Origin of the sequence: Rhizobium sp. BT-226 (assembly GCF_025847085.2) — a bacterium.
Lineage (GTDB): Bacteria > Pseudomonadota > Alphaproteobacteria > Rhizobiales > Rhizobiaceae > Rhizobium > Rhizobium sophorae.
In genome coordinates this window covers 1283363-1396993 of record NZ_JAOYTI010000001.1, presented here as the reverse complement: position 1 = coordinate 1396993, position 113631 = coordinate 1283363, and the positions used below count along the sequence as shown (strand labels likewise).

The following is a 113631-nucleotide window of genomic DNA, read 5'->3' as shown; positions in this document are numbered from 1 at the left end:
GACGAAGAAGATGATGCTCTTCGGATTGAGGGCGGTGACGACATAGGCGTGGAGGAAGATCTTGAGCGACTTCTCCTCCGGCAGGTTGTCGTTGTCGGCAACCGGTTCGCCGATGATGGGAGCCCGCCAGAGCTTGATTCCCAGCCAGATCAGGTAGGCGCCGCCGATCCACTTCAAGACGGTGAAGAGGGTCGCGGAAGCCGCCAGGACGGCGCCGAGACCGAAGAGAGAAGCCGTCATCGCCGTGAAGTCACCAAGGGCCACGCCGCCCACCGTCGCGAACGCCGTCCTGCGCCCATGACCGAGCGCATAGGAAACGACGAGCAGTATCGTCGGCCCCGGTATGGCCAGCATGATGGCGGATGCGGCCGCAAAAGCGAGCCAAGCTTCAAGTGACATGGTGTCTCCTCCTATTCCTCAGGAACAAGCAAAGACACCATATTAACCATCCGTCAATCACGCTTCTTTGTATTTCTGGCCTATATTGTCCATGACTTCGGCAAACCATGCCGTCGAAAGGTCAAAAGCCTTGCCGCCCTTGATGCGCGGGAATTCTATAGTGCGCAATTTACCGTTCTGGCCTTCATCATGGCCGGTGACGCCGGAGACCTTATTGAGCGCGCTTTCGACGGCGAGATCGACCATGCTCTGGATCAGCCTGAGATCGTCGCCGTTGGCCGGCGCCGAGCGGGCGAAATAGCCTGATTTCTGCACCAGGGAACGCTCGGCGCCGAGCAGATTGGCGAACTGCTTCTGGAACCAGGCGCCGACATTGATCGTGTCGATCTTCACATGGCCGAAAGCATCGCGCTTGACGGTCTCGCCGGCGGCTTCGCGCTCGGCGACGATGGCATCGAGGCAGGCGCCTTCCGAGACGAAGACCGTGGCGTGGCCGTTGCGGTCCATGCTTTCCTTCAGGCGGGCTGCCTCGGCGTCGAGGTCGAAGGCCATCTCAGGCAGGTAGACGGCGTCGATACTCTTCAGGTGCGCGTCCATCATCAGGCCGTCGACATACTGGTTGCGGCTGGTGCGCTGCAGATAGGCGCGGGCGGTGGCGGCCGTCAGCCAGCCGCAATGGCGGCCCATGACTTCATGGATGACGAGGGTGCGGGGGGCGGCCGTCTGCTCGTTGCCGACATTGTCGAAGAAATGCGCGCCGACTTCGGCGGCCGTCCAGGCGCCGAGCGACTGGCGGATCGGCACGACGTCATTGTCGACAGTCTTCGGCAGGCCGACGACGGTGAGATCGTAGCCGTTGGCGGCAAGGTAGGCGGCAAGGTCGGCGGCCGTGGTATTGGTGTCGTCGCCGCCGATCGTGTGGAGAATGGTGATGCCGTCATTGGCAAGGCGTTCGGCGGCGACCCGCAGCGGGTTCTCGCCTTCCTTGACCAGGCCGCGCTTGACGCAGTCGGCGGCATTGGTGAGCTTGACGCGGCTGTTGCCGATCGGCGAGCCACCGTAACGGTGCAGCAGCGGCGCCTTTTCGCGCATCGCGCGGGTGATCTCGATGCTGTCGCCGAGGAGCACACCCTGGTAGCCCGACTTATAGGCGACGATTTCGAGCTCGGGCGCGACGTCGCTATAGCGTTCGATGAGGCCGCCGACGGCGGACGAAAGACAGGGCGCCAGGCCTCCGGCGGTCAGCATTGCGACTTTCTGTTTGGCCATGATCCCTCCTACGGTGTTTCGGTGCGGCAGCGTTAGCTAGCGCATGGATGCGGCAGGGAAAGGGCCCTGTAAAGTAAAGAATTTACGAAAAATGCGCGTTTCTGCCGTGTTGGACCGCAAAGGCGACCCGAAGTGCTGATATAATCGTTTCAACCCGGGTCTGCTTGTCGGGAACTGCCGTGGAAATTTCCGCAGCGCGCACCAGAATCCATTGCCCGAGCAATGCCGGTGACCGCCGGCCATGTGCTCACGCGAGATGAAAGCGGGTGTGATGAATCGTTTGCTGCGGTGCGACAATTACCAAATCGTGAAAACTGTGTTCGGCTCTACGACGAATAGTCGCCTTGCAAACGCTGCGATTCTTTGGTCAAGCTGTTTCTCTATAAGTTGACACGTGTGAGATTTTCGATGTCCTTCTGGGAAAAACTGTTGAATGCCATTGGCAATACCGCAGGCAATGCGCTGTCTGCGGTGGTCGAGGCTATCCGGACGGTTTTTGAAGGCGATCCCGAGACCCGGCGTAAGGTGGCTTTCTCGGTCGCGATCATCGCGCTGTCGGCCAAGATGGCCAAGGCCGATGGCATCGTCAGCGAGAAGGAGGTCCAAGCCTTCCGCGAAATCTTCGAATTCCCTGAGGATCAGGCCAAGAATGTCGCCAGGCTTTACAACCTCGCGCGGCAGGACGTCGCCGGCTACGAAGCCTATGCCGAACGGCTCTCCACGCTCTGCGTTACCTGTGCGGCCAATTGCCCGGTGCTGGAAGACGTGCTCGACGGGCTCTTCCACATCGCCAAGGCCGACGGGCTGATCCACGAGAAGGAACTGAATTTCCTGGGCCATATCGGCGAGATCTTCCAGATGAGCGAGACCCGCTTCGAGCAGATCGCCGCCCGCCATGTCTCGTCCGGCGGCGATCCCTACAAGGTGCTCGGCGTCTCGCCTTCGGATGATTTCCCGACCATCCGCCGCCGCTACCACGGCCTCGTCAGCGAACATCATCCCGACCGGCTGATCTCGCGCGGCGTGCCGAAGGAATTCCATGTGATCGCCAATGAGCGCATGGCGGCGCTGAACGCGGCCTACGAGGCGATCGAGAAGGAACGCCGCGCCGCATGACCTCTTTCGAGGCCGACTGCAGAAGCGCCCGTGTGCAGCCTTCGCCGAACCATGGCGAGCGGGCGGACGGGCGCCGTCCCGACATGATCCTGCTGCACTATACCGGCATGCCGACGGCAGATGGCGCGCTCGACTGGCTCTGTCGCGCCGAGAGCCAGGTTTCCAGCCATTATTTCGTGCATGAGAATGGCGAGGTCGTGCAACTCGTGCCGGAAATGCGGCGTGCCTGGCATGCGGGAAAAAGCAGCTGGCACGGCGAGACCGATATCAATTCGCTGTCGATCGGCATCGAGATCGCCAATGCCGGCCATCCCGGCGGGCTTCCTGATTATCCGAAAGAGCAGATCGCCGCGGTGATCGAATTGTGTCGCGACTGTGTCAAACGTTGGTCGATCACGCCGGAACGGGTGCTTGGGCATTCCGATGTTGCCCCGATCCGCAAGGTCGATCCGGGCGAGAAATTCCCCTGGGCCGCGCTCCACCAAGCAGGCATCGGGCACTGGGTCGAGCCGGCAACGATCACCGGCGGGCGCTTCTTCCAGCGCGGCGATACCGGCCAACCTGTGGAAGCGCTGCAGTCGATGCTGTCGCTTTATGGTTACGCCACTGAAATCACAGGCGAATTCTCGGAAAAAACGGCGGGCGACGTCGAAGCTTTCCAGCGCCATTTTCGGCCCGAACGGATAGATGGCATCGCCGATTTCTCGACGATCGACACGTTGCACCGGCTGCTGTCGGCTTTGCCGCGTTATTCCTGATTCCTCGGCAATTACTGAAACGCCGAATTTCGCACTGCAGCGCGAAATTCGGCCTGCCACATCATTTCCCTATTATCTCCTCATTGCGATGGTCTAAGAACGTCGCCAAGCGGGGCTCGGGGTTGTTTTCGAGTTAAACCACGGGCGTTATGTGAAACGATAAGAATTACCGAGAATCCTGATCTATCCTTGATCTGGTATTCATTATGACAGCGAGGCGCGCGGTCCGGTAATGCTTTGGGTCGGAGTGTTCAAGACTACATGAGAAAACTGATTGTTGTTGCTGCAACATGCGTTGGCATGGTGCTGGCCGGAAATAGCTTTGCCTTTGCGAATGATTGGGGTGTGCGAGCTGATGTGCCGGTGAAGAAAGTCGAGCGTCCTGCGAAGAAGACAGAGCGTCCGTTGAAGAAAGCGGAGCGTGCGGTCAAGCCGGCTAAGCGTCCGCTCAAGACGGCGGAACGCCCGCTGAAGACAGTCGAGCGCCAGAGCGGTTATCCCGTCGCCAATGCTTCCGGCAATTCCTATTCCGCACTGATCAGCAAATATGCGAGCCAATATGATGTACCGGTTGCGCTTGCGACCGCGGTCATCCGCATCGAAAGCAATTTCAATCCGAATGCACGCGGCAGCCACGGTGAAATCGGCCTGATGCAAATAAAGCCTGCAACCGCCCGCATGATGGGCTATTCCGGCAGCGCCAAGGGCCTGTTCGATCCGGAAACCAACATCAAGTACGGCATGAAATATCTGGCCGCCGCCCATGATCTCGGTGGTGGCGAGACCTGCAACACCATCCTCAAATACAATGCCGGTCATGGCGCCAAGCGCATGAACCCGGTGTCCAAGTCCTATTGCGGCAAGGTTCTGGCAATGCTCTGAGCCTGAAGCGCTTATCCCTGACAAGAGCTGGATGATTCAAGATGATTGCCATGGTATCGCTGGAATTTAGCGAGGTGGGATATGGCAGTCGATTTCAGGTTCATCATCATCGGACGCGGCATGATGGGTGCAGCCGCCGCACGGCATCTCTCCTCGATGGCCGACGGCATCGCGCTGATCGGCCCGCGCGAGCCGGAAGAGCGCAAGGCCCATCACGACGTCTTCGCCAGCCACTACGACGAAGCGCGCATCACCCGCACCTTCGATGGCAGTCTTGGCTGGGGGACCTTCGCCGCTCGCGCGCTCGACCGCTATCGCGAGATCGAGGCAAAGAGCGGCATCTCCTTCTATTCGGAGGTCGGCTGCCTCTTTGCCGGTCCTGAGAAGGACGAGCAGGACTATATCGAAAGGGCGCTGACCGTCAGCCGGACCCTCGGCAGCGATATCGAGACCATCGCACCGTCGGAACTCGGCGGACGCTTTCCCTATGTTCACGTCGATCCTGATTTCACAGGATATTTCGAACGCACGCGCGCCGGCTACATAAACCCGCGGGCGCTGGTGCGGGCGCAGGCCAAGCTTGCCGAACAGGGCGGCGTCTCGCTGGTCGAGGCGACCGCGACATCGGTGCGCGATGCGGGCTCCCATGTCGAGGTGATGGCTGGCGACAAAATCTACAGTGCCGAGCGCGTGCTGGTCGCCGCCGGCGGTTTCAGTAATTTCCATGCCCTGCTGCCGCGTCCCGTCGATATCAGGGTCATGGCGCGCACGGTCGCCTTCTATGAGATCGGCGAACGCGAGATGGCGATCTTCGGCGATATGCCGTCGACGATCGTGCTCGGTGACCGGGAAGAGGATCACATCTATATCCTGCCGCCGGTGCGTTATCCCGACGGCAAGACCTATCTGAAACTCGGTGGCGACACCGAGGCGCTTTCCTTCGGCAGGCTTGAGGATGCCGGGGCGTGGTTCCGTTCCGACGGCAATGCTGCCGAGCGCGATCATCTCTCGCGCGTCGCCCTGCAGCTGATGCCGGGGCTTGCCGGCTGCCCGGTCACCTCGGCGCCCTGCGTGGCGAATTTCACGCCGACCGGTTATCCCTATGCCGGATTTACGCAGTCGCCGCGCATCGCGGTGCTGACCGGCGGCAATTTCGTCGCAGCCAAATCCTCAGACGAACTCGGCCGCTTAGGGGCCGTGCTTCTGGCGGAAGGACGGCTCGGTGATCAGGATTTCGGCCGTGAACTGACACCCGTTTTCGCTTGAGAGGACACTATGGCAGTCGATTTCAAATATATCGTCGTCGGCCGCGGGCTGATGGGGGCAGCGGCGGCGCGGCATCTGGCGCGCCAAGCGGACGGTGTCGCGGTGATCGGTCCGGACGAGCCTGATGACCGCAAGGCGCATCAGGGCGTCTTCGCCAGCCATTATGACGAGGGGCGCATCACTCGCACCATCGATCCCGACCGCAATTGGGCACTGCTCGCCAACCGCTCGATCGACCGCTATGGCGAGATCGCCCGCGACAGCGGCATCGATTTCTATCGCGAGGTCGGCTGCGTCGTCGTCGCGCCGACCGGGGGCGATTATCTCGAGAGAACCCGAGAGGCCGCCGTTTCGCTCGGCGTCGAGACCAGCCTGCTCGACGAGCAGGGGCTGAAAGCCGCCTTTCCCTTCTTCGCCTTTCCCAATGGGGGCGCGGGCGTCTTCGAGGCGAGGGGGGCCGGCCACATCAGTCCGCGCAAGCTTGTGAAAGCCCAATCGCTGCTGGCGGAAAAGGCAGGCGCCACAGTCATCCGCGATCATGTCGTCTCGATCCGCAGCGAAGGTGGATCGGCCGTCGTCGAGACGGCCGGTGGCCTGACCCATCGTGCTGAAAAGGTGCTGCTGGCAGCAGGCGGATTTTCCATTGCGAAGAATCTGTTGCCACAGCCCGTTGCCATGACGGTTTATGCCCGGACCGTGACGCTTTTCGAGGTAAGCGAGGCCGACGCGGCGCGGCTGGCCGCGATGCCGTCGCTCATTCTCCGGGCACCCGGCATCGATATCTATCTGCTACCGCCGATCCGGTATCCCGACGGCAAATTCTACCTGAAGATCGGCGGCGATCCTGACGATCTGGCGCTCAGCGACGACACGGAAATGCGCGCCTGGTTCAAGACCGAGGGGCGCGATACGGTGCGCGCGCATCTCAAACGCATCGTTGAAGGTCTTGTGCCCAATATGGTGCCGCTTTCGATTTCGACGGCCGCCTGCGTCGTGTCGCATACGGAAAGCGGCTATCCGATGATCGGCTATAGCTCATCGCCCGAGATCGCGGTGCTGACGGGCTGCGCCGGGACGTCGGCCAAGAGCTCGGACGAAATCGGTCGGCTTGGGGCCGAGCTGCTTTTGTCGGGCGGAATCAGCGAACAGGGCTACTCGACGGATTTCACACCGCAATTCCGCTAGAGCATTTCCGTTTTTCTCCGAATCACGGAGGTGCTCCCTGTGTTTGTTCTTGCGCAATTCCGGACACAAAACCGCTGCGCAGCTTTGCTGGAATTACTCTGAGCGATATCATTTATTTCGATAGCAATTGCGATCTCTCTCGTTTATGGGAGCCCTGCCAGTTGGCTGGGCAGCCGCGCTTTACCAATGCCGAAAGGCGGTAGGGTGAGGAAAGTCCGGGCTCCACGGAAACACGGTGCCGGATAACGTCCGGCGAGGGCGACCTCAGGGAAAGTGCCACAGAAAGCAAACCGCCTGTCATGACAGGTAAGGGTGAAAGGGTGGGGTAAGAGCCCACCGCATCTCCGGCAACGGAAATGGCACGGTAAACCCCACCGGGAGCAAGACCGAATAGGGATGACGCGGTAGGCCGAAAGGCCTTCCGGCTGGTTTCCAGGCCAGTCATCCGGGTGGGTTGCGTGAGGCAGCGTGCGAACGCTGTCCCAGAGGAATGGCTGCCACGTTCCGGTTCACGCCGGAGCCATACAGAACCCGGCTTACAGGCCAACTGGCGATTATCATCTTGACGACGCGGCAGCCGGATTTTCAGCGTAAGTCGCTGAAACAGGCTGTTTTCAAGCAGATGTTTATGCATCCACCGGATGGATTTTTCATGCAGGGATACCAATGCGTGTCATTCGTAAAATGACGACGCTAACCCTTTGTTAAACTTAACGGCTTATAAATTTTTGATCATGCGTCCGTTGCAAGATGGGCGTATCCCATTGACGCCCATATGGTCCCATGCTATCCCAAATGCGCACTGCACCAGGGCAATCACCTGCCCATTCATCGCAAAGCAAAGGCGTCTTCCTCTCCGGAAGCGTCGGAGGGGTTTTCGCTCATCCGGCTTGCGAAGCTGTGCCTGATATAGGGAGTTTCGGGCGTGTTTTTGTCGTCCGGATCCCTGCGGGAACGGATGTTTCGTGTCATGAGCCGCTTCCTTTCGAACGCGACCAACAGGATCGACGCCAAGGGCAGGGTTTCCGTGCCTTCGGCTTTCCGTTCCGTGCTGGCGCAGCGCAACGTCCAGGAGCTCTATTGCTTCCAGGACTTTGTGTTTCCGGCGATCAGCATCGGCGGTCCGGATCTTCTCGAAAGATTCGAACGGCAGATTGCTGCGGAGGATCCGTTTTCGCCGGATGCGAACGAGATGTCGCTTCTCATTCATGGAGGCGGGGTCTTCATGAAGCTCGACGCCGAGGGGCGGCTGATGGTCACGGATTTCATTCGCGGCTTTACCGGCATCTCGGACGAAGTGACCTTCGTCGGTCGGGCGGATCATTTTCAGCTCTGGCAGCCGCAGGCTTTTGTGGCCGCACAGGCGCAGGCACGAGGGGAGCGCAAGCTGGCGGGCAAGCGTTCCTGAAAGAACGAGGGAACGGAATGGTGGCGAATCCTGGCGGAGGTTCAACTGATGCCGGTGGCGGACCGGTTCGTCACATTCCTGTTCTTCTCGACGAAGTCCTTGCGGCATTGGCGCCCGCGCCCGGCAAACTCATTCTCGACGGTACATTCGGTGCGGGCGGTTACAGCGCAGCCATCCTGGCGGCAGGCGCCGAGGTGATCGCGCTCGACCGCGACCCCACGGCGATTGCGGCTGGTCAAGCAATGGTCGCCGCCCACGGCGGTCGTCTCAAGCTCGTTCACTCGCAATTCTCGCATCTCGCCGATCATGCGCCGCAGGGCGGGCTCGATGGTGTCGTGCTCGATATCGGCGTCTCCTCCATGCAGATCGATGAGGCCGAGCGCGGCTTCTCCTTCCAGAAGAGCGGGCCGCTCGACATGCGCATGTCGGCCGAAGGCGTTTCGGCCGCCGATGTCGTCAATCGCGCCAAGGTCGCCGATCTCATCCGCATCTTCCATTTTCTCGGCGAAGAAAGCCAGGCGCCGCGCATCGCCCATGCGATCGAGAAGCGCCGCGCCGAAAAGCCATTTGAAACGACACGCGATCTCGCCGGTCTTATCGAGCTCGTCACGCCGCGCAAGATGAAGGACAAGATCCATCCGGCAACGCGGGTCTTCCAGGCCTTGCGCATCTTCGTCAACGACGAGCTCGGTGAACTGGCGCAGGCGCTGTTTGCGGCGGAAACGGCGCTGAAGCCCGGCGGTCGGCTTGTCGTAGTCACCTTTCATTCGCTCGAAGACCGCATCGTCAAGAAATTCTTCTCCGACCGCGCCGGCAAGGCGTCGGGTTCGCGGCATCTGCCGATCGCGCATGAGCGGGCGGCAACCTTTGCGGCGATCGGCAAGCCGATGGTTTCGGCAAGCGAGGCGGAGGCGGAGATCAATCCGCGCGCCCGCTCCGCCAAGCTGCGCGCTGGTCTGAGGACGGACGCCGCCGCCGAAGCAGCGGATATGTCGCTCTTCGGGTTTCCCAATCTTGCCAATCTCGGAAAGCTTGGAGGTTGATATGCTGAAAACGTTCGATCTCGTGCTCATCGGCGTCATGACGGCCACCGCCGCCGTGACCTACACGATCAAGCACCGCGCCGAATTGAAGCTCGAGGAAGTTCGCCGCCTCGAGGCTGAGATCAAGCTCGAGAAGGACACGATCGACCTTCTTAAGGCTGACTGGGCGCTGCAATCGCAGCCGAACCGGCTGGAGCGGCTGGTCAAGGCCTATAATGAAGAATTGAAGCTGCAGCCGACGGAATCGACGGCGCTCGTGCATGCCAAGGAATTGCCGATGCTGAAATCCGAGGTTCCCGTGCCGGACGTGACGGAGGCCAAGGTCAGCGCGAAGAGCGCGACCGTGGCCAGCGCCAAAGGCGCGACCGAGGCCAGTGCGAAGAGCGCGACCGTTGCCAACGCCAAGGGCGCGCAGGCCACCGCCAAGGTGCAGCCCATCCCGATGCCTGCGCCACGTGGTGAGGCAGAAGACGCAGACCAGATTGAAACCGGCTCGGTGGAGGAATAATGTCGTTTCTTTCCCGCATCATGGTTTTGAAGAGCCAGGCGCATTTCTCCGCCGGCGTCTATAACCGGTTCGGCGGTCCTTCCCCCGCCGGCCTGGCGATCGAGGGGTCGCGCAAGAAGAAATCAGGGCAGGCAAAAAGCCGCGTCGGCCTGCTGATCCTTGGCTTCATGGGTGTCTACGCCGTCATCGGCGGCCGTCTCGTCGAATATGCGATGAAGGATCAGGAGGTCGTCTCCAGCATCCTGCCGCCCGACCGGCTGATGGCCTCCCGCCCCGACATTCTAGACCGTAACGGCGAGGTGCTGGCGACCGACATCCGCACCGTCTCGCTGTTTGCCGAGCCGAACAAGATCGTCGATGCCGACGAGGCGGTCGAGAAGCTTGCAACGGTGCTGCCCGAGCTCGACGTCAGGGACACTTATAAGAAGCTCTCGGTCAAAACCTCGCATTTCGCCTGGCTGCGCCGGCAACTGACGCCGAAGCAGCAGAGCCAGATCCTGGCGCTCGGCATTCCCGGCATCGGCTTCCGGCCGGAGAAGCGCCGCTTCTATCCGGGCGGGGCGACCGCCGCGCATATCCTCGGTTACGTCAACATCGACAACCGCGGTGTCGCCGGCATGGAGAAATTTATCGACGACCAGGGGCTTGCCGATCTCGCCTCCGTCGGCATGACCAGCGACCAGCCGCTCGAGCCGGTGCGCCTTTCGATCGACCTGCGCGTGCAGAACATCGTTCGGGACGCGGTCGTCAACGCCGTCAACAACTTCCAGGCCAAGGGCGCCGGTGCCGCGGTCATTGACGTGCATACGGGAGAAGTGCTGGCGATGGCATCGGCGCCTGATTTCGATCCGAACGATCCGCAGGAAGGCGCCAAGGAGGGTTGGCTCAACCGGATGACCAACGGCACCTTCGAAATGGGCTCGACCTTCAAGACCTTTTCGCTTGCCATGGCGCTCGATAGCGGCAAGGTGAAGATGACCGACAGTTTCGATGCCAGCAAATCGATCTATATCGGCGGCTTCACCATCCACGATTTTCACGGGCAGCGCCGCTGGCTGACCGTTCCCGAGATTTTTCAGTATTCTTCGAATATCGGTACGGCGCGTGTCATCGACATCGTCGGCATCGATTCGCAGAAGGACTATCTGACCAAGCTCGGCCTGTTGACGAAGATGCAGACCGAGCTTCCGGAAGTGAAGATGCCGAGCCAGCCGCGCGTCTGGAAGAAGATCAATTCGATCACGATTTCCTTCGGCCACGGTGTTTCGACGACGGCGCTGCAGACGGGCGTGGCGGCGGCCGCCCTCGTCAATGGCGGCAAGCTGATCGAGCCGACATTCCTGCCGCGCACGCGCGAACAGGCCGATCAGATCGCCAAGCAGGTCCTCAAGAAGTCGACCAGCGACGAGGTCCGCTATCTCCTTGACTTCAACGGGTACAAGGGTTCCGGACGCGTGGCCCGCGTACCGGGCTTCGGCGTCGGCAGCAAGACCGGTACGGCCGACAAGGTGGTGAACGGTCGGTATTCCTCGACGCTGAATTTCAATTCCTTCATTGCCGCCTTCCCGATCGACAATCCCCGATATGCGGTAATCACCTTCTGCGACGAGCCGAAGACCGGCGAAAAGCAATATGGCGGAACGCTCTCCGCCGGTACGGCCGGCCCGATCGCCCGTGATATCATCAGGCGCGCGGCTCCCATTCTCGGCATCGAGCCGAAATTCGGGGAGGCCGGATCGGCCTTGCTGGTGTCTTATTGAGTGTGAATGAATATCGACGCCGATTCGCGAGGGGTGAACCGGCTTCAAGAGAGAAAAGTGCATTCGATGAAATTGCGAGACTTGGCCGGAGATCAGTTTCCGGAACTTGAAGCACAGCTCGAAGGCCCGGCAGGCCTGCTCGATATTTCAGGCCTGTCTTCGGATAGCCGCAAGGTGGCGCCGGGCAATGTCTTCGTCGCGGTCGCCGGCACCAAGGCGGACGGCGCAGGCTTCATCGCGGATGCCGCCGGCCGCGGCGCTGCCGTCGCGATTGCCTCCCAAGCCGTCGATGCTTCGATCCCCGTGCTTGCGGTCAAGGAGCCGCGCCGTTTCCTTTCCATCGCCGCCGCGCGTTTCCACGGCAGGCAGCCCGACACTATGGTCGCCGTCACCGGCACGGCCGGCAAAACCTCCGTGGCTTCTTTCACCCGGCAGATATGGGCGTATGCGGGCCACGTGGCCGCAATGATCGGCACGACGGGCGTCGTCTCGCCGACGCGCAACGAATATGGCTCGCTGACGACGCCCGATCCGGTGTCTCTGCACCAACTGCTGGCGGAACTCGCCGGAGAAGGCGTGACGCATGCCGCGATGGAAGCCTCCAGCCACGGTCTCGACCAGTTCCGGCTCGACGGTGTTAGACTTGCCGCCGCCGCCTTCACCAATCTCGGCCGAGACCACATGGATTATCATCCGACCGTCGAGGCCTACATGGCCGCCAAGATGCGGCTTTTCGATACGCTGTTGCCGAAGGGCTCGCCGGCGGTGATCTTCGCCGACGATCCGTGGTCGGCGCAGGCGACCAAGGCCGCGACCGATGCCGGTCACGATGTTCGTACCGTCGGGCGAAAGGGCGATTACCTTACGCTGAAGCGAGTCGAGCACTTCCGCCACAAGCAGATGGCCGAGATCCACATCGGCGGCGAGATCTTCGAGGTGGACATTCCGTTGGCCGGCGATTTTCAGGTGGCCAACGCGCTGGTCGCCGCAGGGCTTGCCATGTCGACCGGCGTTGAGGCGAAGGTTGCAATGGCCGCGCTCGAGAAGCTCGTCGGCGCGTCCGGCCGTCTCGAACTCGTCGGCCATACGAAAGACGGCGCGCTCGCCTATGTCGACTACGCCCACAAGCCGGATGCGCTGGAAAACGTGCTGGGCTCGGTCAGACCTTTCACCACCGGCCGCGTCATCGTCGTTTTCGGCTGCGGCGGCGACCGTGACCGCGGCAAACGGCCGATCATGGGCGAAATCGCCTGCCGTCTTGCCGACGTCGTTATCGTCACCGACGATAATCCGCGTTCTGAGGAACCGGCCTCGATCCGGGCGGAGATCATGGCGGCGGCAAGCTGCGCCGCGGAAATCGCCGATCGCGCCATGGCGATCCGCGAGGCGGTCGGCATGCTGAGATCCGGCGATACGCTGATCGTCGCCGGCAAGGGGCATGAGGAAGGGCAGACGGTCGGCGGCGTCACCCTGCCGTTCTCCGATCATGCGGAGGTGCGCAAGGCCTTGGAGGAGTTGAAATCTTGAGCTGGCTCTGGACGACGGAAGACATGATCGCAGCGATGGCAGGGCGCCCTTTCGGCACGCTGCCCGAAGGTATCACCGGCATTTCCATCGACAGCCGCTCGATTACTCCAGGCCAAGCCTTCTTCGCGATCAAGGGCGACCGCGTCGACGGTCACGACTACGCCTCGATGGCGATGGCGAACGGCGCTTCCCTTCTCGTTGTCAGCGAGGCGAGGCTTCCCGCCATGGGCCGCCTGACGGTGCCGATGATCGTTGTGGAAGACGTGCTCGCGGCACTTGGCCGGCTCGGCCTTGCCTCGCGCGAGCGTTCGCGGGCCCGAATCATCGCGGTGACGGGATCGGTCGGCAAGACGACTACCAAGGAAATGCTGCGGCATGTGCTGTCGCCCTCCGGCAAGGTGCACGCCTCCGTCGCCTCCTTCAACAATCATTGGGGCGTGCCGCTGACGCTGGCGCGCATGCCTGAGGATACGGATTACGGCGTCTTCGAAGTCGGGATGAACCACCCCGGCGAGATCCGGCCGCTGGTGGCGATGATCCGTCCCGATGTCGCCGTCATCACGACGATCGCGCCGGCGCATCTCGGCAATTTCAAGAACATCAAGGAAATTGCCGCCGCCAAGGCCGAGATCTTCGAGGGGCTCGAACCCGGCGGGCATGTCGTGCTCAACCGCGACAATGACCAGTTCAATTTCCTCGACCGCACGGCGCAGTCGCTCGGCATCGAGCATATCCACTCTTTCGGACAGCATGCCAAGGCCGAATTCCGGCTCGCAGAATTCAACGGCTCCGACGAGAATTCGACGCTGTGGCTGACGATCGACGGCGAGACGCTGGAGGTCGCGCTCGGCGCGCCTGGCCGCCATATCGCCGAGAATGCGCTCGCAGCGCTCGGCGTCGTCAGGATCGTCGACGCCGATATGCAGAAGGCGATCGAAGCGCTCGCGACGCTGAGGCCGGAAAAGGGTAGGGGCAAGCGCCACCGGCTTGTCATCGGCGGCGGCAGCTTCACGCTGATCGACGAGAGCTACAATGCCAATCCGGCTTCGATGCGCGCGGCGATCGCGCTGCTGGCAGCCTCCGAGCCGACCGGCCGCGGACGCCGTATCGCCGTGCTCGGCGACATGCTGGAAATGGGCGAGTATGCGCAAAAGGTCCATACCGACCTTGCCGTGCCGCTGCTTGCTGCCGGCATCGAGCATGTGTGGCTCGCAGGAGCCGAGATGGCTGCGCTCAAGGAATCGTTGCCGGAAAGCGTCCATGTCGAATATCGCGAGAACACGGACGAATTGACGGATTATGTATTGAACTCGGTCGCGCCGGGCGACGTGTTGATGGTGAAATCGTCTCTGGGCATCGCTTTCGGCAAGATCGTCGCCGCGCTCCTTGACAAGTTCCCGCCATTTGCCGACACGCAACGCGAATTTTGATCGGGTAAACAAGGGGCCCTGAATGCTGATCTGGCTTGTCGAACTGTCGGAATATTTCAAATTTCTGAACCTGTTCAGATATATTACCTTCCGCACGGGGGCCGCCCTCTTCACCTCAGCGCTGATCGTCTTCCTGTTCGGGCCGACGATCATCAATTCGCTGCGCATCCGGCAGGGCAAGGGCCAGCCGATCCGCGCCGACGGGCCGCAGACGCATTTCAAAAAGGCCGGCACGCCGACCATGGGCGGGCTGATGATCCTGGCCGGCATCGTCGGCGCGTCGCTGCTCTGGGCCGATCTTTCCAACGTCTATGTGGTCGCCACGCTGCTGGTGACGCTGGGCTTCGGCGCGATCGGCTTCTACGACGATTATCTCAAGGTCACGAAGCAGAGCCACATGGGCTTTTCCGGCAAGGCGCGTCTCGGTATCGAATTCGTCATCGCCGGCATCGCCGTCTATTTCATGATGCGCACCGCCCTTGCTTCGGGGATTGCCGGCTCGACCTTCGGCTCCTCGATCGCCTTTCCCTTCTTCAAAGACTTCATGATCAATATCGGCATCATGTTCGTCGTCTTCGGCGGCTTCGTGATCGTCGGCGCCGGCAATGCCGTCAACCTGACCGACGGTCTCGACGGGCTTGCCATCGTGCCTGTGATGATCGCCGCCGCCTCCTTCGGGGTCATCGCCTATCTCGCCGGCAACGTGGTGTTTGCGAATTACCTGCAGATCAATTTCGTGCCCGGCACCGGCGAACTCGCCGTCGTGCTTGGCGCCGTCATCGGCGCCGGTCTCGGCTTTCTCTGGTTCAACGCGCCGCCGGCCGCCATCTTCATGGGCGACACGGGGTCGCTGGCACTCGGCGGCACGATCGGGACCGTCGCCGTCGCCACCAAGCACGAGATCGTCATGGCAATCATCGGCGGCCTCTTCGTCATCGAGACGCTGTCGGTCATCATCCAGGTCGGTTTCTTCAAGATGACCGGCCGGCGTGTCTTCCTGATGGCGCCGATCCATCACCACTTCGAGAAGAAGGGCTGGACCGAGAGCCAGGTGGTGATCCGCTTCTGGATCGTCGCCGTCGGCCTTGCGATGCTCGGCCTTTCGACGCTGAAGCTCCGGTGAGGCAGCGATGATCCCGGTCACGACGCTCAAGGACAGGAAGGTCGCGCTCTTCGGGCTCGGCGGCTCCGGCTTTGCCACCGCCCGGGCGCTGATATCAGGCGGTGCCGAGGTGACCGCCTGGGACGACAATCCCGACAGTGTCGCCAAGGCCGTTGCCGAAGGCATCACGACGGAAGACCTGCACAACATCGACTGGAGCCAGCAGGCGCTGTTCGTGCTGTCGCCCGGCGTGCCGCTCACCCATCCGAAGCCGCACTGGACCGTCGATCTGGCGCGGGCGGCCGGCGTCGATATCGTCGGCGATGTCGAACTCTTCGTGCGCGAGCGCCGCGCCCATGCGCCGGATTGCCCTTTCATCGCCATAACCGGCACCAACGGCAAGTCGACCACGACGGCGCTGATCGCCCATATCCTGAAATCCGCCGGCTACGACACGCAGCTCGGCGGCAATATCGGCACGGCGGTGCTGACGCTCGATCCGCCGAAGGCCGAGCGTTATTACGTCGTCGAATGCTCCTCCTACCAGATCGATCTGGCGCCGACGCTGGACCCGTCTGCGGGCATTCTGCTCAACCTGACGCCGGATCATCTCGACCGTCACGGCACCATGCAGCATTATGCCGATATCAAGGAAAGGCTGGTCGCCGGCAGCGATGTTGCGATCGTCGGTGTCGACGACAGCCATTCAGCGCTGATTGTCGACCGTGTCGAGCGGGCGGGCGTCAAGGTGGTCCGTATCTCGCGCCGCAACGTGCTGGCCGACGGCATCTATGCCGAGGGCACCAAACTCATCCAGGCCGCCGGCGGCGCCATGCTGCCCTTCGCCGATCTCGACGGCATCCAGACGCTGCGCGGCAGCCATAATGCGCAGAACGCCGCTGCAGCCGTCGCCGCCTGCCTCGCCGTCGGGATTTCCGCCGACGACATCCGCGCCGGCCTTGCTTCCTTCCCTGGCCTCAAGCACCGCATGCAGCCGGTCGGCAGACGCGGCCGCGTCGTCTTCGTCAACGATTCCAAGGCGACCAACGCCGATGCGGCGGCGCCGGCCCTTTCGAGCTATGATCGCATCTACTGGATCGCCGGCGGCCTGCCGAAGGCCGGCGGCATTACGACGCTCGCGCCCTATTTCCCGCGCATCGCCAAGGCCTATCTGATCGGCGAGGCGGCGGCGGAGTTCGCGGCGACACTCGGCGAGGCCGTACCTTACGAAATCTCGGGCACGCTGGAGCGGGCGGTCGCGCATGCGGCAGCGGATGCGGAGCGCGACGAGGCCGCTGCTTCTACGGTGATGTTATCCCCGGCTTGCGCAAGCTTCGACCAGTATAAGAACTTCGAAGTCAGGGGCGAAGCCTTCGTCGGCCACGTGGCGGCGCTTGACGGGATTACGATGCTGATCGGTCCGGCAACAGGAGAGAAATGACATGGTAAGCCGCGCGGAACGTGGGCCTCTGGCCGATTGGTTCTGGACCATCGACCGCTTCTTCCTGGCGATGTTCATCTTCCTGATGGGCATTGGCTTCATGCTGTCGTTTGCGGCATCTCCCGCGGTTGCCGAGCGCATCGGGCTCGAACCTTTCCACTTCGTCAAGCGCCAGGCGGCCTTCATGATCCCCTCGATCGCCGTGATGCTCGGGCTTTCTTTCCTGACGCCGCGCCAGGTGCGGCGAACCGCAATCCTGATCCTGATCATCTCGCTCGCCATGATGGTGCTGGTGCTGTTCGTCGGGCAGGAGGTCAAGGGCGGCAGGCGCTGGATCTGGATCGCCGGCCTTTCCATTCAGCCGTCGGAATTCATGAAGCCCGCCTTCGTCGTGGTCTGCGCCTGGCTGTTTGCCGAACATGCGCGCCAGCCGGAGATCCCCGGCAATCTCTTTGCCATCATCCTGTTCGGCATCGTCGCGGCCCTTCTTATCGCGCAGCCGGACCTTGGCCAGACCATTCTGACGACCGCTGTCTGGGGCGGGATGTTCTTCATGGCCGGCATGCCGTGGATCTGGATCGTGCTGCTCGGTATCGGCGGCGCCGGCGGCCTGCTCAGCGCCTATTACGTCTTTCCGCACGTCGCCGGCCGCATAGACAAGTTCATGACCGGCGAGGGTGATACGTTCCAGATCGACACCGCGCGCGAGGCGATCATCCGCGGCAGCTGGTTCGGTCAGGGACCGGGCGAGGGCATCGTCAAGCGCATCATCCCGGATGCGCATACCGACTTCATCTTCTCGGTCGCGGCCGAGGAATTCGGCATCGTCTTCTGCATGGCGCTCGTCGCACTGTTTACCGTGCTGGTGCTGCGCGGCCTCTCGCACGCCTATCGCGAGCGCAACGACTTCAACCGATTCGCCGTCGCCGGCCTGGTGCTGCAGATGGGCATCCAGTCGATCATCAATATCGGCGTCAATCTCGAACTGCTGCCGGCAAAGGGCATGACTCTGCCGCTGATTTCCTATGGCGGCTCGTCTATGGTGGCGATCTGCGTCACCGCCGGCTTCATTCTGGCGCTGACGCGCCATCGACCGGAAAAACGCGCGCAGGACCGGAGCCTCTTCCGCGTCCCGCACGGCATGCCGGCGGAGTAGAAGACCATGAGTAAAGGCATCGTGCTGCTTGCCGCCGGGGGAACCGGCGGCCATGTGTTCCCGGCGGAGGCGCTGGCCTTCAAGCTGAAGGAGCGCGGCTATTCGGTGCATCTCGTCACGGACAGCCGGGCGGAGCGTTATGCCGGCAAGTTCCCGGCCGAGGAGATCCATGTCGTGCCGTCGGCGACGATCGGCTCGAAGAACCCGGTTGCGGTCGCCCGCTCGTTATGGACGCTCTGGAGCGGTATGCGGGCGGCAAAAAAGCTGATTCAGCGACTGCAGCCGGTCATCGTCGTCGGCTTCGGCGGTTATCCCACCGTGCCGCCGCTGCTTGCTGCCACCCGGCTCGGCGTGGCCACGATGATCCACGAGCAGAATGCAGTGATGGGGCGCGCCAACAAGGCCTTGGCAACTCGCGTGCAGGCCATCGCCGGCGGTTTCCTGCCGGAGGGAGGCGCTGCCTTTCCAGACAAGACGGTGACGACGGGCAATCCCGTCCGCCCGGCAATCATCGCCGCAGCCGAGGTGCCTTACACGCCGTCGCATGCGGGCGAGGCCTTCAACCTCGTCGTCTTCGGCGGTAGCCAGGGCGCGCAATATTTCTCCAAGGCGCTACCGACGGCGATCAGCCTGCTCGACGACGCGCTCCGCGTGCGCCTGCGCATCACCCAGCAGGTGCGTCCCGAGGACATGGAGATGGTCAGCGGCTGCGTCGCCAGGCTGGAGATGGGAGCCGATATCGCACCCTTCTTCACCGACATGGCCGAGAGGCTGGCAAGGGCGCATCTCGTCATCTGCCGTTCGGGTGCATCGACGGTTTCGGAAATCTCCGTCATCGGCCGGCCTGCCGTGCTCGTGCCTTACCCGCACGCTCTCGATCACGACCAGGCGGCGAATGCGGCGGCACTGGCTGCGACCGGCGGGGCGAAGGTGATCGCCCAGTCGGAGCTTTCGCCGGAGAAGATCGCGGCGATCCTGACGGCTGTGATGAACGATCCAGAAAAGCTTTCGCACATGGCAGCGGCGGCGAAACTCGCCGGGAAACCCGATGCGGCGAACTTGCTTGCCGACATGGTTGAGGCTATTGCCGCCGGACGGACAATTGCAGAATTCAAGAGGACACGCGCATGAAACTGCCGAAGGCGATCGGTCTCGTCCATTTCATCGGCATTGGCGGCATCGGCATGAGCGGCATTGCCGAGGTGCTGCACAATCTCGGCCACAAGGTGCAGGGATCGGACCAGGCCGACAGCGCCAATGTCCAGCGCCTGCGCGACAAGGGCATCGAGGTCTTCGTCGGCCACAGGGCGGAAAACCTGGGTGAGGCCGAAGTCGTCGTCGTCTCGACGGCAATCAAGAAGAGCAATCCGGAACTCATCGCCGCGCGCGAAAAGCTGCTGCCGGTGGTGCGCCGCGCCGAGATGCTCGCCGAGCTGATGCGCTTCCGCAATGCGATCGCCATCGGCGGCACGCATGGCAAGACGACGACCACCTCGTTGGTCGCCACGCTGCTCGAAGCTGGTGGGCTGGACCCGACCGTCATCAATGGTGGTATCATCAATGCCTACGGCACCAATGCCCGCATGGGCGAGGGTGAGTGGATGGTGGTGGAGGCCGACGAATCGGACGGCACCTTCCTGAAGCTTCCGGCCGATGTTGCCGTCATCACCAATATCGACCCGGAACATCTTGACCATTACGGCAATTTCGACGCCGTGCGTGCCGCCTTTCGGCAGTTCGTCGAGAACGTGCCGTTCTACGGCTTCGGCGTCATGTGTCTCGACCATCCCGAGGTGCAGTCGCTGGTCGGCCGCATCGAGGACCGCAAGATCATTACCTATGGCGAGAACCCGCAGGCCGACGTGCGCTTCAAGAATGTGCGCATCGACGGCACGCGCTCGATCTTCGACGTCGAAATCCGCCGCCGCCGCACCGGTCAGGTAATCGAGCTCAAGGGGCTGGTCATGCCGATGCCCGGCCGGCATAATATTTCCAACGCGACGGCGGCGATTGCCGTTGCCAACCGGCTCGGCATATCGAGCGCAGATATCGCCAAGGGGCTCGCCTCCTTCGGCGGCGTCAAGCGCCGCTTCACGCTGACCGGCGAGTGGAATGGCGTGCAGATCTTCGACGATTACGGCCATCACCCGGTCGAGATCAAGGCGGTGCTGCGCGCCGCCCGCGAATCCTGCAAGGGGCGTGTCATCGCGGTCCACCAGCCGCACCGCTATAGCCGTCTTGCGAGCCTGTTCGAGGAATTCGCCGCCTGCTTCAACGATGCCGACAGCATCTTCCTGGCACCGGTCTATGCGGCCGGCGAGGATCCGATCGAGGGTATCGATTCCGTGTCGCTGGTCTCGCGCATAAAATCCGGTGGCCATCGCGACGCCCGCTTTCTAACTTCGGCGGAGCTTCTGCCGCAGATGGTCGCGGAGGTTGCAAAGCCTGGCGATTTCGTGGTTCTGTTGGGGGCTGGAAGTATTACATCCTGGGCAGCGGCACTGCCCAAGCAACTGGAAGGCCTATCGGGAAAGTCCGTATGAAACAGGTGAATGGGGAAAAGCTTCTCGCGTCTCTCGGGGACGGTGTAAAGGATATCCGCGGTCGTATCACGCCGGATGCCCCCATGGACCGCGTCACTTGGTTCAGGGCTGGTGGCTTGGCCGAGCTGATGTTCCAGCCGCATGACGTCGACGATCTCATCGCCTTCCTGAAGATATTGCCGGAGGAGGTGCCGCTGACGGTGGTCGGCGTCGGCTCCAACATCCTGGTGCGCGACGGCGGCATTCCCGGCGTCGTGCTGCGCCTATCGGCCAAGGGATTCGGCTTCGTCGAGCTTGCCGGCGAAAACCGCATCCTGGCCGGCGCCATCTGCCCCGATAAACATGTGGCGGCGATGGCGATGGACAACGGCATCGGCGGCTTCCATTTCTTCTACGGGATTCCGGGCGGCATCGGTGGCGCGGCGCGCATGAATGCCGGGGCCAACGGCGTGGAGACGCGGGAGCGGCTGATCGAGGTCCATGCGGTCGACCGCAAGGGCGACAAGCATGTGCTTTCCAATGCCGAGATGGGCTATTCCTACCGGCATTCCATCGCATCGACAGATCTGATTTTCACCTCCGTGCTGTTCGAGGGCTATCCGGAAGAGCGCGCGCAGATCCGCGCCGAGATGGACGCCGTGCGCAACCATCGCGAGACTGTACAGCCAGTGCGCGAAAAGACCGGTGGCTCGACCTTCAAGAACCCGGCTGGTCATTCGGCCTGGAAACTGATTGACGAGGCAGGCTGCCGCGGTCTCGTCATCGGCGGAGCACAGATGTCGTCGCTGCACTGCAACTTCATGATCAACATGGGGCAGGCGACCGGTTACGATCTCGAATATCTCGGCGAACAGGTGCGTCGCGAGGTCTTCGAAAAAGACGGCATCAAGCTCGAATGGGAAATCAAACGCCTCGGCGTCTTCATGCCCGGCCGCGAAGTGCGTCCGTTCCACGGTGTGACGAGCGAATAACGGTTTACCTCACCGCAAGCTTCAGGCCTTCGCGCGGCGTGACGAGGGGCGACCAGCCGAGCACGCCGCGGGCATGAGATATATCGACCTGCAGGGAACCGCAAAGACGCTGGTAGACGGCGTCCTTTCCGGTGACTCTCGCCCCCATCTGCAACAGCGCGGGGGGGAAGGGGAGCAGCATCGGTTTGACACCCAGCCCTGCGGCAATCCCTTCAATAAGCCCGGGAGTCGAGAGATCTTCTCCATCGCCTGCGAGAAAGGTCTGGCTGGCAGCACCCGGATGCTTCATCCCGGCGATGATCAGGTCGACGAGATTTGGAAGCGCGACCAGTGTCCGGCGGTTCTTCAGCGAGGCGAAGGGGAGCGGTATCTTCTTCCGGACAAGTCCGACGAGCAGGGCGAAGTTGCCCCGCGCGCCGGGTCCATAGACGAGCGGCGGGCGAATGACGACGACTTCCATGCCTGTTCGGGCGGCGATTTCATGCAGCCCGATTTCAGTTTCCAGCTTCGAAATGCCATAGGGATCGATCGGCATTGGCGTATCGTCGTGCCGGAACGGCCGATCGTTCTCCTCACCGTTGACTTTGATGCTGCTGATGAAGACGAACCTTTTTACGCCCGCGCGAGTGGCCTGTTCGGCGAGGTTCAACGTGGCGGCGGTGTTGATCCGACGAAATGCCGCAAGCGGATCGGCTGCGCGGTCGTGCATGATGTGAACACGAGCGGCGAGATGGACGATGACATCAATGCCCTCGAGAACTGCCGCCCAATCGGTTTCGCTTGTTATCTCGATGGGAAAATGCCGCACAGATGTCGGGAAGCTGGCGGCTGCAGATCGCGTCGTCACCGCAAGCTCGCATATCCGCTCTCCATGAAGTCTTTCGACGAGAGGCCCACCGATAAAGCCGGCTGCGCCGGTAATGAGGCATCGCATGATCTGTTCCCGTTTTGCCGTGAGTGTTCCGGTTTACCGGAAGTGCTCACGGCATCAACTAAAAAGCCGCTTTGAATCTACGCATCGTGCTTTCCGAAAATCGATTCCGATTTTCGGCCGATGCGCTAGCCGTCGCGGCTTGTTGTTCATTTGCTGCTCGAGGCTCAGACTTCCTCGCGGCCCGACAGCCGACACAGCTCGGCGGAGAGACCGCAATATGGGGGCCCCGTCAGCAGCACAGCATCAGGCAAAATGGAGGTAGTCTGGAAATCACCGTCTACTTCCCAGCCCCTTCTTCAGTGAGCGGTATAGGCCCCGTCCACCAAATAGTGCACCCCAGTGATGAAACTGGCCTGCTCGGACAGGAGGAAACACACAAGAGTCGCGACCTCTTCCGGTTTTCCACGCCTGCCCATTGGTTGAAGCGATGCCATGCGTCGCGTACTCGCCACCTCAAGGTGCTCTGACAAGAGTGGTGTTTCGATCCAGCCGGGACCGACGGCATTTATGCGGATACCCAATCTCGCATACTCCATCGCAGCGACTTTCGTCAGTCCGACAACCCCGTGCTTGGCTGCGGTGTATGCCGCCGCGGTGGGTAATCCAACGGACCCGAGAGTGGAAGACATATTCACGATTGCGCCGCCGCCAAGCTTAAGCATCGCGCCAATTTCGGACTTCATGCAATAGAAAACGCTGTTCAGATTGACGTTCATCACCTCGTGCCAATTGTCGAGCGGATAGTCTGCGACCGCGGCGCGCACCCCATCAATTCCCGCATTATTGACCGCCAGATCCAAGCCGCCACATGTCTCGACGGTAAAATCGACAAGCCTCTGCACACTTCCACTGTCACTGACATCGACGACAAATTCACAGGCGCGGCCTCCCTCTGATCTGATTGCGGCGGCAATCGTGTGTGCTGCGTCAGCATTGATATCGGCGACAACAACCTCGGCACCCTCCTCAGCGAGTTGTCGGGAAACGGCGGCACCAATTCCGGAACCTGCGCCCGTTACGATCGCGATTTTTCCCTCCAGGCAAAGCTTCATCGTCTCTGTCCTTGTTGATATGCTAATATTCGATCGGCGCGAATATTGATGCAAGGGATTTCCCGGATAAATAGAAGCGCATGGTATTGCGCAGCTCCGGATGTTGCCAGTGTTGCGAACTCATCCTCCACAGCATTGAGTGTCTTTGTCAAAAGATGTCGCAATCTAATTTGGAATGAACGGGCCAATTTGGAATGAACGGGATTGACGGAATTACTTGGCAGGGGGAAATGGACAAACACCATATTACACGCCGGGGGCTGGTGCTGGGGAGCCTGGCTCTGATGCTTTCTGGATGTACTTCGGGCGATGGGCCGCCGCTGCGCTACCGGTTTGCGATGGATCCGGATTTCGATCCCCGCTATCGACGACAGGAGGTCGCTTATACGGGGAGTGAACCGCCCGGAACTATCGTCGTCGATACGGCGAGCCGCTACCTTTACTTCGTGGAGGCAGGCGGACTGGCGACTCGCTATGGCGTTGCCGTCGGAGAGGAAGGACTGAGTTTCAAGGGTGAGGCCACCATCGGCCATAAGGCAGAGTGGCCTTCGTGGAAGCCCACCAATGACATGATTCAGCGCAAACCCCGGCTGGCCCAATATGCCGACGGGATACCGGGAGGACCGCTCAACCCTCTCGGTGCAGCGGCCCTCTACCTCTACCAAGATGGACAAGATACCCTGTTCCGGTTGCACGGAACGAATGCCCCCTGGTCGATAGGCCGTGCAGTTTCGAATGGGTGTATTCGCTTGACGAACGCAAACATCGTCGACCTGTACTCTCGTACACGCGTAGGTACGCGCGTCATTGTCATCTGATGGTGTTTACCATTTAAAATCGCAGGGTTGGTCATAGCAATAGGTATCTGCTAATGTAGATTCGTTGCATGTTGCATCATATCTGCCCTATCCAGGGTGCTGATTGTCGCTAAACTTTAAGGTGTAGCCCTCAAAAAGCTATCCCATGATGAGGAGAGGACTTCATGATGAGCAGAATTCTAGTCGTGATCGTTGCAATGTTTGCGGTGGCCAATCTGAGTGCTTGCGGGTCGATTGGCAAAGGCAAGGGGAAGGCCCCACCGCCGGCAGAAGCAGTCTACAAGTAGCATATCGCGTTTGAAATTTAGGAAGGGTCACATAGACCCTTCCTCTTCTTACACCATAAACCGCCAGGCTTGCGCTCCTTCGCAACTCACAGCGCACGAGTGGCCTTTTATATGCTGACTTCGGGCTCCCATTCCTCAGGGCCTGCATATGGAGCTTAGTGATGGCGCTTGGAAGAGGCGGTGTGTCGCTAGTTATTACGTTGGCGGTCATGGCATCGTCATGCCAGACAGAAGACAAAAGGCCTCTACCGCATTATACGTCGAATGGCAGAGGCGTAGCTCCAACCAATGCGGCTGAAAACAAATCAAATCGGTATTTCATCGAATTCCGCTCACGCTATGCGCTGACCTACGGCCACACCTACGTCGTTTTTGGGCGGGCGGATAAGAACGGAAAGATGATCAATCCCGAAGTCGCCGGACTTGCGCCAGCTTCTGACAATGCCGCGCCCTATGTATTAGGCCATTTCATACCCGTTCCGGCCTCGACCGGAGCAACGGATGGTGACCTGGAAGAGCAGTACAGGTCGGCAAGCTGGCGTGTGATGCTGACTGATGATGAATATAGCGACACAGTTGCGTATATACGCAAACTGCAGGCAACCACTCATCTCTGGGAGGCAACGGTTTATAATTGCAACGCCTTTGTGGCGGATATCGCACGGCACATGGGTTATAAGGCGCCCGGCATTTGGCTAAGGCCGCAACAATTCATTGCAACCCTGCGGGAGATGAATACAGGTTGATGCGTGCGGGCATCCAAGACACGCGTTGGCGATCGCGGAAGGCCGATCATGGAAAGGTTCTGGTGACTTGATTTGAACTTATCAGCAGCCGTCGTCGGCGAGGTCGTCTGGGTTCTCGGAATTGTTGCATGGTGCATCATTCGATACCCATTTGAGCGCCGCGCAAAGCGAGTGCCGGTCGTCAGCAACCGCCGTACCGGTTCTGAGGCGGTCGGGCTTGCGGCAGCTCTCGCCGGACTTGCGATCGTGCCGGGATTCTACGTCGCGACCGGCATTCCCGAAGCCGCCGACTATACACCTCATTTGTGGGCCGTCGTGATCGGGGCAATACTGTTCTGTACCGCAATGTGGGTCTTTCGAAGAACCCACAAGCAATTAGGACGAAACTGGTCGATTACGCTGGAGATCCGTCAGCAGCACGAATTGATATGCGCTGGCCCATACTCTCTTGTCCGCCACCCCATGTACACGTCGTTCCTTCTGATGGGTCTTTCACAAGCGTTTTTGCTGTCGAACTGGGTGGCAGGCATGGCAGGCCTAATCGGCTTCACCGTTCTATTCTTCCTAAGGGTGGACAAGGAAGAACGTATGATGTTGGAAGTTTTCGGCCCGCAATACCACGCGTATATGGCGAAGACCAAGCGCATCATCCCTTATCTTTACTAGAGGTGGCAAGATGAGAGGCCGAACGATCAAGCTCTCGGCATCGCGACGACTTGTCGGAGATCTGATGAGATTCTCGATCGGGGTGCCACGTGTGACGGTCCAGCGGCAAATGAACCTTCGGCCTCTCCTCGATGCCAGAGACGGAACGGATGCCCGGCCGTCCTGGACGGTGCTTTTCTTGAAGGGATACGCCCTGCTCTCTCAAGAAATTCCCGAATTGCGGCGCGCTTATATCAAGTTTCCAAGGCCGCAGCTCTATGAATATCCGGCCAGTGTGGCCTCAATTGCCCATGAGCGCGAGCATGAGGGAGAGCGGGTCGTTCTGCTGAGCATCATCAAAGGTCCCGAGCAACGCTCCATTTCCCAGCTAGAAACGCTGATCCGCGCAGCGAGGTCACTTCCGGTTCTGGAGATCAAGGAGTTTCGGCGCTCTCTGAAGCTTGCTCGCGCACCTGCCCCTGTGAGGTGGCTGCTCATGTGGCTCGGGCTCAATATCGGGCGGAAGCGTGCGCGCTATTTCGGCACGTTCCAATTGTCTGTCTATTCAGGCCTGGGAGCGGAGTCCCTCAACCCGCTCACTCCACTGACCACACTTCTCAACTACGGTCCAATCGACGAGGACGGATCGGTTGCTGTCCGCATCCACTATGACCACAGGGTCATGGATGGAGCGAATGTCGCTCGGGCGTTAGAGCGGTTCGAAAGAATCTTGAACTGCGAGATCGCCGACGAAGTGAGAAACCTCGCCCAAAGCGGTATTCCTGCCATCATGTCGGCGGCAGGGACATCGAAATGACCCCGCACAGTGAGCCCCGTTTGGCTGTCGTCGTGGTCGGTGCTTCCCGTGGCATTGGACGAGCAATCGCAAAGGTTGCGGCACGTGAACGCAATGTCGTCGTACTCGTCGCGCGTTCGCCTGAGGGCCTCGCTGCGGCGGCGGTCGACGTACAGCAGGCCGGTGGTGAGGCGTTCACGTTCGAGCTGGATCTTCTCGCAGCCGATGCGTCAGCGCGTCTCGAGGCTTTTCTGACTGCCAACGATTTGGTTTGCGGCGTCCTGGTCAACAGTGCCGGGTATGGTCTGCGAGGCGCAGCAACGTTACTCCCCGTCAAAGATCAGATTGGGATCATCGATCTCAATATACGCGCCCTGACCGACATGACCCTTCGCTTCCTGCCTGGAATGCTGGCGCGCGGACGTGGCGGCGTGATCAATCTCGGCTCCATAGCAGGTCTCGTTCCCGGGCCGTACATGGCCTTGTATTACGCAAGCAAGGGTTTCGTGCACTCTTTTTCGGACGCGCTCCATCAGGAAGTGCGCCGCTTTGGCGTTACCGTGACATGTGTCGCGCCCGGACCGGTATCCACCGAATTCCTTGAAAAGGCGGGCGCGAATCGGGCGGCTCTCTTCAAGATATTGCCCAAGTTGGACGCTGAATATGTCGCTGAGCGGGCCTGGAGCGGTTTCAACTCCGGCCGTCGCCGCGTTGTCCCCGGCATTTCAGCCAAGTTGTTTACTCTTGTCGCCGAATTTTTGCCGACCGCGGCTATTCTCCCCCTGATCGGTCGCCTGCAGCGCAGGAGCAAAGATCCATGTCCTTGCGGTTCAGGGAAGAACCTCAAGGAATGTTGCGGTAGCCGCCCCTCTGCACGGAGCAAGCTGCAGAAATAGTGTCCGTCGACGAGGGTGAAGGCGACCTATTACTGCTGACAAACCCCCAGCCAAGGCCAGGGGTTTGTCAGCAGTCTGAAGCCGCGACAAGCATCGCGGCTTTTGCGTTTGTGTGGCCGGTGGCTCAGACTTCTTCGCGGCCCGATAGCAGGATGCAGATGAGCGATATCACTGCGGAGGCGGCGAGGTAGTAGCCGACATAGTCCAGGCTGTAGTGCGTGGCGAGCCAGGTGGCGATGTAAGGCGCCAGCGAAGCGCCGAAGATGCCGCCGAGGTTGAAGGTCATCGAGGCGCCGGTATAGCGCACCATAGTTGGGAAGGGGGCGGCGAGGGCCGCACCGATCGGACCATAGGTGAAGCCCATCAAGGCGAGGCCGATGATCGAGCACAGGTAGGCGCCGGTCAGGCCGCTCGTCAACAGCGTCGCGTAGAAGAAGCCGAAGATCGCAATGGCGATCGTCGTCAGCGTCAGGATGACGCGGCGCGAATAGATGTCGGAGAGCCAGCCGGAGAGCGGGATCGTCAGGCCGAAGAAGGCGACGCCGACGAGCTGGACGACCAGGAACTGCTCGCGGGAGTAACCGAGCCCACCCTTTTCCAGGGGTGTCGTACCCCAGGAGAGGGTGAAGACCGTCATCAGGTAGAACAGCACGAAGGTCGCAACGGCGATGAAGGTGCCGAGGATCAGGCTGCGCATATGGTTGCGGAAGACCACCTCGATCGGCACGGCGACGCGCTCGTGCTTTTCGACAGCTTTGCGGAATTCCGGCGTCTCGGCGATCTTCAAGCGGACATAGAGGCCGACGGCGACGAGGGCGAGGCTGGCGATGAAGGGAATGCGCCATCCGTAGTCGAGGAAATCCTCATTGCTCATCGTTTCCGCCAGGATGAGGAAGAAGCCGGAGGAGAGGATGAAGCCGATCGGAGCGCCGAGCTGTGGGAACATGGCATACCAGCTGCGCTTGCCGGGAGGAGCGTTTTCGGTGGCAAGCAGAACGGCGCCACCCCATTCGCCGCCGAGGCCGAGGCCCTGACCGAAGCGGCAAAGCGCCAGCAACAAGGGTGCTGCGATGCCGATCGCATCATAGCCCGGCAGCATGCCGATCAGGACGGTCGAAAGCCCCATCGTCATCAGCGCGGCGACGAGCGTCGCCTTGCGGCCGATGCGATCGCCGAAATGGCCGAAAACCACGGCGCCAATGGGGCGGGCGAAGAAGGCGATCGAGAAGGTGACGAGCGACTGCAGCGTTGCGGCGTTCGAATCGCTTGCCGGGAAGAAGAGATGCGGGAAGACGAGGACGGCTGCCGTCGCGTAGACGTAGAAGTCGAAGAATTCGATGGTGGTGCCGACGAGGCTGGCGATAAGGACGCGAGCCGGAGAATTGACTTGCGCGCTGTTCGAGGCAGGAGTCGGCGATGCGGAGATCGCGTCTGTCATTTTCATTCCAATCAATATTTTTATGAAGCGCCTTGGGAGGCTCGCGGGTCTTAACGCAATTTCAGATCCGAGAAAATGTCAAAACATGCAGTCGGTACAGGGGACGCGGCCCGCATGCGTTACCGGCCCGCATCCCCCGGTGTCATTTCAAATCCTTGGGTTTTCCTTCCTTGCGCGAGGCTTGCGACGGCGGCGCCCGGGTGCTTGACCGGAATCGAATTGTAACAGATTCATTGCTAACCCTCTGGTTGAGGGCAGAGGAGATATCCATGCAAAAGAGTCTTGTTGCCGAATTTCTCGGCACGTTCTGGCTGGTCTTCGGCGGATGCGGCAGTGCCGTGCTGGCCGCGGCCTATCCCGAGCTTGGAATAGGTTTTGTCGGCGTGGCCTTTGCGTTCGGTCTGACCGTGCTCACCATGGCTTATGCCGTGGGCGGCATTTCGGGCGGTCATTTCAATCCCGCGGTCTCGCTCGGCCTTACGGTTGCCGGACGGTTTCCGGCGGCGCGCCTCGTTCCCTATATCGTCACGCAGGTTGTCGGCGCCGTCGCCGCGGCGGCGCTGCTTTATCTCATCGCCAGCGGCAAGGCGGGTTTCGAACTCGGCGGCTTTGCCGCCAACGGATATGGCGATCATTCTCCGGGCGGTTATTCACTGCTTTCCGCGCTGCTGATCGAAGTGCTGCTCACCATGTTCTTCCTGATCATCATCTTGGGATCGACCAGCAGCCGGGTGCCTGCGGGCTTCGCGCCGCTTGCCATCGGCCTCGGGCTGACGCTGATCCATCTCGTTTCCATCCCCGTGACGAATACCTCGGTCAATCCGGCCCGTTCCACCGGCCAGGCGCTTTTCGTCGGCGGCTGGGCGCTGCAGCAGCTCTGGCTGTTCTGGATTGCGCCGCTCGCAGGTGGGGCGCTCGGTGGGCTCGTTTGGAAATTCCTCGACGACGCCGACTGACTGTAAGATACCGAGCTATCCCATTGAGCCCGCGCGGTTTTTTCGTGCGGGTTTTTCTGTTTTCGCGGATCGGCGGCATCTTCGATCTGGCAATCCCGAAGACGAGAGGGTTAAAAAATCAGGGGCGCGGCAATACGAAGTTAACGAAAGTAAACACTTCATTAACCATAATGATGCTCTAATGCACCCAGGTCGGACAAAGGCCTGAAACGGCGCAGACAGCTTCGCGCAAGCGTCGATTTCGAAAATGAAAGTTATTTTTGGGGGTGTTGATGAGTCGCAAGCATGTCGCTGTCCTGATGGGCGGATTTTCCTCGGAAAGGCCTGTCAGCCTTTCCTCGGGAAAGGCTTGCGCAGAAGCTCTCGAGGCAGAGGGCTTCGACGTGACGCGCATCGACGTGACGCGCGACGTTTCCGAGAAGCTTGCCGCGCTGAAGCCCGATGTCGTCTTCAATGCGCTTCACGGCCCGTTCGGCGAGGATGGCACCATTCAGGGCATCCTGGAATATCTCGAGATCCCCTATACGCATTCGGGCGTGCTTGCCTCGGCGCTTGCGATGGACAAGGATAAGGCGAAGCTCGTTGCCGCCGCTGCCGGTATTCCGGTCGCCGAATCGCAGGTGGTCAACCGTTTCGCCTTTCCCTCGACGCATCCGATGAAGCCGCCCTATGTGGTCAAGCCTGTCCGCGAGGGGTCGAGCTTCGGCGTCGTCATCGTCACGGAAGATCAGGCGCATCCGCCACAGATCGTCAGCTCGCCCGAGTGGCGTTACGGCGAGGAAGTGATCGTCGAGCGCTATATCTATGGTCGCGAACTCACCTGCGGCGTCATGGGTGAAACTCCGCTCGGCGTCACGGAAGTGGTGCCGCAGGGACACAATTTTTATGATTACGACTCCAAGTATGCGGCAGGCGGTTCAAAACACGTCATCCCCGCGAAAATTTCACCGAATATTTACCAAAAAATACAAACATTGTCCCTAAGGGCGCATCAGGCAATCGGTTGTCGCGGCGTCAGTCGGTCCGACTTTCGTTACGACGATCGTTTCTCCGAAGACGGCGAAATCATCTGGCTGGAGGTCAATACCCAGCCAGGTATGACTGCAACCTCGCTCGTGCCCGAAATGGCCGGTCATGCCGGCTATTCATTTGGTCAGTTTCTCCGGTGGATGGTGGAGGACGCGTCTTGTTTGCGTTGACGGTCAAGAGGATTGGGCGCCCCAGCCATCATGCCGTGCTTCCGATCATGGAAGCCGAAGAGCGGTTCGTGCTGCCGCGTCCGCTGCGCCGGATCACGCGCTTCCTGATCAGCCTCTGCGGCGGCCGCATCTATATTCCTGTTCATACGGGCACGGTCTCGGCGCTCGCTTTCTTGGGTGCGACGGGGCTTTACGGCATGTCGCTCGGCGGTCACACCGAAGCCGTCGCGCAGGCGACGACGACGGCCGCGGGTTTTGCGATCGAGGACGTGAATGTCTCCGGCAATGCGGAGACCTCCGAAATCGAGATCCTGCAGCTGATCGGCCTTGACGGCACGACCTCACTGGTCGCCCTCGACGTCGATGCCGCCCGCCGGAAGATCGCGCATCTTCCCTGGGTGGAAAATGTCGAAGTCCGAAAGATTTATCCGAAAACGATCGAGGTGAAGCTCAAGGAGCGCCAGGCCTATGCGATCTGGCAGCACGGGCAGGAGCTTTCCCTGATCGAGAAGAACGGCAGTGTTATTGCGCCGCTGCGCGACAACAAGTTTTCGGCGCTGCCGCTCGTCGTCGGCCGCGATGCCGAAACGGCGGCGGCTTCACTGGAGGACGCCTTCTCGAAGTGGCCCGACGTGAAGGCCCGCGTGAAGGCCTATGTCTGGATATCCGGTCGTCGCTGGGACCTGCATATGGATAACGGCGTCGTCGTCAAACTGCCGGAAGACGGTATCGACCAGGCACTGGCGACGCTTTCGAAGTTCGACAAGGAGCACCAGCTGCTGGAGCGAGATATTGCCGCAGTCGATCTCAGGCTGGCCGACAGAACCGCGATCCAGCTGACGCCGGAGGCGGCGATCCGCAGGCAGACGGCAGTGACGGAGCGTACGAAAGAATTGAAGAAGGCGGGGCAGAATATATGAGCTTGTTCGGTTCATCCCATTTCGGATTGCCGCGCCTGAAGCCGCTTTCGTCGAAGCGGTCGCATGTCGTTTCGGTGCTCGACATCGGCTCGACCAAGGTCGTCTGCATGATCGGCCGGTTGACGCCGCGCGAGGAAAGTCAGATCCTGCCGGGCCGCACACACAATATCGAGATCATCGGCATCGGCCACCAGCGTTCCCGTGGCATCAAGACCGGCGTTATCGCCGATCTCGACGCGCTGGAAGGCGTCATCCGTCTTGCCGTCGATGCGGCCGAGCGCATGGCGGGGCTGACCGTCGAGAGCCTGATCGTCAACCTGACGGCCGGCCGCCTCGGCAGCGACATCTACACAGCGACAATCGATCTTGGCGGCCAGGAAGTCGAGCTCAACGATCTGAAGAAGGTACTGTCGGCCGCCTGCCAGCAGTCGCTGCGCCAGGACCGTTCGGTGCTGCATTCGCTGGCGACCGGCTTCTCGCTCGACGGAGAGCGCGGCATCCGCGATCCGCTGGCGATGTATGGCGATGCGCTCGGCGTCGACATGCATGTCGTCACTGCGGAGCGCTCGGCACTGAAGAACCTCGAGCTTAGCGTCAATCGTGCGCATCTGTCGGTCGAGGGCATCGTTGCGACGCCCTATGCATCGGGCCTTGCTGCTCTCGTCGATGACGAGGTCGAGCTCGGCTGCGCGGCGATCGACATGGGCGGCGGCACGACGACGATCTCGGTCTTTGCCGAAGGCAAGCTCGTTCATACGGATGCCGTCGGCCTCGGCGGCCATCACGTCACCACCGACCTGGCGCGCGGCCTTTCGACCCGCATCGAGGATGCTGAGCGGCTGAAGGTCGTGCATGCGTCGGCCCTTTCGAATTCCTCCGACGAGCGCGAGTTGATCTCGATCCCGCCAATCGGCGAGGACGATCGCGACCAGCCGTCGCAAGTGCCGCGGGCGCTGGTTTCGCGCATCGTGTCGGCCCGAATCGAAGAGACGATGGAACTGATCCGCGACCGTATCCAGCGTTCGGGCTTCAGCCCGATCGTCGGCAAGCGCGTCGTGCTGACCGGCGGGGCGAGCCAGTTGACCGGCCTTGCCGACGTGGCGCGGCGCATCCTTGCCCGCAACGTCCGCATCGGCCGTCCGATGGGCGTCTCGGGGCTGCCGACGGCGGCCAAGGGCCCGGCCTTTTCGACGGCCGTCGGCCTGATGATTTATCCGCAGGTCGCGGACATGGAGACACATGCGTCACAGAGCGGTCTGCTCATGTCGCTTGGGGGAAATAACAGCCGCATTGCCCGGATGGGCCAGTGGCTGAAGGAAAGTTTCTGAAATTGAGTAATTGGCCGGCGTGGCGATGCGGCCAGAGAGAGAAGGAACAGGTACCATGACCATCAAGCTGCAAAAGCCTGACATCACAGAGCTGAAGCCGCGCATCACCGTGTTCGGCGTTGGCGGCGGCGGCGGCAATGCCGTCAACAACATGATCACCGCCGGCCTCCAGGGCGTCGACTTCGTCGTCGCCAACACGGATGCGCAGGCGCTGACGATGACGAAGGCTGAGCGCATCATCCAGCTCGGCGTCAATGTCACCGAAGGCCTCGGTGCCGGCTCGCAGCCGGAAGTCGGCCGCGCGGCCGCCGAGGAGTGCATCGACGAGATCGTCGATCACCTGAACGGCACGCATATGTGCTTCGTCACCGCCGGCATGGGCGGCGGCACCGGCACAGGTGCTGCTCCCGTTGTCGCACAGGCCGCCCGTAACAAGGGCATCCTGACCGTCGGCGTCGTCACCAAGCCGTTCCATTTCGAAGGCGGGCGCCGCATGCGTCTGGCCGAGATGGGCATCCAGGAACTGCAGAAGTCTGTCGATACGCTGATCGTCATTCCGAACCAGAACCTCTTCCGCATCGCCAACGACAAGACGACCTTCGCCGATGCCTTCGCCATGGCCGACCAGGTTCTCTATTCGGGCGTTGCCTGCATCACCGACCTGATGGTCAAGGAAGGCCTCATCAACCTCGACTTCGCCGACGTCCGCTCGGTGATGCGCGAAATGGGCCGCGCGATGATGGGCACTGGCGAAGCCTCCGGCTCCGGCCGCGCGCTGCAGGCCGCAGAGGCTGCTATCGCCAACCCGCTGCTCGACGAAACCTCGATGAAGGGCGCCCAGGGCCTGCTGATCTCCATCACCGGCGGTCGCGACCTCACCCTCTTCGAAGTCGACGAAGCCGCGACCCGCATCCGCGAGGAAGTCGATCCTGACGCCAACATCATCCTCGGCGCCACCTTCGACGAATCGCTCGAAGGCATCATCCGCGTCTCGGTCGTCGCAACCGGCATCGACCGGGCGATGAACGAAGCCGCCGAGCGCAACCTCCAGCCGGCCGCAAGGCCCGCTATCCGTCCTTCCGCGGCTGTTGCTCCGGCAGCGGCCGCAGTTCAGCCTGCCCCCGTGATGCAGGCACCGAAGGCCATGGATCCGATCGCGCAGACCATCCGCGAAGCCGAGATGGAACGCGAGCTCGAAATTCCGGCCCCGCGTGCTGCCGCACCGCTGCAGCAGCCAGCGGCACAGCAGGAAACCTTCCGTCCGCAGAGCAAGATCTTCGCGCCTGCGCCGGAAGCTCCGGCAATGCGTCCTCAGGTGCAGCAGCAGGCTCCGGCGCCCGTCATGAGCCAGCCGGTCATAAGTCAGCCGGTCCAGCAGCAGCCGGTCCGGCAGGAGCCGACCATCCGCCAGGCCGAACCGGTGCGCATGCCCAAGGTTGAGGATTTCCCGCCGGTCGTCCAGGCCGAACTCGACCACCGCACGCAGCCGGCTTCCGCGCACGCGGCGGACGAGCGCGGCCCGATGGGCCTGCTCAAGCGAATCACCAATTCGCTTGGCCGCCGCGACGACGACGCCGTTGCCGCCGATATGACCGCAGCACCGCCGGCCGCTTCGCAGCAGCGCCGTCCGCTGTCGCCCGAGGCAAGCCTCTACGCACCGCGCCGCGGCAACCTCGACGACCAGGGCCGGGCAGTTCCGCAGGCCCGGATGATGCAAGAAGACGACCAGCTGGAAATCCCGGCATTCCTGCGTCGCCAGTCGAACTGAGGCCGTGCTTCGGCACCGTTTATGCCCGGGATCAAGGTCCCGGGCATTGCTGTTTTTCAGCCTGCGATTCGCGAGCAATTTCAATCGCGTGACTTCGTAACAAAGCGAAAGAAACAGTGATTTGGATTGGCGCGCCGGCGCACGTAAGTATGGTGCAATGAAACTGCCCCAGGAGACCTTTCGGCTCCGGCTGCAGAATGAACGATGACCGTGCCGATCGGACAGACCGCCGGTACGGAAGAATAAAAGGCAGAATTTATGGCGATTGGCTTGCTGGGTTTTCAAACGACGGTATCGCGTCCCGTGACGCTTTCGGGCACCGGGGTCCATTCTGGCGCGGAAGTCTCGATCACCCTCAATCCGGCCGAATCGGACACCGGCGTCGTTTTCCAGCGCCTGCATGACAATGGCGACATCACCGAACTCAAGGCCGTCTCCTCGCAGGTCGGCAATACCGACCTCTGCACTGTGCTCGGATTCTCGCCGACCCATTCGGTCGCGACGATCGAGCATGTCATGGCCGCCGTCTATGCGCTCGGCCTCGACAATGTGGTGATCGAGGTGCAGGGCTCCGAAATGCCGATCATGGACGGCAGCTCGCTGCCCTTCGTCGAGGCGATCGAGCAGGTCGGTCTCGTCTCGCTCGGCGTCAAGCGCCGCTATATCCGTATCACCAAGCCGGTGCGAATCGAGCATGGCGGCTCCTGGAGCGAATTCCGCCCCTATGACGGCACGCGCTTCGAAGTCGAGATCGATTTCGATTGCCCGCTGATCGGCCGGCAGAAGTGGGCCGGCGACATGACCGCCGCCGTCTTCAAGACCGAGCTTTCCCGCGCCCGCACCTTCGGCTTCATGCGCGATGTCGAGCGTCTCTGGGCGTCGGGCCACGCGCTCGGCTCCTCACTCGAAAACTCCGTTGTCATCTCGGACGACAACACCGTCATCAACGTCGAAGGACTGCGTTACGCCAAGGACGAATTCGTCCGCCACAAGGCGCTCGATGCCGTCGGCGATCTCTCGCTTGCCGGCGCCCAGTTCATCGGCTGCTACCGTTCCTATCGCGGTGGTCACAAGATGAACGCCAATGCGCTGAAGGCGCTGCTCGCCGATCCCTCCGCCTACGAGGTGGTCGAAACGTCGACGCCGCGCCAGCGCGTCGCTGCCCGCGAACTGATCGCGGTCAGTGCTTCGGAATTCGCTCCCTGGTCGGCATGACCTCCAGCATATTCTCAAGACCAGGCCGCCTCTTTCCCGGAGGCGGTTTTTTTATGTCCGGCCGCGTCTGCGGCAATAGACCGATGCTCGGCCGCCACAGGTCGGGAAGAAGTTGAAAAGCCGGTCATTTCTGCGGCTGCTGCCACAAAAATGCGTTAATGCCTTATCATTGCGTTGCTCTTGATGCACATTTGTGGCTAGAAACGCCAGCGAGGCGTGGCTGCCGTGGAGCGAGCGGCGGCAGTGGGGTTTTTTCGAATGGGTTATGCAGGATCTGAAGGTATGATGAAGACAGCGCGTGCTTTGTTCGCATCGCTTCTGGTGCTCAGCGCAGGCGCCTTGATCTCCAGTTGCCAGTCGGACCCCGATATCGACATCACCAAGCTCGGCCTCGAAACCGATCCGCCCGACGTGCTCTACACGCAAGGCCTTGCCAATATGAAGGCCGGCAACATGGCGGAAGCGGGGCGCAAGTTCGACGCGATCGACCGCGAGAACCCGTTCTCCGAATGGGCGCGCAAGGCGCTTGTGATGAGCACCTTCGTCAAATACCGCCAAGGCCGCCTGGACGATGCGCTTGCTTCCGGCAACCGCTACATGTCGCAATATCCGAAGTCCCAGGATGCCGCCTATGTGCAGTATCTGATCGGTCTCACCTATTCCAAGCAGATCGTCGACGTGACGCAGGACCAGCGCGCCTCGGCCAAGACGATCGAGGCGATGCAGGCCGTCGTCGACAACTATCCGAACTCCGAATATGTCGACGACGCACAGGCCAAGATCCGTTTCGCGCGCGACCAGCTCGCCGGCAAGGAAATGCAGATCGGCCGGTATTACATGGAGCGGAAGGAATATCTCGCCGCGATCTCGCGCTTCCGCATCGTCGTCGAGAAATATCCGAATACGAACCAGATCGAAGAGGCCTTGGCGCGTCTCGTCGAAGCTTATTATGCCATGGGCATCGTCGACGAGGCGCAGACAGCCGCTGCCGTTCTCGGTCACAATTATCCCGACAGCCAGTGGTACGCTGATTCCTACAAGCTGCTGCAGAACGGCGGTGCCGAGCCGCGTGAAAACAAGGGCTCGTGGATCGCCGCAGCGGGCAAGAAACTTCTTCTCGGTTCCTGAGGCCAATGCTGATCCAGCTTTCGATCCGCGATATCGTCCTGATCGAGCGGCTGGATCTTGCCTTCGAGACCGGCCTCTCCGTGCTGACAGGCGAGACTGGGGCAGGCAAATCCATCCTGCTCGACAGTCTGTCGCTGGCGCTCGGCGGGCGCGGCGACGGCGGCCTGGTGCGCCATGGCGAGGACAAGGGCCAGGTGACGGCGGTGTTCGACGTCGGCATGGAACACAGCGCCCGCATGCTCCTGCGTGAAAACGGCATCGACGACGAGGGCGACCTGATCTTCCGCCGCCTGCAATCGGCGGACGGGCGCACCAAGGCCTATGTCAACGACCAGCCGGTCAGCGTGCAGCTGATGCGCCAGGCCGGTCAGATGCTGGTCGAAATCCACGGCCAGCACGACGATCGCGCCCTTGTCGACACCAATGCCCACCGCACGCTGCTCGATGCCTTTGCCGGCCTCACTGACGAGGTTTCGGAGGTCTCCAGGCTCTATCGCCTGTGGCGCGACAGCGAGCGGACGCTGAAGAAGCACCGCGAGAAGGTGGAAAGCGCGGCGCGCGAAGCCGATTACCTGCGCTCTTCCGTCGAGGAACTCGAGAAGCTCTCGCCGCAGGATGGCGAGGAGGAAGAGCTCGCCGATCGCCGGCAGAAGATGATGAAGGCCGAGCGAATCGCCGGCGATATCGCCGAGGCGTCCGAATTCCTGAACGGCAATGCCTCGCCGGTGCCCCATATCGCCTCGCTGGTGCGCCGGCTGGAGCGCAAGAGCCATGAGGCGCCGGGACTGCTCGAAGACACCGTGACGCTGCTCGATGCCGCGCTCGATCAGCTTTCCAACGCGCAGATGGAAGTCGAGGCGGCACTGCGCAAGACCGAATACGATCCGAGAGAGCTGGAGCGGGTGGAGGAGCGGCTTTTCGCGCTCAGGGCCGCCTCGCGCAAATATTCCGTGCCCGTCACCGAGCTGCCGGCGCTTGCCGTGCGCATGATCGCCGATCTTGCCGATCTCGACGCGGGCGAGGAGCGGCTTGCGCGGCTCGACGCCGAGGTCGGCCTGGCCCGGGAAAATTACGATGCGGCGGCGCGCTCGCTCTCCGACAAGCGCCATCATGCCGGCACCGCACTGGCTGGGGCCGTCATGGCCGAACTGCCGGCGCTGAAGCTCGAACGGGCCCGTTTCATGGTCGAGATCACCACGGATGCGCACGAGGCTCTGGCTGAAGGCATCGATGTGGTCGAGTTCCACGTCCAGACCAATCCCGGCACGCGGCCGGGCTCGATCATGAAGGTTGCCTCCGGCGGCGAACTCTCGCGTTTCCTGCTGGCGCTGAAGGTGGCGCTCGCCGATCGCGGATCGGCCCCGACGCTTGTCTTCGACGAAATCGATACCGGCGTCGGCGGTGCGGTGGCCGATGCGATCGGCCAGCGGCTGAAGCGGCTGTCGGAGCGGGTGCAGGTGCTGTCGGTCACGCATGCGCCGCAGGTCGCGGCGCGGGCGGCGACACATCTCTTGATCTCCAAGGGACCGTCGGCCGACGGTTCGGAAAAGATTGCCACGCGTGTGGCGACGATGGCGCAGAAGGACCGCACCGAGGAGATCGCCCGTATGCTGGCCGGGGCTTCGGTCACCGAAGAGGCGAGGGCGGCGGCGAAGCGGCTGCTGGCCGGCAACGGCTGATTTTTCTTCCGACGTTCTTTCGGCTCGGGCAGGCGGGATGACAATCATCGCGCATCGCGATATGCGCTGAAGCTTCCCGATCGGCGGCGAGCTCAAGCCATGCGACTTTTCCATTTCAGCGACGATCCCGGTATCGTAGCGTTCGAACCGCGCCCGGTTCGCATTCCCTCCGCCCGCGCGCCCGGCCGGGATTGGCTGAACGGTCCGCTCGTCTGGGCAATCGATGCCGATCATGATTTCATGTATCTCTTTCCGCGCGATTGCCCCCGCATCCTGCTCTGGGCGACAGCCGATACGTCGGAGGTCGAACGGCGGCACTGGCTCGGTGACTGGCGGGCCGTCGCCTACGTCGAGCGCCATTGGTCGGAAAGGCTCGAAGCGGAGACGATCCACCGTTACGAGATGCCGGCCGAGGGCTTCGAGGATCTGGGGGATGCTGGCATGTGGGTGTCCCGCAGAGGCGTCATTCCCGTGGAAAGGACTGCCATCTCGCGGCTCGAGCAGGAGTTTGGGCCGCGCGGGGTGGAGCTTCGGGTGGTCGATAGCCTGCGGCCGTTGAAGGGTCTCTGGAACAGCAGCCTGCATGTCAGCGGCATCCGGCTGCGCAATGCCGTGGATTGGGAATAGGCCAGGTAGACCGATCTTCCTTTCGAAGGACCGCAGCCTCTCTTTTCATCCGGCAATTTTGCTCTAAAAACAATCCAGATTTTCTGACCAGATTCTCTGGAGTGATGTTCCATGTCCACCGAAGGTTCCGCCGTCGACACGTTGACGATCGAAGAGGCTGCCGCCGAGCTTGAACGGCTGGCAAAGGAGATTGCTCATCACGATGCGCTCTACCACGGCAAGGACCGGCCGGAGATTTCGGATGCCGATTACGACGCGCTGAAGCGCCGCAACGATGCGCTGGAAGTGCGTTTTCCCGAGCTGATCCGCGAAGACAGCCCATCGCGGCACGTCGGCGCAGCACCCTCTGTCACTTTCTCGCCCGTTGTTCACGCACGGCCGATGCTGTCGCTCGACAACACCTTCTCGCAGGAGGACGTGCAGGATTTCGTCGCTGGCGTCTATCGCTTCCTCGGCCGGCTGCCGGACCAGTCGATCGCCTTTACCGCCGAGCCGAAGATCGACGGTCTCTCGATGTCGATCCGTTACGAGAACGGCAGGCTGGTGACAGCTGCAACGCGCGGCGACGGCACGACGGGCGAGAATGTCACCGCCAACATCCGAACCATCGCCGAGATCCCCAATGAGCTGCCGAAAGGGGTGCCCTCGGTCGTGGAGATCCGCGGCGAAGTCTATATGGCCAAGAGCGACTTCCTGGCGCTGAACCGGCAGATGGAGGCGGAGGGCAAGCAGACCTATGTCAATCCGCGCAATACGGCGGCCGGATCGCTGCGCCAGCTCGATGCCAAGGTGACGGCGAGCCGCAAGCTGAAATTCTTAGCCTACGCCTGGGGCGAGATGTCGGAAATGCCCGCCGACACGCAATTTGGGATGGTGCAGACCTTCAAGGGCTGGGGTTTTCCCGTCAATCCGCTGATGAAGCGATTGAACTCGGTCGCCGACATCCTGTCGCATTATGACGAGATCGGTCTCGAGCGCCCGGATCTCGACTACGATATCGACGGCGTCGTCTACAAGGTCGACAGTCTCGAGCTGCAGGCCCGTCTCGGCTTCCGCTCGCGTTCGCCGCGCTGGGCGACGGCGCACAAGTTTCCGGCGGAGCAGGCTTTCACGATCGTCGAGAATATCGACATCCAAGTCGGCCGCACCGGCGCCCTGACACCGGTCGCACGTTTGACGCCGATCACCGTCGGTGGCGTGGTCGTCACCAATGCGACGTTGCACAACGCGGATTACATCAGGGGCATCGGCAATGGCGGCGAGCGCATCCGCGACGACGAGCACGATATCCGCATCGGCGATACCGTCATCGTGCAGCGCGCCGGTGATGTGATCCCGCAGGTGCTCGACGTCGTCATGGAGAAGCGCCCGGCCGAGGCCAGGCCCTATGAATTTCCGAAGACCTGCCCGGTCTGCGGTTCGCATGCGGTGCGTGAAAGACATGAGAAGACCGGCAAGCTCGATTCGGTCACCCGCTGCACCGGCGGCTTCATCTGCCGGGCGCAGGCGACGGAGCATCTGAAGCACTTCGTTTCGCGCAACGCCTTCGATATAGAAGGGCTCGGTTCGAAGCAGATCGACTTCTTCTTCGAAAACGAGGACGCGTCCCTGCAGATCCGCACTGCGCCCGATATCTTCACGCTGGAGAAGCGTCAGCAGCAATCGCTGACCAAGCTGGAGAATATTGATGGCTTCGGCAAGGTCAGCGTCGGCAAGCTCTATGCGGCGATCACCGAACGGCGCAGCATTGCGCTCCACCGCTTCATCTACGCGCTCGGCATCCGCCATGTCGGCGAGACCACGGCGAAGCTCTTGGCGCGCTCCTACGGCACCTATGCGGCCTTTGAGACGGGCATGCGGGAGGCCGAAGCGCTTGCCGGCGACGCCTGGAACGATCTCAACGCCATCGAGGGTATCGGCGAGGTCGTGGCGCGCGCCATCGTCGAATTCTACAAGGAGCCGCGCAATGTCGAGGTGATCACCCGACTGCTAGAGGAAGTGACGCCCGAGGAGGCCGAACAACCGAAGACGGCAGGCAGCCCGGTTGCCGGCAAGACTGTGGTTTTCACTGGCTCGCTGGAAAAGTTTACCCGCGACGAGGCGAAGGCGAGGGCGGAAAGCCTCGGCGCCAAGGTGGCGGGATCGGTCTCGAAGAAGACCGACATCGTCGTTGCCGGCCCCGGCGCCGGCTCCAAGCTCGACAAGGCGCGCGAACTCGGCGTGCAGACGATGGACGAGGATGAATGGCTGGCACTGATTAGCGGGTGAAGGGCTGACGGCGAGCTGCCAGCCTCCCGCTCGCTCATAGCCTGAGCCGTGCCATCGTATAGGCGTCGACATACGCTCCTGATCGAAAGCCGAAGGCCTTCAGCAGGCCTTCCTGCTCGAAGCCGAATTTCCGGTAGAGGCCGATGGCGACATCGTTGTCGGTGTAGACGGTCAGTTCCAGCCGTTTGATATCGAGCCAGTCATCGGCAGCATCGACCATCGCGCCGAGCAGGATCCGTCCGAAGCCGCGGCCGGTGAAATCGTCATGCACGCCCATGCCGATGCTGGCGACGTGCTGCCGGCGGCCGGAAAGACGGTTGAGGCCGCCATTGCCGACGATTTTGCCGTCTTGGGTGACGACGAGGTTGAGCGCGCCTGGCGACGGATTTTCCATGTACTTGCGAACCTCTTCGACCCTCTGGTACGGCGGCCGCAAGGTGCCGGCCCGGTAGCCCGGCAGATTTATGAGATCGGTGATCTCCTCTGCATCGGACAGGCGGACGGCGCGCACGACGACGCCAACCGGCAGGCGCGCTCGGCCGCGAGGTTCATTCTCTTCGTTTTCGGACATTCATGCTCTCCATCAGTGTCGGGAGGAGAGCCGGTTTCCGAAAACCCTGCTCGCCTCGGCAGGGTTTTCGGGATGATCGGATCGCTGCTAACGCGCCATCGCTCCCGCGTACCCTTCAAGGGTCGTGGTGTGATGAATAAGCGCTGCCATGGTTACGGAACCGATCATGGCAGCAAGTTTCGATATGTGGGGTAAAAAGTCAACCTTGCGTCGTGTCGAATTTGCGCCGTGGGAAGCGGGGCGGTATTTCTGTGCCTCGAGAAACGATTCGGATTGCTGCATTGAAGACCATTGCGATTGACTTCGAGACGGCAAACGAACAGCGCGGCAGCGCCTGTTCCGTCGGCCTTGCCTGGATCGAGGACGGCAGGGTCACGCGCGTCGAGGAGCGGCTGATCCGGCCGCGGCAGATGCGCTTTTCCGGGATGAACATTGCAATCCATGGCATCCGGCCGGAGCATGTCGAGGACGCGCCCGAGTTTCCCGAGGTAATGGATGAGTTCGAGGAGGATTTTCGCGGCGCGACGATGATCGCGCACAATGCCGCCTTCGATTTCAGCGTCTGGCGGGCGAGCCTCGATCTCTACCGGCAATCCTATCCGGAGCTTACCTATCTCTGCAGCCTGAAGATGGCGCAGCGGATCTGGCCGCATTTCCTCTCGCACCGGCTGAACCTCATCGCAGAGCATCTGGGCCTGCGATTCGTGCACCACAACGCCGCCGAAGATGCCGCCGTCTGCGCAGCGGCCGCAATCGAGATGGCAAGGGCGGTCCAGGCCCATGCCGTCCACGCTATACCGACGTTGATCGGCATGAAGCCAGGTCGGCTGACGGCGCAGGCCTACGAGCCCTGCACCTGCCGAAAGGGCTGAGTGTTCTCACGTAACCGCATTTCTTGCAAAGCATGGGTCCATGCTTATCTAGAATGTGGATTATTCAGGGAGCCGCCATGTCCAGACAGCGCAATTTTCTCCTCGCCGCCTTCTCTTTCGCCGCCCTTTCCGCAGGTACTGCGTCGGCCGAAGTCGTCGGCAAGGTCGGGGTCGACTGGATCGGCAACGACATCATCGTCGATGCGGTCTCCGACCCTGACGTCAAGGGCGTCACCTGCCACGTCACCTATTTCGACCGCAGCCTGATCGACCGGTTCAAGAACGGCAACTGGTTCGAGGATCCGTCCAACAATTCCATTGCCTGCCGGCAGACGGGGCCGATCGAGATCGGCAATATCGACCTGTCCAAGGATGGCAGCGAGGTCTTCCGCCAGGGCATGTCGCTGATCTGGAAGACTCTGGTCGTCAACCGCATCTACGACAAGACCAACGACACGCTGATCTATCTTGCCCATTCGCGCGAACTGACGGACGGTTCGGCGAAGATGTCGATCTCGACCATCCCGCTCTACGGGCAGAACGTTGTGTGGAAGAACGGGAAGCCGCAGTAGGGCAAGCCGTCTCCCCCAACCCCCTAATCCCTGTGCTTGTCACAGGGATCTAGCGCGCCCAAGTCCTTGGGCGTAGGAAGCTCATTTCCCTAAATAGCTGGGTTGTTCACCGCGCAGACGCGCGGTGGCCGGATCCCTGTGACGAGCACAGGGATGAGGGTCGTGGAGGCTGTGCCATGTTGCCTGGCGAGATCAGGCCGCTTCATATCCTCTAAACATAAAGGCCCGGACGAGCCGGGCCTTCGAATTCCAGGATATGAGTATTCCTCAGGCCGCCTGTGTCAGCTCGTCGGCAATGACCGTGTCGAGGTTCAAGAAGCAGACCATGGTCTTTTCGAGCGCGACGATGCCGCGGCAGAAGGCGCGCTGGGCTTCCGGGATGATTTCCGGCGGCGGCTGCAGGTCTTCGCTCTTGATGGTCATCATGTCGGAAACCTGCTCGACCAGCAGGCCGACCAGCTTGCCGGCGATGTCGGTGACGATGATCGCCGAGCGCTCGGAGGGCTCGGTCATCTTCATGCCGAGGCGGCAGGCCATGTCGATAACGGGGATCACCGCACCGCGCAGGTTGATGAGACCCAAGACGTAGGGCGGGGTGTGCGGCATCGGCGTCACCGGCGCCCAGCCGCGGATTTCGCGGATGGCCATGATGTCGATGCAGAATTCCTGATCGCCCAGGTGGAACGAAACGATTTCGAGATAAGCGCCCGACTGCTTGATGGCGTTGTTGTTGTTCATGGTCAGAATTCTTCCCAGTTGTCCCCAGCGGGAGAGGCGATGCAGAACCGCCGTTAAATATAGATGTGACGGCTTAAGTCTTTCCTAACGATATGTATTTTCGGATTGCCCGTCGCTTTAGAGGTAAGCCATTCATACACATGCATTTTTGATCCATGCAGATTCCTGAGGGCGGATTTCGTTGCCGTGGCAGGTTCTGCCGGTGAGACAATTCAACACGGGTTCGAAAACATATTCTTGAATTGCGCGCCTCCGGTCGAGGCTATAATCACGCCAGCAGTGGCGGGCGGCACATCCGCCTGGATCGAGGATTATGCCAATGAAGACATTCCGCATCGCCGTCTGGGTAGGTGTCCTGATACTGGCCGGGTTTCTCGGCGGGTTCACGTACTATCTTAACAGATCGGGGAATGTGGTGGCGGAGGCTCCCTTCGGCGTGCCCTTTACCCTGGTCTCCCAGAGCGGGCAGCCGATCACCGAGGAGGCGCTGCGCGGCAAGCCGACGGCGCTGTTCTTTGGCTTCACCCATTGCCCGGAAGTCTGCCCGACGACGCTTTTCGAGCTGAACGGCTGGATGGAGAAGGTCGATCCGAAGGGCGATAAGCTGCAGGCCTATTTCGTCACCGTTGATCCGGAACGCGACACGCCTGAGATCATGAACGAATACGTCTCCAATGTTTCCAAGCGCATCACTGGCATTTCGGGCGCGCCCGATAAGATCGCCGAGGTCGTCAAAGGGTTCCGCGTCTACGCCAAGAAAGTGCCGGTCGACGAGAAGGATCCGAACGGCGACTATACGATGGACCACACCGCGTCGGTCTTCCTGCTCGATTCGGCCGGGCGATTTTCCGGAACGATCGCCTATGGCGAAAACCCGGACACGGCGGTAAAGAAGCTGGAGAATCTCGTCAGCAAGGGGTGACAGCTTCAGCGTGATGGGGCGTTGGCTCGATCGGTGGCGGGCAACGGAAACGGGAAAGACCGCCTATCGTGAGTGAAATCCGCCTTTACGTGACGACGACCGAAAGCAAGGCCGAGGAGATCCTCGACCTTCTGAGCGCGGTCTTCGGCGAAGAAGACTTTGCCATCGGCACCACCGAGATCGACGAGAAGAAGGATATCTGGGAAGCCTCGATCTATATGATGGCTGAGGACGAGGCAGAAGTGCGTTCCCGCGTCGAGACGGCACTGACGACTGCCTTTCCCCAAGCCGTGCTGGAGCGGGAAGTCATTCCCGAGGTCGACTGGGTCGTGAAATCGCTGGAGGGGCTGAAGCCCGTCAGGGCAGGGCGCTTCCTGGTGCATGGTTCGCATGACCGCGACAAGGTCCGTCCCGGCGACATAGCGATCGAGATCGATGCCGGCCAGGCCTTCGGCACCGGCCATCACGGCACGACGGCGGGCTGCCTCGAGGTGATCGATAGCGTGGTGCGCTCGCGCCCGGTCCGCAACGCGCTCGATCTCGGCACCGGCAGCGGCGTACTGGCGATTGCGGTGCGCAAGCTCAGGAACATACCGGTGCTGGCGACCGACATCGATCCGATCGCGACGAAGGTGGCGGCCGAGAACGTGCGCCGCAACGGTATCGCTTCGGGCATCGTCACCAGAACCGCGCCGGGCTTTCATTCGACGGCCTTTTCCGAGCATGGTCCCTTCGATCTCATCATCGCCAACATTCTCGCCCGGCCGCTGATTAAGATGGCGCCGAAGCTTGCGACGCATCTTGCGCCTGGCGGATCGGTGATTCTTTCAGGCATTCTCGCCGCGCAACGATGGAAGGTGATTGCCGCCTATAGCGGCGCGAGGCTTCGCCATGTCAGAACCATCTGGCGGAATGGCTGGGTGACCATCCATCTCGATCGGCCTTAATGTTTCAAGGCTGTGAGCAGGTGATTTCTCCTGCGACGCATACGTCGCTTGAGGCAACGCGCCTCCTCCCACCCTCTTCCCTGTGCTCGTCACAGGGATCCAGCCACCGTGCGTCTGCGCGGTGAATGACTCCATACGAGCTTGAAGAGAGTTTCCCGCGCCCAAGGACTTGGGCGCGCTGGATCCCTGTGACAAGCGCAGGGATGAGGGCGGTGGCAGGTGCCGGACCGCTTTGTCGAAAGGGAGCCGCTCCGTGAGCCTTTGTTGAAGACAACAAAAAAGGCGGTGCCGATGGCACCGCCTTGGACCGGTCTATCCGGTCAATGCCCGCGAGCTCAAGGGGAGGAGCGCTCGAGCGGGCTCTACTGCATTCCAATAGGCCGGTCCGGGAGGGAGGAGACGGACTGGCTTTCAGGCTTAGAACGCGTAGCTGGGGGCGCCCTTGTGGCGCGTGGCCCGCTGGCCGGCGCCGAGCAGCTTGAGGCTGTCCTCGTTCTGCGGGCGGCGGGCGCCGATCACGTGACGCACGGTCTGGCGTTCGCCAGCCTGCACCGGGCTGCTATATGCGAAGCGCGAGAGAGAGGCGGTCATTTCAAGAATTCCTTTGGTTACAGGTTCATCGCGAACCGTTCGATGACGCCTATATAGCTATTCTGAAATGCGGAGGCAGAGGGTTTCGCTCATGGGAGCCATGCGGCCAATGCATAAAGCGTGCCAAATTAACTTTTGGCGTCACAGTTCTGTCAAAATGTTGAGCGGCCCCAGGGGGTTCGACTCGTTTTGTCGCTTTTTCTCCCCATCGGTTGAAATTTCGCTAACATGGCCGGCATCCCATTAACCGGATTCGTCTCAATCATTCGGGTTTCCAGCATGTTCCAGTCTTTCGAGGTTACCTCCACGCCGCAATTCGGCAGGGATCGTGTATCGGCGCTGCGCGCTAGTTTCGATTCGCTCGGCATCGACGCCTTCCTCGTGCCGCGCGCCGATGAATTCAATGGCGAATATGTTCCAGCATGTTCGGAGCGCTTGGCATGGCTGACGGGCTTCACCGGCTCGGCCGGCATTGCGCTGATCCTGCGCACGCAGGCGATCGTCTTCGTCGACGGACGCTATGTGACGCAGCTTGCCGAACAGGTCGACGGCTCGGTCTTTTCGGGTGGCGATCTCGTCAACGAACCGCCGCATGTCTGGCTTGCCGCAAACGGAGCCAAGGGCCTGCGGCTCGGCATCGACCCCTGGCTGCATGCAGGGGCCGAGGTGCGCCGTCTGGAAAGGGCGCTGTCGGAGATCGGCGGCACGCTGGTCTTCCTGCCGTACAATCCGCTCGACAGGCTTTGGGCTGACCGGCCGGCCGAGCCGCTTGGCGCGGTCAGCGTCCAGAACGTCGCGCAGGCCGGCGTACTGGCGAGGGAGAAGATCGCGACGATCGCCGCGGATCTTTCTAAGAAGAACCTTGCGGCGGTGCTGATCGCCGATCCTTCTTCGGTCGCCTGGACCTTCAATATCCGCGGCGCCGACGTGCCGCACACGCCGCATCCGCTGGCGCGTGCCATCATTCATGCCGACGGCCGGGCCGAGATCTTCCTCGACAAGCGCAAGACCGGCATCGAGCCGGAGGCCTATCTCGCGCAGATCTGCACGCAGCTGCCGCCATCGGCGCTGGAAGAAAAGCTCGCTGCCGTTTCCAGGGATGGCGGCCGCGTGCTGATCGACCCTGACATCGCCGCCTATGCGCTGGCGGAGATCATCCGCAAGGCGGGCGGCGAAGTGGTGGAGGGCGCCGATCCCGCCAAGTTGCCGCGCGCAGTGAAGAACGACGTCGAGATCAACGGCTCGGCCGCCGCGCATCTGCAGGACGGGGCGGCGATGGTGGAATTCCTTTATTGGCTGTCGCAGACGAAGCCCGGCACGGTGAGCGAGATCGCTGCTGCCGAGCATCTCGAAGCGACGCGCGCCCGCGTCGGCCAGAGCATGCAGAACCCGCTGAAGGACATTTCCTTCGACACGATTTCGGGCGCCGGCGAACATGCGGCGATCATGCATTATCGCGTGACGACCGAGACCAACCGGATGATCGAGGCCGGCGAACTCTTCCTGATCGATTCGGGCGCGCAATATATCAACGGCACGACCGACATCACCCGCACCGTTGGCATCGGCACTGTTTCGGAAGAGCATCGGCGCTTCTTCACGCTGGTGCTGAAGGGGATGATAGAGATCAGCACGGCGCGTTTCCCGAAGGGCACGCGCGGCTGCGACCTCGATCCGCTGGCGCGCATCGCGCTGTGGCGGACAGGGGCCGATTTCGCCCATGGCACAGGCCACGGCGTCGGCTCCTATCTCTCGGTGCATGAGGGGCCGCAGCGCATCTCCAGGCTTTCGACGCAGGAACTGCTGCCCGGCATGATCCTTTCGAACGAGCCTGGCTATTACCGGCCGGGCAGCTTCGGCATCCGCATCGAGAACCTGATCTATGTGCGCGGGGCCGAAGAGATCGAGGGCGGCGATGCGCCGATGCTCGGATTCGAGACGCTGACTTTCTGCCCGATCGACCGCAGCCTCGTCATTCCGGAGCTTCTGACCCACGACCAGTTGCACTGGTTCAACGACTATCATCGCCGCACATGTGAGGCGCTGATGCCGCTGATCCATGATCACGATGTCAGGGCGTGGCTCGAAAACGCGACGCTGCCGCTGGAATATTGAGAAAACGGCATTACAGCGTCGGCGACGCTGTAATGCCTTAAATTGCGCCGGCTTTCGGGCCGGTGCTCAGGTGCCGATCGTGTGGCGCCAGGTCATCACGACGATCCAGGCGGCGACCAGCATCCATGTATGGCTGAAGCGCAGGCCGATGAAGAGGGCGACGATCAGCGCCAGCTTCGATTCCCAGCCGCCGATGAAGAAGGCGGGCGCGACCAGCGTCGTCAGCACGGCCGCCGGCACGGCGTTCAGCGCCGCCTCCATGCGCGGGGGGATGCTCTTCATTCGGGTGATGAGGATATAGCCGCCGATGCGGGTGGCGAAGGTGGCGGCGGCTGCGGCGAGGATGACGAGCGCCATGTGAAGGTCGAATTCCATGGCTCAGACCTCGTGCACTTCGGATTTAAGGGCGTCGGCTTCGAGATCGGTCTCTTGCGGCGGCAAAGGCAGCACGGCGGCGAGCAGGATGCCGACGGCAGCACCGAGGCTGACATGCCAGGGCGAGCCGACATAGCGGTAGGCGAGTACGGAAGCCACCGCGCTGACGAGCGCCACGGGCAGGAAATTGTCGCGCTTGCGGAAGCCGAGGACGATGCCGAGGAAATAGGCCGGCAGCAGGATGTCGAGGCCGATCGCATTGGAATCGCCGATGAAGCCGCCGAGCATGCCGCCGACGACGCTGATCAGCACCCAGGGAATGTAGATGATGATGCCGAAGCCGAGATACCAGGCGAAGGTGAGTTGCCGGCCGGACTCGCCACGCTTCACCGCTTCGGCGAATTGCGGATCGACGAGCAGGAAGAAGGTGAAGAATTTCTGCACCGGCGTGAAATGGCCGATGTAGCGCGCCAGCGCCGCCGAATAGAGCACGTGGCGGAAATTGACGGCGAGGATCGACAGCACGATCAGCCAGGCATGGACATTGTGACCGAAGAGTTCGATGCCGACCATCTGGCTGGCGCCGGCATAGACCGTGGCGCTCATGAAGGCGGCTTCGGAGAGCGACATGCCGTTTTCGACCGCAAGCGCCCCGAACAGGGCACCAAAGGGCGCCGATGCCAGCGCAACGGCGGAGCCGCCCCGCAAACCTTCAACAAAGTCGGCGCGATTCATGGGATATTTCCTGTTGGAATTCAGGTCTCCCCTTATGGTCTGCGGCTTGCAACGGCAATTGAATTTCATTGATTGACCAATCGATTTCGCTGAACCATCAAAGTCCTGATCGCATTCGGTAAAGAGGCAAACATGAAGAAGATCGAATTTTCGAAGGACGAAAAGGCTGAGATCGTTTCGCGCATCCGCGCTTATTTCGACCGGGAACTTGATCCCATCGGTGCATTGCCGGCTGAATTCCTGCTTGACTTCTTCGCCGAGGAGATCGGGCCGTACTTCTACAATCGAGGGCTAAGAGATGCCCAGGCCGCCTTATTGCAGAGAATGGACGACGTCGCCGAGGATATCCATCTTCTTGAGAGGGAGGAAAAATTCTAAAGCGCGCCGCGACCTTTCAGATTCGCTTGTCGCGTTTAAACCGCTGCACAGTTTTGCGCGACATGCTTCAGCGCCCCTGAAATCAAAACAGGGCCTTCACTTAACGCCAAATTATTTCTGCCCCGATATGGTCGAGACGCTTTCGTTCACAGGGTTGCGTGTTATTTGGCCGTGATTGTCTCTGCTATCGATGAACCTCGATCCGCGAAACTCGGCAAGGCGTTGATCTTTATGGTCTGGCTTGCGCTGGCGTCTGCGCTTTGCTGGTCCGAAACGGTCTGGCGTGACGAGGTTCGTGCTTTGTCACTCGCCCTCCAGGGGGATAGTTTCATCGATATGCTTCGCCAGATGCATGGCGAGGGTCATCCTGCTGTCTGGTATATCCTTCTGCGCGCCGCCTATATCGTCATCGGTTCGCCGGTCGTCCTGAAGATACTTGCGCTGACGATTGCGGCAGCAGCCGCCTATCTTCTTGTTTTCCGGCTCAAGCTGCCGCTTTCCATCATGCTGCTGTCGTTGTTTGGCGGCTTTTCGCTTTTCGAGTATGCCGCGATGTCGCGAAATTACGGCATCAGCATGCTGGTGATTTTCCTTATCGTCCTGAGCTGGGACAAAGGAACACGCAACGGTATACTGCTCGGCCTGCTTTTTGCATTGCTGGCCAATACCAACGTCCATTCGGTCGTCCTCGTCGGCGGCTTCCTTGCCTATTGGTTTTTCGATCTGGTCCTTGCGCGCCCGAGATCTCCTCCGACGGAATATCGGGCCTTTGCGACGGCCGCTGCCATTGCCGCGCTTGGAATTGTTCTCTGTTTCGCAACAGTCTATCCGACTTTCAACGATACGGGGCAGAACGATCTCAGCGGCGAGAATTTCGCCTTGCTTGCCCTTCGTGCTCTTGTCGCGCCCAGCTCGCATTTCATGGCGTTCTATCCCAACATCGTCCTTGAATTGGTCGTGGCGTATCCGTTGGCGTCCCATATTTTCGCAGCGTTGATGTCCGTGCTCATCTACGGCAGCCTGCTGGCGTTGGCGGACCGGCGACCGGCGATGATCGCAGCGGCACTCGTCCTTCTAGGGCTTTCGCTCCTTTTTACGCTTGTCTATCCCGGCGGATACAGACATCAGGCGCTCTGGCTGGTTTTCATGATCGCCATTACTGCTTTGAGCCCACGCTCTCAGCGCGAAGGGGCAGGCGTTGCGGACATCGAGGCTGCCGGCGGTATCGTAAGGTTCGCCCGTCTGTGCTTCCCGATATTGCTGGCGCTACAGGTCGTGTCCGGCATCGAAAAGGTCAATCAGGCCTTCGTCGCTGAAATACCCTTCAGCCGAAGCAAGGATTTCGGTGCGTTCATGCAATCGCGCCCTGATCTCAAGGACGCGGTCATCATGGCGGATCCCGACTATCTCGTGGAAGCCTTGCCCTATTACGTCTCCAATCGCACCTATCTTCTGCGGGAGGAGCGGTTCGGCGCCATCGTACGATACACAAAGAACGCGCGGCTTTCGCTCAGCCTTGCCGATATTCTGCTAACGGCACATCGATTGCAGCAGAGTGAGCATGTGCCTGTTGTCATTCTTCTTTCGCAGCGGCTTGATCAGATTACTGCGCCCGTCTCCCTGCGTGAAAGCTACGTTTGGCGGTTGTCTCTGACGCCGGAAGACATTTCTGCCTTCCAGAGCGCGACAAGCCTCATCAAGCGCTTCGGCGCGACCGCGGGAAGCGATGAGACGTACGACGTCTACGTATTGAAATAGGAGGCCCCGTCAGCAGGCTCTTCGGGCCTCCGCTCTCTCCACCGCCGCCTCAGCCCTCGCGCTTCATCCGTTCACGGCGCGCGATTTCGGCTTCCGAAGGCTCCGTCATTCCAAAACTGCCGGTTTTGACCTCGCCCGCGCGCTCGTAGACGCTCATGATGACGCCGGTCGTCGATACCGAGTTGGCCGTGAGCTTCAGCGCCTCCGGCCTGGCGCCATTGCCGAACAAGCGCTTCCCGGGGCCAAGGATGAGTGGGAAGGTCAGGAGCCGTAGTTCATCGATCAGGTCGTGCGCCAGCAGGGTTTGCAGCAGGCCACTGCTGCCCTGCGTCAGGAGGTCGGGACCGTCTACTTGCTTCAAGCGGGCGATTTCGGGGGCGACATCGCCGCGCAGCGCAAAGGAATTTTCCCAGGTGAGCGGCTCCTTCGAGGTGGTCGCGACATATTTTGTCGCGGCATTGAAGGCTTTTCCAATGGGATCGTCTGCGCCGACGAAGGGCCAGTGCGCGGCGAAGATCTCGTAGGTCTTGCGGCCGAGCAGCAAGGCGAAGCGGTCGTTGAAGATCCCGTCCATGAACTTGCCCATCGGTTCGTCCCAGTAATTGACGGTCCAGCCGCCAAGGGTGAAGCCGCCGGTCGGATCCTCCTGCGGCGCGCCCGGCGCCTGCATGACGCCATCCAAGCTCACGAAGGCGGCGGTAACAAGCTTTCTCATCTCTCAACTCCCATGATTCATCATTGGTGTGTTCAGAGCCAAGGACGGATGGACGTGTGCCGATCCGACATCCGCCACGTTGTCTTTTATCGCTGATCGCAATCAGCCTGCCAGGACCTTGGCGCTGTCGATGATGGCGATGCCATGCGTCCGCATTTCCTCGATGGCGGCGGCGACGCCTTCGGGCGTGATGCCGCGGCTTGCATCCTCGATGAAGCGCACGCGGACACCCGGCATCATCTCCAGCGCGTCGAGCGCGGAGAACTTGACGCAATAGTCGGTCGCCAGCCCGCAGACATCGAGATCGGTGACGCCCTGATCCTCGAGGAAATCGGAAAGCCCAGTCGAGGCATCGCGGTCATTGTCGCGGAAGGCCGAATAGCTGTCGATACCAGGATCCTCGCCCTTCTGCTGGATGAGGTCGATCTCTTCGGATTTGAGCTCGGGGTGCAGTTCGGCATCGAGCGTACCCTGAATGCAGTGATCGGGCCACATCATCTGCGGCTTGCCCGACAGTTCTCCCATCTCGAAGGGGGCGGCACCGGGATGGGCGGAGGCGAAGCTGCCGTGGCCCGGCGGATGCCAGTCCTGCGAGGCGACGATCAGATCGTATTTGCCGCTGTCGATCAGTCTGTTTGCGACGGGAACCACCTTGTCGCCCTCCCGCACCGGCAGATTGCCGCCCGGACAGAAGCCGTTCTGAATGTCGACGAGCAGCAGCGCTTTCATCAAGGCCAATCCCTTCGCTTTATTGCAGTGCAAGATGCCAGATGCACTCAATGCATCAACTAGTGAATTTCCAGGGGGCAGCATGCAAGTGCTAATTCTGGCACTAGCGGTAGCAGATGGCTGAGAAAAATAATCGAATGCAAGCGATGCCGGAGCTGGCGGGCTTTCGCGTCGAAAGAGAAGAAGGGGTAAGAGATTTTGCGCCTGGCGGATCGAGGCTCCCGGCAGAGTCTCCCCGGCCAGACTCTGCCACGTCGTTGGTGGTCGCGGTGGCCTAAGCGAGCGTACCGTCTCTATGCGATACGCTGGCTTTCGCCGCTGCGGCATTTCGTCCGTCCATCAAATGAAGGCCAGGCCACCGAGCTATCTTCTGCGCGGTTAAGGTTAATTATGTGGATTGCTAAAAGTATCTCTGATTGTGTTGTGTTGTATATTAGTTTTGAATTGGAGGCAGCAAATGACTTTAAGGGCTGAAGCAAGCGGACGGCGTCTATCCGACACGGATGCTGCGTTAGTTAAGGGGATGGGTGCTCGCAATGATCGTCATCACGATATAGCGGCGTGGTTCGGAGTTAATCAGGGGCGTATCGCCGAAGTACTATCCGGAAAAAAATTTCAACAGGTGGCCGCAGCGCCAGAGCATCAACTTCCTCCGCCCGGACCTTATTCGTCTGGTAGAGCAGCTCACCATTCACTTGTCGCGCTTGAAGAAGCTAAGTCCGCTCTTGAGCTGGCGTTGCAAAACATTGATCTGGCGCTCAAGGAAGTGAAGAAGCTGAAGTAGGGGAGCATACTCACTCGACAAATCTAATCAGCATCCGCTTCTGTCCCGCGCCGGTCGTAGCCATTGCCGAGGAGAGGTGAAACAAGCGGTTGCGGAGAGCAGAACGCAGCGGACATGCCAGGCCGATCTTGCTCCCGATCGCGATTTCTGCCTTTCTTGCCTGAGCGCCAGCCGGAACCCAAGCTATGTCGGAGCCTCAATCAGACGAAAAGATCGATGCGACGTTCCGCAACGGCTCGCTGACGGCGACCGGGATCATTCTCGGTTTCTCGCTCAATTTCATCAGTCTCTGGGTATCCAATCCGAATGACTGGAGCCGCATCGATCTGCTGCCGATGTCGTTCCTGACGGTCGGTATCGTCATTCAGGTGAAGGTGTTTGCCGATCTCTTGGCGCGCGACTCTCTGCTCGCCGCCAAATATGACCGGGCTCGGCGACTATTCCTAATCGGGCTGTCGATCGTCGCCTTAGGAATGGGGATCGCCCTGCTGAACGATATTCTCGGGCTCAGCAGTATGCGGATGTTCGGGTGAGGGTTCCCGCTCGCCGCAAGATCACACGCGCTCGACGAAGCCGTCCAGCACGCGCTTCTGTCCGGCCCGGTCGAACTCGATCGTCAGCTTGTTGCCTTCGATGCCGGTAATGTTGCCGTTGCCGAATTTCAGGTGGAACACGCGGTCGCCGAGCGTGAATCTCGATGGCTCCGACGCGGTCGATTTCGCCACCAGCTCGCCTTCGATGGTGCGCCCCTTCGGGCCGCTTTCGCCGTAGCCGATGCGTTCGACGGCGTGGCCGGAGCGGGTGCCCCAATTGTCGCGTGTAGCGTCCGTCTTGTTGGCCTGGGCGCGTTTCCAGCCGGGAGTGGAATAGGAATTGGCGAAGGGTTCGGCCTTGTCGAAGCGGGACTGGCCGTAGCCGCCGCGGCCATACCCGCCGTAGCTCTGCTCCATTTCGGCGACCTCGACATGGGTGATCGGCAGTTCGTCGAGGAAGCGCGAGGGCAGGGTCGATTGCCAGAGGCCATGGATGCGGCGGTTGGAGACGAACCAGATGTGGCAGCGGTGCTTGGCGCGGGTGATGCCGACATAGGCGAGGCGGCGTTCCTCCTCCAGGCCGGCGCGGCCGCTCTCATCCAGCGAGCGCTGGTGCGGAAAGAGGCCCTCCTCCCAGCCGGGCAGGAAGACGGTGTCGAATTCCAGGCCCTTGGCCGAGTGCAGCGTCATGATCGAGACGGCATCAAGGTTCTCGTTGGTCTCGGCATCCATCACCAGGGAGACGTGTTCGAGGAAGCCGCGCATCGACTCGAAGCTTTCCATCGAGCGGATCAGTTCCTTGAGGTTTTCGAGGCGGCCGGGTGCTTCGGCGCTCTTGTCGTTCTTCCACATGTCGGTATAGCCGGACTCTTCGAGGATCTGCTCGGCAAGTTCGGTATGCGGCGTGTTTTCAAGCAGTTCCTGCCATCGGCGGAAAGATTGAATCACGTCGAAGAGCGCCTTTCGCGCCTTCGGCTTCAACTCGTCGGTCTCGATGATGTCGGCGGCCGCCGCAAGCATTGGTATATCGCGGGCGCGCGCGTAGTCGTGCAGCGCGCGCACCGTCGTGTCGCCGAGGCCGCGCTTCGGCGTGTTGATGATGCGTTCGAAGGCGAGGTCGTCGGAGGCTTGAGCGACCAGGCGGAAATAGGCCATGGCATCGCGGATTTCCAGGCGCTCGTAGAAGCGCGGGCCGCCGATGACGCGGTAATTGAGGCCGAGGGTGACGAAGCGGTCTTCGAATTCGCGCATCTGGAAGGAGGCGCGCACGAGGATCGCCATGTCGTTCAAGAGATGCTTACCGCGCTGGAGCTGCTCGATCTCCTCGCCGATGGCGCGGGCTTCCTCCTCCGAATCCCAGGAGGCGTGCACCTGCACCTTGACGTCGTCCGGATCGGAGCGGTCGGTGAACAGCGTCTTGCCGAGCCGGCCTTCATTATGGGCGATCAGATGGGCGGCGGCTCCGAGGATATGCTCGGTCGAACGGTAGTTGCGCTCGAGCTTGATGACCTTGGCGCCGGGGAAATCCTTTTCGAAGCGCAGGATATTGTCGACCTCCGCGCCGCGCCAGCCATAGATCGACTGGTCGTCGTCGCCGACGCAGCAGACGTTCTGCGGCTCGCCCTTGGCGCGTTGGGCGAGGAGCCTCAACCACATATACTGGGCGGTGTTGGTGTCCTGGTACTCGTCGACGAGGATATAGCGGAAGCGGCCGTGATATTCCTTCAAGAGATCCGGGTTCTTGCGGAAGATCGCGATCGGATGCATCAGCAGGTCGCCGAAGTCGCAGGCGTTCAGCGTCGTCAGGCGTGCCTGATAGGCGAAATAAAGATCGCGGCCGCGGCCATTGGCGAAGGCGCGGGCGTCGCCCTCGGGGATATCGGCAGGGCCGAGACCCCTGTTCTTCCAGGTGTCGATCATGCCTGCGAACTGCTTGGCCGGCCAGCGCTTGTCGTCGAGGCCTTCGGCCTGGATCAACTGCTTGATCAGGCGGACGACGTCGTCAGTATCGAGAATGGTGAAATCGGAGCGCAGCCCGACGAGTTCCCCATGGCGGCGCAGCAGCTTGACGCCGATCGAGTGGAAGGTGCCGAGCCAGGGCATGCCTTCGACGGCGCCGCCGACGAGCAAAGCGATGCGCTCCTTCATCTCGCGGGCAGCCTTGTTGGTGAAGGTGACGGCGAGGATCTGAGAGGGGAAGGCGCGTCCGGTGTTGAGGATATGGGCGATGCGGGTCGTCAGTACGCGCGTCTTGCCGGTGCCGGCGCCGGCGAGCACGAGGACGGGGCCTTCCAACGTTTCGACGGCTTCGGTCTGCTCGGGGTTCAACCCGGCGAGGTAATCGGGCCGCTTGCCGCCGTCGCGAGCCGCCATGGCGCGGGCGGCGATGCCGCCACCGGCGGCGGGCGCCCTTTCGGCGGGTGCGGCAGGCGGCTGCGGCTTGCGCGCCATCTCGCCCGGCTCTTCGTCGAAGAAGGGCATATCGTCGAAACTATTGCTCATGGCGCGTAATGTAGTGATTCGGGAAGGAAAGGCCAGAAAAGATGTTCTGCTTTCATTCCCGAGCCGGCGCTATTCCAGGCGGCATGTTGCGGGCGGCAATACCGCCGCCGAGCCCGGCTGCCGTCGGCGTGCGTGTGTGCGGGGCTAAAAATTTCCGATCGCGACGTGTCGGATCGGGCGCCGGTGAGGCGTCCTTGGGTCATCGGACAGCAGTCCGGATCACACCCATCAACAAGGAGGCCGATTCATGCCGAAGGTCGTTTCAAATCTCTGGTTCGCCGAGGAAGCGCGCGAAGCCGTCGAATTCTACGTGTCTGTTATCCCGGACTCGAGGATCGGCCGCACCACCATACTTCAGGCGGAAACGCCGAGCGGGCCTCCCGGCAGCGTCGAGCTGATCGAGTTCACGCTCGCCGAACAGGCATTTCTGGCGATGAAGGCCGGCCCGCTCGATAGCTTCAACCACTCCTTCTCGATCGCGATTCTTGTGGAAAGCCAGGCCGAGATCGATCGGATATGGGAGGCCTTCCTCGCCAATGGCGGCACGCCGGAGGCCTGCGGCTGGCTGAAGGACCGCTGGGGCCTTTCCTGGCAGATCGTGCCGCGCGTGCTGTCCGAGATGATCTCCGACAGCAACAGTGAGCGGGCCAGACGGGTGACCGAAGTGATGCTCGGCATGGTCAAGATCGATGTCGCCGCTCTGGAGAAGGCATTCAACGGCTGAGTCGCGCGGGTAGGCGCATGATCGCGATGCGGGGCGCATGGCTGGGATAGGCCGTTTTCCAGCATGTCTGGAGCGGATCGGCACACGCTGTCCCGCATCGACTTTGGGCAGATTGACCGCCAAATCGTCGATTTCTCCAGTGCTCGAATCACGGGCGACATTGCACACCCTTTTCATCTTTCTGTCACGTCGCGAAATGTGCTGATATCGCAATGGCATCCTTCTCAACTACAATAAGAGACAGTTTCGTAGAGTAAAAAAATAACCGGTGCATGCACGTTTTTGTGCATTGCCAGAAACAGCCGGTGAGCGTGGAATATACCTGTGAAACTATTGATTCTTAGGAATGTCGTGTCCATCTCCTTGGTATGACGACCTAGAGCCTGTGGCATTAACCTTGAATGGAGGGCCCATGCTGAGCGAATCCGTATTTGATGCGTTCACCCGCAGCTATGATGCGCGTCGCGAAACCGATATGTCGATCGCGGAGTATCTCGACCTTTGTAAAAAAGAACCGCTTGCCTATGCCAATGCGACCGAGCGCCTGCTGGCCGCGATTGGCGAGCCGCAGATGGTCGATACCGCCAGGGACACGCGCCTCGGCCGGATATTCATGAACCGGACTATCCGGATCTATCCGGCCTTTGCCGGCTTCCATGGCATGGAAGAGACAATCGAACGCATCGTTTCCTTCTTCCGGCATGCGGCGCAGGGGCTCGAGGAGCGCAAACAGATCCTTTATCTTCTCGGCCCGGTCGGTGGCGGCAAGTCATCGCTGGCGGAGCGGCTGAAGCTGCTGATGGAGGTTCATCCGATCTACGTGCTGAAGGCGGGTGATGAGATCAGCCCCGTTTTCGAAAGTCCGCTCAACCTCTTCGACCCGGACACGATGGGATCGCTCCTGCAGGAGCAATATGGCATTCCCCTGCGCCGCCTGAATGGATTGATGAGCCCGTGGTGCCTGAAGCGGCTTGATGACTTCGGAGGAGATATTTCCCGCTTCCGTGTCGTCAGAGTACAGCCTTCGCGGTTGCGCCAGATCGCCATCGCCAAGACCGAGCCTGGAGACGAGAACAATCAGGATATTTCGTCGCTGGTCGGCAAGGTCGATATCCGCAAGCTGGAGACCTATTCCCAGAACGATCCCGATGCCTACAGCTATTCGGGCGGCCTCAACCGCGCCAACCAGGGCGTGCTCGAATTCGTCGAGATGTTCAAGGCGCCGATCAAGATGCTGCATCCGCTGCTGACGGCGACGCAGGAGGGGAACTATATCGGTTCCGAGAATATCGGCGCCATACCCTTCTCCGGCATCGTCCTTGCGCATTCGAACGAAGCGGAATGGCAAACCTTCAAGGCCAACAAGAACAACGAGGCCTTCATCGACCGTATCTGCGTGATCAAGGTGCCCTATTGCCTGCGCGTCACGGAAGAGCAGAAGATCTACGAAAAGCTGATCGAGGGATCGGAACTCGCCGATGCGCCATGCGCTCCGGCGACGCTCGAAATGCTGGCCCGCTTCTCCGTGCTTTCGCGTCTGCGCAAACATGAGAATTCGACGTACTTCTCGAAAATGCGTACCTATGACGGCGAAAGCCTGAAAGAGACGGACCCGCGCGCCCGCAGTGTCCAGGAATATCGGGATGCCGCCGGCATCGACGAAGGCATGGACGGCATATCGACCCGCTTCGCCTTCAAGGTGCTCGCTTCCACCTTCAATCACGACACCACGGATATCGGTGCCGATCCGGTTCACCTGATGTATGTGCTGGAGCAGTCGATCCGCCGCGAGCAGTTTTCCGACGATGTCGAGAAGCGTTATCTGGAGTTCATCAAGGCCGATCTTGCGCCGCGTTACGCAGAGTTCATTGGCAATGAGATTCAGAAGGCCTATCTTGAATCCTATGCGGACTACGGACAGAATCTGTTCGACCGCTACGTCGATTATGCCGATGCCTGGATCGAAGACGTGGACTTCAAGGATCCCGATACCGGCCAGCTTCTCGATCGCGAGCTCCTCAACCAGGAACTGACGAAAATCGAAAAGCCGGCGGGAATTGCCAATCCGAAGGATTTCCGCAACGAAATCGTCAAGTTCTCGTTGAGGTCGCGGGCAGCCAACGGCGGAAAGAATCCGTCATGGACGAGCTACGAGAAGATCCGGGAAGTTATCGAAAAGCGAATGTTCTCGCAGGTCGAGGATCTTTTGCCGGTCATTTCCTTCGGATCGAAGAAGGATTCGGAAACAGAAAAGAAGCACAGCGAATTCGTCTCGCGCATGGCTGCGCGGGGCTACACGGAGAGGCAGGTTCGGCGCCTCGTCGAATGGTACATGCGCGTCAAACAGGCAAGTTAATGTGGAGCCAATATGCACATTGTCGACCGTCGGCTAAATCCGCGCGGTAAAAGTCTGGAAAATCGGCAACGGTTTCTTCGGCGCATGAAAGGCGCCGTGCAGCAGGCGGTAAAGCGTTCTCTGCAAAACCGGAACATTCGCGATGTGCTCGACGGCGGTGAGATCAGCCTGCCGATCGATGGAATGGCCGAACCGAGCCTTCGAAGGGGCGGCGGCGGCATCGCCGATCACATCCTGCCGGGAAACAGAGCCTTCGTCGAAGGCGATATCATTCCGCGGCCGCCGGGCGGGAAAGGCGGAAAGCCAAAAGATGCAGGGGAAGGCGACGGCGAGGATGGCTTCCGTTTCGTGCTGACGCGTGAGGAATTCCTCGATGTGTTCCTCGACGACCTGGAACTGCCCGATCTTGCCAAGCGGCGTCTGGCCGAAACCGAGGAGGAAATTCCATCGCGGGCCGGCTATTCCGTGTCAGGGTCGCCGTCCAACATCGCCGTCGGCCGCACGACGAGGCTCGCGATGATGCGCCGCGTCGCGCTTCACCGTCCGCGCCGAGAAGAGATCGAAGCCCTGCAGCGGCAGATCGACGAATGCGAGGACGACGAGAGCCGCCTGGCGCTCGAGGCGAAACTCAAATCCCTGACGGAAAAAAGCCGGCGCATTCCCTATATCGATCCGCTCGACGTGCGGTATCGCCGCTTCGAAAACGAGCCGAAGCCTGTGGCGAAGGCGGTGATGTTCTGCCTGATGGACGTTTCCGGCTCCATGTCGGAGCACATGAAGGATCTGGCGAAGAGGTTCTACCTGCTGCTCTATCTCTTCCTGTCAAAGCGCTACAAGAAAGTGGAGATCGTCTTCATCCGTCACACAGACAAGGCGGAGGAGGTCGACGAGGAAACCTTCTTCTATGGTCCGGCGACGGGCGGCACGCTGGTATCCAGTGCGCTAGCGGCAATGCGCGGGATCATCGCGGCGCGTTTCGATCCGGCAGAGTGGAATATCTACGGCGCCCAGGCTTCGGACGGCGACAATGCCCATTCGGACGGAAACCTGACCGGACAGCTGCTGCGCGAGATTTTGCCGCTGTGCCAGTATTTCGCCTATATCGAGGTCGGCGAAGAAGGCGGCGACTCCTCGGTATCCCGTTCACCGCTTTGGATGCTCTATGACGGGATCCGTTCCGAGCTGCCGCTTTCGATGCGCAAGGTCTGCCGGCGAAGCGAAATATTCCCTGTTTTCCACGATCTGTTCCAGAAACGTGAAGCACAGTCGAGGGTGACGCCATGACCACGACGATGAGGCCAAGAGAGCGGCTGCTGTTCGAGGGGGCTGACTGGGATTTCGCAACGCTCCAGCGCATCCACGACGCCTGCGAGGAGATCGCGCTCGGCGAACTCGGCCTCGACGTCTACCCGAACCAGATCGAAGTCATCACCTCGGAGCAGATGCTCGATGCCTATTCCTCGACCGGCATGCCGCTCTTTTACCGCCATTGGTCCTTCGGCAAGCACTTCGCGCATCACGAAGCCTTCTACCGCCGCGGGATGCGCGATCTTGCCTACGAGATCGTCATCAACAGCTCTCCCTGCATCTCCTACCTGATGGAGGAGAACACGGCGACGATGCAGACGCTCGTCACCGCGCATGCGGCCTTCGGCCACAACCACTTCTTCAAGAACAACTATCTCTTCAAGCTCTGGACCGATGCGGAGGGCATCCTCGATTATCTCGACTTCGCTAAGGGTTACATCACCCGCTGCGAGGAGCGTTACGGCGAGACGGCCGTCGAGCGGACGCTCGATGCGGCGCATGCGCTGATGTCGCACGGCGTGCATCGATATGCGGGCAAGACCACGATCGACCTTCGCCAGGAGGAGAAGCGGCTGCAGGAGCGCCGCGCCCACGAGGAGCAGATGTTCAACGACCTGTGGCGCACGGTTCCCGTCGGCAAGGCCCGGAAGGCCGGCGACAGCGGCTTGGAAAAGCGCCGCGCCGCCCTCGGGCTCCCGCAGGACAACATCCTATACTTTCTGGAAAAGTCGGCGCCGCGGCTGCAGCCGTGGCAGCGCGAGATCCTTCGCATCGTCCGCCATGTCGCACAATATTTCCATCCCCAGCGGCAGACCAAGGTGATGAACGAGGGAACCGCCACCTTCGTCCACTACCAGATCATGAACCGGCTTCACGAACGAGGGCAGATCAGCGACGGAAACTTCCTCGAATTCCTGAAGTCGCACGCCAACGTCGTGTTCCAGCCGAGCTATGACGACCGGCGCTTCTCCGGCTTCAACCCCTATGCGCTTGGTTTTGCGATGATGCAGGATATCGAGCGGATCGTCACGAAACCGACGGATGAGGACCGCGCATGGTTTCCTGATATCGCGGGACGCGGCGATGCGATGGCCGTCCTGCGCGACATCTGGGCCAATTACCGGGACGAGAGCTTCATCAGCCAGTTTCTGAGCCCGAACCTGATCCGGCAGTTGCGGCTGTTCCATCTCTACGACGATCCGGAACAGACCGAGGGGGTGCTGGTTTCGGCGATCCACAATGAGCGCGGATACTTGCGCATCCGCCGCCAGCTCTCCCGCGAATACGATATCGGCTGGACCGATCCCGCCATCGATATCGTCGATGTCGATCTCGCCGGCGACCGCCGGCTGCTGCTGCAACATATCATGATGAATGGCTGCTATCTGCAGGAAGCCGATACGAAGCTCGTCCTGCAACATCTCGCCGATCTCTGGGGCTATGACGTTTTGCTCCAGGAAATCGACAGTTCCAGCACGGTGGCGAGAAAACACACGGCCAGCCCGCGCAAGATCGTTCAGTGATCCAGCATTTTTCTTGAGGCGCCGGGCTTAAAGGGCTAGGCGTGACTCTGGCGCCCCTCGATATGATGATTGCCGCTCATGCCGTCGCAACGGCCGCGACCCTCGTCACACGCGACGAGGCTTTTGCTCGTGTTTCGGAACCTTTGAAGATCGATGACTGGGCGAATGAAGGAAGCTGAATCGTCCACGCCGCCTCTCATGCCCGGAAAACGCGGGCCGACGATCAGCAATTATCGGTGGCAACGAACACAAAGGCTTAGTAACTTACCGCCGCTGCAATAGCCCATGATCTCAAATCGACCAATTTCAGCCTTTGCAGCGATCTTTCCTGGGGGCGGATAGCGCGGAGACGAGAGACCATGAGTGAAACGCGGCGCAAGCTGACGACGATCTTCTGTGCTGACGTGCAGGATTATACGCGGCTGATGGGGGTTGACGAGGAGGGGACGCTTGCGAGCCTGAAGCGCTGCCGGGAAGCGATGGCGCGCCTGATCGAAAGCCATGGTGGCCGCGTCATCAATACCTGGGGCGATGGGCTGATCGCCGATTTCCCGAGCGTCGTCGAGGCGGTGCGTGCGGCCGTCGACACCCAGAACGAACTCGCGGGCTTCAACGCCCGCCGCCCGGCTGACGGTCGCATGCTCTTCCGCATCGGCATCAATCTCGGCGACGTGATCGTCGAGGGCGACGACATCTATGGCGACGGCGTCAATATTGCGGCGCGGCTGCAGACGTCGGCTGCGGCCGGCGGCATCGTCATATCAAATACCGTTTACGATCAGGTCCGCAACAAAGTGGCGGTCGGCTTCGAGTTTCTCGGGCCGCTGATGGTGAAGAACGTCGACGAAGGCGTGCCGAGCTACGCGGTGAAGATCGGCGATGCCAAGGATGAGACGCCATCTGCAGAACGATCAGGCCCCGCTGGGCCGCAGCCGGCGCCGGTTATGGCGGCAGCCAAGGCCGAGACAATCCCAGCACCGGGCGGACACAGGCTGTATGGCGTGCTCGGCGTCATCGCCGCCGTCCTGATCGGTATCAATATCCTGTCGTGGCAGGGCGTCTTCTGGGCGCGTTTTCCGGTGCTCGCGCTTGCCGTCGTCGCGGCGCTCGCCTGGAACCGCGATCAGATCCTGTTCAACCGCAAGATCACCTCGCTGGCGATCCTGGCGCTTGGCCTTGCCGGCATCAACCTTTTCACCTGGACGGGGCAGTTCTGGGCGGTGTGGCCAATACTGGGGATTGCGGCCGTCATGGGCGTGCGGTGGTCGATGCGCCGATAGGCATCGAACCCGCATCTCCAGAAATCTGCCCGAAAATCGGCGGTGTCAAAGACACGGGCGAGTGTTCATTCAAGCAAAAGTGAGCGTCCGGGTTATTTCCATTCTTTGCTGATATTACAAATCGGTAATGCCGGCTGCTTATGCTTGCTGGTAAACTGTAAACGCGCGATATTGTCGCATCAGACGGGAATCTCGATCCCGCAGCGCCTCTTTCGACCGACCCTGGTCCAACCTCGAGTCCCTCCGGAGACGTGAATGGCATTTTGGAAGCAGTTTGTACTTTCGCTCATCGTCATTATTGCCGGCTTTGCCGCGTGGGTTTTCTTCGCGCCTGCCGCTGGCGATACGATGCGCGACGCAGGCATTCCAGACAGCATCGTTTCCAAGATCGCGCCGAAGGCCGAGGAGACGACCGATGCTCCGGCCCGGGCGCAAGGGCAGCAGCGGGGTGAGGGGCAGGCACAGGGGGGGCGCCGCAGTGGCGGTGGGCGCAACAACACTATTCTCGTCGCAACGCAGGCGGTCGTCCAGGGTATCGTCAATGACCGGCTCAACGCAATCGGCACGGGTGACGCGATCCGTTCGGTCGCGGTCACGCCCCAGGCATCGGGCACGATCCGCGAAATCCTCATCAAGTCGGGCGACAGGGTGAAGGCCGGCCAGGTGCTGGCCAAGCTCGACAGCGAGGAGCAGGTGATCGCCCGCGGCCAAGCTGATGTGGCGGTCAAGGCCGCCGTCGAGAAGTCCAATCTCTATCACAACATCAAATCCAGCGTGTCGCGCATGGACGTGTTCGATTCGGAGATCGCCGAGCAGGGGGCGCGGCTGCAGCTGCAGGCGGCCGAACTCAATCTCGCCCGGCGCAACATCACCGCACCGATTGACGGCATCGTCGGCATCGTGCCGGTCAATATCGGCGACAACGTCACGACGAGCATCCCGATCGTCACGCTCGACGACCGTTCGGAAATCCTGGTCGACTTTTGGGTACCGGAGCGCTTCGCCAACACCGTTGAGGTCGGCCAGCCGGTCGAGGCGATGTCGGTCGCAAGGCCCGGGCAAGTGTTCTCGGGGGTGATTGAGGCGGTCGACAATCGTATTGATGCGGCGAGCCGTACGTTGCGCCTGCGCGCCAAGATCGACAACTCTTCGGACGAGTTGCGTGCGGGCATGTCCTTCAGCGTCAGTATGAAATTCCCCGGAGACAAATATCCGGCGGTCGATCCACAGTCCGTACAGTGGGATTCGCAAGGGTCCTTCGTCTGGCAGGTGACGAACGATAAGTCGCACAAGGTGCGGGTGAGCGTCGTGCAGCGCAATCCCGACTTCATTCTCGTCAAGGCCGACCTCAAGGACGGCGACAACATCGTGACGCAGGGCCTCCAGCGCGTGCGTGAGGGTGGGGCGGTGCGCGTAAGCGGCGATGTCGCCGCGACTGCGGAGGTCGCCACCCAATGAACGTGACCGAGATTCATCAGGACAGGGCGTCGGGCAAGCAGAGCTTCACCGCACTTTTCGTTCGCCGGCCGATCCTGGCGCTGGTGTTCAATACGCTGATGGTCGTTGCCGGCCTTGCCGCCTATGTCGGCGTCGAGGTACGCGAACTGCCGGATGTCGACCGTCCCGTCGTCACCGTGCGCACCACATTCGATGGTGCATCACCGCAGACGATCGACCAGGAACTGACCAAGGTGATCGAGGGGGCAGTCGCGCGCGTCAGTGGCCTGAAATCGATTTCGTCGACCTCGTCCTTCGGCCAGAGCCGAGTGACGCTGGAATTCTCGGATGCGATCGATCTTTCGGTCGCCGCCAACGACGTGCGCGACGCGATCGGCCGCATTACCCAGAACCTGCCCGACGAAGCGGACGCGCCGCAGATCGTCAAGGCGGATTCGGATTCCTCGGCGATCATGCGCCTTGCCGTCACCTCCACCAATCTCAACATGGACGACCTGACCCAACTCGTCGAAAACGAGGTGATCGATCGCCTCGCCTCCGTCGACGGGGTTGCCGACGTCGAGGAATATGGCGACCAGGAGAAGGTGTTCCGCGTCGATGTCGACCAGGGGGCGCTTGCCAGCCGCGGGCTGACCATCGGCGACCTGACCAAGGCGCTCGACAATGCCGCACTCGACGTGCCGGCTGGCTCGCTGAAGAGCAATACGCAGGATATCGTGGTGCGCGCCACCGCCAACCTGCAGACCCCGGCGGATTTTTCCAACGTCATCCTGCAGGACCGCGTCAGGCTCGGCGACGTCGCGACGGTGATGCTTGGGCCACGCGACGGCGAAACGGCGCTGCGCTCCAACGGTAAGCCGGGTATCGGCCTCGGCATCATCCGCCAGGCGCAGTCGAATACGTTGAACATCTCGACCGGCATCAAGGTGGCCGTCGACCAGCTGTCGAAGACGCTGCCCGAGGGCACGACGATTGCCATCACCAGCGACGACGCCGTCTTCATCCAGGGTGCGATCCACGAAGTGGTGCTGGCGCTGGTGCTTGCCGCCGTCATCGTCACCGCCGTCATCTACCTCTTCCTGCGCGACTGGCGGGCGACGCTGATTCCGGCGGTCAGCATGCCTGTGGCGCTGATCGGCACGCTGGCGGCGATCTACATGGTCGGCTTCTCGATCAACATCCTGACGCTGCTCGCGATCGTGCTGGCGACCGGCCTCGTTGTCGACGATGCGATCGTGGTGCTCGAAAATATCGTACGCCGGCGCTCCGAAGGCATGGGGCCGCGCGCTGCTGCCGTGCTCGGAACGCGCGAGGTGTTCTTCGCCGTCATCGCCACGACGGCGACACTGGCGGCGGTGTTCATTCCGCTCTCCTTCCTGCCGGGACAGGTCGGTGGCCTCTTCCGCGAATTCGGCTTCGTGCTCGCCTTCTCGGTCGGGCTGTCGTCGATCGTGGCGCTGACGCTGTGTCCGATGCTTGCCTCGCGCATGCTGACCAAGCCGATGCTCGAAGATCACGGCATGCTCGGCCGCTTCGGCGAGGCGCTCGCCGATCTCTACAAATGGGCGCTGCGCGGCTGTCTCAATGCGCCTTTCGTCGTCATCCTGTTCTCGGTGATCTTTGCCGGTGCGGCACTCGTTGCTTTCTCGACGGTGAAGAGCGAGCTGACGCCCGAAGAGGACCGGTCGATGGTGATGATGCGGCTGACGACGCCGCAGGGATCGAGCCTCGAATATACCCGCGACAAGATGCAGCTCGTCGAGGAATATCTGCAGCCGCTGGTCGACAGCGGCGACATCCGCAATATCTTCTCGATCTCCGGCCAGGGCGGTTCGCTGAACAGCGGCTTCATGGTGCTGACGCTCGCCCCTTGGGGAGAGCGTGACAGGACGCAGACGGAGATCGTCGGCGATATCAACCAGGCAGCCTCCAGGGTGCCGGCCCTGCGCGGCAATGCCATTTCATCGAACAGCCTTCGTATCCGCGGCGCCGGCAGTGGTCTGCAGATGGCGCTGATCGGCAATGATCACGAGGCGCTGACGGCGGCCGCCGCCAAGCTGGTTCAGTCGCTTGAGGCCACCGGCCAGTACGATACGCCGCGCCTGACCAACGAGCCGAGCCAGGCGCAGGTATCGGTGGCGATCGATCGCGAGCGCGCCTCGGATCTCGGCATCGACATAACCGGGCTTTCGACGGCAATCCAATCACTGCTCGAAGGGCGATCGGTGGTCGACGTCTTCGTCGACGGCGAATCCTATCCCGTGCTTCTGACCTCGACGACGCGGCCGATCGACGATCCGACCGACCTTGAGAACGTGTTCCTGAAAACCGGCGACGGCAAGATCGTGCCGATGTCGGTTATCGCCACGATGAAGGAAGGTTCGGTCGCGCCGCAGCTGAACCGCGAGCAGCAGCTCGCCTCCGTCGCGATCACCGCCGGCCTCAGGAACGGCATGTCGCTCGGCGATGCCGTCAGCCAAGTTACGGCTCTTGCCGAGCCGCTGTTGCCGCCGGGCTCCCGCCTGTTGCCGCTCGCCGAGGCTGCGACGCTCGAAGAGAATTCGAGCGGCATGGCGCTGACCTTCGGTTTTGCCATCGTCATCATCTTCCTGGTGCTAGCCGCCCAGTTCGAAAGCGTGCTGTCCTCGCTGATCATCATGTCGACGGTGCCGCTTGGTCTTGCCTGCGCCGTCTTCGCACTTGTTATCACCGGCTCCAGTCTCAACATCTACAGCCAGATCGGCCTGGTGCTGCTCGTCGGCGTCATGGCGAAGAACGGTATCCTGATCGTCGAATTCGCCAATCAGCTGCGCGACCGGGGCGAGGATGTGAGGACCTCGATCGAGAAGGCCTGCGCGCTGCGACTTCGCCCCGTGATGATGACGATGATCGCCACCATTCTCGGCGGTGTGCCGCTGGTCTTTGCCCATGGCGCCGGTGCCGAAGCACGCGTTGCGCTCGGCTGGGTGATCGTCGGCGGTCTCGGTTTCGCGACGCTGGTGACGCTGTTAATCACGCCGGTCGCCTACCTACTGCTTGCCCGCTTCGCCAAGCCGCACGCCCACGAGGAAGCGCGACTGCACGAAGAGATGTCGATTGCCACACGGCCGCGCGCCGCACCCGACGACGAGCAGCTGCAGGCCGCCGAATAGGATTTTCATCCAATTTGAAAACGCCGCCGGATCTCCTCCTGCGGCGTTTCTTATGGTGTATGAAACCTTGCGAAATAAGATAAATTACTTCTGAAGTTTAGGCGTTTGTTAAGCATAAACGGCAATGATTGTTACCAGTAACCGACTGGTCTTCTTCGTTTCTTGAAGGCTGCGGTGCGCTGGAGTTTCAGCGACCCCGGACATGAATGTCCGTGCGGCACGGTTCATTTTTAGTGCAGTTTGCGTCTGTTGTGTTTTGGAGTTTAGTCCCGTGAGTCTTTATCAGCGCGTCTCCGTGGATGCGGCGCTTTATGTGCTGCGCGATATCAATCGGAATATGACGGTCACGCAGAACCACATCACGACGGGTATGCGTGTCGCAAAAGCCAGCGACAACGCCGTCTACTGGTCGATCGCCACCACCGCGCGGACCGACAATAAAGCGGTTTCGGCCATCCAGGATGCGCTCGGCATGGCCGCAGCGACGATGGGGACGGCCTATACCGGCGTTCAGAGCGTCATCGACGTCGTCTCCGAAATCAAGGCCAAGCTGGTCGCCGCGACCGAAGACGGCATCGACAAGAACAAGATCAACGAAGAGATCAAGCAACTGCAGGAGCAGCTGCGCAGCGTTTCGGAATCGGCGACCTTCAACAGCGACAACTGGGTGGTCCTCACCAACGACGCGACGCCGACGCAGCCGCGCCAGATCCCGGCCTCGTTCATCCGCAACGCCGACGGCACGATCTCGATCGGCATGCTGAGCTACCATATCGACAATACGCCGGTCGGGGCGACGACCTCCAAGGACGCGCGCTATCTGATCGACGACCGGGCCACCGGTTCCGGCGAATACGGGGTGCTGACATCGGCCTATTTCGCCACCGAACTTGGTGCTGCGCAAAATTACGTGCTGATGACGAGCAAGAATGGCACCACCACCGGGCAGGTGGTGATCTCGGTGACATCAAGCACGACGCAGGGCCAGATCGGCCAGATGATCGGCGTCGTCGATGCCGCGCTGACGCAACTGACGACGGTCGGTTCGGCCTTCGGCGCGCTGGAAAAGCGCATCAACCTGCAGAACGACTTCGCCACGAAACTGCACGACAACATCACCGCCGGCATCGGCCGGCTTGTCGATGCCGACATGGAGGAGGAGTCAAGCAGGCTGCGGGCGCTGCAGACGCAGCAGCAGCTCGGCCTGCAATCGCTGAACATCGCCAACGCCACCTACGACACCGTGCGGCAGCTGTTTCAGAATTTTTAAAGATGCGGGTCATCCAGACACTCGCCCTCGTGGTTCGAGACGGCCCTGGGCCTCCTCACCATAAGGGCTGATCGTCGTAGCCTGCGGCATCTTGCGGGATGTCGAGCGCTGCCAATTTGCGAAAACTGGTGATATCAACGCTTCGCTGCAACATGGCTGCTGTTTCGGCGTCTGAAATTCCCCTATCAAGGGAAAATCTTCATTTTCTTGCCGCAATCCTTGCCATTTGCTCGCATCAGCTTTGAACGGAGACCGTCCTGTCCATGATCAAGAAATTCATACTTCTGGCTGTCGCAGCAAGTTATCTCAGCGCTTGCACGACGACCGATCCTTACACCGGTGAACAGAAGGTTTCCAATACGGCCGGCGGCGCGGCGCTCGGCGCGCTGGGCGGTGCTCTCGTCGGCGTGGCTGTCGGCGGCGGTGGCCACGGCAAGCGTAATGCGGCGTTGATCGGCGCAGGCGTCGGAGCTCTCGCCGGCGGCGCGATCGGCAATTACATGGACCAGCAGGAATCCGAGCTTCGCGCCCAGCTCGAAGGCACCGGCATATCGGTGACCCGCAACGGAGACAACATCATCCTCAACATGCCGTCGAACATCACCTTCGACGTTGATCAGGACGCGGTGAAGCCCGGCTTCTATCCGACGCTGAATTCGGTGGCGATCGTGTTGCGCAAGTTCAACCGCACGCTGATCGACGTCAACGGCCATACGGATTCGACCGGCAGCCTGCAGCACAATCAGGACCTGTCGCAGCGCCGCGCACTTTCGGTCGCCGATTATCTCGGCGGCCAGGGCATCGACCAGCGCCGCGTCTCCGCCGTCGGTTTCGGCCCGTCGCAGCCCGTCGCTTCCAATGCGAGCGAGGCCGGCCGCGCGCAGAACCGCCGCGTCGAGATCCAGATCGCGCCGATCACGCAGGGCTGAACCAAATTTTCTGCCTGTGAAACGGCCGGGCTTAGCCCGGCCGTTTCTGTTAGTGCTGCATCGTTGCGCCCTTGGTGATCTTGTCGACGATCTTCTTTTCGGCGCGCAGCGCGATGCCGACCACCTTGGCGTCGTCGGGCGCAAATTCTGCGAAGACGGCGCGGTTGGCCGCGTCGTGGCCTGTCTCAAACATCTCCTCGATAAACAGCGAACTGGTGATATCGCGCTCCAGCGCGCGGCGGTGAACGGCTGACATCGTCGCCTCGTCGGCGGAGAGCACGATGATCGGCTGGATCGATAGGGGATTATAGAGATTGCCGGCGCGGTCCCTGTAGGCTTCGCCGATGATCTCGGGATGCCGGCCGGCGATGCCCGTCATCAGGAAGGCGGTGACGTTCAGCTTCTGCCAGCCGGCAAGATTGTTTCGCAGGACGACGGCAATTTTGGTATCAAACATCGGACGGTCTTTCACCTATCTACGGGTTATGGAGTATCGGGCGCGTTGAACCAGGACTTACATCCGCAGGTCTTCGAAGGTCTTGAACGTTTGTGCGCGGGACCATCCGGCAACGCCATCCTAGCTGCGCCGGCCTTTCCCGGCATCGAGCGCATCGAGGCGCAGTTCTCAGGCAATGCTTTCGAGCCGCACCGGCACGACACCTATGCGCTCGGCGTGACGCTGAAGGGGGTTCAGACCTTCCGCTATCGCGGCGAGCGGCGCTTCAGCCTGCCGGGTCAGGTGATCGTGCTGCACCCCGATGAGGAACATGACGGCGGGGCGGGGACGGAGGATGGGCTGCAGTACCGCATGCTCTATCTGGAGCCGTCGCTGCTTCTTGAATGCCTGAAGGCCGATGGCGTCGGCCTGCCTTTTGTCGATGAACCCGTGATCGGCGATCCGGCGCTGGCGGGCGTGCTGCTGGCAGCACTCGGCGAACTTAACCGCGAACTGGACGCGCTTTTCGTCGACGATTTCGTATCGCGGGTGACGGGCGGGCTGTCGCGGCATGCGCGCATGCCGCGACAGCCGCTGGGCCTTATCGCCTGGCGGCAGGCGCAGGCGGCACGGGATTATCTCGAGGCGCATGCGACCCGGGCTGTGAATTCCGGCGAGCTTGAGGCGGTGACGGGTCTCGACCGTTTTGCGCTGTCGCGGCATTTCCGGGCAGCCTTCGCCACCAGCCCGCATCGCTACCTCCTGATGCGTCGGCTGCAGCGAGCCCGGGCGATGATCGGCGCGGGCGAGGGGATTTCCGATGTGGCGGCGGCGACCGGCTTTGCCGACCAGAGCCATCTCAACCGCCATTTCAAGAAGGCCTATGGCATGACGCCCGGCCAATGGGTAGCACTCGCGCACAATCTCACGCAGGGCACTAGAGCAATTCCAGGAAAAGTGTGAAGCGGTTTTCCGTTCGGAATTGCGTAAAAACAAAAACTTAGAGCGGTTCTGCGTTTCCATGAAAAGCTGAACCGCTCTAGACAGGATTTTCCGCAAGGCCGGAACGGCGCGCGATGAAACGGGCGAGCATCGGGCCGATCATCAGGATCACGAGAAAACGGCCGGTCTGCATTGCCATGACGAATGGCACGTCGACATCACTGGAGGCGGCGATGATGGCGACGGAATCGGCGCCACCGGGGCTGGTGGCGAGATAGGCGGTCAGCGGGTCTATGCCGGCGAAGATGTGAAGCGCCACCGCCATGCAGCCACAGAGCGCCATCAGCAGCACGATGCAGGCCGATACCCTCGGCAGGGCGCGCGCCACGTGCTTGAGGATCGAGCGGGTGAAACGCAGGCCGATGCTCCAGCCGACCAGGGCATAGGCGATGGCGAGCAGCCACATCGGTAACTCAATTTTCAGGAGGCCCATGCCCTGCAGCAAGGCGCCGAGAAAGAGCGGCACGATGATCGTGCCGCCTTGGAGGCGCAGGCGCCGGACGCCATAAGCACAAAAGGCGGCAAAAGCCATCGTCGCTGCAAAGGCTGGCCAGTCGATCTCGGGAAAGAGGACGAGCGGCGGCGGCTCGGCGCCATCGGCTGCCACCCACAGGCGCGAGATCACAGACGCGCCGACAGCGACGAAGACGACGCGCAGATACTGCATGAAGGCGACGAGACGGGCATCGGCGCCATAGGCTTCCGACATGATGACCATGGCGGAGGCGCCGCCCGGCGAGGAACCCCAGACCGCGGTCGTCCCAGGCAGCACTTGCCAGCGCGTCAGCAGCCAGCCGAGGCCGGTGGCGATGGCGATGACCGAGAAGATGAACAGCAGGAAGAGCGGTGCGTCCTTCGCCATGGTTCCGAGAATGTCAGGGGTGATGGTGCGCGCCATCATCAGGCCGACCAGAACCTGGCCGAATTGCAGCGGCCAGAAGGGCACGCGTAGCTTTCCCTTGCCAACGGTCAGCGCCAGCGCAATTGCCGCGACCATCGGTCCGATCAGCAGCGAGGCCGGCAGGGCGAAGAGTTCGAAGAAGATGACGAGAGCGGTCGAAAGTGCCAGCAGCAGCGCCCATTTCGGCAGGCCGGCATCCCGCAGCAGGCGGCTCGCGTCGCTGAATGACATGATCCCCGTATCTTTCCTGGCCGGCGCCAAGCCTTGAGGCTGAAGTTGGGAGGGGCTCCGGCATGACGAAAAAAGGCCGGCTACGAGAGCCGGCTGCGCGGGTCCGCTATAGGCGGGGGAAGACGAGCGGTCAATTGCGAAATCTGGCGTCTCGGCGCCTTAGGTGCGAACTTGATTCATGCGGCCGCTCTAAGCCATTGTTTTTATCCATCTTACCTCCGAAGCCGCTGCACGGTTTAGGCGAGGTACCGTCAGAAACGTACATGGCCGGCGAGAAAATCAAGCAGGGCGCGTACACGCGCCGGCAGATGGCCGCCCTGGCCCATATAGAGGGCGTAGAACTCCTCGATGTCGCCGGGATTGGCCTCTTCGAGCACCGGCACCAGGCGGCCGGCATCGATATCGGCGCGCACGGTGAAGGCGGCGAGCCGGGCAAGGCCGGCACCTGACAAAGCGAGGTGGCGCATGGCTTCGCCGTCTCCCACCTGCAGGCCCGGGGTGATCGGGATCGTTACCGTTTCGCCACCTTCGCGCAGCGGCCAGCCCTCGATGGCCCGGGCGTAGGAAAAACCGATGCGGCAATGGTGGCTAAGATCGGCGATCGTGCGTGGTTTGCCATGACGCGAGAGATAATCCGGCGATGCGGCGATGATCTTGCCAGTAGCGCCGAGCTTGCGGGCGATCAGGCTGGAATTCTTCAAGGGGCCGGCGCGGATTGCGACATCGGCGCGCTCCTCCATCAGATCGACTATCTTGTCGGTATGGGAAATATCCAGCGTTATGGCCGGATGAAGCGCCATGAAGGCCGGCACGAGCGGCGCCAGCACATGGTTGCCGAAAGAACCGCTGGTGTTGATGCGGATGCGGCCTGAGGCCTGTTCGCCTGTCGATGCCTGACGTTCAGCCTCGGCGATATCGGCAAGGATGATGATGCAGCGCTCATAGAAAGCACAGCCTTCCGGCGTCAATTGCAGCCTGCGGGTGGAGCGGTTGACGAGGCGGGCGCCGAGGCGTGTCTCCAGCCGGGCGAGGAGTTTGCTGACAGCCGACGGCGTCATGCGCCGGGCCGTGGCCGCCGCAGAAAAGCCGCCGCGCTCGACGACGCTGACGAAGACTTCCATTTCGCCGGAGCGGTTGATGTCCTGACGGCTCATGATGAATTCAAGTCACAGATGATTTGCTGATAGGCAATCTATATCATCGAATGCCCGGGGTCTATCTCATAGGAAAGCTAAGGAGACAGATTCATGGACTATAGAAATCTCGGAGCCTCCGGGCTCAGAGTGCCGGTCTTGAGCTTCGGCACGGGCACATTCGGCGGCAGCGGGCCGCTATTCGGCGCCTGGGGCAATACCGATGTCGAGGAAGCGCGGCGGCTCGTCGACATCTGCCAGGAAGCCGGCGTCAATCTCTTCGACACGGCCGACGTCTATTCGGCCGGCGCGTCCGAACAGGTGCTCGGCCAGGCGATCCGTGGCCGGCGCGACGCTGTGCTGATCTCAACGAAGACGGCGCTGCCGATGGGCGAGGGGCCGCAGGACTGGGGAACGTCGCGGGCGCGGTTGATCCGCGCGACCGAGGATGCGCTCCGCCGGCTCGGGACCGACTATATCGACCTGCTGCAGCTTCATGCTTTCGATGCCTCGACGCCGGTCGAGGAGGTGCTCTCGACGCTCGATGGGCTCGTCGCGGCAGGCAAGATCCGCTATATCGGCGTTTCCAATTTTGCTGGCTGGGAACTGATGAAGTCGCTCGCCGCCGCCGAGCGCCACGGCTATCCCCGTTATGTCGCCCATCAGGTCTATTATTCGCTGGCAGGGCGCGATTACGAATGGGAGCTGATGCCGCTCGGCGCCGACCAGGGTGTGGGAGCCCTCGTCTGGAGCCCGCTTGCCTGGGGACGGCTGACCGGCAAGATCCGCCGCGGCCAGCCGTTGCCCAAGGCAAGCCGGCTGCACGAGACGGCGCAATACGGCCCGCCCGTCGACGACGAGAAGCTGTTCGACATCGTCGAGGTCCTGGACGCCATCGCAGGTGAGACCGGCCGGACGGTGCCGCAGATTGCCATCAACTGGCTGCTTGGCCGGCCGACAATATCGAGCGTTATCATCGGCGCCCGCAACGAGGAGCAGCTCAGGCAGAACCTCGGCGCGGTCGGCTGGAACCTCGCGAGGGAGCAGATCGAAAGGCTCGACGCGGTCAGCACTGTCACGGCGCCCTATCCCTATTTTCCCTATCGCAGGCAGGAGGGTTTTGCGCGGCTCAATCCGCCGATTGTCTGAGGTGCGAGGCGGCGACCTTGGCTATAGCAACCACCTATAACAAAAGGGGAATGAAATCTTCTGCCAATCTTAACTGGACAGCCGCTTTGACTTGCCGCATACCCAGCCTGCTGCATAATTCCTTAAATCGGAATCGATTTAAGGATGAAATTATGCAGCAATTCTAGAGTCCTACAGCGTCCTTTGCGCGGCTGAAAAGACGCGCGGCGCTGTAGCCTGCGGGACACGATATGGTTTCTGCGGAATGGCAGGGAGATCAAGGGATGGCGCTGAAGGACGCGAAGGCGGGCACACGCAACGAGGCGGGAATTGCCGCGGTGCTCGGCATTCTCAAGCAGAGCTTCGGCGAGCGTTTCCAGACCGGCCAGTCCTTCCGCGAACAGCATGCCCATACGACCACCTATATCCCGCCGCAACTGCCCGACGGGGTGCTTTTTGCTGAGAGCGCCGAGGATGTGAAGGCGGCGGTCAGAGCCTGTGCGACCCACAAGGTGCCGGTGATCGGTTTCGGTGTCGGTACCTCGCTGGAGGGGCAGGTGAACGCCGCCAATGGCGGCATTTCGATCGATTTCAGCCGCATGAACCGGGTGCTTGAGGTCAACCCCGAAGATCTCGATTGCACCGTCGAACCGGGTGTGACACGCGAGGCGCTGAACATCCACCTGCGCGATACCGGCCTGTTCTTCCCGATCGATCCCGGCGCTAACGCCTCAATCGGCGGCATGGTCTCGACGCGGGCCTCCGGCACCAATGCCGTGCGCTATGGAACGATGAAGGACAATGTGCTTGCCGTCACCGCCGTCACTGCCAATGGCGAGGAGATCCGCACGGCCCGGCGCGCCCGTAAATCCTCGGCGGGCTACGATCTGACGCGGCTTTTCGTCGGCGCCGAGGGCACGCTTGGCATTCTGACCTCGGTGACGCTGCGCCTGCAGGCGATCCCGCAGAAGATCGCCGGAGGGGCCTGTGCCTTTCCGAGCATCAAGGCCGCCTGCGATGCCGTCATCATGACGATCCAGATGGGCATTCCGGTGGCGCGCATCGAGCTGCTCGACACGGTGCAGATGCGGGCCTGCAACGCCTATTCAAAGCTTTCCTATGCCGAAAGCCCGACGCTGTTCCTCGAATTCCACGGCACCGACGAGACGGTGCCGCTGCAATCGGCAGCCTTTGCCGAGATCGCCGCCGAGTGCGGCGGCGGCGAATTTCTATGGACCGCCAATGCCGAGGAGCGGACGAAGCTCTGGAAGGCGCGCCACGACGCCTATTGGGCTGCAAGGGCGCTGGCGCCTGGGCTTGCCGCACTTTCGACCGATGTTTGTGTTCCGATATCCAGGCTCGCAGATTGTGTTTCCGAAACGCAGGTGGATATCGAGGAGCACGGGCTGTTGGGGCCGATCGTCGGCCATGCCGGCGACGGGAACTTCCATGTGCTGCTGTTGTTCGACGACAGAAGTGCCGAAGATATCGCCAGGGCTGAGAGCTTCGTGCAGCGACTCAACCAGCGGGCGCTCAACCTGGACGGGACATGCACCGGTGAACACGGGATCGGGCAAGGCAAGATGGCGTTTCTGGAACAGGAACTCGGCGGCGCGGTGGATCTGATGCGACAGGTGAAACAGGCGCTCGATCCGGACGATATCTTCAATCCCGGCAAGATTTTCCACCATGGCTGAAAACGGAACATTCTCATGAACTTGGGCCTTGCCCCCGGCATGAATAGCGCTAGAACAAGATGATGTTAGGCCGGCTCGCCCCGAAATCTGAAACCTGTTCTCAATTAAAGAGTTAGAGCATGATGTCGTCCGAAAACCGCTCACACTTTTCGGCATCATGCTCTAGTGTCGGCAACAGAATCCCGAATGGAGACGCTTTGCATTGGTAGGCCGGTTCCTCGTCTTTCTGGGGGGAGTGATCGTCGTAGTGCTGTTTGTGGCGCTGCTTGCGCCGCTGTTCATCGACTGGACGGATTTCCGCAAGAATTTCGAGGATCAGGCAAGCCGCATCATCGGCAAGAAGGTCACCGTCTACGGCACGGTGGATGCGCGCCTGCTGCCGTTCCCGTCGGTGACGCTGCATGACGTGCGCGTCGGCCAGGAAGCGGACGGCACGCCGATCGTCAGGGTCGAGCAGTTCTCCATGGATGCGGAGTTGGCACCTTTCCTGTCGGGCGAAGCGCTGATCTTCGACATGCGCGTCGTCAATCCGAATGTGCGCTTGAGATTGCTCAAGGACGGCACGCTCGACTGGATGCGTGGCAGCCGCGCGGAGATACCGGCAAGGACCGTCGTTCTCGAAAACGTGCATGTCAGCGGCGGCGAAGTCGAATTCATCGACGATCAGTCGGGTCGCTCGCGTCGCATCACCGGCCTCAACGCGGAAATGTCGGCAAAGTCGCTGGCCGGCCCCTGGCGCATCGAGGGCGACGCTGCGCTCGACGGCGAGCACGGCGGCTTCTCGATATCGAGCAGTCAGCCGGACGAGAAGGGCGTGCTGCGCATGCGCACAAGGCTTTCTCCGGACAAGCACCCTGTCAGCATCGATCTCGACGGCGAGCTGAAGCTCGTCGACAGCAAGCCGAACTATCAGGGCCAGCTTTCGGCAGCGATCGAGATCCGCAACAGCGCCAAGCCCGCCAATAAGAAAGAACAGCCGCCGCGCGTCAAGGGCCGCTTCGAGCTCACCAACGAACGCATCCGCATCCCGGAATACCGGATGGAGATCGGCCCGACGGACGATCCCTATGTCATAACCGGCGAGGCGACTCTCGATACCGGCAATGCGCCGGAATTCCTGCTGACCGCCGACGGGCAGCAGATCGACGTCAACCGCATCGGCAATCACGGCGCGGCGGGCAAGACGACACGGGATCCGGCGGTTTCGGCGCGCCAACGGCTGAATTCGCTGATCGATATCGTCGCGCAGGTGCCGATCCCGCAGGTGCCGGGCAAGGCGAGCGTCAAATTGCCGGCGATCGTCGCCGGCGATACGACGCTGCGCGACGTGCAGCTGGAGCTCGAACCGGCCGGCACCGGCTGGATGATCGACAGCGCCACCGGCACGCTGCCGGGGCGCACGCAAGTGGAAGGCAAGGGCAAGCTCCTGCTTCAGGGCGAACCTTCGTTCAACGGCCAGATCGTGGTGGCCTCCAGCCAGCCGACGGGGCTTGCCTCCTGGCTTGCCGGCTCGGTCGATCCGGCCATCCGGCAATTGCGGCAGGCGGGCTTTTCCGCCAATGTCAGCCTGACGCATGAATTGCAGCGTTTTGAAAACCTCGAGATTGCCATCGGACCGGCGACGCTGAAGGGTCGGCTGGAGCGCCAGGCAATCTCCGACCAGACGCCGACGCTATCGGTGGCGCTGAACGGCGATACGCTCGATCTCGACGCGCTGCAGGCGCTGAGCGGGCTCATGACCGGCCAGGATGCCGGCGACAATGTGCTTGACCACAAGATCGCCGCCCAGCTCAAGGCCGGCAAGTTCACTGCCTTCGGCGTCAGTGCCGAGGATGTCGAGACCACGTTTACCATCGCCGATGGGGCGCTTGCCGTCGATCGGCTGTCGATCAAGAATATCGCCGGCGCCGAGCTGACGGCGACGGGCAGGGCGGAAGGTTCGTTGCTCGATTACAAGGGCGCGGGCGAAATCACCTTCAAATCGGCCGATCCCGGCGGCTTCTTCACCATGCTGCGCGAGCACCTGCCGCATCACCCTGTGCTCGACCGGTTAGTGCGCAACGCCGGCTGGTACGGTAATACGGCACTCCGCGGCGCGCTGACGCTCGGCGGCGACGAGGGCGACGCGCTGACGGTGACGCTTGCCGGTGTGGCAAACGGCAGCCGCGTCAATCTCGACTACCGCATGTCCGACCTCTTGGCGCTGACCGGCAATGGCACGACGAGCCTGGAGGCGACGCTCGAAAACGCCGTGCCGTCCATCCTGTTCGGCCAGGCCGGGCTCGACCCGCTGCCGGTCGATGTCGGCGCCAACGGCCGTCTGACGCTCAAGGTGAAGGCATCCGGCAACGATCCCGCCGATGCGGCGCTGACCTTTGCGACCGACCGGACCTCGTTCATGGCCAACGGCAAGGTCGATGTCCGACCGGAGACCTTCATGAACGGCCAGATCGCGCTTTCTCTCGACAGCGCCGATATCGACCCCTATCTCATCATGAACGGCATCGCTCTGCCACAGACCGCAACCGGGCTGCCGTTCGGCCTCCAGGTCAATGCCGCCGTCGACAGCGACAAGATCGTCTTTTCCGATCTCAAGGGACATGCGGCCGACAACGAATTTTCCGGTGCGCTAACCTTCGACAGGAAGGCTGCGAAGACGACTGCGAGCGGCGGGCTGACACTCTCCAAGGCCGATGCCGGCTGGCTCGGCGAAGCGGTGTTCGGCCAGATCGTCGATCCCGCCAATGGTCAGCTGACGACGGCGCCGCTGGGGCTACCCATCTTCAAGGATCTCGACGTCAACGTGAAGCTGACGGCCAAGGAGTTCTGGCCCGGCCTGCCGGAAACGGCGGTGTCCGACTTCACCAGCAACGTCGCCTACAAGGGCGACGAGCTGCAGCTCAACGACATGGCCGGTAACTGGGATGGTGGAAAGCTCTCCGGCAACCTGCTCTTCACCAATGCCAACGGCACAGGTTTCCTGCAAACGAAGATTGCGCTTGCCGATTCCGATCTGTCCGGCGTCGTCTGGCTGCGCGACGGCGCGCCGATCGCCAACGGCAAGTTCGGGTTGTCGCTGTCGATGGAGGCCTCGGGCAAGACGATCGGCGAGATCGCCAGCTCGCTCAATGGTTCGGGCGAGTTGAGGCTCGGCGAAACCAGCATACGCGGGTTGAACCTTGCCGTCCTTCCGCCGCTGCTTGCCGCGACCGATACGATGCAGGAGCAGATCAATGCCGGCAAGGTGCATCCGATCGTCGAGACGCTGCTCAGCAACGGCGAGGCGAAGCTGCCGCCGCTCGGCATCCCCTTCAACATCGCCGACGGGACGCTGAGGGTGCAGAATGTCACCGTCGCCAACGATCTCGCCCGCATCACCGCCGATGCGCAGATCGCGCTGCCGGAAGAGCGGATCAGCGCGACGCTGGGTGTCGGGTTTAATCCTGGCACGGAAGCGCTTTCTGGCGCCGAGCCTGCGCTCCGGCTGAATTTTTCCGGCATGCTGCCGTCGCCCGGCAAGACGATGGATGTGACCGATATCACCAGCTATCTGTCGCTGCGCGCCTTCGAGCGCGAGCGCCGGCGTGTCGAGCGGCTGCAGGCGGTCGTGCTCGAAAAACAGCGGCTGCGCCGCGAGGTGGCGCTCTACCGGTTCAACGACGCCGAGCGCATCAAGGCGGCCGAGATTGAGCAGCAACGGCAGGCGGAGGAAGAGCGGCTGCGGGCGCTGGCGCAGAAAGCAGCCGCTGAGAAGGCTGCTGCCGAGGCGGAGGCCGCACGCGCGGCGGAAGCCAAAGCGAAGGCGGATGCAGATGCGCAGGCGAGGGCCGCAGCCGAGGCGGAAGCAGCACGGCGCAGTGGGCAAGCGCAGCCCGGTCCGCTCAATTTCGATCAGGTGCCGGGCGTTCAGGCGCAGTGAAAGCGCGTAGAATTTGATTCATGCAAGACGCTTCAGGTCTTTGTTTTCATTGATGTCGCCCCAAATCGCGACGCGATTTTGAGCAACATGCATCAAGGCTAGTGGCCGGCGCCCGCCTTCAGCCAGGAAAGCACATGCAGCCGCAGCGCCGAGGACAGGTTGCTGTCCGGTGGGCGGTGGTCGTCGATTTCGGAGATCAGGGCGGCGAGCGGTATCGAACGGGCTGCGGCAATCGTCTTCAGCTCGGTCCAGAACTCATCCTCCAGCGAGAAACTGGTGCGGTGGCCGTGCAAGGTCGCCGAATGCTTGCGGATCATGGAGCCTTCACATCCCAGGTAGAGCACAGCGCGCCCGAGACGACGCGTTCAGGACGTTCTATCAAATTAAGCGTGGGTTGGCAGATCGATTCAAGGAAAGGGCGCAAGTGGCTGATCGCAGAATCCATTCCGGCTTTTCACGCTTTGCGTGAAAGCGTCACGCGCCGTCGTCATCCGTCTCGATCCGGCCGTCGCGATGGGCTTTGTCGGCCTTGTCGTTCAGGCTGCGGGTCAGCTGTTTCTCGGTCTTGGTGCGGCCGAAGGAGATGCGGTTCTGCTCGGCCTGCTTCTCCTTTTCGGAGCGAGCCTGCTTCTTGCGGAACTGGCGCAGATTGATGATTTCGGCGCTCATGCGATTACCTGGATTCCCTATGAAGAAGGGAGGCTTGGCCTCCCTTCAAATCACTGCTTCTTGCGGAAGGAGTCGAGCGAGACGACGGAACCCGGTTTCTTCTCTTCACCGTCGGCGGGTTTTGCGCCTGCGGCGTCATCGGGCTTTCCAGCCGCATCCACCGGATAGGCGGTGATTTCGCCGGACGGCAATTCCTCGCCATCGGCGAGCGGCACGTCGAATTCGAGCTCGAAGTTGACGGAGGGATCGTAGAAGCCGCGGATCGCATTGAATGGGATGACCAGCTTTTCCGGAACGTCAGAGAAGGAAAGGCCGATCTCGAAATGCGTCTCGGTGATCTTCATGTCCCAGAACTGGTGCTGGATGACGATGGTCATCTGCTCGGGGTATTTCGACTTCAGGTGCTGGGAGATGCGCACGCCGGTGGCGCCCGTGAGGAAGGTGATGAAGAAGTGATGATCACCGGGCAGGCGGCCCGTCGCTGCGACTTCCGCCAAAACCTTGCGGATGACGCCGCGAAGTGCATCCTGTGCCAGAATGTCGTAGCGGATATGATCCTGCCCCATGCTTTTCCTGTCTTTCGTCGGTTCGGAAGTCTTTTCACAAGGTTATATGCCACGTCCGGGCGCCTTGGGAAAGACCGGAGCCGAGTCACGTTTTTAAGCAGCATACATGATTTCGGCGGCAGGGAGAAGGTGAAGGCTTCTGTTGCCAGGTGCCTTCGGACCCCGCCTAGAGGTGCGAACCACTAGGACTTTGATTGAAGTGTCACACCGCGATTAAGCAGCGAGACGAGCTTCCGCATAGTTGTCGTTTGCAACTACAATTTTAGCCCGATAACGGCGGTACAATGCCGAGCAAAAAGACGATCTTTACACCCTTGTCGATCCTGTTTCGCCCCCATCAAAAGCCGGCCTTTAAGACCGCCGGTTTTTGGTGGAGGCGCCGGGTACCGCCCCCGGGTCCAATAGGTTTATTACACCGCTCATTTATCGCCATAGCCGACCCGAAAGCCGGCAAGGCTGATATAGTGGTTTCCTCAGCCCAAGGAAAGGGCAAACGTCATAAAAGCGTTATGCGACCCATCAGAAACATTGGGAAAATGCCTGCCGGTGATTGGTTTCCCAGTTCCGAAGGCTTAAATTAGCCGAAACGGAATCAGCGCGACATGAAGCAATATCTCGATCTCTTGAATCATGTGATGGAAAAGGGCTCCGACCGGGGCGACCGCACCGGCACCGGCACGCGCTCGGTCTTCGGTTACCAGATGCGCTTCGATCTCGAAGAAGGCTTCCCCGTCCTTACCACGAAGAAGCTGCATCTGCGCTCGATCATTCACGAGCTTTTATGGTTCCTGAAGGGCGAGACAAATATCCGCTATCTCAAGGAGAACGGCGTTTCGATCTGGGACGAATGGGCGGATGCAAACGGCGATCTCGGGCCGGTCTACGGCGCCCAGTGGCGCTCTTGGCCAGCGCCCGACGGCGGCCATATCGACCAGATCGCCAATCTGGTCAAAGGCATCGTCAACAACCCGAATTCGCGCCGCCACATCGTTTCGGCCTGGAATCCGGCCGAAGTGGACGAAATGGCGCTGCCGCCCTGCCATTGCCTATTCCAGTTCTATGTGGCCGACGGCAGGCTTTCCTGCCAGCTCTACCAGCGCTCGGCCGATATCTTCCTCGGCGTGCCGTTCAATATCGCCTCCTATGCGCTACTGACGATGATGGTGGCTCAGGTGACCGGACTGAAGCCTGGCGACTTCGTGCACACGCTCGGCGACGCCCATCTCTATCACAACCATTTCGACCAGGCGAAGCTGCAGCTGGCGCGCCGGCCGAAGCCGCTGCCTTTCATGCGAATCAATCCTGATGTGAAGGATATTTTCGGCTTCACTTTCGACGATTTCGAGCTGATCGGCTACGAGGCCGATGCCAGCATCAAGGCGCCGATCGCCGTCTGATCCGGGATATTCCATGGCCGACATCCGCAGGACCATTATCGCCGCCGTTGCTCGCAACGGCATTATCGGCCGCGACGGCGATATGCCGTGGCGGCTTTCGAGCGATCTCAAGCGCTTCAGGGCGCTGACATTGGGAAAGCCTGTCGTGATGGGCCGCAAGACTTACGATTCGATCGGCAAGCCGCTGCCGGGACGGCCGAACGTCGTCATTTCGCGGCAAGCGGCGATAGACCATGCTGATGTCAGCATGGTCCATTCGCTGCCCGAGGCGATGACGGTGGCCGACAGGCTGGCGCTCGAAACCGGCGTCGACGAAATCTGCATTCTCGGCGGCGGGCAGGTCTATGCCCAGGCGATCGGTCTTGCCGACCGGATGTGCATCACGCATGTCGAGGCCGATCTCGACGGAGACGCTTCGTTTCCCGTGATCGATCCCGACATCTGGCAGGCGGGGGAGGCGATCGCGGTTCCGGCCGGCGAAAAGGACAGTTATCCCACGCGTTTCATCGTCTACGAACGCCGTCGCGCCTGAAAATGAACTATTTTCCAATTAAATTGACCAAGTTTCTCACGCTGCGTTGAAAGCCGATGCGGCGATACCTATAACGGTCACCAACGCGTCCGCCGGTCAGCCCCCACGGTTTCGGATGCGTCGCGACTTAACGAACAACGAGGTTTTGATGCCCTGGAGCAATCAGAATGGCGGCGGCGGCCCTTGGGGCGGCGGCGGCGGTAATAATCAGGGACCATGGGGACAGGGGCCGAACCGGCCGCGCGGTGGCGGCGGCAAGGGCGGACCGCCTGATCTGGAAGATATCATTCGGCGCGGCCAGGACCAGCTGCGCAACATCATTCCCGGCGGCTTCAACGGCGGCGTGGCGGTGATCGTCGTGGCGATTTTCGCCGTCTTCTGGCTGATCCAGTGCATTTACGTCGTGCAGCCGGACGAACGCGGCGTCGAACTGCGGTTCGGCCAGCCGAAGGACGAGATTTCCATGCCGGGCCTGCATTTCCACTTTTGGCCGATGGAAACCGTGGAGACGGTGAAGGTGACCGTACAGCAGCTGAACATCGGGGCGACTTCGGCCTCGTCTTCGAACGGCCTGATGCTGTCCAGCGACAAAAGCGTGATCAACGTGCAGTTCGCGGTCTTCTATACCGTCAGCGATCCCAAGGCCTATCTCTTCAACGTCGAAAATCCGGCGGAGACTCTGCAGCAGGTATCCGACAGTGCCATGCGTGAGATCGTTGGCCGTCGTCCGGCGCAGGACGCCTTCCGCAGCAATCGTCAGCCGATCGAAGTGGACGTGCTCAATATCCTGCAGGACACGATGAACCGATATGGCGCGGGTGTGACCGTGACCGGCGTGACGATCCAGAACGTGGCGCCGCCGCGGGAAGTCGCCGACGCTTTCGAAGAAGTGCAGCGTGCCGGCCGTGACCGCGACAGCACGATCGAAGAGGCCAATCGCTACACGAACCAGAAGCTCGGCCAGGCGCGAGGTGATGCGGCCAGAATCCGTGAAGATGCAGCCGCCTACAAGAACCGTGTCGTGAAGGAGGCGGAAGGTGAAGCGCAGCGATTCACAGCGATCAACGACGAATATTCCAAGGCGCCCGACGTGACCCGCAAGCGGCTGTATCTCGAAACGATGGAGCAGGTGCTGAAGAATTCCCGGAAGGTCATCATCGACGAGAAGCAGGGCGTTCTGCCCTATCTGCCGCTCAATGAGCTTGGCAAGCCGGCGCAGCAGGGAGGTTGAGTCATGACATCGAACAGACTTCCCATCATTCTCATCATCCTCGCCATCGTTTTGGTCGGGCTTTATTCGTCCATCTTCGTGGTGAATGCACGTGAGCAGGCCATCGTCGTCCGTTTCGGCCAGATCCAGTCGGTCAAGACCGAGCCTGGCATTTATTTCAAGCTGCCCTTCGGCTTCATGGATGCCGACCGCGTTCAGCTGGTCGAAAAGCAGGCGCTGAGGCTCGATCTCGACAATATTCGCGTTCAGGTCCAGGATGGCCAGACCTTCGACGTCGATGCCTTCGTGATATATAACATCTCGGATGTTCGCCGCTTCCGCGAAACGGTATCGGGCGATCGCGAAGCCGCGGAAGCGCGGTTGAGAGCGCAGCTCGATTCATCGCTTCGTCGCGTCTACGGTCTGCGTGACTACAATGCCGCGCTCTCGGAAGAGCGTGTCGCGATGATGCTGGAGATTCGCGACGACCTGCGCACCGATGCCGAAAATCTCGGCCTGCATATAGACGACGTTCGCATTCGCCGCACCGACCTTTCGCCGGAGGTTGCGCCCAACACCTATAATGCCATGCGTTCGGAACGCCTCGCCGAGGCCGAGCGTATCCGTGCGGAGGGCAATGAGGAAGGCCAGCGGCGGCGTGCCATCGCCGACCGTCAGGTCGTCGAGCTCACCGCAGGCGCCCAGCGCGATGCGGAGATCCTTCGAGGCCAGGGCGATGCGGAACGCAACCGCGTCTTCGCCGAAGTCTTCAGCAAGGATCCAGCCTTCTTCGAGTTCTATCGCTCGATGGCGGCCTATTCCTCCGCTCTCTCGTCGCAGGACACGACGCTGGTGCTGTCGCCGAATTCGGAATTCTTCCGCTATTTCGACAATGCCGCCGGCACACTGCAGCCGGCAAATCCGGCCGCACCAGTTCCGGCAGTTCCCGGCGCAGCTGCTCCCGCAGCACCGGCCCAGCCGACGAACTGACAGCAGGAAAACCACCCCGACAATCCTGGAAGGGCCGGCCCGAGCGCCGGCCCTTTTTTCGTGGAATGATTGAGACGATCCGGCTTTTGCGAGGCCACGTCGCATTGCACGGGGATTTCGCGAAAAGGTGATTTCACCCTCCATCATTCCGCCTTATGCTGGTGCTCAATGTGCGCATGTACCCCTTATGAGGAAGCTTGATGGCCCCCACGAATCGCTCGCCCTTCAGACGAACGCTCGCGCTTATGGCCAGCGCTGCAATTCTTGCGCATGCCGGCATGAACGGGGTCGCCTATGCGCAAACCGCGCCTGAGACGACCGCACCCGGGGCTACTGCACCCGCTCCGGCTACTCCGGAAACGGCTGCTCCCGCTCCTACGCCTCCCGCACCCGCCGCGCCGGAGCAGACCGCTCCGATCCAGGCCGCCGTCCCCAACACCGGCCCGGCTTCCGTCGCCGATCTCGCCGAAGGGCTGCTCGACGCCGTGGTCAACATCTCGACCTCGCAGAAGGTGAAGGACGATGAGGGCGCCGGTCCGGCGCCGCGCGCCCCCGACGGCTCGCCTTTCCAGGAATTCTTCAACGACTTCTTCAACAAGCAGCAGGGCAACAAGGGCGGCAACCACAATGTCAGCTCGCTTGGCTCCGGCTTCGTCATCGATCCGGCCGGCTATATCGTCACCAACAATCACGTGATCGAGGGCGCCGACGATATCGAGATCAATTTCGCCAATGGTTCGAAGCTCAAGGCGAAGCTGATCGGCACGGATACGAAGACCGATCTCTCGGTGCTGAAGGTCGAGCCGAAGACGCCGCTGAAATCCGTGAAATTCGGCGATTCCAGCGAGATGCGCATTGGCGACTGGGTGATGGCGATCGGCAATCCGTTCGGCTTCGGCGGTTCGGTGACGGTGGGCATCATTTCCGGGCGCGGCCGCAACATCAATGCCGGCCCCTACGATAACTTCATCCAGACGGATGCGGCGATCAACAAGGGCAATTCGGGCGGTCCGCTCTTCAACATGAAGGGTGAGGTGATCGGCATCAACACGGCGATTATCTCGCCGAGCGGCGGCTCGATCGGCATCGGCTTCTCGGTGCCCTCGGAGCTTGCTTCCGGTGTCGTCGAGCAGCTGCGCCAATATGGCGAGACGCGGCGCGGCTGGCTCGGCGTGCGCATCCAGCCGGTCACCGACGATATCGCCGACAGCCTCGGGCTTGACACGGCCAAGGGCGCACTGGTCGCCGGCGTCATCAAGGGCGGTCCCGTCGACGACGGCTCGATCAAAGCGGGCGACGTCATTTTGAAATTCGACGGCAAGACCGTCAGCGAAATGCGCGACCTGCCGCGCGTCGTGGCGGAAAGCACGGTCGGCAAGGAAGTCGACGTCGTGGTGCTGCGCGACGGCAAGGAACAGACTGTCAAGGTGAAGCTCGGCCGGCTCGAGGACAGCGATCAGGCGGCTGCATCCGGCGATTCAGCACCCGATGGCTCGCAGGACGATGGCGTGATCACTCCGGATCCCGGCGAGAACAATGACATGGACCAGCCGGATTCCGGCGATCAGGCAAAGCCTGCACCTGATACACCCGACCAGCACAAGGGCCAGGTGTCGCCGGATGCGGCCATGCCGAAGAACGTGCTCGGGCTGTCGCTGTCGCTGTTGAGCGCCGAGACCCGCAAGGCCTTCGGCATCGCCGAGAGCGTCGATGGTGTCGTCGTGACGGAAGTGACGCCCGGCTCGGCCTCGGCTGAAAAGGGGCTGAAGCCCGGCGACGTGATCGTCGAGGTGGCGCAGGAGTTCATGAAGTCGCCTGATGCGGTCGCCGCCAAGGTGCAGGCGCTGAAACAGGAAGGCCGCCGCAACGCCCAGCTGATGATCGCATCGGCGAATGGCGATCTGCGGTTCGTGGCGGTGCCGATGGAATGAGAAAAGCCATGGCGGTGATGGATGCCGCCGTGGTCTCCGATTCTCCCTCACACTTGTGGCATCGCAAAGCCCTGAGGGCACTGATAACGAGGAGGGGGTGTGCCGTGTGATACCCCCCTCTGCCCTGCCGGGCATCTCCCCCACAGGTGGGGAGATCGGCAGGAAGCCATGCCTCGCCCTAAATTTGCGGTTCACGCTACGGCCACTTGTCTGGGGAAGCCATTGCGCCCAGCTGATCTCCCTCCTTGTGGGGGAGATGCCCGGCAGGGCAGAGGGGGGTGCCGCAGGCGCTGCCACAGCGGAAAGCAGAGGGTGTGCCTGGCGCGGCATCGCTTCAAACCGTCACGAAATCCGTCTTCCGATAGCCCTGGATATAGAGCAGGGCGGTCAGGTCGCCGTGGTTGATGCGCATCTGCGCTTCGGCGGCAACAGTTGGCTTGGCGTGGAGCGCGACACCGGAGCCGGCAAGGTGCAGCATGCCGAGATCGTTGGCGCCGTCGCCGACGGCGATCGCCTCTTTCGGCGAAATGCCGAGGCGAGCCGCAATTTCGTTCAGCGCATCGACCTTCGCCTGTTTTCCGAGGATCGGTTCGGCGACGAAACCGGAGAGAATACCGCCGTCTTCGAGCAGCGTGTTGGCGCGGTTTTCATCGAAGCCGAGGGTGGCGGCGATGCGGCTGGTGAAGACGGTGAAGCCGCCGGAGACAAGCGCGGTGTAATGGCCTTTCGACTTCATGGTGGCAAGAAGTTCCGGGCCGCCCGGGGTCAGCGTGATGCGCTTGGCGATCACCTCGTCGACGACCGATATCGGCAACCCCTTCAGCAGGGCAACACGCTCACGCAGGGCAGGCTCGAAAGCGATCTCGCCGTTCATGGCGCGGGCGGTAATGGTGGCGACCTTCTCCTTCAGGCCGACTTCGGCGGCCAATTCATCGATGCATTCCTGACCGATCATCGTCGAATCCATGTCGGCGATCAGCAGCTTCTTGCGGCGGGTCTCTTGCTCCTGGATGACAAGGTCGATGGGCGCGCTTGCTATGATGGCAAGGATATTGGCCTCGGCCGCCTGTGCATCCGTGCCGTCGCGCAGCGCGATGTCGCAGGCGATGCCGTCGGCCAGCCAGTAGAGGCCGGAAGCGTTGACCGCCTCGGCCGCTTGTTCGGCGATCTTGGGTGTCAGCACGGGATTTGACGGATTGGCAACAAGCGTGGCAACGAGGGCCATGATGGAAAACCTTCTGAGCACAGTGAACGCGATCCTGATAACCGGGCCGACCGCCAGCGGCAAGTCCGCACTCGCCGTCGAATTGGCCAGACGCCATGACGGTGCGGTCGTCAACGCCGACAGCATGCAGGTCTACGACACGCTGCGGGTGCTGACTGCGCGGCCGTCAGAGGAGGAGATGCAGGGCGTGCCGCATCATCTTTACGGCCACGTGCCGGCAGGTGCGGCCTATTCTACAGGCGCCTGGCTGCGGGATGTCTCGGCACTACTGCCGGCGCTCAGGGACGCAGGACGGCTGCCGGTCTTCGTCGGCGGCACGGGACTTTACTTCAAGGCGTTGATCGGCGGGCTCTCCGATATGCCGGAGATACCGGAGGTGCTGCGGGAGAGACTCAGGACGCGGCTGCTGGAGGAGGGGCCGGACGGACTCCATGCCGAACTCGCCGAGGCCGATCCCGCCATGGCGGCAAGCCTCAACCGCCAGGACGGGCAGCGGATCGTCCGGGCGCTGGAGGTGATGAAGGCGACGGGACGGTCAATCGCCGATTTCCAGGGCCGGGCGGGGCCGGTGGTGATTGACGCCGATGAGGCCCGCAAGATCGTCGTGCTGCCGGACAGGGCTGTGCTGCATCAGCGCATCAACGGGCGTTTCGAAAAGATGCTGCAGCAAGGTGCCGAAGACGAGGTACGGGCTCTGCTTGCGCTCGATCTGCCGGGCGAGGCGCCTGTAATGAAGGCAATCGGCGTGTCGCAGATTACGGCGATGCTGAGGGGCGAGATGACGCGCGGCGAGGTGTTGGAGAAGGGTGCTGCGGCGACGCGGCAATATGCCAAGCGGCAAATGACATGGTTCCGCAACCAGATGGACGACAGCTGGGAACGGCTGACGGTTTAGGCTTCAGCTCGTTGCGGGCCTCCCGCTTGAAACATCTGCTGGCTCAGCAGTTTGACGAGTTCGCCGACCGCGGCCTGTAACTGGTCCGGCATAAATCCGCCGAAGCCCAGCATCAGGCCGCGACGCGCCGGCTGCGTGGCATACATCGGGGAAATCGCCCGCACGGCGAGGCCGGCCGAGAGGGCACGGGCTGCGAGTTGCACGTCGTCGACCTCTTCGGGCAGCCATAGAAGAATATGCATACCCTGGTCGCTCTCCTGGACGCGGCAGCCCTCAGGCAAGCCCCGCTCGAGCGCCGAGAGCAGAACAGCGCGGCGTTCGGCATAGAGGCCGCGGATGCGCCGGATATGCGCTTCGAAATAACCTTCCCGCATGTAGGCCGCCAGAACGTGCTGTTCGGCGATCGGCGAATGCCGGTCGAGAATGGCGCGGGCGCCGGCAAAGGCTTCTGCGAGCGGAGGAGGGGCGATGACGTAGCCGAGGCGCAGGGAAGGAAAGAGCACCTTGCTGAAGGTGCCGAGATAGACGACGCGTGACGGACGCAACCCTTGCATCGACGGAAACGGGTGTCCGGCATAACGCAGCTCGCTGTCGTAATCGTCCTCGACGATCCAGGCGCGATTTTGGTCGGCCCAGGCGATCAAGGCATTGCGCCGCGCCATGCTGAGCGGCATCCCGATCGGATATTGGTGCGACGGGGTGACGAATGCGGCGCGCGCCTGGGGACAGAGCTCGAGGCCCCGTTCCACGTTCATTCCCTGTGCATCGACTGGCAGGCGGTGCGTCCGGACGCCGAGATCGTCAAGCACTGCCGTCAGGCCGGGATAGGCCGGGTCCTCGGCCCATACCGGATCGTCACGCGAGAGAAGAACCCGGCCCGCCATATAGAGGCCTTGCTGGGTGCCTGACGTGACGATGATCTGTTCCGGCTCGCAATGAACGGCCCGCGCGCGCCGGACGTGGTCGGCAATGGCAAGCCTGAGTTCGAGCAAGCCCATGGGGTCGTGGTAACCCGAAGGTGCGGCCGGCCGCGACGCTCGCACGCGGTTGCCGAGACGGCGCCAGTTGTCGTCGGGCGCAATACCGCAAGCCGGGACGGCGATGGCGAAGGGAACGGGTGGGTGCGGGGTGAGCGCACGGGCGATGGCGATCAGCCGGCCAGCCTGGGAAGGCAGATCGACGGCATCCGCGGTAGACGGCACTGCCGGTGCAAGCGGGGGCGGGGGCGTGGTGTCCATCAGATCGGCGGCAACACGGGTTCCGGCTCCGACCCGCGCTTCGAGATAGCCTTCGGCAGTCAATTGATCGAACACCTCGACGACGGTGCCGCGCGCGATCTTCAGCGAATCCGCAAGGCTGCGCGTTGAAGGAAGGCGTTCGCCTGACCTCAGTTCACCACGGGCGATTGCATTCCGCAGGGCCTGCGCAAGCTGGCGGCCGACGTTAGCCGTTCGATCGATCGCGTTGAGCGATGGGATTTCGATGGTGCTGCGCCGTTTAGACATCGCAAAATGGTCCATAGAGATTCTTCAAAAATGGCGCTTTACGATGAACCAATTTCCGAGGAAAAGGAAGCAGATTGGCGGCTCTCCGATGGCGCATTCTTCGCCTTCGGGGTCGTGCCGTGCGCGGGCGCAAACTTCTGGAAAAACGCAAATGCAGGATCTTCTCGTCGTCTACATCGCCTACGCAATCGCTGCAGGCAGTCCCGGACCGAGCAACATGGCCATCATGAATGTGGCGATGCGGCAAGGGCGTCGACCGGCGCTCGCCCTTGCCGCCGGGGTCATAACGATGTCGACATGCTGGGGGCTGGTGGCGGTCACCGGCATCTCGACACTCCTGGTCCGCTATGCCCATGCCCTGCTGTTCCTTAAGATCGCAGGCGGATTGTACCTCCTCTGGCTCGCCTGGAGGGCGGCCCGCTCGGCAGTTGCCCCGGATGGGCCCGAAAGCGAGGCCGTCCGGCCTGCCGCGCAACTCGGCGCGCTCTATCGTCGCGGCGTTCTGATGCATCTCGGCAATCCGAAGGCGGTTCTGGCCTGGGTGGCGATCATGTCGCTCGGCCTCAAGCCCGGCGCTTCGCCGGAGATGGCCGTCACGGCCTTCGGCGGCTGCGTGTTCTTGGGGATCTCGATATTTGCCGGCTATGCCGTGCTCTTCTCGACGGCAACGATGGTGCGCGGCTACGCCCGTGCGCGGCGGTGGATCGAGGGCAGTCTCGCCGTCTTCTTCGCGGGCGCCGGATCGCGCCTTCTGTTCTCACATTGACCGGATTTTCAGGATCGCATCATGTCTGTCGCTTCTCCGTTTCATGGTCTTTCGGCCTTTCCGCCCACGCCCGCCGATAGGGATGGCCGGGTCGACACCGAAGCCCTCGGCCGTCTGCTGGAACGCCTGTGTGATGCAGGCGTGGCTTCGATAGGCCTTCTTGGCAGCACCGGGATCTATGCCTTTCTCACACGCGAGGAGCGACGGCGAGCCGTCGAGGCTGCGGTCGAGTGCGTTCGCGGTCGTATTCCGATCGTCGTCGGCGTCGGTGCTCTGAGGACAGACCATGCCCGGAGCCTGGCGAAGGATGCCGAGGCCGCCGGTGCAGATGCTCTTCTGCTTGCGCCGGTATCCTACACGCCGCTGACCCAGGACGAAGCCTACGAGCATTTCCTGGCGGTCACCGAGGCGGCGAAGCTGCCGCTTTGTATCTACAACAATCCCGGCACGACCCACTTCACCTTCAGCCGGGATCTTCTGCAGCGCCTCTCCGATATCGAGACGATCAGCGCCGTGAAGATGCCTCTGCCTGCTGACGGCGATTTCGCAGACGAGTTGGCGGCATTGCGAGAGAAGACCAGGCTTGCGATCGGCTACAGCGGCGACTGGGGCGCGACCGAAGCGCTGCTTTCAGGTGCCGACGCCTGGTACAGCGTCATCGGCGGCTTGCTTCCGCACGTCGCTCTTGCCCTGAGCAAGGCCGCGATTGCGGGCGAGGGCGGCGAAGTGCGTCGGCTCGATGGTCTCCTCGAGCCGCTCTGGCAAACGTTCAAGGCGTTCGGAAGCCTTCGTGTGATCTACACGCTGGTCGACCTTCTTTCGCTCGCCAGGGCAGAGCTCCCACGCCCCCTCTTGCCGCTCGGGCCGACGGACCGACAGCGTGTGCTCGAGGTCGTCGAGCCTCTGATCGCTCTGGAGAGCCAGCTGAAGCGTCAATCCTTGTTGTAGAGGCTGCTCAGCGGTTTTTTCAGGATGCTTTCGCGCAGCGACGTGCCGGGCTCCCGGCGAGCGATCGCGGGCTGGTCCGCCGGCGGTGCCGGCCGGGGAAAGACCGGCTCGTCGCGGCGCATCTCGCGGCGGAGCGCGTCCAGCCGGGGATCGATCGCAGGTGACGTGGCCGGGTCCAGCCGCGGTGTCTGCGGCAGGAGTTCGCGGCGGTAGGATTCAAGCGGCGCGGAGGCGGGCGGCGCGGCGGAAGAGGCGGGCGGCGTGTATGGCTTCGCGTCAAGATCCTCGTCGGCTGCGTCGGTCTCTTCGAAACCTGCCACGGACGCGGCATAATTCTGCTGAAAATTCGAAATGTCAGGTCCGACGGTCACCGCCCGCATGCGGGTGACGATCTTGCGCAAATCGACCGTATCGGGATCTTCCTCGCTTTGCTTGCTGTTGGCGCTGCTCGCCTTCGGCAGGAGGTTTTCGTCGACGCGGGAAAAACGCATACGCATGGGCACGCTGATCGCCTCGCCAAAGGCGATCGCCTCGCCGTTGCCGATCGAGGAGATGAAGCTCGTCGTCGAGATCGACGAATTCGGGATGGCCGAGCGGATGATTTCCTGGTCGCGGTCGTTGGCAAGGCGCATGGCAAACAGCGTCGAACACTGCGAGAGGATCGTCTGGTCGAGCTCGCCCGGCCGCTGGGTGATGATGCCGAGCGAGACGCCGTATTTGCGGCCCTCCTTGGCGATGCGGGCGATTGCCTGGCGTGTCGGCACGAAGCCGAGGCTCGGATCGGAGGGGATGTAGCGGTGAGCTTCCTCGCAGACGACAAGCATGTGGATGGCGCCGTCGCTCCACAGCGCCACCTCGAAGGCCATGCGGCAGAGCACGGAGGCGACCGAATTGACGACCTCGGAGGGAATGCCGGCCAGTTGGAAGGTGCAGATCGGCCTGCCATCGCCGGGGATGCGGAAGATCTGCGCTATGGTTTCGGTGATCGTGTCGCTGATCGTGTTGTTGGAGAACATGAAGTGATAGCGCGGATCGTTGATCGCGGCGATGAGGCGCATCTTCAACGACCGCAAAGAGGGTTTTTCCGAGCGGCCTTCCAGGCGGCCGATGCGCTCGTCGATCAGCGCCAACAGATCGGCCATGCGGTAGGGAACCGGCGTATCGGCGGTAATCGAGCTTTTTTCCGTCGTGCGGCGAACCAGCGAATTGTCGCTGCCGCGGAAGGCGCGTTTGGCCTCCGGCAGGATATCGCGCAGCATGTCGAGTTCTTCCGGCACCGGCGGGCGTCCGCGGAAGACGACCTCGGCAAATTCCTCCAGCCGCATCAGCCAGAAGGGCAGATCAAGCGTATCCGTATCGATGGTGACGGCATGCTTGGGAAAGGCTGCGGCGAATTCGTTGTGCGGATCGAGGATCAGCACGCGCAGCTTCGGGTTCGCGGCGATCGCCTTGTGCAGCAGCAGCGACACGGCCGTCGACTTGCCGACGCCGGTGGAGCCGACGACGGCGAAATGCTTGGAGAGCATCGAGGGGATGTGGATCGCCGCATCGATACTTTCGTCCTGCGTCAGCTTGCCGATGACGGCGGTGGTGCCTTCGCCGGCATCGTAGATACGGATCAGGTCGGCGGCGCGGATGCGGTGGGCGATGGCGCCGAGATAGGGATAACGCGAGATGCCGGTCGAGAATTCCTCGGTTCCATCTTCATCGACGCGGACTTCACCGAGAAGCTCGGTCTCGATCCTGAAGGTATTGTCTTCGCCTTCACCCCAGGCATGGCTGCCGGTGTTCATCTGATAGACGAGGGCGACGACGCGGTTGCGGCCGACACTTATCGAAATCAGCCGGCCGACGGACCAGAGTTCGGTAAGATCGGTGCCGCCCTGTTCGGCAACGGCGGCAATCGTCGCCCTGGAGCCGCTGCATGCAACGACCCGGCCGAGAAAGCGATTTCCCGGCGCATGGCCATCGCGGCGATCATGCTCGCCTGCCTTGCCAGACGTGCGCAAGTCGTTGTTGAGCAAAGGGCTACTCCATGCGGTAGCGTATAAGAATAAAGTCGATCCTTTAACAAATCCTTCATCCTATCGATTTTCGGGGATGCGGGCGTGGGGCAGTTTTTTATTGCGGCATGCGTTGACGCTGCGAAATTTTCTGTCTATCACTTCCGACCATGAAAATCGCAACGGCTCTTATCGTGGTGGGAAAGCGCATGGGCAGGATGGTGTAACCATCCGGCGGTAGCCACCCATGCGCTAGATGACAGGCTCCTCCGGGGCCTTTTTTTATGCCCGAAATCAGGGCTTCCGGCCACAAACGCAAATCCCAGCATAAACGGAACAGACAGATGAGCACGGACAATCAGGCGGCAGGCAATCGGATGACGGGAGCGGAGATCGTTCTCAAGGCGCTGAAGGACAATGGCGTCGAACATATCTTCGGCTATCCCGGCGGTGCGGTCCTGCCGATCTATGACGAGATCTTCCAGCAGGACGACGTCAAGCACATCCTTGTCCGCCATGAGCAGGGGGCTGGCCATGCGGCCGAAGGTTACGCGCGCTCCACCGGCAAGGTCGGCGTCATGCTGGTGACCTCAGGTCCGGGCGCCACCAATGCCGTCACGCCGCTGCAGGACGCGCTGATGGATTCGATCCCCCTCGTCTGCCTGACCGGTCAGGTTCCGACCCCACTGATCGGCTCCGACGCCTTCCAGGAGTGCGATACGGTCGGCATCACCCGGCCCTGCACCAAGCACAACTGGCTGGTCAAGGATGTGAACCAGCTCGCCGCCATCATTCATGAGGCCTTCCGCATCGCCCAGTCCGGTCGGCCGGGGCCTGTCGTCGTCGATATTCCGAAAGACGTGCAGTTTGCGACCGGCACCTACACGCCGCCCGCCGATTACGCGATCCAGAAGAGCTACCAGCCGAAGATCCAGGGCGACCTCAACCAGATCCATGCCGCGATCGAACTGATGGCGAATGCGCGCCGTCCGATCATCTATTCCGGCGGCGGCGTCATCAATTCCGGCCCCGAGGCTTCCAAGCTGCTGCGCGAGCTGGTCGAGCTCACCGGTTTCCCGATCACCTCGACGCTGATGGGCCTCGGCGCCTATCCTGCTTCCGGCAAAAACTGGCTGAAGATGCTCGGCATGCACGGCTCCTACGAGGCCAACATGGCGATGCACGACTGCGATGTCATGGTCTGCATCGGCGCCCGCTTCGATGACCGCATCACCGGCCGTCTCAATGCCTTTTCGCCGAATTCGAAGAAGATCCATATCGATATCGATCCGTCCTCGATCAATAAGAACGTCCGGGTCGATATCGGCATCCGCGGCGATGTCGGGCATGTGCTTGAAGACATGGTCCGCCTGTGGCGGGCGCTGCCGAAGAAACCGGAAAAGGGCCGCCTCGATGACTGGTGGACCGATATCGGCCGCTGGCGGGCGCGCAACTCCTTCGCCTATACGAAGAGCAATGATGTCATCATGCCGCAATATGCGTTGGAGCGGCTCTTCGCCCACACCAAGGACCGCGATACCTACATCACCACCGAGGTCGGCCAGCACCAGATGTGGGCGGCGCAGTTCTTCGGCTTCGAGCAGCCGAACCGCTGGATGACCTCGGGCGGCCTCGGCACGATGGGCTACGGCCTGCCGGCCGCGCTCGGCGTGCAGATCGCCCATCCCGACAGCCTCGTCATCGACATTGCCGGCGACGCCTCGATCCAGATGTGCATCCAGGAAATGTCGGCGGCAATCCAGCACGATGCGCCGATCAAGATCTTCATCATGAACAACCAGTATATGGGCATGGTGCGCCAGTGGCAGCAGCTGCTGCACGGCAACCGCCTGTCGAATTCCTATACGGAGGCGATGCCCGATTTCGTCAAGCTGGCGGAGGCCTATGGCGCCGTCGGCCTGCGCTGCGAAAAGCCGGATCAGCTCGACGACACCATTCTCGAGATGATCGAGGTCAGGAAGCCCGTCATCTTCGATTGCCGCGTCGCCAATCTCGCCAATTGTTTCCCGATGATCCCCTCGGGCAAGGCCCATAACGAAATGCTGTTGCCGGACGAAGCCACCGACGAAGCGGTCGCCAATGCGATCGACGCCAAGGGCCGCGCGCTCGTATAATAAGGGAAGGGACCAAGGACATGAACGCTCACCTACAGCCCACGGGCTCCGCTTACTTCATTTCGCCGGAAACGGCGGCTGTCGAAAGCCACACGCTTTCGGTTCTCGTCGACAACGAACCGGGGGTTCTTGCCCGGGTCATTGGCCTGTTTTCCGGCCGCGGATACAATATCGAGAGCCTGACGGTCTCCGAGACCGAGCACCAGGCGCATCTTTCCCGGATCACCGTCGTCACACGCGGCACGCCGCAGGTGCTGGAACAGATCAAGGCGCAGTTGGAACGCATCGTGCCGGTGCATCGCGTCGTTGACCTGACGGTGCGCGCCCGCGAACTCGGCCAGGATCGGCCGATCGAGCGCGAAGTGGCACTAATCAAGGTGATCGGCGAGGGCGAGATGCGCGCCGAGACCCTGCGCCTTGCCGATGCCTTCCATGCCAAGGTGGTGGATGCGACGGTTGGTCATTTCATTCTTGAAATCACCGGCAAGTCGTCGAAGATCGACCAGTTCGTGGCGATCATGAAGCCGCTTGGCCTGATCGAGGTCTGCCGTACCGGCATTGCCGCGATGAACCGCGGCGCGCAGGGGATGTGAGTTCGCATCGCCCTTTGCTTGGCGTCATCCTCGGCCTGTGCCGAGGGTCTGCTACATATCAACCGGTAGTAGATACTCGGGACAAGCCCGAGCATGACGAAAGAGGAGTCGGCGATCACAGCATTTCCAACGGCTTTTTCTTTGCCGGCGGCGGGAAGGCGGCGTCCAGTGCCTCCCAGTCGTCGTCGGTGATATCGAGCGAGATACAGTCGCGGTTTTCGCGAACTCGTTCGGCAGTCGACGTTTTCGGGATGACGATGACGCCGTCGCGTTCGAGCAGGAAGGCGAGCGCCAGCTGGGCGGGTGTCGCCTGATAGGCCTTGGCGATGCGGATCAGTTCGGGATGGTGCAGGATATGTCCCTGTTCGATCGGCGAATAGGCCATGATGGGAATGCCGCGGTTCTGGCACCAGGGCAGCAGGTCGAATTCGATGCCGCGGCGGGAGAGATTGTAGAGCACCTGGTTGGCGGCGACGTTGGCGCCGTCGGGCACGCGGAGCAGTTCCTCCATGTCGTCGGTGTCGAAGTTGGAGACGCCCCAGGCGCCGATCTTGCTTGATGCCTTCAGCGTTTCGAAAGCGGCGACGGTCTCGGCGAGCGGATAGTTGCCGCGCCAGTGCAAGAGATAGAGATCGATGCGGTCAGTGCCCAACCGTTCGAGACTGTGCTCGCAAGCCTCGATCGTGCCTTTCAGGCTGGCATTCCAAGGATAGACCTTGCTGACGATGAAGACCTCGTCGCGCCGGCCCCTGATCGCCTGGCCGACGATCTCTTCAGCGCCACCGTCACCGTACATTTCGGCGGTGTCGATTAGCGTCATGCCGAGATCGATGCCTGCCTTGAGGCTTTCGATCTCGGCCTTGGCATGGCCGGCATCCTCGCCCATGGCCCAGGTTCCCTGGCCGAGCGCCGGCACTTGCGCGCCGTTCGGGAAGGTGATCGTCGGGATCGGGTCGTCTTGCATGATCTTTTCCATTTGGGGGAGATTGCCGCCAATTCTTATCTTTCAAGTAATCCTGTCTCCATGACAATGATGTAATGGCATCAGCAATTTAGGACAGTTACATTGACCTAAATGAAATCGGCTGCGAAGGATGGCCGGTCCCGGGAGGTTTCATGCCGCTGGATACGTTTCTCGCCCTCGTTCTCTTCGCCTTCACGACCTCGATCACGCCGGGGCCGAACAATATGATGCTCTTCGCATCGGGCGTGAATTTCGGTTTCCGCAGGACGATCCCGCATATGTTCGGGATCGGTGCCGGCTTCTTCGTGCTGTTGCTCGGCGTCGGCCTCGGGCTTGGCGCGCTGCTGCAAACGATACCTGTGATCTATACGGCGCTGAAGTTTGCGGGCGGCGCCTATCTCGTCTGGATCGCCTGGAAGATCGCTTCCTCGCGCTCGCTCAGCGAAGGCAGAACCGGCGCTGAGCCGATGTCGTTCCTCGCCGCCGCCGCCTTCCAGTGGGTCAACCCGAAAGCCTGGGTGATGGCGGTGACCGCGATGGCGACCTATACCAATCCGCAACTCTACCTCGTCAGCGTGCTGATCGTGGGTCTCGCTTTCGCGGCAGTCAATGTGCCCAGCGTTTCGACCTGGGCCGGTTTCGGCTCGGCGCTGAGGGAATGGCTTTCCGATCCGGTGCGGTTGAAATGGTTCAATATCAGCATGGCAGTGCTGTTGGTGGCGAGCCTCTGGCCGATGCTAAAATAGAGTGATTGCCGGCTTCATGAGCATCAGCCAGAGAATGCCGATGACGGCGAAGAAGGCCGGAAAGCCGCAGGCGAACCAGATGTGGTAGAGGCTGAAATAGGCCGGCGGCAGGGCTTTTCCCGCCGCTGCTGCGGCGCGCGCAATATCGCGCAGCCGGATCTGGATCCAGACGACGGGCAGCCAGAACAGGCCGGTTACGACATAAAGCAGCAGCGACAGCGCAATCCAGCCCTCCGACAGTTCCCAGCCGATCGACCGGGCCAGCAGATAGCCGGTCACCGGCTGGAGAATGACTGCGGTGGCGGTAAAGAGGGTGTCGGCGACCACTACCGTTGCCGCAACATGGGCGATCAGCTTGGGATCGCGTGTCCGGTGCGCCATCACCATGAAAAAGGCGATGCCGGCGCCGGTGCCGAAGAGCACGGTCGCGCCGATGACATGGGCAAGCAGCAGCCATTCCTCAAGCATCAGCGTTCATCCAGGATGGCCAGTGCGGTGAACGTCAGCAGGATCGATGGCAGCACCTTGACGAGGGGGCCGAGCGGATCGAGCCAGAGCGCGGGTTCGAGCAGGCTGGCGCCGGCAAGATAGGCGAACGACACGGCCAGCATGCCGAGAAGGGCGCCTTTCGCCAGCGGACGAAGGAGGACGGCTACGCCCAGAGCGATGTCGATCAGACAGGTTGCAAGCGTCAGCACCGTTGCCGCGGCCTCAGGCATGAACGGCAGGAAGTGAGCGGACGTCTTCTCCAGCGCCAGCAGCGGGATCACACCTGAGAGCAGCCAGAAAGCGGATAGGCCCGATATGACGAGCGGCTTCAAAAGATAGAGCCTGGCAAACCAGAGATCCTGTACGCCGGAGGGATTGGCCGCGAGCGTTGCTGCCGCGGGTGTCGCGGCAAGGCCGCTCCCTTTTTTTGAGCTCCGCACGCCTTCGGACATGACGGTCATCGCCGTCGAGCGCAGCGGCGAACGCCAGCCGAGCAGTCCCGACAGATCGGCCAGCCACGTGACCGGGCCAGCAAGCCAGTTGGGAAGAGCGAACACGCGGGCGGGCGGCAGGCCGAGCCACTGGCGGTGAAGGCGGACGAGATCGGCGAGCGGCAGAACTTCGTCGGCGGCAAGATCGATATCGCCGGAGATGCCGCCGGAGACTGCCCGCGACACGGCTTCCGCCACATCGTCCACCGAAAGTGTTTCGACCGGACTTTCGGCATGGACCAGCGGCAGCACCAGGGGAAAGGCTGCAAGCGCCCGTAGCAGCGCCGAACCGCCATGGGCATTGCGGCCGAGAACGAGGGCAGGGCGCAGGATGAGGTAAGGCAGGCCGCTTGCCGCCAGCGCCTCGTCGGCTCGCCGCTTGGTGGCAAGGAAGGGCAGGTCGCCCGCCGCTCCCGCCGTCCTTGCCGATATCTGCACGATCAGCGGACGCGACGAGCTTTTTGCGGCGGAATAGAGCGCCAGCATCGCCTCTGCCTGGGTGGCCGACAGATCGTCCGACAGCCCGTCCTGCAGGGCGCCGGCGCAGTTGACGACGACATTCCGGTCCTTGAGGATATCGTCCCAATCCGCTGGTTTCGTCATGCGCGAGAGATCTGCGCGCCGCCAGTCTATCGCCTGCTGTTTCTGGCGCGCACGCGTCGTATTGCGGCCGAGCCCGGTCACCGCGTGGCCGTCGGCGGCAAGCCGGGCCGCGACGACGGAGCCTATGAAGCCGGTTGCGCCGAGAATCAGGATGTTCATGGCAGGAGATTAGCTGAAAAGTCTCCGGCGCATAGAAGGGCTTGGCGGACCTGCGGCATATGTTGACCCCCGTTGACAAAGTCCCAAGAACATCGGCGTCATGGTCGCAAGATGAAACTTCGGCAATCAGCGTCAAGGTTCAAAAAGTGTCTGAGTCTATCCCTATGGTTCTTCTGGACCAACGCATTCGCGAAGGCATCATCGATTACTTCGAATGGGTCGGGAATTACCAGCTGCAGCGGAAATACCAGGCAGATGTACCCCACGTGAATGTTCCTATCGAAGCGATCAATCAGTGGGAGAACTGGGTACGAGTAGAAGGATTCGACACATACCTCGAGCCCGTTTTCTCTCGTCAAGAGCAGATTGCCATCCGAGAGTTTCATAGAATTTGGGATGCAGTTGCGGACGAAATGCCTGAGGGTTATTCCAGGCTCGAGGATCTAATCGGAACCGCCCTATGGGAGCGATTGAGAAAAGCAGCGGAGCAGGCGCATGATATCTTCATTCTGCGCGGTCACTTCGATCGCAACGTCATTCAGTTCGCGGATCAGGATTAGAACTATGCCTTCGGCCCGACTCAAGGCTACCAACGCCGAGGCAGACTTTGTCAACAGGACCTAGAAATAGCGGGTAGTTTCGGGAGGGCTTCGCCTTGCACGACCATGACGACGAGCACGACCACAGTCATGCCCATGGGCACGATCACGACAATCACTATTCGGACATGCAGGCGCGCGTCAAAGCGCTGGAGACGTTGCTGACGGAGAAGGGGCTGATTGATCCGGGGGCGATCGATGCGATCGTCGAGACCTACGAGACGAAGGTGGGACCGAGAAACGGCGCGCATGTCGTCGCCAAGGCCTGGAGCGATGCCGATTTCGCCGACTGGCTGAAGCGTGATGCGACGGCGGCCATCGCCAGCCTCGGTTATACCGGCCGACAGGGCGAGCATATGCGCGCCGTCTTCAATACAGCAGAGACCCATAATCTCGTCGTCTGCACGCTCTGCTCTTGTTATCCCTGGTCGGTGCTTGGCCTGCCGCCGGTCTGGTACAAGGCGCCGGCCTATCGCTCGCGCGCCGTCATCGATCCGCGCGGCGTGCTGGCCGAATTCGGTCTGACCCTGCCGGAGGACAAGAAGATCCGCGTCTGGGATTCGACGGCGGAACTGCGTTACCTCGTCATTCCCGAACGGCCCGAAGGGACCGATGGAATGGATGAGCAGACGCTCGCCGGCCTCGTCAGTCGCGATGCGATGATCGGCACGGCCGTTGCCCGCAGGCCGGGGAGCGCCACATGAACGGACCGCACGATCTCGGCGGGCAGATGGGCTTTGGGCCGGTCGCGCCCGAAAAGGACGAGCCCTATTTCCATGCCGAATGGGAAAAGCGGGCGCTCGGCATTACGATTTCCTGCGGCGCTTTCGGCGCATGGACGATCGATGAAAGCCGGCATGCGCGCGAGAATATTCCGCCGGCCGATTACCTCGCCGCCAGCTATTACGAGATCTGGATCCGCGGCATCGATAAGCTGCTCGAACGGCATGGTTTTGCGACTCGTGAGGAGCTGCTGTCCGGCCATGCGCAGCAGCCAGGAGCCGTTCCGAAGCGGGTGCTGAAGGCGGACATGGTGCCCGGCGTTCTGGCGAAGGGCGGGCCTTGCGATCGTCCTGTTAAGACCGCGCCGCTCTTTGCGGTCGGCGAGACGGTGAGGACGAAGAATTTCAATCCGACGACGCATACGCGCCTGCCGCGTTATGCCAGGGCCAGGACCGGTGTGGTCGAGGCAGTGCAGGGCTCTTTCGTTTTCCCTGACGACAATGCACATGGCAAGGGCGAAAACCCGCAATGGCTCTATACGGTCGTTTTCGACGGCGAGGAGATTTGGGGCGGAGATGCCGATCCGACGCTGACGGTGTCGATCGATGCGTGGGAGAGCTACCTTGAGCCGGCATGAAATGTCGCCGCTGACGCAATCGCCCAGCCTGCCGAGGTCGCCGGAGGGCGAGCCGGTTTTTCCCGAGCCATGGGCGGCAGAGGCTTTTGCCATGACCGTGCACCTGCACGCACAAGGCCTGTTCAGCTGGAGCGAATGGGCTGAAACGCTTTCCGCGCAATTGCACAAGCCCGGCCGGGCCGAAGATGGCAGCGACTATTTCGACTGCTGGGTGGCGGCACTCTCCGACCTCATCGTCGACAACGGCATCGCCGATGCGGAAACGATCCTGGCGCTGCAGCAGAGCTGGCAGCGGGCGGCGGAAGCGACGCCGCACGGACGGCCGATCGAGCTTTGCAACGATCCCTCACGCTGATCCTCACGACGGGAACTGCTTGTAGCACTCCTCGGCCACCTGACGCAGCGTCTCGCGGGAGATTTCGCCGGTGACGGCATAACCGAGTTCGCCGTCGATCCAGTAGAAGGTTTCGAGATTGCCCGATGAGGCGAAGCGGAAGCTCGTCGTGCGGTTCTCCGTGTTGCGGCCGACCATGACGGTCAGGCGCTCGCCGGCCTGGTTTTCATACATGAACATGGCACCCGGCCTGCCGTCGACCGGCAGCAGGCGGCCGCCGACAAGCTTGAAGCCGAGCGGCTGCAGGTTCGGGATCTTGAGGTTCTGGATTGCCAGGCGCTTACCGAGCCAGGTGGCGAGGTGGACCTCCTCGTTTGCAAAGACCTCGACGGGATGGCGAACCTCGGCGGCATAGACCGTGAAAGCGGTCTGGGCCTGTTTCGGCAGGGTCTCGGAGCCGGCAAGCTGTAACTCCGGCTTTTCCAGAAGCGCGGGGCCATAATGGCCGCTGACGGCGCCGAGCGTGAAGACGAGGAGGGCTGATGCGGCAATCGCCCAGCGTTTCGGTCCCGATGAAACGGCGCGCGGGGGGACGACGAGCAGAGGATCGGTATCCTTCGCCTTCTCATAACCGGCAAACAGCGATCGGATGGCTGAATTCTGCGCCTGCCATTCGGCGACTATCACCGCCTCGTCGGGATTGTCGGCCAGGAAGGTCTCGATGCGGGCGCGCACCGTTTCCGGCAGCTGGCCGTCGGCATAGGCGTGAAGGTCGGCTTCGGTGACGCTCGGATTGGTCTCGTTCATTTCGGTCTCCGAAGCGTAATGATGTTGTCGGCTTTCAATCGCTCGGCGACGCGCCGGCGGGCGCGCGACAGGCGCGACATGACGGTGCCGATCGGGATATCGAGCGCGGCGGCGACCTCGCCATAGGTGTATCCCTCGATGACGACCAGCATCAGCACGGCGCGGTGTTCCTCTGAAAGGCTGTTCAGCGCATCGTCCAGCCGGGCACGTTCCAGCGGATCGGCGGGCGGTTCGGACGCGGCCAGATTTTCTGCGGCACCGAGCTCGACAAGGCCGTCGCGCGTCTTGCCGCGCCGGCCGTTGCGGTAGAGATTGGTCATGATAGTCAGGACCCAGCCGCGCAGGTTGAGGCCGCGCCATTGGCCGCGGCGCGTGAGAACCTTTTCGACACAATCCTGGAGCAGGTCCTCGCCATCGGCATCCGAGCGCGTCAGGCTGCGCGAATAACGCCTGAGCGAGGGCAGGAGGGCCAGGATCTGGCCCTCGAAACTTTCGGGTGCGGGTATCTTCATGCCGGCTCTCTTGGCATCAGGGCCCGACTATCAAGGTTTGGCGAGATCCCAGTTGCCGCCGACGCCGTCGCCGGTGATGTCGCCCGTCTTCTTGTCCTTGACCCAATAATAGAGCGGCATGCCGTCCTTGGCCCATTGCTTCGTGCCATCCTTACGGTCGATGATCGAATATGCACCATCAGCCTTGGCATCGGAAGCCGCCATCAGCGGAGGCCAATTCTTGGCGCAATCATCGTAGCAGTTGGAAACGCCCTTCACGTCCTTCTTGAAAGTGTAGAGCGTCATGCCGTTTTCGCCGGCAAGCACCTTGCCCTTGGCGGATTCCACGGTCGTGACAGGAGCGGCGGCGAAAGCAGCGGTCGCGGCAAGGGCGGCGGCCGCCAAGACGGACAGGAATTTCACGGATTTCATGATGTCTCTCCTCAGGTTGGGCACGCAATCTTGCGCTACCTGAGATAAGACACGAGGCGCGGTGGTTTTATTCCAGGCGCAGCAAAAGTTTTCATGGCGGGCGAGGTGGGCCGAAGCCCGTTTCGCCCGCCATGGCGTGTCGGCGCCTTACCGGCTATTCTCCGGTGGCGGTCGCCGCCGCCATGTCGACCCAGACCGCTTCAAAAATATGGCCATCGGGATCTTCGAAGGCACGGTTGTAGAGCCAGCCCATGTCCGTCGGCGCGCGCGGATCGGCTTTGCCCCCGGCGGCCGCGGCTGCCTCGACGATAGCGTCCACTTCTTCGCGGCTGTCCATCGTCAGGGCGATCAGCACTTCGCTCGCCTTTTGCGCTTCGGCGACAGGCTTTGGCGTGAAGGTCGCGAAAAAATCGCGCGTCAGCAGGTGGAAGAAGATGGCGTCGGACCAGACCATATTCGACGCCTGATGGTCGCTGAACTGTTCGTTCTTGCTGCAGCCGATCGCTTCGTAGAAGCGGGTCGCAGCAGCAAGGTCTTTTACCGGCAGGTTCACGAAGATCATCTTGGGCATTGCAGTTCTCTCCTCTTCTTTTGTCTTTCGGGCTTTGTTTTCCAGGCGGCGGCTCGGCTCACACAAATTCCTGCACGATCGTCTCGCTGGCATGAATACAGACGATTTCGAGTCGTCCGGTGCCGACATTCTCGAAGCGGTGGGGAATGTTGGCGGCCACGACGACGATATCGCCGGGAAAGGCGCGGGTCTTGGCGTCGCCTACGGTAAATTCGGCTTCGCCTTTCCTGACGGCCCACGTTTCGGAATAGGGGTGAACATGCAGGTCAGGCCCTTGGCCGGGCTCATTGTCGACCAGGAAAAGCGATATCTCGCCGCCATGGTCGCGGCCTTCGAAGCGGACCGTGCGGCTCTGATCGGGGCGCGGTTCCTGGTGGCGAAGAATACTGAACATCACGTGCCTCCTGCAGGTGCCATCTGCGATCACAAAACTATCTTCGCGAGAAGATATATCCTCAAAACTGTCTTCCTGTCAAGATATCTTCCTTGATATGGATGGAAGGTGTATGTCTCGGCTGTGGTGGCATATGAGGCAGAAAATGACGAATGGAACTAAAGGAGACGGCTCCTACGAGGATCATGTCGACCGGCTGCGCCGGCAATGGGCGCTGGAACTACCCGACCTCGACACCGAGCCGATGGCGATCCTGGGCCGGGCCTTTCGGCTGTCGAACCTGGTGCGCCCGAGCATTGAGGCGACCTTTGCCGATTTTGGCCTCGACCGCGGCGAATTCGACGTGATCGCAACGCTTCGCCGTTCCGGACCGCCTTACCGGCTGACCCCGACGGAGATGTATTCGGCGCTGATGATCTCCTCGGGAGGCCTGACCCACAGGCTCGACCGGCTGGAGAAGGCGGGACTGATCCGCCGGGAGAAATCGCCGCGCGATGGGCGCAGCGTATTGGTGGCATTGAGCGAGGCGGGTGCGGCACTCGCCGAAAAGGCCTTCCGCACCGACATGGCGAGCGAATCTTCGTTTCTGCAGGCTCTTGACGGAAAGGAGCGCGAGGCGCTCGCTGTGCTGCTGCGCAAGCTGATTGCGGGAATTGAAAACGAGCAGGCGCAGGGAGAGGACGAGAACGGGGGCTGAGCGGAGATCGGAGCCCGCATCGCCTTTCAGGCAGCAACACGCTGCTTTTGCAGTTCATTTACATCATGTCGATTTTCGGATATGATATGTCCTTAATTCCATTGGCAGAACCAGCCATCACACGAGTTGCTGAATGATCCTGAAAAGCCAGGTCGAGTGGGCGCTTCACTGCTGCGCCATTCTCGCGGGCCTGCCAGAGGGCAGGTATCTTTCCACCAAGGCGCTCGCCGAGCTCCACGGCCTGCCGAAGGAATATCTGTCCAAGGCGCTGCAGAACCTTTCGCAGGCATCGCTGGTCGAGACCACGCTCGGTCCGAGTGGCGGCTACAGGCTTGCCAAGACCCCCTCGGATATCAATTTTCTCGAGATCGTCGAGGCGGTCGAGGGGAAGGCCCGCAGCTTCACCTGTACGAATATCCGGGCGAACAATCCCTGCCGGCCGGAAGGGTATTGCGACAGCAAGCCATGCGCGGTGGCGCGCATCATGTGGGAGGCCGACGAGGCCTGGCGGGATACGCTGAGGCGCGTCCGGCTTTCCGATCTGGTCGGCACCTTGTCCGAGGAAGTGCCGGCCGACATTTGGCGCAGCACGTTCGAATGGGTGCTCAAGCGCGCCGGCTGAGCGGGGGGGCGCCGATCTCTACGCCTTGAAGATGGTCCTGATGGTCTTCAGGATGGCATGCGCGTTGCGGGCATGTTCCGGGGGCAAGGGGGCGCCGTTGCGGAAACGCTCGGCGCGGCTGGCGAGATGGTCGGCGATTTCTTCTGCCAGCGCCGGGCGTTCGCTTAGCAGCGGCGCGAAGGCCTCCTGATCGATCTCATAGGCGGTTACGGGGGTCAGAGCCTCCAGGGTGCAGACTTCCTGCATGCCGGCGAGGAGTCCGGTCTCTCCAAAAAAGTCGCCCGGCGCGAGCCGTCCGCGTTCCTCGCCTGCGTTCCGCGCTGCGATGATGCCGGCGCGCACCATCATCAGTGAGGGGAGCATTTCGTCCTCCCGCACGATCACATCGCCCTTGCGGAACTCCCGGACAGTCGTGGTTTCGGCGAGCCTGCGCTTCTCATCGGATGTCAGCGTCGTAAAGACCGGAATGGCCTCGATCAGGGCAAGCGGCGTTACGCTCGGCGGCTTTGCGCTTTCTTCCGTCGGCAGATCGGCGGTCAGCACCGTCGCCGACGGCGGAATGGCCAGCAGCAGGCCGGCGGATTTGCAATGGCGATAGACGAGATCGAGCACTTCGTTCCGCGCCGGCACCCGCTGGCTTGGGCTTGTCACCCGAAACTGCAGCTCGACCTCAAGCGCCGTGGCATCCAGCCCCTTGAGTGCTACGACCGGCGGCGGCTCGCGCACGATCGAATTGCAGCTCGCAAGCGCCGTTGCCATGACTTGGCGGACCGATGCCGGCATCCGCGTCGGGGCGATGCGGATGGTGAGGATCAAGAGATGGGTCTCGTCCGGCCGGCTTACATTCGTCAGGCCTAGCTTTGCCAGAAAACTGTTCGGCAGAACGACGATATTGTTTGCGCTGGTCAGGATATGCGTCGCGCGCCAGTTGCTTTCGACGACGCGCCCCTCTGTGCCGTCGCTCAAGAGGATCCAGTCACCGATGATGTATGGCCGGCCGAGCGTCAGGGCGATGCCGGAGAAGACGTCAGCGAGCGTGTTCTGCAGCGCCAGGCCGAGAATGATCGCGACCACGCCCGAGGTTGCAACGAGGGTTCCGATCGGCACGCCAAAGACGAAGGCCAGAACCGACAGGGCCATGCCGATATAGACGACGCCGATAACCAGATCCTGAAGCAGGCGGGCCTCTCGCGGGCTGCCCTCCAGCACCAGATAGAGCCTGATGAAACCGATGACGGCCCATGCCAGATGGATCCACCAGAGCGTTTTTGCGACGATGATGAGCGGGGCCTGCGGATCTTCCGAGCCATATCCCTGAAACCGGTGAGGTTCGATGCCGCTGCCGACGAGGATCAGCGTCATCACACCAAAGAACAGGATCTGCACCACCAGTCGCGTCGTCGGCCGCTGGCGGGAAAGCAGATGCCAGACGACGATGCCGGCGGAGCCGACTGCTATCACCGATATCAGAGGCTTGCCGAAGAACGCGTCGTAGATCATCTCTCTGTCTCCGGAAGGGGCGGGCGGCACATGATTCAGCATCTCGGCCGCCCACGCAAGCATTGGAGCTTCGCGCGGACGGCAGGAGTGAACTGTCACTTCTGGAGCGGATAGGTCAGCTCTTTCTGGTCGTTGTCGACGACGAAGACGGCGAGCAGGCGGGCGGGCTTGGTCTCGCTGTCATTGGCGCTGACGCCATGGCGGTCGCCCGGCATTTCGGAGAAGCTCTCCCCAGCCTTATAGACCTTGACCGGGTTGTCATTGACCTGGCTGCGGATCGACCCTTCGAGCACGGTGGCGTAGATGAAGGCCGAGTCCGGATGGGTGTGGCCTTCGGAGAAGCCGCCCGGACCATATTCGACGAGCACGCCCTTAATGCTCTTGTCGGGCACGTTCGGAAGTTGGTGCTCATAAACGAGCGTGACCTTCGCAGCCTTGCTGCTGTCATGTGCGGCCACGCCGGTGGCGGCCAGAAGGGCGAGGGCGGCGGCGAGGAATGATTTTTTGATCATCGGAATCTCCTTGGATCTGGATGCGGAGGACGCGCCCAAGCGGCCGCGTCCTGAGGACAAGTGAAATCACTTCGGCTGGGCGGACTTTGCGAACCATTGCTCGAAGGTGATCGAGCCGAGCCGCGGATTAGCGTCGGAGACGAGCGATTGGTCATTGAGCCTTGCGCCGAAATATCTCGCTTCGGCATCGACCTCGACGGTGCGCGGGTCTTTCATCGCCTTCAGATAACGGGCGACGAGCTCGCTGAGGCGGGCCTGCTCCGGACCAGCGATCTCGAGCGTCGCGTTGGCGGGAGCAGAGAGGGCCACGTCCGCCATGGCGTCCGCCACGTCGTCAGAAGCGATCGGCTGCACATAGGCCGGCGACAGGTGGACCGTCTGGCCGACGGTGCCCGATTGGGCGATGCCGTTCAGGAATTCCATGAACTGCGTCGAATGCACGATGGTATAGGGAATACCCGACGCCTTGATCAGCTTTTCCTGAGCAAGCTTGCCGCGGAAATAGCCGCTTTCCTGCAGGCGCTCGGTGCCGACGACGGAGAGGGCGATATGGTGCTTGACGCCGGCGAGTTTTTCGGCGGCGAGAAGATTGCGGCCCGAGGTCTCGAAAAATTCGAGCACGGCCTTATCCTCGAAGGACGGCGAATTGGCGAGGTCGAGCACGACTTCGGCGCCTGAGAGCGCCTCTGCCAGCCCTTCTCCGGTGATCGTGTTGACGCCGGAGTTCGGCGAGGCAGCGATCACGTCATGGCCGCGTTTGGCCAGGCGTTCGACAGTCTTCGAACCGATGAGGCCGGTTCCGCCGATGACAACGATTTTCATAATGGATCTCCGTTCGCTGCCGCGGTGCGGCAGCGTCAAAGGTGAATCTTCTCAATGAATTGCGCGGTTTAGTTCAGGCCGGCCTTGTCGAGGCCATAGGCCTTGTCGGCCGTGCCGGGCACGGTCTTGAAGCCGACATTGACACGGTTCCAAGCATTGATCGCCATGACGACGAAAGTCAGGTCCGAGATTTCCTTCTCGGAAAGCTGGCCGCGCACCCGTTCGTAAATCTCGTCGGGAATGCCGCCTTCGGGAAGCTTGGTTAGTGCTTCGGTCCAGGCAAGGGCTGCACGCTCGCGGGGGATGAACAGGTTCGATTCCCGCCAGATGGCGACGTGGTAGATCCGCAGTTCCGTCTCGCCGTGGATCTTGGCCTGCTTCACATGCATATCGAGGCAAAAGCCGCATCCATTGATCTGCGAGGCGCGGATTTCGACGAGGGCCTGCAGCTTCTCGTCGATCACGCTGCTCTTCAGCGCCATGCTGAATTCCATGAATTTCTTGAAAAGCTCGGGGGACTGTTGGGCGTAGTTCAATCGCTGGGTCATGTGCCTCTCCTTCAATTAAGGACACTCTATATCCTTATGGATAGAAAATATCCTTAATTGCTGGACTGTAAAGCCATTCTCGCTTAGTCTGGCTGCATAAAGCCTATGCGCAAAAGTATGAGGGGCAGGGGATGGATATCGTTTCGGCATTGCGGACCTTTCAGCGCGTCGTGGAGACGGGTTCGTTCTCGGCGGCGGCGCACGATCTCGACGTGACGCAGCCGGCGGTCTCGCGACAGGTCGCAGCCCTCGAGGGCCATTTCAACACCCGCCTCCTGCATCGCACGACGAGCGGCCTGTCGCTGACCGCGGAGGGGGAGCGGATGTTGCCGATGGCGCTGCGGATTCTCGAAGCGGTTGAGGAGCTTGGCGATGCG

Annotated in this window: 107 protein-coding genes, 2 other RNA genes and 1 pseudogene (2 of these 110 only partly in view); 75 read left to right on the top strand and 35 right to left on the bottom strand. The window is 61.6% G+C overall.

What is annotated here, in order from left to right; translation table 11 throughout:
* Together OIU37_RS07115 and OIU37_RS07110 are read right to left on the bottom strand one after the other, a co-directional pair.
* Positions 1–399 carry the 5' portion of a LysE family translocator gene (locus tag OIU37_RS07115; protein ID WP_264256808.1) on the bottom strand. It extends 237 nt beyond the left edge of the window, so only the first 399 of its 636 coding nucleotides appear in the window; it begins with the start codon at positions 397–399; its stop codon lies beyond the left edge, outside the window.
* Positions 400–456: 57 nt separating this feature from the next.
* On the bottom strand, positions 457–1668 hold the full coding sequence (locus OIU37_RS07110) for a pyrophosphate--fructose-6-phosphate 1-phosphotransferase (RefSeq protein ID WP_171604076.1): 1212 nt from the start codon (positions 1666–1668) through the stop codon (positions 457–459).
* Positions 1669–2076: 408 nt separating this feature from the next.
* On the opposite strand from OIU37_RS07110, the gene OIU37_RS07105 reads away from it, so the two are divergent.
* The 18 genes from OIU37_RS07105 (at position 2077) to murB (ending at position 21764) form a co-directional block, all read left to right on the top strand.
* A complete protein-coding gene (locus OIU37_RS07105) occupies positions 2077–2784 on the top strand; it encodes a DnaJ family molecular chaperone (RefSeq protein ID WP_129419886.1) in 708 nt (235 codons plus the stop codon).
* A complete protein-coding gene (locus tag OIU37_RS07100) occupies positions 2781–3542 on the top strand; it encodes an N-acetylmuramoyl-L-alanine amidase (protein ID WP_171604074.1) in 762 nt (253 codons plus the stop codon). The genes OIU37_RS07105 and OIU37_RS07100 overlap by 4 nt, the downstream gene beginning before the upstream one ends.
* 261 nt (positions 3543–3803) lie before the next feature.
* Positions 3804–4424 carry a lytic transglycosylase domain-containing protein gene (locus tag OIU37_RS07095; protein ID WP_171604073.1) on the top strand — a complete coding sequence of 207 codons (621 nt, stop codon included), beginning with the start codon at positions 3804–3806 and terminating at the stop codon, positions 4422–4424.
* Between the two features lie 81 nt (positions 4425–4505).
* Entirely contained in the window at positions 4506–5690 is a 1185-nt protein-coding gene (locus OIU37_RS07090; RefSeq protein ID WP_264256805.1) for an FAD-binding oxidoreductase, read from the top strand.
* Positions 5691–5699: 9 nt separating this feature from the next.
* The gene (locus tag OIU37_RS07085; protein ID WP_180694567.1) at positions 5700–6875 is read left to right on the top strand and encodes an FAD-binding oxidoreductase; all 1176 of its coding nucleotides are present in this window, start codon (positions 5700–5702) and stop codon (positions 6873–6875) included.
* A gap of 157 nt (positions 6876–7032) precedes the next feature.
* Positions 7033–7430: RNase P RNA component class A (gene rnpB / locus OIU37_RS07080), an RNA gene on the top strand.
* Between the two features lie 415 nt (positions 7431–7845).
* Entirely contained in the window at positions 7846–8283 is a 438-nt protein-coding gene (gene mraZ / locus OIU37_RS07075) for a division/cell wall cluster transcriptional repressor MraZ (RefSeq protein WP_025395324.1), read from the top strand.
* Between the two features lie 17 nt (positions 8284–8300).
* Positions 8301–9326, top strand: a complete 1026-nt coding sequence (rsmH, locus tag OIU37_RS07070) for a 16S rRNA (cytosine(1402)-N(4))-methyltransferase RsmH (protein ID WP_180694568.1) — start codon at positions 8301–8303, stop codon at positions 9324–9326.
* Between the two features lies 1 nt (position 9327).
* Positions 9328–9834, top strand: a complete 507-nt coding sequence (locus tag OIU37_RS07065) for a hypothetical protein (RefSeq protein ID WP_240602802.1) — start codon at positions 9328–9330, stop codon at positions 9832–9834.
* Entirely contained in the window at positions 9834–11594 is a 1761-nt protein-coding gene (locus OIU37_RS07060) for a penicillin-binding protein 2 (RefSeq protein ID WP_264256798.1), read from the top strand. Before OIU37_RS07065 ends, OIU37_RS07060 begins: the two co-directional genes overlap by 1 nt.
* Before the next feature lie 6 nt (positions 11595–11600).
* Positions 11601–13121 carry a UDP-N-acetylmuramoyl-L-alanyl-D-glutamate--2,6-diaminopimelate ligase gene (locus tag OIU37_RS07055; protein ID WP_171604067.1) on the top strand — a complete coding sequence of 507 codons (1521 nt, stop codon included), beginning with the start codon at positions 11601–11603 and terminating at the stop codon, positions 13119–13121.
* Positions 13118–14551, top strand: a complete 1434-nt coding sequence (locus OIU37_RS07050) for a UDP-N-acetylmuramoylalanyl-D-glutamyl-2,6-diaminopimelate--D-alanyl-D-alanine ligase (RefSeq protein WP_171604066.1) — start codon at positions 13118–13120, stop codon at positions 14549–14551. Before OIU37_RS07055 ends, OIU37_RS07050 begins: the two co-directional genes overlap by 4 nt.
* Before the next feature lie 22 nt (positions 14552–14573).
* Complete coding sequence (gene mraY, locus OIU37_RS07045; protein WP_003541415.1) at positions 14574–15674, top strand: phospho-N-acetylmuramoyl-pentapeptide-transferase; 1101 nt, start codon at positions 14574–14576, stop codon at positions 15672–15674.
* Positions 15675–15681: 7 nt separating this feature from the next.
* Entirely contained in the window at positions 15682–17094 is a 1413-nt protein-coding gene (gene murD, locus OIU37_RS07040; RefSeq protein WP_264256782.1) for a UDP-N-acetylmuramoyl-L-alanine--D-glutamate ligase, read from the top strand.
* Position 17095: 1 nt separating this feature from the next.
* A complete protein-coding gene (gene ftsW, locus OIU37_RS07035) occupies positions 17096–18250 on the top strand; it encodes a putative lipid II flippase FtsW (RefSeq protein WP_129419907.1) in 1155 nt (384 codons plus the stop codon).
* Between the two features lie 6 nt (positions 18251–18256).
* Positions 18257–19381 (top strand): undecaprenyldiphospho-muramoylpentapeptide beta-N-acetylglucosaminyltransferase, encoded by a 1125-nt coding sequence (gene murG / locus OIU37_RS07030; RefSeq protein WP_264256779.1) that lies wholly within the window; start codon positions 18257–18259, stop codon positions 19379–19381.
* Positions 19378–20793 carry a UDP-N-acetylmuramate--L-alanine ligase gene (gene murC, locus OIU37_RS07025; RefSeq protein WP_264256777.1) on the top strand — a complete coding sequence of 472 codons (1416 nt, stop codon included), beginning with the start codon at positions 19378–19380 and terminating at the stop codon, positions 20791–20793. The genes murG and murC overlap by 4 nt, the downstream gene beginning before the upstream one ends.
* On the top strand, positions 20790–21764 hold the full coding sequence (murB, locus tag OIU37_RS07020; protein ID WP_138387072.1) for a UDP-N-acetylmuramate dehydrogenase: 975 nt from the start codon (positions 20790–20792) through the stop codon (positions 21762–21764). The genes murC and murB overlap by 4 nt, the downstream gene beginning before the upstream one ends.
* A 4-nt stretch (positions 21765–21768) precedes the next feature.
* Here the strand turns inward: murB and OIU37_RS07015 are convergent, their stop codons facing one another.
* On the bottom strand, positions 21769–22698 hold the full coding sequence (locus OIU37_RS07015; protein ID WP_264256773.1) for an SDR family oxidoreductase: 930 nt from the start codon (positions 22696–22698) through the stop codon (positions 21769–21771).
* A 296-nt stretch (positions 22699–22994) separates the two neighbouring features.
* The gene (locus OIU37_RS07010; RefSeq protein ID WP_180694576.1) at positions 22995–23750 is read right to left on the bottom strand and encodes an SDR family NAD(P)-dependent oxidoreductase; all 756 of its coding nucleotides are present in this window, start codon (positions 23748–23750) and stop codon (positions 22995–22997) included.
* Positions 23751–23980: 230 nt separating this feature from the next.
* On the opposite strand from OIU37_RS07010, the gene OIU37_RS07005 reads away from it, so the two are divergent.
* The 6 genes from OIU37_RS07005 (at position 23981) to OIU37_RS06980 (ending at position 27938) form a co-directional block, all read left to right on the top strand.
* On the top strand, positions 23981–24568 hold the full coding sequence (locus tag OIU37_RS07005; protein ID WP_264257457.1) for a L,D-transpeptidase: 588 nt from the start codon (positions 23981–23983) through the stop codon (positions 24566–24568).
* Positions 24569–24735: 167 nt separating this feature from the next.
* The gene (locus OIU37_RS07000; RefSeq protein WP_168310073.1) at positions 24736–24855 is read left to right on the top strand and encodes an ABC transporter; all 120 of its coding nucleotides are present in this window, start codon (positions 24736–24738) and stop codon (positions 24853–24855) included.
* Between the two features lie 161 nt (positions 24856–25016).
* Entirely contained in the window at positions 25017–25601 is a 585-nt protein-coding gene (locus tag OIU37_RS06995; protein WP_168314034.1) for a hypothetical protein, read from the top strand.
* Between the two features lie 72 nt (positions 25602–25673).
* Positions 25674–26267 carry a protein-S-isoprenylcysteine O-methyltransferase gene (locus tag OIU37_RS06990; RefSeq protein WP_264256770.1) on the top strand — a complete coding sequence of 198 codons (594 nt, stop codon included), beginning with the start codon at positions 25674–25676 and terminating at the stop codon, positions 26265–26267.
* A 10-nt stretch (positions 26268–26277) separates the two neighbouring features.
* Positions 26278–27063, top strand: a complete 786-nt coding sequence (locus OIU37_RS06985; RefSeq protein ID WP_264256768.1) for a 2-oxo acid dehydrogenase subunit E2 — start codon at positions 26278–26280, stop codon at positions 27061–27063.
* Positions 27060–27938, top strand: a complete 879-nt coding sequence (locus tag OIU37_RS06980) for an SDR family NAD(P)-dependent oxidoreductase (RefSeq protein ID WP_264256767.1) — start codon at positions 27060–27062, stop codon at positions 27936–27938. Before OIU37_RS06985 ends, OIU37_RS06980 begins: the two co-directional genes overlap by 4 nt.
* A gap of 124 nt (positions 27939–28062) precedes the next feature.
* On the opposite strand, the gene OIU37_RS06975 is transcribed toward OIU37_RS06980, so the two are convergent.
* Positions 28063–29376, bottom strand: a complete 1314-nt coding sequence (locus tag OIU37_RS06975; protein WP_264256765.1) for an MFS transporter — start codon at positions 29374–29376, stop codon at positions 28063–28065.
* A 269-nt stretch (positions 29377–29645) separates the two neighbouring features.
* Between OIU37_RS06975 and aqpZ the strand changes: the two genes are divergently transcribed.
* The 10 genes from aqpZ to ligA all read left to right on the top strand — a co-directional run bounded on the left by aqpZ (position 29646) and on the right by ligA (position 42464).
* A complete protein-coding gene (aqpZ, locus tag OIU37_RS06970) occupies positions 29646–30332 on the top strand; it encodes an aquaporin Z (RefSeq protein ID WP_264256763.1) in 687 nt (228 codons plus the stop codon).
* Positions 30333–30604: 272 nt separating this feature from the next.
* Positions 30605–31531, top strand: coding sequence for a D-alanine--D-alanine ligase (locus OIU37_RS06965; protein ID WP_264256762.1), 927 nt, complete (start codon positions 30605–30607; stop codon positions 31529–31531).
* Positions 31519–32451 (top strand): cell division protein FtsQ/DivIB, encoded by a 933-nt coding sequence (locus OIU37_RS06960; protein ID WP_264256761.1) that lies wholly within the window; start codon positions 31519–31521, stop codon positions 32449–32451. Before OIU37_RS06965 ends, OIU37_RS06960 begins: the two co-directional genes overlap by 13 nt.
* Entirely contained in the window at positions 32448–33779 is a 1332-nt protein-coding gene (ftsA, locus tag OIU37_RS06955; RefSeq protein ID WP_003561012.1) for a cell division protein FtsA, read from the top strand. Before OIU37_RS06960 ends, ftsA begins: the two co-directional genes overlap by 4 nt.
* Before the next feature lie 55 nt (positions 33780–33834).
* Positions 33835–35547: a cell division protein FtsZ gene (gene ftsZ / locus OIU37_RS06950; RefSeq protein WP_264256740.1), complete on the top strand. Its 1713-nt coding sequence runs from the start codon at positions 33835–33837 to the stop codon at positions 35545–35547.
* 258 nt (positions 35548–35805) lie between these two features.
* Positions 35806–36762: a UDP-3-O-acyl-N-acetylglucosamine deacetylase gene (gene lpxC, locus OIU37_RS06945; protein WP_264256739.1), complete on the top strand. Its 957-nt coding sequence runs from the start codon at positions 35806–35808 to the stop codon at positions 36760–36762.
* Between the two features lie 258 nt (positions 36763–37020).
* Positions 37021–37890 (top strand): outer membrane protein assembly factor BamD, encoded by an 870-nt coding sequence (locus tag OIU37_RS06940; protein ID WP_264256737.1) that lies wholly within the window; start codon positions 37021–37023, stop codon positions 37888–37890.
* A 5-nt stretch (positions 37891–37895) separates the two neighbouring features.
* Positions 37896–39569: a DNA repair protein RecN gene (gene recN / locus OIU37_RS06935; RefSeq protein ID WP_264256735.1), complete on the top strand. Its 1674-nt coding sequence runs from the start codon at positions 37896–37898 to the stop codon at positions 39567–39569.
* A 99-nt stretch (positions 39570–39668) separates the two neighbouring features.
* Positions 39669–40196, top strand: coding sequence for a DUF6886 family protein (locus OIU37_RS06930; protein ID WP_264256733.1), 528 nt, complete (start codon positions 39669–39671; stop codon positions 40194–40196).
* A gap of 111 nt (positions 40197–40307) precedes the next feature.
* On the top strand, positions 40308–42464 hold the full coding sequence (gene ligA / locus OIU37_RS06925) for an NAD-dependent DNA ligase LigA (RefSeq protein ID WP_264256732.1): 2157 nt from the start codon (positions 40308–40310) through the stop codon (positions 42462–42464).
* Between the two features lie 34 nt (positions 42465–42498).
* On the opposite strand, the gene OIU37_RS06920 is transcribed toward ligA, so the two are convergent.
* Positions 42499–43035, bottom strand: coding sequence for a GNAT family N-acetyltransferase (locus tag OIU37_RS06920; RefSeq protein ID WP_264256730.1), 537 nt, complete (start codon positions 43033–43035; stop codon positions 42499–42501).
* Positions 43036–43316: 281 nt separating this feature from the next.
* Here OIU37_RS06920 and OIU37_RS06915 point away from each other — a divergent pair, with 281 nt between their 5' ends.
* Positions 43317–43907, top strand: a complete 591-nt coding sequence (locus OIU37_RS06915) for a 3'-5' exonuclease (RefSeq protein WP_264256728.1) — start codon at positions 43317–43319, stop codon at positions 43905–43907.
* Between the two features lie 77 nt (positions 43908–43984).
* Positions 43985–44479: a CreA family protein gene (locus OIU37_RS06910; protein WP_264256726.1), complete on the top strand. Its 495-nt coding sequence runs from the start codon at positions 43985–43987 to the stop codon at positions 44477–44479.
* Between the two features lie 267 nt (positions 44480–44746).
* On the opposite strand, the gene OIU37_RS06905 is transcribed toward OIU37_RS06910, so the two are convergent.
* Positions 44747–45217 (bottom strand): chemotaxis protein CheW, encoded by a 471-nt coding sequence (locus OIU37_RS06905; protein WP_003541378.1) that lies wholly within the window; start codon positions 45215–45217, stop codon positions 44747–44749.
* A gap of 319 nt (positions 45218–45536) precedes the next feature.
* Here OIU37_RS06905 and OIU37_RS06900 point away from each other — a divergent pair, with 319 nt between their 5' ends.
* Both OIU37_RS06900 and OIU37_RS06895 read left to right on the top strand, forming a co-directional pair.
* Positions 45537–46139 (top strand): SCO family protein, encoded by a 603-nt coding sequence (locus tag OIU37_RS06900; RefSeq protein WP_168310000.1) that lies wholly within the window; start codon positions 45537–45539, stop codon positions 46137–46139.
* A 68-nt stretch (positions 46140–46207) separates the two neighbouring features.
* A complete protein-coding gene (locus tag OIU37_RS06895; RefSeq protein ID WP_264256671.1) occupies positions 46208–47086 on the top strand; it encodes a 50S ribosomal protein L11 methyltransferase in 879 nt (292 codons plus the stop codon).
* Positions 47087–47503: 417 nt separating this feature from the next.
* On the opposite strand, the gene OIU37_RS06890 is transcribed toward OIU37_RS06895, so the two are convergent.
* Positions 47504–47677: a hypothetical protein gene (locus OIU37_RS06890; protein ID WP_003541368.1), complete on the bottom strand. Its 174-nt coding sequence runs from the start codon at positions 47675–47677 to the stop codon at positions 47504–47506.
* 279 nt (positions 47678–47956) lie between these two features.
* Here OIU37_RS06890 and OIU37_RS06885 point away from each other — a divergent pair, with 279 nt between their 5' ends.
* The gene (locus OIU37_RS06885; protein WP_264256660.1) at positions 47957–49792 is read left to right on the top strand and encodes an aminopeptidase P family protein; all 1836 of its coding nucleotides are present in this window, start codon (positions 47957–47959) and stop codon (positions 49790–49792) included.
* A gap of 66 nt (positions 49793–49858) precedes the next feature.
* Here OIU37_RS06885 and OIU37_RS06880 read toward each other — a convergent pair whose 3' ends face one another.
* Entirely contained in the window at positions 49859–50167 is a 309-nt protein-coding gene (locus OIU37_RS06880; RefSeq protein WP_182208886.1) for an AzlD family protein, read from the bottom strand.
* Positions 50168–50170: 3 nt separating this feature from the next.
* On the bottom strand, positions 50171–50902 hold the full coding sequence (locus OIU37_RS06875; protein ID WP_264256657.1) for an AzlC family ABC transporter permease: 732 nt from the start codon (positions 50900–50902) through the stop codon (positions 50171–50173).
* A gap of 132 nt (positions 50903–51034) precedes the next feature.
* On the opposite strand from OIU37_RS06875, the gene OIU37_RS06870 reads away from it, so the two are divergent.
* Entirely contained in the window at positions 51035–51280 is a 246-nt protein-coding gene (locus OIU37_RS06870) for a DUF2164 domain-containing protein (protein WP_182208888.1), read from the top strand.
* Between the two features lie 165 nt (positions 51281–51445).
* On the top strand, positions 51446–53038 hold the full coding sequence (locus OIU37_RS06865; protein WP_264256655.1) for a hypothetical protein: 1593 nt from the start codon (positions 51446–51448) through the stop codon (positions 53036–53038).
* Positions 53039–53087: 49 nt separating this feature from the next.
* Here OIU37_RS06865 and OIU37_RS06860 read toward each other — a convergent pair whose 3' ends face one another.
* Together OIU37_RS06860 and pncA are read right to left on the bottom strand one after the other, a co-directional pair.
* Positions 53088–53753: a dihydrofolate reductase family protein gene (locus tag OIU37_RS06860; RefSeq protein WP_264256653.1), complete on the bottom strand. Its 666-nt coding sequence runs from the start codon at positions 53751–53753 to the stop codon at positions 53088–53090.
* Between the two features lie 102 nt (positions 53754–53855).
* A complete protein-coding gene (gene pncA, locus OIU37_RS06855; protein WP_264256651.1) occupies positions 53856–54482 on the bottom strand; it encodes a bifunctional nicotinamidase/pyrazinamidase in 627 nt (208 codons plus the stop codon).
* A 457-nt stretch (positions 54483–54939) separates the two neighbouring features.
* Here pncA and OIU37_RS06850 point away from each other — a divergent pair, with 457 nt between their 5' ends.
* Both OIU37_RS06850 and OIU37_RS06845 read left to right on the top strand, forming a co-directional pair.
* Positions 54940–55266, top strand: coding sequence for a hypothetical protein (locus tag OIU37_RS06850; RefSeq protein ID WP_180694585.1), 327 nt, complete (start codon positions 54940–54942; stop codon positions 55264–55266).
* 185 nt (positions 55267–55451) lie between these two features.
* On the top strand, positions 55452–55799 hold the full coding sequence (locus OIU37_RS06845) for a hypothetical protein (RefSeq protein WP_180694586.1): 348 nt from the start codon (positions 55452–55454) through the stop codon (positions 55797–55799).
* 21 nt (positions 55800–55820) lie between these two features.
* Here the strand turns inward: OIU37_RS06845 and OIU37_RS06840 are convergent, their stop codons facing one another.
* Positions 55821–58301, bottom strand: a complete 2481-nt coding sequence (locus OIU37_RS06840) for an ATP-dependent helicase (protein ID WP_264256648.1) — start codon at positions 58299–58301, stop codon at positions 55821–55823.
* A 247-nt stretch (positions 58302–58548) separates the two neighbouring features.
* Between OIU37_RS06840 and OIU37_RS06835 the strand changes: the two genes are divergently transcribed.
* The 10 genes and pseudogenes from OIU37_RS06835 to OIU37_RS06790 all read left to right on the top strand — a co-directional run bounded on the left by OIU37_RS06835 (position 58549) and on the right by OIU37_RS06790 (position 72301).
* Positions 58549–59025, top strand: coding sequence for a VOC family protein (locus tag OIU37_RS06835; protein WP_264256647.1), 477 nt, complete (start codon positions 58549–58551; stop codon positions 59023–59025).
* Between the two features lie 412 nt (positions 59026–59437).
* Positions 59438–61381 (top strand): PrkA family serine protein kinase, encoded by a 1944-nt coding sequence (locus OIU37_RS06830; RefSeq protein ID WP_168310012.1) that lies wholly within the window; start codon positions 59438–59440, stop codon positions 61379–61381.
* A gap of 12 nt (positions 61382–61393) precedes the next feature.
* On the top strand, positions 61394–62665 hold the full coding sequence (locus OIU37_RS06825) for a YeaH/YhbH family protein (RefSeq protein ID WP_171604041.1): 1272 nt from the start codon (positions 61394–61396) through the stop codon (positions 62663–62665).
* Positions 62662–64212: a SpoVR family protein gene (locus tag OIU37_RS06820; protein WP_264256643.1), complete on the top strand. Its 1551-nt coding sequence runs from the start codon at positions 62662–62664 to the stop codon at positions 64210–64212. Before OIU37_RS06825 ends, OIU37_RS06820 begins: the two co-directional genes overlap by 4 nt.
* Before the next feature lie 35 nt (positions 64213–64247).
* A pseudogene (locus tag OIU37_RS06815) lies at positions 64248–64391 on the top strand (PIN domain-containing protein); the annotation flags it as partial.
* Between the two features lie 180 nt (positions 64392–64571).
* A complete protein-coding gene (locus OIU37_RS06810; protein ID WP_182208895.1) occupies positions 64572–65492 on the top strand; it encodes an adenylate/guanylate cyclase domain-containing protein in 921 nt (306 codons plus the stop codon).
* Positions 65493–65747: 255 nt separating this feature from the next.
* The gene (locus tag OIU37_RS06805) at positions 65748–66950 is read left to right on the top strand and encodes an efflux RND transporter periplasmic adaptor subunit (RefSeq protein ID WP_182208896.1); all 1203 of its coding nucleotides are present in this window, start codon (positions 65748–65750) and stop codon (positions 66948–66950) included.
* A complete protein-coding gene (locus tag OIU37_RS06800; RefSeq protein WP_264256640.1) occupies positions 66947–70102 on the top strand; it encodes an efflux RND transporter permease subunit in 3156 nt (1051 codons plus the stop codon). Before OIU37_RS06805 ends, OIU37_RS06800 begins: the two co-directional genes overlap by 4 nt.
* A 271-nt stretch (positions 70103–70373) precedes the next feature.
* A complete protein-coding gene (locus tag OIU37_RS06795) occupies positions 70374–71372 on the top strand; it encodes a flagellin (RefSeq protein ID WP_240602834.1) in 999 nt (332 codons plus the stop codon).
* 263 nt (positions 71373–71635) lie between these two features.
* Positions 71636–72301, top strand: a complete 666-nt coding sequence (locus OIU37_RS06790; RefSeq protein ID WP_129419950.1) for an OmpA family protein — start codon at positions 71636–71638, stop codon at positions 72299–72301.
* Positions 72302–72350: 49 nt separating this feature from the next.
* Here OIU37_RS06790 and OIU37_RS06785 read toward each other — a convergent pair whose 3' ends face one another.
* Positions 72351–72758 carry a DUF2000 family protein gene (locus OIU37_RS06785; protein WP_240602836.1) on the bottom strand — a complete coding sequence of 136 codons (408 nt, stop codon included), beginning with the start codon at positions 72756–72758 and terminating at the stop codon, positions 72351–72353.
* A 45-nt stretch (positions 72759–72803) separates the two neighbouring features.
* Between OIU37_RS06785 and OIU37_RS06780 the strand changes: the two genes are divergently transcribed.
* Positions 72804–73700, top strand: coding sequence for an AraC family transcriptional regulator (locus OIU37_RS06780; protein WP_264256635.1), 897 nt, complete (start codon positions 72804–72806; stop codon positions 73698–73700).
* A gap of 76 nt (positions 73701–73776) precedes the next feature.
* Here the strand turns inward: OIU37_RS06780 and OIU37_RS06775 are convergent, their stop codons facing one another.
* Positions 73777–74871 (bottom strand): AbrB family transcriptional regulator, encoded by a 1095-nt coding sequence (locus OIU37_RS06775; protein WP_264256633.1) that lies wholly within the window; start codon positions 74869–74871, stop codon positions 73777–73779.
* Between the two features lie 251 nt (positions 74872–75122).
* Positions 75123–76025: a LysR family transcriptional regulator gene (locus OIU37_RS06770; RefSeq protein WP_264256631.1), complete on the bottom strand. Its 903-nt coding sequence runs from the start codon at positions 76023–76025 to the stop codon at positions 75123–75125.
* A 93-nt stretch (positions 76026–76118) separates the two neighbouring features.
* Between OIU37_RS06770 and OIU37_RS06765 the strand changes: the two genes are divergently transcribed.
* The 3 genes from OIU37_RS06765 to OIU37_RS06755 all read left to right on the top strand — a co-directional run bounded on the left by OIU37_RS06765 (position 76119) and on the right by OIU37_RS06755 (position 82748).
* Positions 76119–77153, top strand: a complete 1035-nt coding sequence (locus OIU37_RS06765; protein WP_264256629.1) for an aldo/keto reductase — start codon at positions 76119–76121, stop codon at positions 77151–77153.
* A 263-nt stretch (positions 77154–77416) separates the two neighbouring features.
* A complete protein-coding gene (locus OIU37_RS06760) occupies positions 77417–78829 on the top strand; it encodes an FAD-binding oxidoreductase (protein ID WP_264256628.1) in 1413 nt (470 codons plus the stop codon).
* Positions 78830–79031: 202 nt separating this feature from the next.
* The gene (locus OIU37_RS06755) at positions 79032–82748 is read left to right on the top strand and encodes an AsmA-like C-terminal region-containing protein (protein ID WP_264256626.1); all 3717 of its coding nucleotides are present in this window, start codon (positions 79032–79034) and stop codon (positions 82746–82748) included.
* Between the two features lie 98 nt (positions 82749–82846).
* Here the strand turns inward: OIU37_RS06755 and OIU37_RS06750 are convergent, their stop codons facing one another.
* From OIU37_RS06750 to ssrA, 4 genes are all read right to left on the bottom strand, one after another.
* On the bottom strand, positions 82847–83065 hold the full coding sequence (locus OIU37_RS06750) for a ribbon-helix-helix domain-containing protein (protein WP_171604029.1): 219 nt from the start codon (positions 83063–83065) through the stop codon (positions 82847–82849).
* 157 nt (positions 83066–83222) lie between these two features.
* A complete protein-coding gene (locus OIU37_RS06745) occupies positions 83223–83417 on the bottom strand; it encodes a DUF4169 family protein (RefSeq protein ID WP_003541320.1) in 195 nt (64 codons plus the stop codon).
* 50 nt (positions 83418–83467) lie between these two features.
* Complete coding sequence (locus OIU37_RS06740; RefSeq protein ID WP_003541317.1) at positions 83468–83983, bottom strand: SspB family protein; 516 nt, start codon at positions 83981–83983, stop codon at positions 83468–83470.
* A 128-nt stretch (positions 83984–84111) separates the two neighbouring features.
* Positions 84112–84474: a transfer-messenger RNA gene (ssrA, locus tag OIU37_RS06735) on the bottom strand.
* Positions 84475–84585: 111 nt separating this feature from the next.
* On the opposite strand from ssrA, the gene OIU37_RS06730 reads away from it, so the two are divergent.
* The 5 genes from OIU37_RS06730 to OIU37_RS06710 all read left to right on the top strand — a co-directional run bounded on the left by OIU37_RS06730 (position 84586) and on the right by OIU37_RS06710 (position 90043).
* A complete protein-coding gene (locus OIU37_RS06730; RefSeq protein WP_182209497.1) occupies positions 84586–85380 on the top strand; it encodes a thymidylate synthase in 795 nt (264 codons plus the stop codon).
* 13 nt (positions 85381–85393) lie between these two features.
* The gene (locus OIU37_RS06725) at positions 85394–85912 is read left to right on the top strand and encodes a dihydrofolate reductase (RefSeq protein WP_264256610.1); all 519 of its coding nucleotides are present in this window, start codon (positions 85394–85396) and stop codon (positions 85910–85912) included.
* 148 nt (positions 85913–86060) lie between these two features.
* Complete coding sequence (hflK, locus tag OIU37_RS06720; protein ID WP_171604025.1) at positions 86061–87143, top strand: FtsH protease activity modulator HflK; 1083 nt, start codon at positions 86061–86063, stop codon at positions 87141–87143.
* A gap of 3 nt (positions 87144–87146) precedes the next feature.
* Positions 87147–88112 carry a protease modulator HflC gene (gene hflC, locus OIU37_RS06715; protein WP_171604024.1) on the top strand — a complete coding sequence of 322 codons (966 nt, stop codon included), beginning with the start codon at positions 87147–87149 and terminating at the stop codon, positions 88110–88112.
* A 200-nt stretch (positions 88113–88312) separates the two neighbouring features.
* Positions 88313–90043, top strand: coding sequence for a Do family serine endopeptidase (locus OIU37_RS06710; protein WP_180694600.1), 1731 nt, complete (start codon positions 88313–88315; stop codon positions 90041–90043).
* Positions 90044–90377: 334 nt separating this feature from the next.
* On the opposite strand, the gene serB is transcribed toward OIU37_RS06710, so the two are convergent.
* Positions 90378–91268: a phosphoserine phosphatase SerB gene (gene serB, locus OIU37_RS06705; protein ID WP_264256608.1), complete on the bottom strand. Its 891-nt coding sequence runs from the start codon at positions 91266–91268 to the stop codon at positions 90378–90380.
* Between serB and miaA the strand changes: the two genes are divergently transcribed.
* Positions 91267–92163: a tRNA (adenosine(37)-N6)-dimethylallyltransferase MiaA gene (miaA, locus tag OIU37_RS06700; RefSeq protein WP_182209493.1), complete on the top strand. Its 897-nt coding sequence runs from the start codon at positions 91267–91269 to the stop codon at positions 92161–92163. The two genes, serB and miaA, sit on opposite strands and share 2 nt — an antisense overlap.
* On the opposite strand, the gene OIU37_RS06695 is transcribed toward miaA, so the two are convergent.
* Complete coding sequence (locus OIU37_RS06695) at positions 92160–93668, bottom strand: PLP-dependent aminotransferase family protein (protein ID WP_264257456.1); 1509 nt, start codon at positions 93666–93668, stop codon at positions 92160–92162. The genes miaA and OIU37_RS06695 overlap by 4 nt on opposite strands.
* 151 nt (positions 93669–93819) lie before the next feature.
* On the opposite strand from OIU37_RS06695, the gene OIU37_RS06690 reads away from it, so the two are divergent.
* Together OIU37_RS06690 and OIU37_RS06685 are read left to right on the top strand one after the other, a co-directional pair.
* Entirely contained in the window at positions 93820–94434 is a 615-nt protein-coding gene (locus OIU37_RS06690) for a LysE family translocator (RefSeq protein ID WP_264256605.1), read from the top strand.
* 21 nt (positions 94435–94455) lie between these two features.
* Positions 94456–95382 carry a dihydrodipicolinate synthase family protein gene (locus tag OIU37_RS06685; protein WP_264256604.1) on the top strand — a complete coding sequence of 309 codons (927 nt, stop codon included), beginning with the start codon at positions 94456–94458 and terminating at the stop codon, positions 95380–95382.
* Here OIU37_RS06685 and OIU37_RS06680 read toward each other — a convergent pair.
* Entirely contained in the window at positions 95367–97406 is a 2040-nt protein-coding gene (locus OIU37_RS06680; RefSeq protein WP_264256602.1) for an ATP-binding protein, read from the bottom strand. The two genes, OIU37_RS06685 and OIU37_RS06680, sit on opposite strands and share 16 nt — an antisense overlap.
* 323 nt (positions 97407–97729) lie before the next feature.
* Here OIU37_RS06680 and OIU37_RS06675 point away from each other — a divergent pair, with 323 nt between their 5' ends.
* Positions 97730–99520: an acetolactate synthase 3 large subunit gene (locus OIU37_RS06675; RefSeq protein WP_264256600.1), complete on the top strand. Its 1791-nt coding sequence runs from the start codon at positions 97730–97732 to the stop codon at positions 99518–99520.
* Positions 99521–99540: 20 nt separating this feature from the next.
* A complete protein-coding gene (gene ilvN / locus OIU37_RS06670) occupies positions 99541–100113 on the top strand; it encodes an acetolactate synthase small subunit (RefSeq protein WP_168310041.1) in 573 nt (190 codons plus the stop codon).
* Between the two features lie 115 nt (positions 100114–100228).
* Here ilvN and OIU37_RS06665 read toward each other — a convergent pair whose 3' ends face one another.
* Positions 100229–101077 carry an aldo/keto reductase gene (locus tag OIU37_RS06665; RefSeq protein WP_264256598.1) on the bottom strand — a complete coding sequence of 283 codons (849 nt, stop codon included), beginning with the start codon at positions 101075–101077 and terminating at the stop codon, positions 100229–100231.
* 152 nt (positions 101078–101229) lie between these two features.
* Between OIU37_RS06665 and OIU37_RS06660 the strand changes: the two genes are divergently transcribed.
* Positions 101230–101823 carry a LysE family translocator gene (locus OIU37_RS06660; RefSeq protein WP_264256597.1) on the top strand — a complete coding sequence of 198 codons (594 nt, stop codon included), beginning with the start codon at positions 101230–101232 and terminating at the stop codon, positions 101821–101823.
* On the opposite strand, the gene OIU37_RS06655 is transcribed toward OIU37_RS06660, so the two are convergent.
* Both OIU37_RS06655 and OIU37_RS06650 read right to left on the bottom strand, forming a co-directional pair.
* The gene (locus tag OIU37_RS06655; protein ID WP_264256595.1) at positions 101815–102291 is read right to left on the bottom strand and encodes a DUF2269 domain-containing protein; all 477 of its coding nucleotides are present in this window, start codon (positions 102289–102291) and stop codon (positions 101815–101817) included. The genes OIU37_RS06660 and OIU37_RS06655 overlap by 9 nt on opposite strands.
* Positions 102291–103565 carry an SDR family oxidoreductase gene (locus OIU37_RS06650; protein WP_264256594.1) on the bottom strand — a complete coding sequence of 425 codons (1275 nt, stop codon included), beginning with the start codon at positions 103563–103565 and terminating at the stop codon, positions 102291–102293. Before OIU37_RS06650 ends, OIU37_RS06655 begins: the two co-directional genes overlap by 1 nt.
* A 59-nt stretch (positions 103566–103624) precedes the next feature.
* On the opposite strand from OIU37_RS06650, the gene OIU37_RS06645 reads away from it, so the two are divergent.
* The 4 genes from OIU37_RS06645 to OIU37_RS06630 all read left to right on the top strand — a co-directional run bounded on the left by OIU37_RS06645 (position 103625) and on the right by OIU37_RS06630 (position 105879).
* The gene (locus OIU37_RS06645; protein ID WP_264256592.1) at positions 103625–104125 is read left to right on the top strand and encodes a hypothetical protein; all 501 of its coding nucleotides are present in this window, start codon (positions 103625–103627) and stop codon (positions 104123–104125) included.
* Between the two features lie 95 nt (positions 104126–104220).
* Complete coding sequence (gene nthA / locus OIU37_RS06640) at positions 104221–104868, top strand: nitrile hydratase subunit alpha (protein ID WP_264256590.1); 648 nt, start codon at positions 104221–104223, stop codon at positions 104866–104868.
* On the top strand, positions 104865–105524 hold the full coding sequence (gene nthB / locus OIU37_RS06635; RefSeq protein ID WP_182209484.1) for a nitrile hydratase subunit beta: 660 nt from the start codon (positions 104865–104867) through the stop codon (positions 105522–105524). Before nthA ends, nthB begins: the two co-directional genes overlap by 4 nt.
* Positions 105511–105879, top strand: a complete 369-nt coding sequence (locus tag OIU37_RS06630) for a nitrile hydratase accessory protein (RefSeq protein ID WP_171604009.1) — start codon at positions 105511–105513, stop codon at positions 105877–105879. The genes nthB and OIU37_RS06630 overlap by 14 nt, the downstream gene beginning before the upstream one ends.
* A gap of 3 nt (positions 105880–105882) precedes the next feature.
* Here OIU37_RS06630 and OIU37_RS06625 read toward each other — a convergent pair whose 3' ends face one another.
* The 5 genes from OIU37_RS06625 to OIU37_RS06605 form a co-directional block, all read right to left on the bottom strand.
* Entirely contained in the window at positions 105883–106665 is a 783-nt protein-coding gene (locus tag OIU37_RS06625) for an anti-sigma factor (RefSeq protein ID WP_264256587.1), read from the bottom strand.
* Complete coding sequence (locus OIU37_RS06620; RefSeq protein WP_171604007.1) at positions 106662–107177, bottom strand: RNA polymerase sigma factor; 516 nt, start codon at positions 107175–107177, stop codon at positions 106662–106664. The genes OIU37_RS06625 and OIU37_RS06620 overlap by 4 nt, the downstream gene beginning before the upstream one ends.
* A 30-nt stretch (positions 107178–107207) precedes the next feature.
* Positions 107208–107588, bottom strand: coding sequence for a hypothetical protein (locus OIU37_RS06615; RefSeq protein ID WP_171604006.1), 381 nt, complete (start codon positions 107586–107588; stop codon positions 107208–107210).
* 154 nt (positions 107589–107742) lie between these two features.
* The gene (locus tag OIU37_RS06610) at positions 107743–108159 is read right to left on the bottom strand and encodes a VOC family protein (protein ID WP_171604005.1); all 417 of its coding nucleotides are present in this window, start codon (positions 108157–108159) and stop codon (positions 107743–107745) included.
* 58 nt (positions 108160–108217) lie between these two features.
* Positions 108218–108553 carry a cupin domain-containing protein gene (locus OIU37_RS06605; protein WP_171604004.1) on the bottom strand — a complete coding sequence of 112 codons (336 nt, stop codon included), beginning with the start codon at positions 108551–108553 and terminating at the stop codon, positions 108218–108220.
* Between the two features lie 145 nt (positions 108554–108698).
* Between OIU37_RS06605 and OIU37_RS06600 the strand changes: the two genes are divergently transcribed.
* Positions 108699–109250, top strand: a complete 552-nt coding sequence (locus OIU37_RS06600) for a MarR family winged helix-turn-helix transcriptional regulator (RefSeq protein ID WP_240602860.1) — start codon at positions 108699–108701, stop codon at positions 109248–109250.
* Between the two features lie 133 nt (positions 109251–109383).
* Positions 109384–109872, top strand: coding sequence for an Rrf2 family transcriptional regulator (locus OIU37_RS06595; protein ID WP_168310053.1), 489 nt, complete (start codon positions 109384–109386; stop codon positions 109870–109872).
* 18 nt (positions 109873–109890) lie between these two features.
* Here the strand turns inward: OIU37_RS06595 and OIU37_RS06590 are convergent, their stop codons facing one another.
* From OIU37_RS06590 to OIU37_RS06575, 4 genes are all read right to left on the bottom strand, one after another.
* Positions 109891–111372, bottom strand: coding sequence for a mechanosensitive ion channel family protein (locus OIU37_RS06590; protein WP_264256583.1), 1482 nt, complete (start codon positions 111370–111372; stop codon positions 109891–109893).
* 95 nt (positions 111373–111467) lie between these two features.
* Positions 111468–111884 (bottom strand): cupin domain-containing protein, encoded by a 417-nt coding sequence (locus tag OIU37_RS06585; protein ID WP_264256582.1) that lies wholly within the window; start codon positions 111882–111884, stop codon positions 111468–111470.
* Between the two features lie 66 nt (positions 111885–111950).
* Positions 111951–112706 carry an SDR family oxidoreductase gene (locus OIU37_RS06580; RefSeq protein WP_264256580.1) on the bottom strand — a complete coding sequence of 252 codons (756 nt, stop codon included), beginning with the start codon at positions 112704–112706 and terminating at the stop codon, positions 111951–111953.
* Positions 112707–112774: 68 nt separating this feature from the next.
* The gene (locus OIU37_RS06575; RefSeq protein ID WP_171603999.1) at positions 112775–113254 is read right to left on the bottom strand and encodes a carboxymuconolactone decarboxylase family protein; all 480 of its coding nucleotides are present in this window, start codon (positions 113252–113254) and stop codon (positions 112775–112777) included.
* A 131-nt stretch (positions 113255–113385) separates the two neighbouring features.
* Between OIU37_RS06575 and OIU37_RS06570 the strand changes: the two genes are divergently transcribed.
* Positions 113386–113631, top strand: partial view of a LysR family transcriptional regulator gene (locus OIU37_RS06570; protein ID WP_180694617.1) — the start only. Its footprint extends 678 nt past the window's final position; only the first 246 of its 924 coding nucleotides appear in the window; the start codon lies at positions 113386–113388; its stop codon lies beyond the right edge, outside the window.

Coding starts and splice junctions, on each gene's coding strand:
- OIU37_RS06615 (WP_171604006.1), bottom strand. CDS start 107,588: ATGAAATCCGTGAAATTCCTGTCCGTCTTGGCGGCCGCCGCCCTTGCC.
- OIU37_RS06875 (WP_264256657.1), bottom strand. CDS start 50,902: ATGAATCGCGCCGACTTTGTTGAAGGTTTGCGGGGCGGCTCCGCCGTT.
- recN (WP_264256735.1), top strand. CDS start 37,896: ATGCTGATCCAGCTTTCGATCCGCGATATCGTCCTGATCGAGCGGCTG.
- OIU37_RS07005 (WP_264257457.1), top strand. CDS start 23,981: ATGGACAAACACCATATTACACGCCGGGGGCTGGTGCTGGGGAGCCTG.
- OIU37_RS06620 (WP_171604007.1), bottom strand. CDS start 107,177: ATGAAGATACCCGCACCCGAAAGTTTCGAGGGCCAGATCCTGGCCCTC.
- OIU37_RS06765 (WP_264256629.1), top strand. CDS start 76,119: ATGGACTATAGAAATCTCGGAGCCTCCGGGCTCAGAGTGCCGGTCTTG.
- nthB (WP_182209484.1), top strand. CDS start 104,865: ATGAACGGACCGCACGATCTCGGCGGGCAGATGGGCTTTGGGCCGGTC.
- OIU37_RS06910 (WP_264256726.1), top strand. CDS start 43,985: ATGTCCAGACAGCGCAATTTTCTCCTCGCCGCCTTCTCTTTCGCCGCC.
- OIU37_RS06690 (WP_264256605.1), top strand. CDS start 93,820: ATGCAGGATCTTCTCGTCGTCTACATCGCCTACGCAATCGCTGCAGGC.
- OIU37_RS06890 (WP_003541368.1), bottom strand. CDS start 47,677: ATGACCGCCTCTCTCTCGCGCTTCGCATATAGCAGCCCGGTGCAGGCT.
- OIU37_RS06835 (WP_264256647.1), top strand. CDS start 58,549: ATGCCGAAGGTCGTTTCAAATCTCTGGTTCGCCGAGGAAGCGCGCGAA.
- OIU37_RS06985 (WP_264256768.1), top strand. CDS start 26,278: ATGAGAGGCCGAACGATCAAGCTCTCGGCATCGCGACGACTTGTCGGA.
- OIU37_RS06590 (WP_264256583.1), bottom strand. CDS start 111,372: ATGATCTACGACGCGTTCTTCGGCAAGCCTCTGATATCGGTGATAGCA.
- OIU37_RS07105 (WP_129419886.1), top strand. CDS start 2,077: ATGTCCTTCTGGGAAAAACTGTTGAATGCCATTGGCAATACCGCAGGC.
- OIU37_RS06810 (WP_182208895.1), top strand. CDS start 64,572: ATGAGTGAAACGCGGCGCAAGCTGACGACGATCTTCTGTGCTGACGTG.
- lpxC (WP_264256739.1), top strand. CDS start 35,806: ATGGCGATTGGCTTGCTGGGTTTTCAAACGACGGTATCGCGTCCCGTG.
- OIU37_RS06885 (WP_264256660.1), top strand. CDS start 47,957: ATGTTCCAGTCTTTCGAGGTTACCTCCACGCCGCAATTCGGCAGGGAT.
- OIU37_RS06645 (WP_264256592.1), top strand. CDS start 103,625: ATGTTGACCCCCGTTGACAAAGTCCCAAGAACATCGGCGTCATGGTCG.
- OIU37_RS06845 (WP_180694586.1), top strand. CDS start 55,452: ATGTCGGAGCCTCAATCAGACGAAAAGATCGATGCGACGTTCCGCAAC.
- OIU37_RS07015 (WP_264256773.1), bottom strand. CDS start 22,698: ATGCGATGCCTCATTACCGGCGCAGCCGGCTTTATCGGTGGGCCTCTC.
- OIU37_RS06610 (WP_171604005.1), bottom strand. CDS start 108,159: ATGCCCAAGATGATCTTCGTGAACCTGCCGGTAAAAGACCTTGCTGCT.
- ftsW (WP_129419907.1), top strand. CDS start 17,096: ATGGTAAGCCGCGCGGAACGTGGGCCTCTGGCCGATTGGTTCTGGACC.
- murC (WP_264256777.1), top strand. CDS start 19,378: ATGAAACTGCCGAAGGCGATCGGTCTCGTCCATTTCATCGGCATTGGC.
- OIU37_RS06870 (WP_182208888.1), top strand. CDS start 51,035: ATGAAGAAGATCGAATTTTCGAAGGACGAAAAGGCTGAGATCGTTTCG.
- OIU37_RS06820 (WP_264256643.1), top strand. CDS start 62,662: ATGACCACGACGATGAGGCCAAGAGAGCGGCTGCTGTTCGAGGGGGCT.
- OIU37_RS07055 (WP_171604067.1), top strand. CDS start 11,601: ATGAATATCGACGCCGATTCGCGAGGGGTGAACCGGCTTCAAGAGAGA.
- OIU37_RS07100 (WP_171604074.1), top strand. CDS start 2,781: ATGACCTCTTTCGAGGCCGACTGCAGAAGCGCCCGTGTGCAGCCTTCG.
- OIU37_RS07010 (WP_180694576.1), bottom strand. CDS start 23,750: ATGAAGCTTTGCCTGGAGGGAAAAATCGCGATCGTAACGGGCGCAGGT.
- mraY (WP_003541415.1), top strand. CDS start 14,574: ATGCTGATCTGGCTTGTCGAACTGTCGGAATATTTCAAATTTCTGAAC.
- OIU37_RS06825 (WP_171604041.1), top strand. CDS start 61,394: ATGCACATTGTCGACCGTCGGCTAAATCCGCGCGGTAAAAGTCTGGAA.
- OIU37_RS06805 (WP_182208896.1), top strand. CDS start 65,748: ATGGCATTTTGGAAGCAGTTTGTACTTTCGCTCATCGTCATTATTGCC.
- OIU37_RS06800 (WP_264256640.1), top strand. CDS start 66,947: ATGAACGTGACCGAGATTCATCAGGACAGGGCGTCGGGCAAGCAGAGC.
- OIU37_RS06995 (WP_168314034.1), top strand. CDS start 25,017: ATGGCGCTTGGAAGAGGCGGTGTGTCGCTAGTTATTACGTTGGCGGTC.
- rsmH (WP_180694568.1), top strand. CDS start 8,301: ATGGTGGCGAATCCTGGCGGAGGTTCAACTGATGCCGGTGGCGGACCG.
- OIU37_RS06625 (WP_264256587.1), bottom strand. CDS start 106,665: ATGAACGAGACCAATCCGAGCGTCACCGAAGCCGACCTTCACGCCTAT.
- OIU37_RS06595 (WP_168310053.1), top strand. CDS start 109,384: ATGATCCTGAAAAGCCAGGTCGAGTGGGCGCTTCACTGCTGCGCCATT.
- ftsZ (WP_264256740.1), top strand. CDS start 33,835: ATGACCATCAAGCTGCAAAAGCCTGACATCACAGAGCTGAAGCCGCGC.
- OIU37_RS06605 (WP_171604004.1), bottom strand. CDS start 108,553: ATGTTCAGTATTCTTCGCCACCAGGAACCGCGCCCCGATCAGAGCCGC.
- OIU37_RS06880 (WP_182208886.1), bottom strand. CDS start 50,167: ATGGAATTCGACCTTCACATGGCGCTCGTCATCCTCGCCGCAGCCGCC.
- OIU37_RS06860 (WP_264256653.1), bottom strand. CDS start 53,753: ATGAGAAAGCTTGTTACCGCCGCCTTCGTGAGCTTGGATGGCGTCATG.
- OIU37_RS06940 (WP_264256737.1), top strand. CDS start 37,021: ATGGGTTATGCAGGATCTGAAGGTATGATGAAGACAGCGCGTGCTTTG.
- mraZ (WP_025395324.1), top strand. CDS start 7,846: ATGAGCCGCTTCCTTTCGAACGCGACCAACAGGATCGACGCCAAGGGC.
- OIU37_RS06830 (WP_168310012.1), top strand. CDS start 59,438: ATGCTGAGCGAATCCGTATTTGATGCGTTCACCCGCAGCTATGATGCG.
- miaA (WP_182209493.1), top strand. CDS start 91,267: ATGATGGAAAACCTTCTGAGCACAGTGAACGCGATCCTGATAACCGGG.
- aqpZ (WP_264256763.1), top strand. CDS start 29,646: ATGCAAAAGAGTCTTGTTGCCGAATTTCTCGGCACGTTCTGGCTGGTC.
- murB (WP_138387072.1), top strand. CDS start 20,790: ATGAAACAGGTGAATGGGGAAAAGCTTCTCGCGTCTCTCGGGGACGGT.
- OIU37_RS06730 (WP_182209497.1), top strand. CDS start 84,586: ATGAAGCAATATCTCGATCTCTTGAATCATGTGATGGAAAAGGGCTCC.
- OIU37_RS06920 (WP_264256730.1), bottom strand. CDS start 43,035: ATGTCCGAAAACGAAGAGAATGAACCTCGCGGCCGAGCGCGCCTGCCG.
- ilvN (WP_168310041.1), top strand. CDS start 99,541: ATGAACGCTCACCTACAGCCCACGGGCTCCGCTTACTTCATTTCGCCG.
- OIU37_RS06965 (WP_264256762.1), top strand. CDS start 30,605: ATGAGTCGCAAGCATGTCGCTGTCCTGATGGGCGGATTTTCCTCGGAA.
- OIU37_RS06665 (WP_264256598.1), bottom strand. CDS start 101,077: ATGCAAGACGACCCGATCCCGACGATCACCTTCCCGAACGGCGCGCAA.
- murG (WP_264256779.1), top strand. CDS start 18,257: ATGAGTAAAGGCATCGTGCTGCTTGCCGCCGGGGGAACCGGCGGCCAT.
- OIU37_RS06660 (WP_264256597.1), top strand. CDS start 101,230: ATGCCGCTGGATACGTTTCTCGCCCTCGTTCTCTTCGCCTTCACGACC.
- OIU37_RS07065 (WP_240602802.1), top strand. CDS start 9,328: ATGCTGAAAACGTTCGATCTCGTGCTCATCGGCGTCATGACGGCCACC.
- OIU37_RS07085 (WP_180694567.1), top strand. CDS start 5,700: ATGGCAGTCGATTTCAAATATATCGTCGTCGGCCGCGGGCTGATGGGG.
- OIU37_RS06740 (WP_003541317.1), bottom strand. CDS start 83,983: ATGGGGCAGGATCATATCCGCTACGACATTCTGGCACAGGATGCACTT.
- OIU37_RS06650 (WP_264256594.1), bottom strand. CDS start 103,565: ATGAACATCCTGATTCTCGGCGCAACCGGCTTCATAGGCTCCGTCGTC.
- serB (WP_264256608.1), bottom strand. CDS start 91,268: ATGGCCCTCGTTGCCACGCTTGTTGCCAATCCGTCAAATCCCGTGCTG.
- OIU37_RS06905 (WP_003541378.1), bottom strand. CDS start 45,217: ATGAACAACAACAACGCCATCAAGCAGTCGGGCGCTTATCTCGAAATC.
- OIU37_RS07000 (WP_168310073.1), top strand. CDS start 24,736: ATGAGCAGAATTCTAGTCGTGATCGTTGCAATGTTTGCGGTGGCCAAT.
- OIU37_RS06975 (WP_264256765.1), bottom strand. CDS start 29,376: ATGACAGACGCGATCTCCGCATCGCCGACTCCTGCCTCGAACAGCGCG.
- OIU37_RS06580 (WP_264256580.1), bottom strand. CDS start 112,706: ATGAAAATCGTTGTCATCGGCGGAACCGGCCTCATCGGTTCGAAGACT.
- OIU37_RS06710 (WP_180694600.1), top strand. CDS start 88,313: ATGGCCCCCACGAATCGCTCGCCCTTCAGACGAACGCTCGCGCTTATG.
- OIU37_RS06930 (WP_264256733.1), top strand. CDS start 39,669: ATGCGACTTTTCCATTTCAGCGACGATCCCGGTATCGTAGCGTTCGAA.
- OIU37_RS06745 (WP_003541320.1), bottom strand. CDS start 83,417: ATGAGCGCCGAAATCATCAATCTGCGCCAGTTCCGCAAGAAGCAGGCT.
- OIU37_RS07090 (WP_264256805.1), top strand. CDS start 4,506: ATGGCAGTCGATTTCAGGTTCATCATCATCGGACGCGGCATGATGGGT.
- OIU37_RS06750 (WP_171604029.1), bottom strand. CDS start 83,065: ATGATCCGCAAGCATTCGGCGACCTTGCACGGCCACCGCACCAGTTTC.
- OIU37_RS06695 (WP_264257456.1), bottom strand. CDS start 93,668: ATGTCTAAACGGCGCAGCACCATCGAAATCCCATCGCTCAACGCGATC.
- OIU37_RS06770 (WP_264256631.1), bottom strand. CDS start 76,025: ATGAGCCGTCAGGACATCAACCGCTCCGGCGAAATGGAAGTCTTCGTC.
- ftsA (WP_003561012.1), top strand. CDS start 32,448: ATGAGCTTGTTCGGTTCATCCCATTTCGGATTGCCGCGCCTGAAGCCG.
- OIU37_RS06900 (WP_168310000.1), top strand. CDS start 45,537: ATGAAGACATTCCGCATCGCCGTCTGGGTAGGTGTCCTGATACTGGCC.
- OIU37_RS06685 (WP_264256604.1), top strand. CDS start 94,456: ATGTCTGTCGCTTCTCCGTTTCATGGTCTTTCGGCCTTTCCGCCCACG.
- OIU37_RS06850 (WP_180694585.1), top strand. CDS start 54,940: ATGACTTTAAGGGCTGAAGCAAGCGGACGGCGTCTATCCGACACGGAT.
- ligA (WP_264256732.1), top strand. CDS start 40,308: ATGTCCACCGAAGGTTCCGCCGTCGACACGTTGACGATCGAAGAGGCT.
- murD (WP_264256782.1), top strand. CDS start 15,682: ATGATCCCGGTCACGACGCTCAAGGACAGGAAGGTCGCGCTCTTCGGG.
- hflC (WP_171604024.1), top strand. CDS start 87,147: ATGACATCGAACAGACTTCCCATCATTCTCATCATCCTCGCCATCGTT.
- OIU37_RS06840 (WP_264256648.1), bottom strand. CDS start 58,301: ATGAGCAATAGTTTCGACGATATGCCCTTCTTCGACGAAGAGCCGGGC.
- OIU37_RS07095 (WP_171604073.1), top strand. CDS start 3,804: ATGAGAAAACTGATTGTTGTTGCTGCAACATGCGTTGGCATGGTGCTG.
- OIU37_RS06785 (WP_240602836.1), bottom strand. CDS start 72,758: ATGTTTGATACCAAAATTGCCGTCGTCCTGCGAAACAATCTTGCCGGC.
- OIU37_RS06775 (WP_264256633.1), bottom strand. CDS start 74,871: ATGTCATTCAGCGACGCGAGCCGCCTGCTGCGGGATGCCGGCCTGCCG.
- hflK (WP_171604025.1), top strand. CDS start 86,061: ATGCCCTGGAGCAATCAGAATGGCGGCGGCGGCCCTTGGGGCGGCGGC.
- OIU37_RS07060 (WP_264256798.1), top strand. CDS start 9,834: ATGTCGTTTCTTTCCCGCATCATGGTTTTGAAGAGCCAGGCGCATTTC.
- OIU37_RS06725 (WP_264256610.1), top strand. CDS start 85,394: ATGGCCGACATCCGCAGGACCATTATCGCCGCCGTTGCTCGCAACGGC.
- OIU37_RS06585 (WP_264256582.1), bottom strand. CDS start 111,884: ATGATCAAAAAATCATTCCTCGCCGCCGCCCTCGCCCTTCTGGCCGCC.
- pncA (WP_264256651.1), bottom strand. CDS start 54,482: ATGAAAGCGCTGCTGCTCGTCGACATTCAGAACGGCTTCTGTCCGGGC.
- OIU37_RS06790 (WP_129419950.1), top strand. CDS start 71,636: ATGATCAAGAAATTCATACTTCTGGCTGTCGCAGCAAGTTATCTCAGC.
- OIU37_RS06675 (WP_264256600.1), top strand. CDS start 97,730: ATGAGCACGGACAATCAGGCGGCAGGCAATCGGATGACGGGAGCGGAG.
- OIU37_RS06655 (WP_264256595.1), bottom strand. CDS start 102,291: ATGCTTGAGGAATGGCTGCTGCTTGCCCATGTCATCGGCGCGACCGTG.
- OIU37_RS06980 (WP_264256767.1), top strand. CDS start 27,060: ATGACCCCGCACAGTGAGCCCCGTTTGGCTGTCGTCGTGGTCGGTGCT.
- OIU37_RS06575 (WP_171603999.1), bottom strand. CDS start 113,254: ATGACCCAGCGATTGAACTACGCCCAACAGTCCCCCGAGCTTTTCAAG.
- OIU37_RS06760 (WP_264256628.1), top strand. CDS start 77,417: ATGGCGCTGAAGGACGCGAAGGCGGGCACACGCAACGAGGCGGGAATT.
- OIU37_RS06600 (WP_240602860.1), top strand. CDS start 108,699: ATGACGAATGGAACTAAAGGAGACGGCTCCTACGAGGATCATGTCGAC.
- OIU37_RS07110 (WP_171604076.1), bottom strand. CDS start 1,668: ATGGCCAAACAGAAAGTCGCAATGCTGACCGCCGGAGGCCTGGCGCCC.